Genomic DNA, 112,650 nt, shown 5'->3' with positions numbered 1-112,650 from the left:
CAAGCGGCGGAAGCGGTGGCTGTAGCGAACTATCTGCTCGTCATGGCCGGGCTTGACCCGGCCATCCACGCGCGAGCCGGAACGACGAACGACGTGGATGCCCGGGACAAGCCCGGGCATGACGGTGCAAGACCGAAGGACTGGGCATGAATACCCACTACGACGCCCTCGAGACCCGTGATCCCGCCGAACGCGAGCAGGATCTGTTCGGCCGCCTGCCCGACGTGCTGCATGCAGCGATCAAGGCGCCCGCCTATGCCGCGCTGCTGCAGGGCATCGATCCCCGGGACATCACGAGCCGCACCGCGCTGGCGCAATTGCCCGTGCTGCGCAAGTCGCAGCTGCCGGCCCTGCACAAGGCCGCTCCCCCGTTCGGCGGCTTCGTCGCGCAGGCGCCTGGCGCGTTCTCCCGTCTGTTCACCTCGCCCGGCCCGATCTTCGAGCCAGAGGCGGCCCACACCGATCCCTGGCGCGGCGCGCGCGCGCTGTTCGCGGCCGGCTTCCGCAGCAGTGACGTCGTGCTCAACACCTTCAGCTATCATCTGACGCCCGGCGGCTTCATCTTCGATGCCTCGGCGCGCGCGCTCGGCTGCGCGGTGATCCCGGCCGGACCGGGGAACACCGAGGCACAGTTCGAGCTGATCGAGGCCTATCGCCCGATCGGCTACAGCGGCACGCCCGACTTCCTCAAGATCCTGCTCGATGGCGCGGCGAGCGCCGGCCGCGACGTCTCCTCGATCAAGCGTGCACTGGTGTCGGGCGCGGCCTTTCCGCCGTCCTTGCAGGCCGAGATCAAGGCGCGCGGGATCGATGCCTACCAGGCCTTTGGCACCGCCGATCTCGGCATCATCGCCTATGAGACCTCGGCACGCGAGGGCATGGTGGTCAACGAGGATCTCATTTTCGAGATCGTCCGCCCCGGCACGGGTGATCCCGTGGCCGAGGGCGACGTCGGCGAGATCGTCGTCAGCTCGCTCGATCCTGCCCATCCCTGGATTCGCCTCGCACTCGGCGATCTCACCGCCGCCCTGCCCGGCGTCAGCCGCTGCGGCCGCACCAACATGCGCATCAAGGGCTGGATGGGCCGCGCCGACCAGACCACCAAGATCAAGGGCATGTTCGTGCGACCCGAGCAGATCGCCGAGATCGGCAAGCGCCATCCGGAGCTCGGCCGGCTGCGGCTGGTCGTCACCCGCGCCGGGGAAACCGACGCGATGACGTTGAAGGCCGAATGCGCCGCGCCATCTGATGGCCTGCAGGACGCGCTCGCCACCAGCCTGCGCAGCGTCACCAAGCTCGGCGGCCAGGTCGAGCTGGTCGCGCCGGGAACGCTGCCCAACGACGGCAAGGTGATCGCAGACGAGCGCTGAGCCAGGTTCCAGCTCGAAGCGTAGCCCTGCAGCAGCGGCATGAGCGGCGGGGTGCGCACGGCCCATGCGCAATTGTCGCCTCCCGCGCCCTCTCCTATACAGCCATGTCACGCTCTCTCGGAGTTCGTCCGCATGGCCTTCCCGCGCGCGTCCAAAGCCCTGTCCCGCTTCACCGTGCTCGATCTGACGCGCGTGCGCGCCGGCCCGACCTGCGCGCGGCAGTTTGCCGATTGGGGCGCCAACGTTATCAAGATCGATGCCATGATGGAGGATGGCGGCGAGGCGCTCGGCGGCCCGCGCCGTGGTGCCGACTTCCAGAACCTGCATCGCAACAAGCGTGCGATGACACTCAATCTGAAAGACCCCAAGGGCGTCGACGTGTTCATGCGGCTGGCCAAGCAGGCGGACGTCGTGATCGAGAACTACCGGCCGGATGTGAAGACCAAGCTCGGTATCGATTACGAGGCCGTTCGCAAGGTCAATCCGCGCATCGTCTATGGCAGCATCTCCGGCTTCGGCCAGGACGGCCCCTATGCCAAGCGGCCGGGCTTCGATCAGATTGCGCAGGGCATGGGCGGGCTGATGTCGATCACCGGCGCGCCCGGCGAAGGGCCGATGCGCGCGGGGATCCCGATCGCCGATCTCTCCGCAGGCCTGTCCTGCGCGATGGGCATTCTCACGGCGCTGCTCGAGCGCGAGGTGTCCGGTGAAGGCCAGTGGGTGCAGACCTCGCTGTTGCAGGCGCAGATCTTCATGCTCGACTTCCAGGCCGCGCGCTGGCTGATGGAGAAGGACGTCGCACCGCAGGCCGGCAACAACCATCCGACCAGCATCCCGACCGGCGTGTTCAAGACCTCCGACGGCTACATCAACATCGCGGCGACCGGCGGCCGGATCTGGGAGCGGCTATGCCAGACGCTGGGCGCACCGGAATGGATCGATAATCCCGACTACGCGACGGCGCCGGCACGCTCCAAGAACCGCGACGCGTTGAACGCCGAGATCAACCAGCGAACGGTGGCGAAGACGAGCGAGCAATGGGTCGCCGAGCTCAACGCCGCCGGCGTGCCCTGCGGCCCGATCTACGCCATCGATCAGATGTTCGAGGACCCGCAGGTCAAGCACCTCGGCATGGCGCAGCAGGTCGCCAGCGACGACGGCCGCGACATCACGCTGGTGGCGCAGCCCTTCACATTGTCGCGCACGCCGAGTCGCATGGCGGCACGGCCGCCGGAATTCGGCGAGCAGACCGAGGAGATCCTCTCCGAATTCGGCTTCACCGACGGCGAAATCGCTGATCTTCGCCTGCATCGCGTCGTGTGAGCAGGTGCAATATGACCAAGCTGCGGCATCCCGCCGCTGTGGCCAAGATGTCACCACGTTGGAACTTCCAACTTGGCCGGATTGAGGCCAAGGCAAGACCGCGTTAATCTCTTCGCATCAGTTGATCGCGGACCTCATGGGGCCCGCGCGCGTGAGGAGTAGCGGACCATGAGCGCGACCGAGTTGAATGAATTCCTGACGGCGATGGACATCGTACGCGACGTCAACGCGGCCGCTGTGACTGCTCCTGGTGCTCTGTTGTTCGACGAGACGATGCTCGACAACGAATCCGACTGGTACCACATGCCCGTCGCAGAGAAGGTGAACTGAGACTGAGCTGCCTGAGTTCAACGCTCTCGTCTGATATCAACGCGTCCCGAGGCCTTCGTTCGGACAATCCGGACGGAGGCTTTTTCATTCGGGACCAGAATGAGGCAAGGAGCGAACAGGCATCCTTGTCAGAACACGCCGAACGCAAAAAAAGCCCGACGCAAGCGCCGGGCAAGGGATCGTCTCGGGAGGAAACATCAGGACGCGATGACCAGAGATCAGGCACCGCGCGTGAGCAGCACAACGTCTGCCCATGAATGAAGCCTACCACCGCCCTGCCTAAAAAGCTGTCATCGCAAAGACACAACCTCTGGAGAAGCGCGGAAAGGATTTGAACAACGGTCCGTCGCCGCGAAGCCAGCCTCCTCCCTGATGTGGCAACGGTGCCACGGTCCAGTTCGATCCACGCCAAGGCCCAATCGAGCCAGTGGTCGCAATCTCACGCGAATTCTTGCGTGTTTGTTGTGGCGTCCTGCCATTCCAGCGGCGGCGCCTCCGCCCCAGCGCAGAACGCGTGGTCGGCGCGGCTCATCTTGCCTGTGGCCGTCCTTCGAGACGCCCGCCTGCGGCGGGCTCCTCCGGACCAGATCTGAATGCGCAGCACGATCTCACCTTTCATGGTGAGGAGCGCCGCGCCTCAAAAGGTAGTGGACTCCACCAACTGTTGCGCGCGGAGCGTCTCGAACCATGAGGCCCCGAACGTCGCGGCCTGCGGTCCGCCGCCTACGCCTCGGCCTTCGCAGCCGGCGCGCTCGACTTGCTGATGCTCGCGACCAGCCGATCGATCAGCGGCCAGAACAACAGCAGGATCGCGAGCGTCGTGATGGTGCCGACGAGACCGTTCGCCCAGAATACCTTCATGTTGCCGCCGGAGATGATCATCGACTGGCGGAACGCATCCTCGGCACGGCTGCCGAGCACCAGCGCCAAGGTGAACGGCGCCAGCGGAATCTTGATCTTCTTGAAGACGTAGCCGACGACGCCGAAGCCGAGCATCAGCCAGACGTCGAACATCGCGTTCTGGATCGCATAGGCGCCGATGGCGCAGGACACCACGATCATCGGCGCGACCGCCGCAAACGGCACCCGCAGGATCGAGGCGAAGATCGGCACGGTCGAGAGCACAAGCACGAGGCCGACGACGTTGCCGAGATACATCGAGGCGATCAGGCCCCAGACGAAATCCTTGTGCTCGACGAACAGCAGCGGTCCAGGATTGAGGCCCCACACCATCAGACCGCCGAGCAGGATCGCCGCGGTGCCGGAGCCAGGAATGCCGAGCGCCAGCATCGGCAAAAGCGCCGCGGTGCCCGAGGCGTGCGCGGCGGTCTCAGGCGCGAACACGCCCTCAATGCGGCCCTTGCCAAAACTGTCCGGGTCCTTGGAGAAGCGCTTGGCGAGATTGTAGCCCATGAAGGACGCGGCGATCGCGCCGCCCGGCGTGATGCCGAGCCAGCAGCCGATCACCGAGGAGCGCAGCAGGGTCATCCAGTATTTCGGCAGGTCCTTCCACACCGCAAGCACCGTGCGCAGCGAGATCGAAGCCGCGTGACCGCGCAGCGCGAGGCGCTCCTCCATCGTCAGCAGGATCTCGCTGATGCCGAACAGGCCGATGACGGCGACCAGGAAGTTGATGCCGCGGAGCAGATCCGTCGAGCCGAAGGTCATGCGCAGCTGGCCCGAGACCGTGTCCATGCCGACACCGGCAAGCAGCAGCCCGAGCGCCATCGCAATGACGGTCTTGTGCTTGTCCTCACGTCCGAGACCGACGAAGGAGCAGAAGGTGAGCAGATAGACGGCGAAGAACTCGGGCGGGCCGAACTTCAGCGCGAAGGACGAGATCCACGGCGCCAGGAAGGTGATCAGCAGCACGGCGACCAGGGACCCGATGAAGGACGAGGTGAAAGCCGCCGTCAGCGCCTCGGCCGCCTTGCCCTGCTGCGCCATTGGATAGCCGTCGAAGGTGGTCGCCACCGACCAGGCCTCGCCGGGGATGTTGAACAGGATCGAGGTGATGGCGCCGCCGAACAGCGCGCCCCAATAGATACAGGACAGCATCACGATGGCCGAGGTCGGATCCATCGAGAAGGTCAACGGCAGCAGGATCGCGACGCCGTTGGGGCCGCCAAGTCCCGGCAGCACGCCGACGAACACGCCGAGCACCAGCCCGACCATCATCAGCGCCAGCGTCTTCCACGTCAGGAGGACCGCGAACCCATGCAGCAGCAGACCCAAGGCTTCCATGATTTCATTCCAGCTCGGTTTCCGTCATTACGAGCGCAGCAATCCAGAGTCGCGTGTGAAGCCCTGGATTGCTTCGTCGCTTCGCTCCTCGCAATGACAGGGAGAGATAGCAGTGTCAGTACCCGAACGCCGCTTCGAGCGGTCCTTTGGGCATCAGCACGTCGAAGACGATATCGAAGGTCACGAACATCACGGCGCTGAACAGGAACGCCGTGAGCAGAGATTTCCAGATCGCGATTCTGCCGACGATACGCATGAAGCCGGCGATCAGCAGGAAGCTCGCGACATAGATGCCGAGAAACTGCATGGCGATGCAGAACAGAAGCGTCGGCACAAACACCGCCATCACGCGGCGCAACTGCGCCCGCGTGACGAAGGTCTCGACCGCCTCCTTGCGCGACAGGAAGGCCGCGCCGATGCCGTAAAGGCTGGCGCCGCCGAGGATCACCGACAGATAGAACGGGAAGTAGCCGGGCTCCGGACCGGTGGAGTCCCAGGACGCCCCGGTCCGCCAATTGTCCCAGGCGAGCACGACGGCGAGCGCGAGCAGCAGCAGCGACACAGCGACGTCGACGGTCCGGTTGGAGGTGACGGAAGGAGAATCCTCCTCAGGCGCGGTCGGATCGTCGACCGCGATCTCGAGCTCAGCGTTGGACATCGATCCTCCTCATCCCCTCGCCTCGCCCGGCCTCACTTGGCGACGAAGCCGGCTTCCGTCATCAGCTGCTTGTTCAGCGAGCCGTCCTCTTCGAGGAACTGCACCATGTCCTTGCCCGTAAGGAAGATCGGCTTGAGCGCCTGCTTCTCCATGTAGTCCTTGTATTCCGGCGTCTGCACCAGCTTGCTGAACAGGTCGACGTAGAACTCCTGCTGCTCCTGGGTCACCTTGCCTGGCAAGAACATCGCGCGCAGCATCAGGTACTGCACGTCCAGGCCCTGCTCCTTGCAGGTCGGAATGTCATTCCAGGACTGCGTCTCCGTGACCTTGGCGGTGTAGGAGATGCGCTCCTTGTCGAACACGCAGAGCGGACGCACCTGGCCGGCGCGCCAGACCTCCAGGTTCTCGGAGGGATTGTTGACGTTCGCCTCGGTATGGCCGCCGACCAGTTGCGTCGCAGCCTCGCCGCCCGACTTGTAAGGCAGATAGGAGAATTTCGCGCCGGTCTTCTTCTCCAGGAACACGGTGAGCACGTGATCCTCGCGCTTCGAGCCGGTGCCGCCCAGCTTGAACGGCGAGCTCGATGCCTTGGCGGCTTCGATGAACTCCTTCACCGTCTTCGGACCATTGACATTGTCCCACAACACGAACTGGTCGAGCGCGATCACCGCGACCGGCGACAGCTCATGCCAGTCGAACGGCAGCTTGGCCGACAGCGGCAGCATATAGATCAACGAATAGGCGATCAGGACCTTGTTGGCGTCACCATCGCTGGACTTCATGTACATCAGCGCCTCGGCTCCGGACGCCCCGCCCTTCAGCGACACGACGACCGGTTGCTTCAGCAGATTGTTCTTCTGGATCGCAGCCTGCATCATGCGGGCCATCTGGTCGGATGCGCCACCGGCGCCCGCAGCCACGACGATTTCGACCGGCTTGGTCGGTTCCCAGCCGGCAAAGGCCGGCGCACTTCCGAAAAGAACCGCCGTTGCGGCCGCGATTTTGATCAGGTTGCGCACGTGTTTTCTTCCCCGTTCGAAGCGCCTGCTTGCATCCTACCAGGATACTGCTGGCTTATTGTGATGAGTTCAAGATGACAAGGAAAATGCCGCATCGCGATGTCCGCATAAGGTCGCAGCCGCGGCATGCGCTACTTGCCCTTCCAGTTCGGTGTCCGCTTGTTGAGGAACGCGTCCATGCCCTCGCGGAAATCCTCGCTCATATAGGCCCGCAGGATCAGGTCCTCGCCCTCGTCGCGCGTCAACGTGCGGCGGATGCGGCGGACCGCCTCCTTGGTCACTTCGAGCGTGATCGGCGCATGCGACGCGACGAGCTTCGCCGTCTCAAGCGCGCGCGTCTGCAGGGTTTCGACGTCGGGAACGATCTCGTTCAGCAGGCCGAGCGCAAGCGCCTCCGGCGCCTCGGCCAGCCGCGCCTTGAAGATCAGGTCCTTGGTCCGCGCCGGTCCGATCAGGGAGACCACGCGCGAGATGTTCGACATCGATAGGCAGTTGCCGAGCGTGCGTGCGATCGGAAAGCCGATGCGGGTGGTCTCGGTGCCGATCCGGATGTCGCAGCAGGCGGCGATGCCGGCGCCGCCGCCGGTGCAGGCGCCGGCGATCGCCGCAATCACCGGCACGCGGCAGAGCTCGAGCGTGCCGAGCACGCGATCGATCCGCGCCTCATAGTCGAGCGCGTCCTGCGCGGTCTTGAAGGCACGGAACTGGGAGATGTCGGTGCCGGAGGCGAACGCCTTGTCGCCGGCGCCGGTCAGGATCAGCGCCTTGATCGACCGGTCGGCATTGATGGCCTCGCAGATCGAGGCCATCTGGTCGTACATCGCGAATGTCATCGCGTTGCGCGCCTGCGGCCGGTTGAAGGTGATCTTGGCGATGCCGTCGTCGACGGCATAGATGAGATCGTCGGATCCGGTCGCAGGTGCGTTCATCAGGCCACCTTCGAAATCGGCGCGGCCTCGCGCGCCTTCAGGACGTCCATCGCCGCGAGCACGCCACCGGCCCGATGCGGCACATTGGCAAGCGCGAGGCCCATCTCGACGCCGGCGAGCGTGCCCATCAGCATCAGGTCGTTGAAGTGACCGATATGACCGATGCGGAAGACCTTGCCCTTGATCTTGTTCAGGCCGGTGCCGAGCGACATGTCGAAGTGCTCGAGCACGAGCTTGCGGAACTGGTCGGCATCATGGCCCTCGGGCATCACGACACCGGTCAGCGCCGGAGAATGCGCCTGCGGATCCTGACACTGCGTATCGAGACCCCAGGCCTTCACGGCGGCGCGGGTGGCGAGGCTGTGGCGGCGATGGCGGGCGAACACGTTCTCGTGGCCCTCCTCCTCCAGCATCTTCAGCGCCTCGTTGAGGCCCATCAAGAGATTGCAGGCTGGCGTGTAGGGGAAGGTGCCGAGCTTGTTGAAATTGATGATCTCCTGCCAATCCCAATACGAGCGCATGCCCGGATTGGCCTTGGCGGCGGCGAGCGCCTTCTCCGAGACAGCATTGAAGCCGAGTCCCGGCGGCAGCATCAGGCCCTTCTGCGAGCCCGCGACGGAGACGTCGATGCCCCAGGCGTCATGCTCGTACTCCATCGAGCCGAGGCCGGAGATGGTGTCGACCATCAGCAGCGCCGGATGGCCGGCGCGATCGAGCGCCTTGCGCACCTCGAGCGGCGGCGTGAGGCAGCCGGTCGACGTTTCGTTGTGCACGATGCAGACGGCCTTGATCTTGTGCGCCTTGTCCTCGACGAGGCGCTGCTCGATGGCCGCGATGTCGGCGCCATGACGCCAGTCGCCGGAGATGAAGTCGACGTCGAGCTTGAACTTGTCGGCGATGCCACGCCACAGCACCGCGAACTGGCCGGTCTCGGCCATCAGCACCTTGTCGCCGGGCGCGAGCGTGTTGACGATCGCCGCTTCCCAGGCGCCGGTGCCGGACGACGGATAGATGATCACCGGCTGCTTGGTGCGGAAGATCCGCTGGCTGGCCGCCAGCACAGCAAAACCGAGCTCGGCGAACTCGGGACCGCGATGATCCATCGTCGGCATGTCCATCGCGCGCAGCACGCGGTCGGGCACGTTGGTCGGCCCCGGAATTTGAAGAAAATGCCGTCCTGTGTGCACAGTCATTGGCGTCCATCCCCGGTCGTTTGGTTGGTGCGCGGACGTGGCATGCCACGCGCTCGCCGCGCTTTTCTCCCGCCAGACCGCTGGCGTCAACACAGAAGACGCAAGCACCGATCGCTTCGGGCTGACATCCCTCAGATGCACACGGGCTTCCTTCTGCTGTGCAGCGCGGCACGGGCGGATTTGACCCGCAACCGCACGCGATTTCGCCTCAATTCACAACTGCGAGGTGCCGCGGCGCATTGCCGGGCATGGGCTGCTCCAGAAGCGCCATCGCAGCATCGACGCCGCCGGCACGATGCGGCACGCCGGCGACACGCAGCCCCATCTCGACACCGCTCAACGCGGCCATCAGGGTCAACTCGTTGCACTCGCCGAGATGGCCGATACGGAACACCTTGCCGGCCACTTTGGAGAGGCCCGAGCCGAGCGACATGTTGTAATTGTCCAGTACGACCTGCCGGAACTGATCTGCATCATGGCCCGGCGGCATCAGCACGGCGGTCAGGACCGGCGAATAGTCCCTCGGCTCCTGGCAGAGCACCTCCAGCCCCCAATGCTGGACCGCGGCACGGGTGGCCTCTGCCAGCCGTTGATGGCGCGCGAATACCTCGTCGAGGCCTTCCTCGAGCAACATCGCGATCGCCTCACGCAAGCCGTAAAGCAGGTTCGTCGCAGGCGTATAGGGGAAGAAGCCATTCGCGTTCAGCTTCAGCATGTCTTCCCAATCCCAGAACGAGCGCGGCATCTTGTTGGTCTTGGCAACCGCCCGAGCCCTGTCCGAAACCGCATTGAAGCCGAGCCCCGGCGGCAGCATGAAACCCTTCTGCGAGCAGGACACAGCGACATCGACCTTCCACTCGTCGAAGCGGAAGTCGGCCGAGGCGAGGCCCGAGATGGTATCGACCATCAGCAGCGCCGGATGCTTGGCGCGATCCATCGCTGCCCTGACCTCGCCGATCCGGCTGGTCGCGCCGGTCGAGGTCTCATTGTGCACGACCATCACGGCCTTGATCTGATGCGCCGTGTCGGCCGCGAGCTTCTCTTCGATCATTGCGGGGTCGACACCGCGCCGCCAGTCGCCCGGAATGAAGTCGACCTCTACCCCCCAGCGCGCCGCCATCTGCCGCCACAGCGTGGCGAAATGGCCGGTCTCGACCATCAGCACCTTGTCGCCGGGTGACAGCGTGTTGACGATCGCAGCCTCCCAGGCGCCGGTGCCGGAGGACGGGTAGATGATCACCGGGCTCGCGGTCCTGAAGATCTTCTGCGAGCCGCTGAGGACGGCCTTGCCGAGTTCGCCGAATTCGGCGCTGCGGTGGTCGATCACCGGCATGTCCATCGCCCGCAGCACCCGCTCGGGCACCGGACTCGGTCCCGGAATGTGCAGGAAATGGCGGCCTTGGTGACGGGTCAAAGGAAAACTCCAGACGACAGCGGCATTGCAGCACCTATGATTGCATGCAATTTTTGACTGCGCAAGGCACATAACGAATTCATATATGAGATCGACCCAATCTGTAATCACCGCTACAATGCTGTGGCATGAGCTCCATGATTCCCGACATCGAAATGCCCCCCTCTGCCGAGCCAGGCAGCCGCACGACATCAGCGCGGGACGAGACCTCGTTGCATGACGAGATCCTGGCCAGGCTGCGCGACTACATCGTCGAGGGCCATGTCCCCGACGGCGGGCGGTTGTCCGAGCGGCAGCTCTGCGAGATGTTGGGGGTGTCCCGCACGCCCTTGCGTGAAGCCCTGAAGGTGCTCGCGGCGGAAGGGCTGGTCGAGCTGCTGCCCAATCGCGGCGCGCGGGTGCGCCCCCTGAGCGCCGCAGACATTCGCGAATTGTTCGACCTGATGGGCGGCCTGGAGGGTCTTGCCGGACGCCTCGCCTGCGAGAAAATGTCGGATGAAGACATCAAAAATATCGAGCAACTTCATCACGATATGTACGGCTTCTACATTCGGCAGGACATGCATGGTTACTTTCATGTGAACCAGCTCATCCATCGCGCGATCGTCGATGCCGCCGCCAATGCGACCCTTCACGCGACCTATGAGAGCCTCGCCGGACGCATCCGTCGGGTCCGCTTTTCAGCCAATTTCGCCCGCAAGCGCGAACGCTGGAGCGAGGCCATGCGCGAGCATGAGCAGATCCTCGACGCGTTGCGCCGCCGAGCCGGCAGCGAGCTGTCTGACATCCTCTTCCAGCATTTGCGCAACAAGGGGGCGGCCGCGATCGCCTACTTTGCCGAGGGGCAGGCCGTCGCCGCCCCACCCGGCGGAAAGCCGGTTGGAGTAGACTAAGGTTGAGAATGGCCTTCTCAAATTGCATGCAATCTGGTTGACGGTACGCTGCAAATGATTGACACCGGGCCGAGGCGTGGGGAACCGCGACCAGACCAGGGCCGACCAGGGACCATCATGCCGAACGCCAAAGCCGGTCCGTCCAGGCTGGAACAGAAGCTCCGCGCCGAGATCACCGGCGACGTCTTTTTCGATCGCTTCAATCGTGGCCGCTACGCCACGGACGCCTCATTTTATCAGGTCATCCCGGCCGGCGTGGTCGTGCCACGCACGATGGACGAGGCTTTACGGGCGCTGGCCATCGCCCGCGATGACGGCCGCATCGTCACCCCGCGCGGCGGCGGCACCTCGCAATGCGGCCAGACGGTCAACGAGGGAATCGTCGTCGACTTTTCCAAGCACCTCAACCGCATCGTCTCGCTTGACGTCGCCGGGCGGACCTGCGTGGTCGAGCCGGGCATCGTGCTCGATGACCTCAATCGCCAGCTGAAGACGCATGGCCTGTGGTTTCCCGTGGACGTCTCCACGGCATCGCGCGCCACGATCGGCGGCATGGCCGGCAACAATTCCTGCGGCGGCCGCTCGCTGCGCTACGGCACGATGCGCGACAACACCATCGCCATCGACGCCGCGCTGGCCGACGGCACGCAGGCGCGTTTCGCCGAGGTGCCGCGCGACCTAGCCGACGTGAACGCGCCGGACAAGGCCCGCGCCCTGTTTCGTCACATGCTGGCGCTCGGCGAGCGTGAGGCGGCCGAGATCGGCGACAGATTTCCCAAGGTGCAGCGCCGCGTCGGCGGCTACAATCTCGACGCGCTGACGCCGCGCAACGCCGCCAACAATCTCGCCCATCTCCTTGTCGGCTCCGAAGGCACGTTGGCCTTCTCCACCCGGATCGAGCTGAAGCTGTGGCCGCTCATCCGAAACAAGGTGCTCGGCGTCTGCCATTTCGGCAGCTTCTATGAGGCGATGGACGCGGCCCAGCATCTGGTCAAGCTGAAGCCGATCGCGGTCGAGCTGGTCGACCGCACCATGATCGGGCTCGGCCGCGACATCGCAATGTTCCGGCCGGTGATTGCGGCGGCCGTGCGCGGCGATCCCGATGCGATCCTGGTGGTGGAGTTCGCCGAGGAGACTGTCGACGCGAACCTCGCCAAGCTGAAGCTGCTCTCCGAGCTGATGGGCGATCTCGGCTTCTCCTGGACCAACGAACCGCGCAAATGGGGCGGCGTGGTCGAGATATCGGAGCCTGCCCTGCAGACGGCCGTCGCCGACTTCCGCGCCGCCGGCCTCAACGTGATGATGTCGATGAAGGAGGCCGGAAAGCCGGTGTCCTTCGTCGAGGACTGCGCGGTGCCGCTGCCGCATCTCGCCGACTACACCGCGCGCCTCAATGAGGTCTTCGCCAGACACGGCACTCGCGGCACGATGTATGCGCACGCCTCCGAAGGCTGCCTGCACGTCCGCCCCGTCCTGAATTTGAAGCTGGAGAAGGACGTCAAGGCGATGCGCGCCATCGCCGAGGAAGCCTTCGCCATGGTGCGCGAGTACAAGGGCTCGCATTCCGGCGAGCATGGCGACGGCATCGTGCGCTCGGAATTCCACGAACAGATGTTCGGCAGTCGTATCGTCGCCGACTTCAAGGAAGTGAAGCAGCGCTTCGACCCGGCGAACGTGCTCAACCCCGGCCGCATCGTCGATCCGCCCAGAATGGACGATCGCTCGCTGTTCCGCTATCCGCCGGATTATCGCATCGACGACATCAAGACCGTGCTCGACTGGTCGGCCTATCCCGGCGCTGCCGGCGGCTTCCAGGGCGCGGTCGAGATGTGCAACAACAACGGCGCCTGCCGCAAGCTCGACGGCGGCGTGATGTGCCCGTCCTATCGCGCCACCCGCAACGAGAAGGATGTCACGCGCGGCCGCGCCAACACGCTGCGGCTCGCGATCTCCGGCCAGCTCGGTCCAGGCGCGCTGTCGTCGGACGAGATGATGGAGACGCTGAAGCTCTGCGTCTCCTGCAAGGCCTGCCGCCGCGAGTGCCCGACCGGCGTCGACATGGCCAAGATGAAGATCGAGGTGCTGGCGGCACGGGCGACCAGCCATGGCCTCACCTTGCGTGACCGGATCGTCGCTTATCTTCCGCGCTATGCTGATCTCGCTGCACGCTTCGCACCGCTCGCGAACCTGCGCAATCACAGCGCGCCGCTGCGCGCGCTGATGGAGCGCGTCGCCGGCATCAGCGCCAAACGCAAGCTGCCGGCGTTCCGCAGCGACACGTTCCGCGTCGACGCCGAGGCGTTCGGCCCCGAGAACGGCCGCGAAGTCGTGCTGTTCGGCGACACCTTCAACCGCATCTATGAGCGCGAGAATCTCGACGCCGCGCTGCGCGTGCTGATCGCCGGGGGGTACCGCGTCTATGTGCCGAGGCCGGTCGATGGCGGCCGCGCGCTGTGCTGCGGCCGCACCTTCCTCTCCGCCGGGCTCGTCGATGAAGCCAAGTCCGAGCTGCAGCGGCTGGTCGAGACCTACGCGCCGTTCGCCGCCCGCGGCGTGCCGATCATCGGCCTGGAGCCGAGCTGTCTTCTCACGCTGCGCGACGAGCTGCTGTCGCTGCGCAACGACGCCAACGCCCGGACGATCAGCGCGCATGCGCTGCTGCTGGAGGAGTTTCTGGCGCGCGAGGCGGAGAGCGGCCGGCTGGCATTGCCGCTCGGTCCCCTGCCCGGCAAAGCGCTGCTGCATGGCCATTGCCACCAGAAATCCTTCGCCGCTTTCAAACCGGTCGAACAGGTTCTGCGGCTGATCCCCGAGCTCGAGGTCGAGACGATCGAATCCTCCTGCTGCGGCATGGCCGGCGCGTTCGGCTATGGCGCGGAGACCTACGAAGCGTCGCTGCAGATGGCGGAAGCCTCATTGCTGCCGGCTGTTCGCAAAGCTGATAGCACGACCTTCATCGTTGCCGACGGCACCTCCTGCCGTCACCAGATTCAGGACGGCGCTGCCCGCGGCGCCGTGCACGCTGCGCAGCTCCTGGCGATGAGCCTGGAGCGTACGCAGGCATCTCAGTAGCTCCCGAGACTGGAAGCCGCGGAGCATGATCTCACTGTCGTCATTGCGAGGAGCGAAACGACGACTTGTCCGCCATAGCCCGGAGGGTGACGGCGGAAGCAATCCAGATCTTTTCTTTCGCCCAGGATTGCTTTGCTTCGCTCGCAATGACGGATGATAAAGCCGACTATTCATCACAAATCACAAAGGACACCGACATGGCCGATCTCACGCTCGACACTGCCCGCAAGATCCTCGACGCGACGCTGGCCAAGGGGATCGAGAAGAAGCTGAAGCCGCTCGCCGTAATCGTGCTGGACGCGCGCGGCTGCCTGAAGGCCGCCGCAGCGCAGGATGGCACCAGCCTGATGCGGGCCGAGGTCGCACATGGCAAGGCCTATGGCGCGCTGGCGCTCGGTCTCGGTTCGCGCGCGCTGTTCCAGCGTGCCCAGGAGCAGGCCTATTTCATCGATGCCGTGAACACGCTGGCGCAGGGCCGTATGGTGCCGGTACCCGGCGGCGTGCTGATCATGGACGGCACCACTTTGCTCGGCGCGGTCGGCGTCTCCGGCGACACCAGCGACAATGACGAGATCTGCGCCATCGCCGGCATCGAGGCCGCCGGCCTCAAGCCGAATGCGGGCTGAGCCTCTTCGTCCTCTTGGCAACCTTTCCGGCGATCGCGGCTTCCTTGGTGATCTCACCGAGGAGGCCACATGTCCCAGATTCCGCTGCCGGCATCGGCGCTCGCCAAGACCATGACGCCGATAGGCGCACTGGCCGAGCTCGCGCGAGACTTCGACACCGTTGTAGTTCTCGACGACAGGCGCCACCACATGCGGCCGGGCTGACCGTGGCGCAGGAGCTTACCAAGGATTCATCAGCGCGGTTCTCCCCGCCCGAAACATTGCCGGCGGCCGCACGTTTGTACAACGGGGCGCGTGGAGAACCCGGACATGCCTCGCAGACGAGCTCGCACGATCATCATCACCGGCGCCTCCGCCGGTGCCGGCCGCGCCATCGCCAAGCGCTTCGGCGAGGCTGGCGACCGCGTCGGTCTGCTCGCACGCGACGAGGAGGCGCTTCGCGGCGTTCAGCGCGAGCTGCAGGGGCGCTTTGCGCATGCCGAATACGAGGCCGTCGATGTCGCCGACGCGCCGGCGCTGTTCGAGGCCGCCGAGCGGCTCGAGCAGCGTCTCGGTCCGGTCGACATCTGGATCAACGACGCCATGGAGACCGTGTTCTCGACGGTGGCCGACATCACGCCGGAGGAGTTCCACCGCGTCACCGAGGTGACCTATCTCGGCTTCGTGCACGGCACCATGGCGGCGCTGCGGTCGATGCGCCGGCGCGGCGAAGGCCGGATCATCCAGATCGGCTCGGCGCTCGCCTATCGCGGAATTCCGCTGCAGGCGGCCTATTGCGGCGCCAAGCACGCGATCCGCGGCTTCACCGACTCGCTGCGCGCCGAACTGATGCATGAGCGGTCGCGCATCACGCTCTGCATGGTCGATCTGCCCGCAGTGAACACGCCGCAATTCGACTGGGCCCGCGCCCACCTCGCACATACGCCGCGGCCGATGGGCCGGCCCGTGGAACCGGAGGTGATCGCGGACGCCGTCCACCGCGTCGCCGACGGCGACTTCCGCGAATATTGGATCGGCTGGCCGACACTGCTCACGATCCTCGGCAACGCCGTCGCGCCGGCACTGCTCGACCGCTATCTTGCCGCCAAGGCGATCGCCGGGCAGCAGACCGATGTCCCGCTGGTGCCCGACCGCCCCGATAACCTCGACCAACCCGTGACGCGCCTGCATCGCACGCGTGGCTCGTTCAGCCAGGGCGCAGCGCAGCAGGCCATGCTCATCCCGGGCGACGTGGCACGCGCGGCGACCGTCGCCATCGGGGCCGCGATCTTCTTTGCCTTGGGGGCGACGATGAGCCGGCGGTGGCGCTAGGCCGCAGGCCGCGAGGCCGCTCTTGCACCACGACAGCGAGATGCGCTTCTCTGCACTGCGACTTCCAATACAGGTCCGGAGCGCCTCCATGACCATCGAGAGCATTAGCGCGATCACCATCGCCACCCACGACATGGCCCGCGCGGTCGCCTTCTATCGGGCGCTCGGATTCGACGACATTCCGTATGGCGGCGGCGACGCCCCGTTCACGACCTTCCGCGTCGGTACGGGCTATCTCAACCTGATCGCCATGCCTGAGGACAAACAATGGAGCTGGTGGGGCCGCGTCATCTTCCACGTCGCGGATGTCGACGTCGTTTACGCGAAGGCGCTGGCCGCTGGTTTTGCGCCATCGACCACCCCGCGTGACGCCGAATGGGGCGAGCGCTACTTCCACCTCACCGATCCCGACGGCCATGAGCTGAGCTTCGCGCGGCCGCTCGGGCGCTGAGCTAGCCGAGCTCGAATGTGGTGATGCCGAATACGCGCTCGATCCGTAGCGGCGGGATCGGCCCGGCGTACATGCGCGCGGTTTCGAACACCGGCTTGAGGCCGAGGCTCTCGGCGAGCGCCAAAGCCGCCGGATTGATCGCCGGCACGTCGAGGAACACCTCGGAGTCGCCGGCTGCGCTCAGCAGCGCTGCGACCATGGTCTCGGCATCCTCGCGCCTCTCGGCCACCAGCGGACCGATCTTGGAGCCGGCGCGACATGGACGGATCACGCCCCAAGCGGCCAGCGCGCCATCGCGGATCAGCGCCCGGCCGACATGACCGGGCGCGTCGATCCAGGCCCGCAGGAATGCACGGCGTGGGGCGGGAAACACGGTCGCATCTGACGCTTCGATGTCGGTCAACGGCACATCGCTCAGGGCGACGATCCGTGATGAGCCCCCTGGTGGCGGCAGGGCGGCAGGTCGCCCACCATAGCGGATATTGGCATGCGCATAGCTGAAGCCGGATGTCCGGTAGTTGTCCTGCTGCACCACCACGCCGTCGAGCCCAACAACACGCGATCCCGCATGCGCCATCGCCGCCTGCCAGAGCCGCAAGCCGTAGCCGCGCCCGCGCAGCTCGGGGCGGACGATGTAGAAACCGAGAAAGGCGAAGCGATCGTCATAGTTGACGCAGGACACCGTCGCGACCGGCACGCCGTCGCGCTCGGCCACGAAAAAGCCATCGGGATCGACCACCGCGAAACAGGCCGCATCCGACAAACCAGGATTCCAGCCCTCGGCCGCCGCCCAGTCGACGGCCAGCGGAATCTCATCGGCATGCATCGGCCGGATGGTGAGACCATCGGTTGCACGGGTGTGGGAAGCCCTCATACGTCCATCCCAAATCCACGAACGCGTTTGCGCATCATGGATGCTCCGCCTTCGCGGAGCATGACAGCGCCAACAACCGAGCAGCCGTCAAACGTCCAACGGCGGCGGGCTACTTGCCCGGCCACACCGGCTTGCGCTTCTCGGCGAACGCCTTCAAGCCTTCCTTGGCATCCTCGGTCATCGCGAGCAGCGCGATTTGGCTTTCGAGATAGGCGATGGATTCGTCGAACGACATCGACGCGATCGCGCGCATCGCGTATTTGCCGCGTCGGATGGCGGTCGGTGATTTGTCGACGAGACGGCCGATCAGCCAATCGATCTTGGCATCGAGCTCGGCGGCCGGAACGACGTGGTTGAGCAGCCCTGCCGCCTGCGCCGCTTTGGCGTCGAACGGCTCGCCCGTCAGAGCCCATTCATTGACGAGCCGGGGCGGCGCGATGCTCTGCAACAGGCTCAGCACCTGCATCGGGAACACACCAACCTTCACCTCCGGCAGGCCGAAGATCACGTGGTCGGCTGCGACCGCCATGTCGGTCATGCACAACAACCCCATGCCACCGGCCATGCAGACGCCGCCGACCCGCGCGATCGCCGGCTTGGTGGCGTTCTGCGACAACCTGAGCAGATCGGCATAGTCGACATTGGGCCGCGAGAAATCCATCGCAAAGGCCGCACCGGAGTTCTGCAGGTCGGCGCCGGCGCAGAACGCCTTGTCCCCTGCCCCCGTCAGCACGATCACGCGCACGTCCGGATCGTCATGCGCCTGGCGGTAGCCGCGCGAGATGCCCGCGATGACGTCGCCATTGAGGGCGTTGCGCTTCTCGGGCCGGTTGATGGTGATCCAGAGGGCCTGGCCGCGCTTGTCGAGAATCACGCTATCGTCGGTCATCGCCTTGCCTGTCGCTTGCTGTCGGATGCGAGATTGTCGCGGGATAGCTGGGAGGGGCAAGGAAAACTTGCGTCAAGAGGCCGCGCGGCGGCCGATCTCGGCGATGACACCGCGCAAGAGCGGACGCGCCGGCTCGAACTGGCCATTGCGCAGGAACGCGATCGTCTGCCGGATCGATGTCGGATGCACCAAGAGGCCCATATGCGAGGCCTTCACCGTCGTGTAGTCCGTCATCTCAGCAAGCTTGCAGCTCTCGACCGACACGCGGCCGTCATTGGGCCATGGCAGCACGAACAGCGCCGCGATCGGGTCGAGAAAGCGGTTCCCGGCGATGACGCCGATCTCGTAATCGGGCGGCGGCAGCGATGTGAGCGTGATGTGCTTGGTGGTCACCAGTTGCAGGCCGGCGGGACCGAAATAAGCGCGATAGAGCCCGACATTCTGTAGCCAGTCCGCGAGCTCGCTGCCGCCATTGGGCGTGCCCAGCATGACGACGCGGCCAAGCCGCGACGGCCGATGATGCGCGATCATAACCCGCGCCAGCAGCCCACCCATCGAATGGGTCACGAAGTGGATCGGGCCGTCGATTCCTGTCGCAAAGGCGGCAATGGCCGGATGGATATCCTCGGCGAGACGCTCGAGCGGCTTCTTGCGGCTCTCATAGTCGAGGTTCAGCGTGGCAAATCCCGCGCGCTGCAGCCGCCGCTCCAGCGGGCGCAGCATCAATGAGCGGCCGGCGATGCCATGCAGCAGGACGACCCCCGCGTCGCGGGGGCCATGCTGTTGGCGAGATCGGCGCAGCGATGCCATCACGCCACTTCCCGCTCCTCCGCCTCGCGCTCCGGAGCGGCCTGAGCAGTCTCCTTGGCAGCCTCCTCGGCAATCACCTTGGCACCGACATAATCCGTCTTGCCGGAACCGAGCAGCGGGATCTTGTCGACCACCATCACGACTGCCGGCACCGCGAGTTCCGGCGCGCCCTGCGCCTTGGCCTGACGCTGCATCGCCGCGCGCTCGGCATCCTTCTGCGTCGTGATCAGCACGATCCGCTCGCCCTTGCGCTGATCGGGGATCGACACCGCGACGGACGCGGCCTGCGGCCACAACGTCGTGGCGATCTGCTCGACCACCGTCAGCGAGACCATCTCGCCGGCGATCTTGGCGAAGCGCTTGGCGCGCCCCTTGATCGTGATGAAGCCCTGCGGGTCGATCGTGACAATATCGCCCGTGTCGTGCCAGCCCTCCGGCAGCGCCTCGAGCACGCCGGGATTCTCGGCCCTGACATAGCCGAGCATGACGTTGGGCCCGCGGACGGAGAGCCGGCCGCCCTCCTCGATGCCCGGCACCTTGTCGAGCCGATACTCCATCAGCGGCGACAGGCGGCCGACGGTACCGACACGGTTGGCCATCGGCGTGTTCATCGCCAGAACCGGCGCGGTCTCGGTGACGCCATAGCCTTCGAGCACGCGGATGCCATAGCGCTCCATGTAGACCTGCCGTGTCCGGTCCTTGACCGGCTCGGCGCCGGCGATGACCAGTCGAAGCGTGCGGAAATCATAGGCATGGGCCGAACGCGCGTAGCCGGTGAGGAAGGTGTCAGTGCCGAACAAAATGGTAGCGCCGGTCTGGTAGATCAACTCCGGCACGATCCGGTAGTGCAGCGGCGACGGGTACATATAGATCGGAATACCCGCCAACATGGGCATCATCATGCCGCCGGTAAGGCCGAAGGAGTGAAACACCGGCAGAACGTTGAACACGAGATCGTTGGCATTGGCGTCGACCCGGGCCAGCGCCTGAGCGGCGTTGGCCAGGATGTTGCGGTGGGACAGCACGACGCCCTTGGGCGTGCCCTCCGAACCGGAGGTGAACAGGATCACGGCCGGGTGATCGGCGTTGCGGGGCACGCGGGGCTTGGTGCCAGCCATGATGCCCTTGATCTTGTCGGCGAGGCCGACCGAGGCCTTGACGTCCTCGAGATAGACCAAGCGCACCTGCCCCTCGATCGCGGCAATCAGCTTGTCGAGCTTGCCCTTCTCGATGAAGGCCCGTGAGGTCAGCACCGTCGTGACCTGCGCCGCCTTCATCGCTGCCAGCACGTTCACCGGGCCGGCGGAGAAGTTCAGCATCGCGGGCACGCGGCCGATCGACTGCAGCGCCATGAAGACGACGGCGACGCCGGCCGAGTTCGGCAGCAGCACGCCGATATTGTCGCCGACCATGGTGCCATGCTCGAGCTTGCGGCTGAGCACCTGCGCGCCGAGCAGCAGCTTGCGATAGGTCAGCCTGGTCCCGAGCGGATCCTCGATCATCACCTTGCCGGTGTCGTGGTCGCGATGGGCATGGGCCAGCGCCTCGAACAGCGTGCGGTCGAGCATGGCGTTCTTGACCATCGCCTCGATCATGACGTCCTGCAACGCCGCTCCAGCCGCGTTGCGGCGGGTCTTGCCTTTGAGCGCCGCGTCAATGGTGAGCTTGACCGGCGGCAGGATGGTCACCGTCACCTTGGGGAACCACGAGCGTTTGATCTGACCGTCCTTGAGGTAGCTGAGATGCGAGCGCTGCGCGCCCTCGATGCGGACGGGCACGACCACGGCATCCGCCTTGTCGGCGATCATCGCGGTGCCGTCATACACCTTCATCAGCGAGCCGGACACCGTGATGCGGCCTTCCGGGAAGATCACCACCGGCTCCTGGCTGGCGACCAGCTTGATGAGGTCGCGCGCACCGAGCGGCTTGGTCGGATCGATCGTGATGTGGCGGACCAGCTTGAGGAAGACCTTCGCCCACCAGGCCTTGGAGATGCCGGTGTCGACGGCGAAGGTCGCGTCGATCGGCAGCACCGCATGCAGCAGCGGGCCATCGATCAGGCTGACATGGTTCGGCGCGATCAGCATGCGGGTGCCGGCCGGCGGCAGGTTTTCCAGGCCGCGCACTTCGGTGCGGAACAGCGCGCGGAACAGCATGGCGCCGAAGTCCCGCACGCCTTCCTTGCCCCACTTGTTGAGCACGAACCAGACCGTCCCGAAGCTCGCCAGCGCGAGTCCGAAGAAGATCCAGGCGATCGAGACGCCTGCGGCCTGCAAGCCGGCCACACCCAGCGAACCGACCACCATGAAGGCAGCCTGCAGGACATTGCCGGCGGCGATGATACGGGCTCTCTCATCCGGTTCCGACCAAGCCTGCACGGCTGCGAAGGCCGGAACAACGAACAGGCCGCCGCCGAAGGCGAACAAGGCAAAATCGATCAGCATGCGCGCGCCAGCCCAGGAGCCGATGAAGCCAAGCGGGGTGAGGCCTTTCGCGGTCTCTGTCGTGGCGATGGCCCAGGAGAGATCCAGTCCGAGCACGCCCATGAGGATGGCGCCGATCGGCACCAGTGCGAGGTTCGGCCTGACATGGCTGAGATGGGCAGCGAATAGCGAGCCGATCGCGATACCGATCGCGAAGATGGCGAGGCACAAGGTGACAACCCCCTCGGTCCCGCCGACGACATCCTTGACCAGCGCTGGCAGCAGCGACAGCACGACGGCGCCGACCAGCCAGAACCACGACACGATCACCATGCCGTCCCACAGCCGCGGCGCGGCATAGAGCGACTTCAAGAGGTGCGACGTCGAGGTCCAGGGATTGGCGGTGATCCGGAGATCCGGGGCCGACGGCGCGGTGTGCGGAATGCGCGAGGCCGACGCCCAGGAGATCACGGCAAGACCAATGACCGCGAGAGCGACCCACCCCATGTGGGAGGAGCCAGAGACCAGCTGGCCGCCAGCGATCGTGCCGATCAGAATGGCCATGAAGGTCGCGCCTTCGACCAACGCATTGCCGGTGGCGAGCTCGCCGACCGTCAGCTGGTCAGGCAGCATGGCGTATTTCACCGGTCCGAACAGTGCCGCGATGACGCCGAACATGCCCAGCGCGACAAACAGCAGCGGGATCGAATGCAGGAAGAAGCCAAGCGCGGCAAACCCGGCGGCGAAGATCTCTGCGAACTTCAACCTGCGCGCCACGACTCCCTTGACGTATCTGTCGGCCAACTGGCCACCGAGCCCGGACAGGATGAAGAAGGGAAAGATGAAGACCGCTCCAGCCACCGTCACCAGCGCATCCCCATGCGCTGCGACCGCGCCGTAGAGCAGCATGATGACCAGCGCGTTCTTCAGGACGTTGTCGTTCAGCGCCGAGGCGAACTGCGCCCAGAACAGCGGAGCAAACCGGCGCGACGACATTAGCTGCTTGATCATGGTCGTTTCCTGTGTGCTGCGGACGCTTTGCCGCAAGGATCGCGAAAACTGTTGAATCTTGGTGCTGAAATAGAGGCTCGTCCGGAACGCGTGCCGCCTCACGCGCGCCGCCTTTCCGGTCTGCGTCGCCGACCGCAACGCACCGAGCCTCGCGACAGCAGCGCCATCGTGTCGGCCAGCGTGAAGGACGACCACAAGAGCGCCACAAGCCCTGCTGCTAAGCCCCCGCGCAGCTGCCAATCGAGCGGCAACGCAACGATGCCGCCGCCGACCAACACAAACGATATCGCGAAGGTCATGTGCAAAAAGCTTATCCGGATGAAGGTCAGCTGCACCGAGGAAACCGGACGTAAGGACATGGTGACCGCTTCGTTGCGTATGGGCAGCAGATTTGAGCTGTGATCAGCTCAGTTCGCTCAGGTAGTCGAAGTAGCCGAACAGGCCGCCGCGGCGAAGCCAACCCCGTCCGCGCCCGGCGGCACGAAAGAGCTGATAACCCGCCAGTCGCCGCGCTCGTCGCGCCGCCAGCAGACCGGCGACGTCGCAGACATTGGCGATGCGTTCGACGCGAGACGCTACGAGGTGAGACGCGGCTCGGGCCAAACCGTGCAGCAGAGCCTGAGATGGAACGGAAAAAAGTCGCGGACCGCCATAGCTGAGCACCTGCATGGAATGACCTCCAAGTTTGAGCGACGCTCAAACCATAGCGGATTTATGAGCGACGCTCAAGAAGATCTTGCAGGACAGGACAATTTGGTAAAGAAGATGTTCTCGGCAGCCGCGCCCGCCCGCCGGGCCGACTCCTAAGCCTCTGACTTATAATATTATTCTGAGATTTCTTGGGGCGACCGCGTTCACCCAATCGATTTTCGCATCCAGACCTTGTTGTCATGGAAGGCTGCACCGCCGATCGGCGCGACGGTGTCTGCTCCCGTGAGCGAGTTTATGCCACGACCACCGGGATGGGCCCGATTGGGATGAATGGATTCGGCGATGAGCACCCCGCGCCGAACGCCTTCGAACAGCCGGGCGATCAGCGACGTCTGCCCGCGGTCATTTCCGAGTGTGACGAGATCGCCATCCGCAATGCCAATCGGGGCGGCATCGAGCGGATGGATCATCACCGACGGCGCCCCTTCCCTCGCTTGCGAGGAGGGCGTCTCGTTGAAGGAGGTGTTGAGGAACGAGCGCGCGGGACTCGTTGCGAGTCGGAACGGATGTTGCTGATCCACGTCCTCGGTGACCGCCCAATGATCCGGCAGCGAAGGCATGCGTTCAGGATTGCCCATTACGCGCCCGAACGGCGGATGGACCCAATCGGCCTTGAAGTGGAATTTGCCGTCCTTGTGCGCAAATCCGTCGAGATAATGCGACGTGCGGAAGTCAGGCTGCAGGTCGCGCCAGATATCAGCCTCGAGAGCGGCGATGTCGCCGTGGCCACTCTTCTTCAACGTGGCATCGATCAATTCGCGCGGCGTCATCTCGAAGCCGGGATGAATCGCCCCCAATCGACGCGCCAAGGCCTGCAGCACTTCGTGATTGGAGCGACATTCGCCGGGCGGATCAATCAGCTTCGGTCCGACCGAAATATGCTGGTGGCCTCCGCCATAATACAGATCGTCATGCTCCATGAACATCGTTGCGGGCAGCACGATGTCGGCCATCTGCGCCGTTTCAGTCATGAACTGCTCATGCACCGCGACAAACAGATCCGCGCGCGCAAAACCCTGACGAACCAAGTCCTGTTCCGGAGCAACCGTCATGGGATTGGTATTCTGAATCAGCATCGCCTTGACAGGCGGGCCATCACCTAATGCCTCCCGGTCTCCGACCAGGATGCGCCCGATCTGCGATTGGTCGAGAAGCCGGGTGGCGTGATCGATGGCGTCATGACCCTCGATGATCGACTCGTCGAAGCGCCACAGCGCAGCATTGTTGAAGAAAGCTCCGCCTCCTTCATATTGCCAGGCGCCCGTCACGGCCGGAATGCAGGAGGCCGCATGCATCTGCGTTGCACCGTTCCTGCTGCGGGTGAAGCCATAGCCGAGCCGAAAGAAGGTCCGCTTGGTTTCACCGACAAGCTTCGCGAAGGCCTCGATCTCGGCCACCGGAACACCGCAGATTTGCGATGCCCATTCCGGCGTCCGCGCCTTCAGATGCGCCTCGAGCTCGTCCGGACAATCGGTGTATTTCGCCATATAGGCGCGATCGGCATGCCCATCACGAAACAGCACATGCATCACGCCGCAGGCGAACGCACCATCAGTGCCGGGACGCAGGATGATCTTGACGTCAGCCTGCTTCATCGTCTCGTTGTCGTAGATGTCGACCGCGGCAATCTTGGCGCCCCGCTCCTTTCGGGCGCGCGCGGCGTGAGTCATGACATTGACCTGGGTGTTGACGGGATTCGTTCCCCAGATCACGATGAGATCCGAAAGAGCCATCTCGCGGGGATCGACGCCGGCAATCTTGCCGGTGCCGTTTGCGAAACCGACGCGGGCCACATTGGCGCAGATCGTCGAGTAGAACCTCGAGTACTTTTTCACATGCGTGAGACGGTTGAGGCCGTCGCGCATCACGAGACCCATCGTACCCGCGTAATAATAGGGCCAGACCGACTGCGAGCCGAATTCGCGCTCGGCCTGCAGAAACTTCTCGGCGATCTCGCCGAGTGCCTCGTCCCAGCCAATGCGGGCGAACTTGCCAGCGCCTTTCGGTCCAACCCGTCGCATCGGGTGAAGCAGACGATCCGGATGATGAATGCGCTCGGCATATCGTGCGACCTTCGCGCAAACCACGCCGGCCGTGTAGGTCTGCCGTTTTGAACCACGAACGCGTCCTATGGTTCTGCCGTCGATGACCTCGACGTCAAGCGCACAGGCTGACGGACAATCGTGCGGACATGTGGAGTGGCGGATATCGATGCGTGTCTGCTGGTTCATCCTCGACTCGTAACATCAAACGAGCCGACCGCCGAGAGCGTTCGCGACGCATTCTCAACAACAAAATCAAGGCATTCGAATTCTGGAGAGGAAGGAACCGGGTGAGTTCGTCCGATTGATCGACGAACGCAGCCGTTCGACCGCGGGCGTCGCCGGAACTCGGTCACGGTCCGTGGAGTGCCGTGATTATCGGATCGACAGAAGCGAGGGGATTCCGCCAGCCCCGCATCGCACCATAACGATGCTTCGGGCAACCGGCATTTGCTGTTGCCAAAGCAGATTCATATACTAATATATCAGTTGAGGAAACGTAGATGCCAAGTCGTGCTCCAAGGAAATTGGCTCCCGCGCCACGTCCAGTCGTCGCCCGCATGCGCCGCAATGGTCGGCCGCGGGGCGCAACAGCCGCTTCGCGCATCTATGCCGATCTGAGGGCCGAGCTCGTGTCGCTGGTCCGTCGACCAGGTGAGCCGATCTCGGAGGCGCAGATCGCGACCGCCTACGGCGTCAGCCGAACGCCGGTGCGTGAAGCCATCCTGAAGCTCTCGGATGAGGGGCTGGTGGAGATATTTCCCCAGTCGGGCATTTTCGTTTCGCGCATTCCTGTCGCGACGCTTCCCGAGACCATCATCATCCGCAAGTCCCTTGAGGAAACCACGGCCCGGATGGCCGCCGAGCACGCGACCTCCAGCCAGCTCCTGAACCTGCACGCGACGCTCGAACGCCAGCGCGAGGCCTGCGCTGCGAAGGATCGAGAAGCCTTTCATCAAGCGGACGAGATGTTTCATGCGGGGATCGCTGAGGTTGCGGGCTATCCTGGAATATGGAAGCTGATCCTGCAAGTGAAGGTTCATGTCGATCGGTATCGACGCCTGACCCTGCCTCAGATCGGACGGATGGCGGAGGTCATCGCCGAACATGAGCCGATTCTGGAGGGGATCGAGCGGCGCGATCCGGAACGAGCCCGCGCCGCCATGGCAAGTCATTTGGAACGACTGCTCGACGACATTTCTGAAATTCAGAATCTCAATCCAGATTATTTCGATCAGCCGACATAGCCACATGCCGCGGCATCCAACTGCGGCTTAGCGATCAAGCCAAAGTCCGTGGGAGGACGCCATGAAAAGACGCAATTTCGTAAAACTAACAGCCGGTCTCGCCGGGACAGTCGCGCTTCTGCCATTCTCGGCCGCGCACGCCCAGTCGAAGGCGGTGTTCAAGGCCTCCGACGTTCAGCCCCCCGGCTATCCGACGGTTGCGGCTACCGAAAATCTCGGCAAGAAGCTCGCAGCCGCCACCAATGGCCGGCTGACACTTCAGATGTACCCCTCCGCACAACTCGGCGGCGAGAAGGAGACCATCGAACAGACCCAGATCGGCGCAATTCAGATGCTGCGCGTCAGCGCCGGCGCATTGGGGCCGATCGTCGATGAGGTCAACGTCGTCAACATGCCGTTCTTGTTCAAGAGCATCGAACACTCCGAGAAGATGATGGACGGCCCGATCGGACAAGATCTGCTCGACCGCATCAGCGCCAATCCGGGCGCAAATCTGGTTGCACTTTGTTGGATGAACTCCGGTGCACGCAGCATCTACAACACAAAAAAGCCGATCAGAACGGTCGAGGACATCAAAGGTCTGAAGATCCGGGTGATCGGAAACCCGATCTTCATCGATATGATGAACGCGCTCGGCGGCAACGGTGTCGCGATGGGCTATGATCAGGTCTTCAGCGCGTTGCAAACAGGCGTGATCGACGGTGCCGAGAACAATCCTCCGAGTTACGTTTTCAGCAACCATTATACCGCGGCCAAGTATTACTCGTTGACGCAGCATCTGGTCATTCCAGAAGTTCTTGTTTTCTCGAAGCGCGCCTGGACGAACCTTTCGACTGACGACCAGGCTCTGATCAGGAAGTTCGCGCGCGAGGCTCAACTGGAAGAGCGCGAGCTTTGGAAGGCCTATGAGCGCGAGGCCATGGAGAAAGCCAAGGCAGCCGGCAGCGAGATCATCGAGATCGCCGACAAGACGCCGTTCCAGAAGGCCGTCAAACCGGTCTGGGACAAATATGGCCCGAAGTATCAAGACATGATCAAGCGCATTCAAGAGATCGCGTAACGCACAGAGCAATCGGTTCGGACAATCAGGAGGTTACCATGGCCGGGCTCTATCGCTGTGCGATGGATGCGCTGTATCTCGCCTGCGTAATCGTAGGCGTCACCGCGCTCGTGCTGATCTCAGCCGTCATTCCCTGGGCGGTTTTCACCCGCTACGTGCTGAACAGCGCCGCCTCCTGGCCCGAACCGATGGCCGTTCTGCTGACGATTCTCTTGACGTTCATTGGCGCGGCGGCTGGGTACCGGCTGAATCTTCACATGAACCTGGCCTACTTTGCCAACCAGACGCCGCCCCCTGTGAGACGAGCACTCGATATACTCGTGCAATTGCTGATGGCCGTCATCGCGATCTTCATGATCGTCTGGGGCACGAGGCTGGTCGAGGTCACGTGGAACAACACGATCGGGGATTTCCCTTTCCTCTCGGTCGGTGTCACCTACCTGCCCATCCCGGTCGGTGGCTGCTGCTTGCTCCTGTTTATCATCGAACGGCTGTTCATCGGCGCACCGCCCGCCCCCATTCCTCATCACGACACCGAATCGTTCGAGTAAGCCGGCCAGCCGAGGCAGACCGATGGACATCTTCATTCTGCTTGCCACAATGCTGGTGTGCTTCCTGATCGGGATGCCCATCGCTTACTCGCTGGCGATGGCCGCAATCGCTGGCGCTCTCTCCGTCGGCATTCCGCTCGAAGCGGTGATGCTCAAGATTTCGGATGGAGTGAGCAAGGTCGCGATGCTGACCATTCCGTTCTTCGTACTGGCGGGCGCCATCATGGCGGAGGGCGGCATGGCCAAACGGCTGGTGGCTTTCGCTGACGTCCTGGTCGGTCTCACTCGCCTGCGCGGCGGTCTATCGATCGTGAATGTGCTGGCAACGACGTTTCTAAGTGGCATCTCTGGCTCGGCGGTCGCCGATACCTCGGCGATCGGCTCGGTCATGATCCCGCAGATGGAGGCCAACGGCTATCCGCGCGTGTTCGCAACTAATCTGACCATCAGTTCCTCCGTTCAGGCGCTGCTTGTTCCGCCGAGCCACAACGCCGTGCTGTATTCCCTGGCGACCGGCGGCACGATTTCAATCAGCGCCTTGTTCATGGCCGGTGTATTCCCCGGCCTGTTGCTCGGCTTTTCGCTCATCATGCTTTGTATCGTGATCGCCTATCGCGAACGTCATCCGCAAGGTCAGACGGTCCCAGCCAAGGATGCGGTCAAGATCACCATCGATGCAGCGTGGGGCCTCATTACGCTCGTGATCATTCTCGGCGGGATCCTCGGCGGCATCTTCACCGCGATCGAAGCCGGCGCCGTCGCCTGCATCTGGGCCTTCTTCGTCACGATGTTCATCTACCGCGACTATCGCTGGCGCGACCTGCCCGCGCTGCTACACCGAACGTTCCGCACCGTAGCAATGGTGATGACCTTGATCGCGTGCGCGTCTGCAGTCGGCTATATCATGGCGCTGACGCAGATGCCCGCGAAGATGACGCAGTTCTTCCTGTCGATATCGAGCAACAAATACGTCATCTTGCTGCTGATCAACGTGCTGTTGCTGCTGCTCGGAACGCTGGTCGATATGGCGCCGTCGATCCTTATCGCGACGCCGATCCTTCTTCCCGTGATGCAGAATTTTGGCGTCGATCCGGTTCATTTCGGCATGATCATGCTGCTGAATCTGGGCATCGGCCTTTGCCATCCGCCGGTTGGGGCGATCCTTTTCGTCGGCTGTGCCGTCGGCAGGGTGTCGATCGAGCAGGTCATGCGCAAGATATGGCCGTTTTATGCGGTCATGTTCGGCGTGCTGATGGCGGTAACGTACATCCCTGAAATCTCGCTGTGGCTGCCACGACATATCCTGCGCTGACGCTCTCGCGCCCCGCCGCGGCGTTCGCGACGGTCAAACAAACAACAGGGGAGAACCGGACGTGAAACTGCCGCGAATAAGGCTGATCAGCGGGGGGACCTACTGGTCATCATCCTGACCGGCCTCGGCCAATCCTCGCAGCGGCTCGGGATTGAGAAGCACGATCGCGCCGTGCTCAAGTCGGACCCAATCCCGCGCCGCCCAAGAACGCAACTGCTTGTTGATGCTCTCGCGGGTCATGCCGACCATCTCGCTGATTTCCTGCTGAGTGATCGCAATGGTGCGGCTGGAGGGATCCAACTTCCGCTTCTCGGTCAGGCCAAGCAAAGCGCTGGCGAGACGCCTGGGAAGATCCTGCAGGATGACCTGCTCGACCTGATCGCTCGTCCAGCGCAACCGGTCGCAGAGCAGTTCGATGAACTTCATTGCGAGCACCGGCTGCTGCTTGACGAATGGCAGGAATTCACGGCGATCGATGACCAGGATCTCGCAATTGGTGCTCGCAGTTGCGTCTGCGGTTCGTTCCCCGCCGTCGAGCACGGCGACTTCGCCGAAGATCTCACCCGGGCCGATCAAATTCAGGATCGCATTGCGTCCATCCGGGGACGACACGCTGATTTTGACGGTGCCGCTGATCACGGCATACAAGCTCGATCCGGGATCACCTTTCGAGAAAATGGTCGCGCCACGCTTGAGCGAGGTTGGCTTGGCGTAGCGGCAGAGCTGGTCGAGCGCGTCGGGCTCGAGTTCGCGAAAGATCGGATGCTGTCGAAGGACCGACAGCTTGCCGCCTCCGGCTGATCGGCCGCTCGCCTTTTTCTCCTCAGTCACACCGCATCTCCCAGGCGTCCCATCCGGCTGACCAAAGGAGATGTCGAAAGCCGCCGACCGTGCCCTTTGACGTCAAAGGACCACGGACGCGCCCAGCAAAGACGATCCCTCGGCCTCGCGACCGCCCATCTCTCAATTCCGCTCCGTTTCGGAATACGGCAGATCGGGACTTTGTCCAAGAGAATGCGTCAAAGATCAATGCGAGGCCTGACCGCCAGCGCCGGCGCATTTCGGCTGACCGAGAGCTCAGCAGCGATCATACTGCACCGCAGCAAATCTCGTCACCCACGGTCCAGCCAAAGGTCTGAACGGGCAGCTTGGAGGATCTGCGATGTCGGCTTCAGGCTCGGGTTCGAGTCTGCGAATCAGCCCAGAGCAGGACGCCCGCAAACGCGACGAAAACCGCCACCACCGCAAAGCTCACCATCATGGCATCGAACGGCATGTCTCTCCCCCTTTTTTGAGTTTGAGACATTGTTTCTCAATCGCACCCCGGCAGTCTTTGACTCAGATCAATGCAAAGCGGATCATTCGCGGAGCGGCAAAGATGTCAGGCAGCCGCTAGCGCCTCGGCACGCGCCGAATCCCGGAGCGATACGCCTCCGGGTAGTATGGTGATGATTCCATCCCGCTCGAGTTTCGTGAACGTCCGGCTGACTGTTTCGATCGTAAGCCCAAGATAGTCGGCAATGTCCTGCCGGCTCATTGGTAGCGGCACGATGTTGGATGGCCCTCGGAGGTCGACCAGCCGGTCCCGCCAGCTCACGAGGAAGGTGGCAACCTTTTCTTCAGCGGAACGGCGACCCAGCAAGACCATGTGGTCCCGCGCCTGGTTGAGCTCCTGCACAGCCAGTTCGTTCATCCGGCGGAGAAGGTTTGGCTTGTCGTGCGCAAAGCGACCAAACGGCAACTTGGCGAACTGACAGACCGTAACCGGACCGATGGCATCGGCTGAAAACCCATGTCGCTCCTCGGTCGTCATGCCCACGAAATCGCCAGGCAGTACAAACCCGACGATCTGTCTTCGACCGTCCGGCAGAAGCTTATAGAGCCTCATGACGCCGTCGAGCAGGTTGTAGAAGAAGGACGTAATATCCTCTTGCGAGAAAACAGTCTCGCACGACGCGAAGTGGGAACGCCGACTGAGCTGTTCGAACTCGCGCATCTCGAACTGATCCAGCGATGCGCACACGCTAAATCCGCGTACAGCACATTCAGAGCAGCCCTGCCCGTGGAAATCGACTGCAACCAGAGACGTCTTCATACGGGGCTCCGCTGGGCCAAGCGCAAGGACAATTGCCGCATTCTAACGGATGCCGATAGTTCCGATTGATTCAAATCAAATGACGGGAGGATCCCGACCCTATCGTGGCGGAAAATGCCTGATGCCATGGACGTGATGCATGCGGTGGTTTGTTCTCTGTGCTTTACTTCTGCCTCTCTCGTGGACACATCCGTCGAACGCAGCGTCCAGGCCGGAACAGCGGGGACGGGCTTACGCCAAGGCCCATTGCGCGCGGTGCCATGCCATCGGCACGACCGGGGAAAGCCCATTCAAGCCGGCGCCTCCGTTCCGAACGCTGCACCTGCGCTATCCGATCGAAACGCTCGGCGAGGCTCTCGCCGAAGGCATCGTCACCGGGCACCCCGCGATGCCACAATTCGAACTTGCACCGACGCAGATCAACGATCTGCTGTCGTATCTGAAGACGCTGGAATAGGTTCTTAGCCAGAGGCGAGATCTACAGCGCCTGGACGGTCCACGTCAGGAGCGACTTGGCAACTCGGCCAAATGCCTGGTCGAAGGCAGTGACTGCAATCGCAGGATCGAGGCGATCAACAGGTTGGCTTTCGTCAAACAGCCGCGACGCGATGATTTTTCCGCTCTTGTCGACAAGGCGAGCCGACAGCCCGATCTCCACGACCGCTGTCGGATCCGTATTGATCCGGAAGCGGCGGACATCCACAAGCAATTGGACATCAGGCTGTCCGAGATCCGCTGTCCGCAGCGGAGCGTGGGCAATGTCATAATTCTCAAACGCGTCGATCAGGCGAGCCTGCAGCAGTTTCGGGATGCTGTCTGCCCATAGGGCGTCACCAAATCCCGGATAATCCTTCGCCGGCGAGAACAATATCCGCTGCGTCTGCAGCATCGCCACGGCCGTCGGCTCTGGGATGGCGAGTTGTCCCTTGATGGTCTTGGCGATCGGGCCGAAATCGCGCGGCGCTCGAAGGTCATAGGTCACCTTCTGTGCCGGAGCGCCACCACCGGTCATCTTCTCGAGTCCAGAAACGATACTGTCCAACTTGCCGGTGTTCCGCGCCAGCCCGTCTGAGAATGTCCGGAGATTGGCAATCGTGTCCTTGAGCGGCCCGGCATTCTCGGCAAGGACAGCGTCGACGCGCCGCAAGGCGTCACGCGCCGCCTGCGTCATGCTTTGTCCGGCGCCGGGCTCTGCGATCAAGATCGAGACCGGCCCTGATGTCGCAGTTGACGAGCCACCTTCCAGTGCGATGACCGGCACCCCCGTCAGCCCCTGGAATTCCAGACCCACCTTGGTGTCGGACCGCACCGGCACGCTCGTCGCAACCGAAATCGTCGCATTGACCCGACGTGGATTGTCCGGCGCCAGGACCAGGTCGGTCACTTCGCCAACACGAATTCCGTTGAAAAGAACGGCAGCCCCGACCAGAAGACCGGGAACTGAACCCTCGAACTGCACGTGATAGCTTGTGCGTGGCCCAAGTCCTCCCGTGTTGTTGAGCCAGTACACAAAACCAAAGATCGCGACGATCGCCGCCAGCACGAAGCCGCCGATTACAGCGAATGGCGCACGCGTTTCCATCTTCAACTCACTTTCGGTTGCAGCATCTGGGATCGCTTACCGTGAAAGTAGGCTTTGACCCAGGGATGTTCTGATCGAAGCAGATCGCTCATCGGACCGATCGCAACGATCTTGCCGTCCGCCAGGGCGGCGACACGGTCGCAGACCGAATTGAGGCTGGCCAGATCATGCGTCACCATGAACACGGTCAGCCCCAGCGTCTGCTGGAGAGTCTTGATCAGCGCATCGAAATCACCAGCTGAGATTGGATCGAGGCCAGAGGTCGGCTCATCGAGAAACACGATCGCAGGGTCGAGTGCGAGAGCCCGCGCCAGCGCGGCCCGCTTGGTCATTCCGCCCGACAACTCAGCGGGAAACTTGTCGCCGTCCTCGGCGCGAAGGCCGACCATCTCGAGCTTGGCGATCGCGATCTCGTCCATCAGAGTCTGCGACATCTGCAGGTTTTCGCGCAGCGGAAACTGGACATTCTGCATGACCGTCAGCGATGAAAACAGCGCGCCCTGCTGAAACAGGATTCCCCACCGCGTCGCCGCATTCTGTGTGGCGCGCTCTGCCGCGCCGCCGAGCGGCACCCCCATCACCTCGATGCTGCCGCTGCGCCGTGGAATGAGGCCAATGATCGTGCGCATCAGGACCGATTTCCCGCCGCCCGACGCCCCGACGAGCCCCAGAATTTCACCACGGCGAACATTCAAGGACAATTCGTTCAGAACGATTTGTCGACCGAACCCGACGACAAGATTGGTGACGCGGATCGCGTTCGTCTCTTGCAGATGTTCCATTGCTACAATCCAATGGACGCAAAGAAGACGGCGAACAATCCATCGAGGACGATGACCAGAAATATGGATTTCACCACGGATGTCGTCGTTTGTTGACCTAGCGATTCGGCACTGCCCTTGACTCGCAGGCCCTCGCTGCAGGCGACAATGCCGATGACGAGAGCCATGAACGGCGCCTTCCACATCCCGACCTCGAAATGCGTGACGGAGACCGCGTCATGCAGGCGAGCGATGAAGATGGCCGGTCCCATGCCACCGTAAAGCTGGGCGACCAAGCCTCCGCCATAGAGCGCAGCCATTGAGCCAATGAAGGCCAGGATGGGCAGGGTCAAAATCAATGCCACGATACGCGGCAGTATCAGGACCTCCACCGGATCAAGCCCCATCGTCACCAGAGCATCGATCTCCTCGCGCATCTTCATCGATCCGAGCTCTGCGGTGTAAGCACTACCTGATCGCCCCGCCACCATGATGGCCACGATCAGGACGCCGAGTTCGCGCAGCACGAGAATTCCAACCATGTCGACGACATAGGATTCTGCGCCGAAGCGACGAAAATGAAAGATCCCCTGCTGTGCAATAATAGCGCCGATCAGAAAGGTGATCAGCACCACGATCGGAATGGCCTGCCAGCCGATACGGTACATCTGATAGACAAGCGAGGTCACGCGCAGCGACCGCGGCCGCGCCAGCGTCCGGACCAAAGCCAATGACAACGCCGCCAGCATGTCGAGGAACACCGTGACGTCCCGCGCAGCCCCGAGCGTCGAACGACCGAGATCCGTGAGCTTGGCCACTATCGGGTTCTGCCGCGGTGGCGGCGCAATATCGCGCCGGTTGACCTGCCGGACCTCCTCGACGAGACCTACGTAATTCTCAGCAACCCCGGTCATCTCGACACGGCGGCCGCCGGCGGCAGCACTCCGGCTGAGCTTTTCCAGTAGCCAGACGCCGACCGTATCGATCTCGCTGACGGCACCAAGATCGAGCTTCACGGCCTTGGCGTTGCCGACTTTGCCGCTCGCAGACCTCGTCAGGTTCTCGAGCTCGGTCACGTTGAGGGACACCCAGGATCCGCTGGGACGAAGCTCAAGCAGTTCTCCGGTCGCCTCGGCGGCCAATCCTGGATGGGCGCGCAACTCGATATCTCCTTCACTCGGCAGGCCCGGGGTACCCCCGTTCCTTAGATCTCACCAATCAGCCGCGCTTGATCTGCGTCAACCCCGTCTGACGGCATCGATTGAGCGAAATCAAGCCCCCTGCCGCCTCCCGTTTTACAGTTAATCCAACCATAGGACAAAGCATGGCTGACGCATCCACCAGACATGAGCTGGCTGCACTGACCCGCGAACTTCGCGAGCTATTGAGCCAGATCGAGAATAAGGACTCCGGCCAGTCCCGGCGCGCCTCGATGATGGCGCCGATCGCTGCAATGAGCGCCGCTCTGGGCAGAGATCTTGGCGATGCTGAGCTTCGTGTCGAACAGCTGATCCGCAGCCGTCCCGTCACGGCCGCCGTGTCGGCCTTCGCGATCGGCATCGCTGTCGGCCTGCTATTGAGGAGAACGTAAGTGGATACAGAGAATGTCGCCAAACACCTTCGTCTTCTCTGGCGCACCGACCGGGTGATCGCCGATATCAGGCTTCGACACCTGCTCGTCGGCTTCGGGCTGCGAGCCCTCGCAGCACTGATTGCCTGCTTCGGCCTCTTGATGTTCGAATTGGCGGCTTATCTTGCATTGGTCCAGATCACGTCTGCGGTCGTCGCAGCCGCGGTTCTCGGCACCTGCAACGTCGTTCTTGCGGCACTCCTGCTGATGCTGGCCGGCCGGGAGCCCGCGGGCCGCGAATTGGAGCTCGCCAACGAGATGCATGCCTCGTCGATGGACGCGCTGCAAGCGGAGGCGAGATCGCTGCAATCCTACCTGTCGGGCCTCATCAACCATCCGCTCAACAGCTTGGTTCCGCTGCTGATCATCCCCTTGGCCACGATGATCATCAAGACACTCCGCTCGCACGACGTCTCCGAGACCGAAGCCACGAGCCCATCCGCCGACACGCCTCCCAGCTGAATCGGCCTTCGCAGCAAGAGTTTATGCCTACAGCCTGAGCTTGACGTTGCAGAGGTCACGCTCGGTCGGGTCCGTCTTGACCTCGAACCCGAGATTGCGACACATCTCCAGCATGACGATATTCTCCTGCAGGACATCGCCAGAGATCATCTTGAGATCTTCCGCCTTGGCGTATTCGATGATCAGCTGCATCAAGGCCCAGCCGAGTCCTCTGCCCTTGAGATCCGAACGCAGCAGAATGGCATACTCACCGCTTTCGTAGACCGAATCGGAATGAATTCTCACCACGCCGACGAGCTCATTGGTCGTTTCGTCCAGAGCAACAAAGGCCATTGCCCGTGAGTAGTCGAGCTGCGTCAAACGCGCGATGAACTCATGGGTGAACTCCTTCATGGGCGCGAAGAAGCGAAGGCGGAGATCCTCCGCGGTGACATGCTTGAGGAATTCATGAATGGTCGGCTCGTCCTCGGGTCTGATCGGACGCGCAAAGATGCGCCAGCCGTCTTTCACCTGGAGGTGCCGCTCCCACTGACTCGGGTATGGGCGAACGGCAAAGTTCGATGGCCCTGAGCCCTTGAATTTCGGCGGCACCCGTCCGACAGCAACGCGCGCATCGACCGCCAGGACCCCGCTCTCGTCTGCCAACAACGGGTTGATATCGAGTTCGCGAATCTCGGGAACATCCGCCGCGAGCTGCGCCAGCTTGACGAGGACCAGCGCGACGGCGTCCGGCTTGACGGCCGGAACATCACGATAAGCGCGCAGCAATCGCGAGACGCGCGTGCGCTCGATCAAGTTGCGGGCAAGATGGAGATCCAGCGGAGGAAGACTGAGCGCCTTGTCGTTGATGATCTCGACTGCAGTGCCGCCCCGGCCAAACACGATCACGGTCCCGAAGGTCGGATCGTCGGCGATGCCCATGATCAGCTCCCGTGCCTTGGCACGCACGACCATGGCTTGCACGATCACTCCGGAAATGCGTGCATCTGGGCGAACAGCCTTCGCGCGGGCCATGATCTCAATTGCCGCGTTACGGACCGCCTCGGCGGTGGTCAGATTGAGGACGACACCTCCGACATCAGATTTGTGGACGATGTCGCGCGACAGAATCTTGAGCACGACAGTCGCGCCCTGCGCAAACAGCTGGTTGGCATAAGCGACCGCTTCGTCAACCGTCGACGCCGCATAGGTCGGCACCATCGCGATGTCATAGGCCTCCAGAAGTCGGCTGATTTCCACGGGATCAAGCCAGCTCCGCCCGTCGGCGAGGGCTGTCTCGACAATGTTGCGGGCGGCCTCGACATTGGGCGAAAAAGAACTCGGCATCGCCGGGGGCACCGCGGCCAGCGACTCGACCACCTCCCGATGGCGCACAAGGTGCATGAAGCCCCGAACGGCGTCGTCCTCCGTGGGATAGTTCGGAATTCCTGCACCGCTCAAGGTCTCGATGACTTGCTGCTCCGCGCCGACCCAAGCGGCAAGGACCGGCTTGGCCCAACGCCTGTGCTGCTTACGGTAGGCATTGACGAATTCCGTGACGGCAATTGCTATGTCGCTTGCTGACGCAATCGCCGTCTGAACGTTCATCACAAGGACCGCGTCATTGGCTTGGTCCGCGAGCAGCGCCTCAAGCGAGGTCGTATAACGGGCCGCGTCTGCGTCTCCGACAATGTCGACCGGGTTCGACGCAGACCAGGTTGGCGGAAGGACGGCCTGCAGCCTGTCACGAACCGCTGGCGACAGGGTTGCTGGAACTCCTCCGAGCTCGACCAGCCGATCCACCGCGAGCACACCAATTCCGCCACCATTGGTGAGAATTGCGAGCCTTTTACCCGTCGGCGACTCGACCCGCCCCAACGTCTCCGCACAGTCGAACAGTTCGCGGAGATCCGACACACGCAGCACGCCGGCGCGGCGAAACGCCGCGTCATAGACCGCATCGGCCCCCGCCAGCGCTCCCGTATGTGTTGCGGCAGCTCTTGCGCCAACCGCACCACGGCCGGACTTCACGACGACAACCGGCTTGACCCGGGCCGCCCCGCGCGCCGCCGACATGAACTTCCGAGCATCCTTGACAGCTTCGATGTACAGCAGGATCGCTCGGGTTCCACCGTCAAGCGCGAAATGATCGAGAAGATCGGCAAGATCGACGTCCAGCTGGTCGCCAATCGAGACAATTCCCGAAAATCCGACGCCACGCTGCGCAGCCCAATCCACCATTCCTGCGGCAATGGCGCCGGATTGGGAAATCAGGGCCAAGCTGCCCGCCACTGGCATATGCGCCGAGAAGCTGGCGTTGAGCTTGATTGCGGGCATCATGATGCCGAGGCAGTTCGGTCCGATCAGGCGCATGCCGTAGCGCTGTGCAGCCTTTTCGGCCTGGTCGGCGAGCGAGCCCGGACCATGACCAAGCCCCGACGTGATGATCAGCGCGCCAGCCGCTCCCAAAGCGCCGGCACCATCGATCAGGTCAGGAATCGACGGGGGCGGCGTGGTGATCACCACAAGTTCAGGAACGAATGGCAGCTCGCCAAGGCTGCCGACGGACCCGATCCCGGCGATGTCACGGTATCGGGAATTGACCAGACCGAGCTTGCCCTCGAACCCTGCCTTCATGATGTTGTCGAGAATAGCCCTCCCGACAGAGTTCGGCCGCGGGCTTCCGCCCACCAGAGCGATGGAGCGTGGCAACAGCAGGTTCCGCAGGCGATAGGTCGACATTTCGATATCCAATAAGGAGGCGACGAGAGCCGTTCGTAGCCAGGTCCGTCTTACCAATCGGCATCTTAGTTTCAATCCGCCGCCGGTCTAGCGTGACTTATGATCCCAGACGGGGAATGAGCGTGACGCTGCTCAAGCCCCATGCTCGACGGCGACTTGATAAGCGACCCAAGCCGCTTAGAACCTTGACAGACATCAAGCCGTGGCGAGTTGTCTTGGCTTATGGGTCGAAGGCAAATTGGTCCAGGAGGCGCAAGGTGCACGCGATGGTGCTGCAATCGCCTGGAGCCCCTCTCCGGCATGAATGTCTGTCGGATCCCGAGCCGGGTCTCGGAGAAATTCGCGTCCGTGTCAGCGCCTGCGGAGTCTGCCGAACCGACCTGCATCTCTGCGATGGCGAGCTCCCCAGCATTCCTTATCCGATCATTCCCGGGCACGAGATTGTTGGTCGCGTTGACCGAATCGGTCGTGGGGTGACAACCCACCGGTTGGGCGAGCGGGTCGGAATTCCGTGGCTGGGGCATACCTGCGGCCGCTGCCCCTTCTGCAGCCGCGGAATGGAAAATCTCTGCGACGAGCCTTCTTTCACCGGCTATACGCGCAATGGCGGTTATGCGACCCACGCCATCGCCGACGCAAATTATGCCTTTCCGCTCGATGGACTGAGCGATGACGTCGCGACCGCGCCCCTGCTGTGCGCCGGTCTTATCGGCTGGCGGTCACTGGTCATGGCGGGTGACGCAGAACGGCTCGGAATCTACGGGTTTGGAGCTGCGGGTCACATCATTGCCCAGGTCGCCCGCTGGCAGGGTCGCCAGATCTATGCCTTCACCCGCGAACATGACCGGCCCGCACAAGATCTGGCCCGCCAACTTGGCGCAGTATGGGCTGCAGGTGCAGACCAGCGTCCAGACGTCGATCTGGACGCTGCCATCATCTACGCCCCTGCCGGCGAGCTCGTTCCGGCCGCTTTGCGGGCTGTCCGCAAAGGCGGCCGGGTTGTCTGCGCCGGCATTCATATGAGCGACATTCCGAGCTTCCCTTATTCGCTTCTGTGGGGAGAACGCCGGGTGATGTCCGTCGCCAATCTGACGCGGCAGGATGGTGTCGATTTTCTACGGGTGGCCCAGGAGGCTGACATCCGCACGCATACGACGGCCTACTCCTTGTCCGAAGCAAACACTGTTCTGGCCCGCTTGAGGCAAGGCGACATCGTGGGTGCGGCCGTCCTCGTCCCGGACTTTTGAATCGAATTCAATCGGTACCGGCCCATGACCTCATCATCCGATCAGGACCACGTACTCACATTCCTGGGCGATCCACGACGACATCCAGAGGTCCGCCGCATCGATACGCATGCCGCGTCCGTCTTTCTGTTCGGGCAGCGCGCCCTGAAGATCAAGCGCGCGATCCGGCTGCCCTTTCTCGACTATTCGACTCTTGCACAACGCAAGGCGGCTTGTGTGAAGGAGCTGGAGATCAATCAGCCGTTTGCGCCGGACATCTACCTGCGCGTGGTCGCCATCACCAGGACGCCGGATGGATCGATCGAACTCGATGGAACCGGTACACCGATCGAGTATGCCGTGGAGATGCGTCGCTTCGATGACAGCCAGACCCTCGATCATCTTGCCGCCCGACGTCGTCTGGATGGCGATCTCGCCCGACTCCTGGCCATGACGATCGGCAAATCCCACACTGTCGCGCCTCAGGTCACATCGAGCGCGTGGGTGGAGCAGTTCCCGCATTGGATCGACGCGTTCATCACCAGCTTTCGAGCCAGCACGCGTTTCGATGAGCCTGACGTCGAGGAACTCAGAACCCGCTGCCAATCGGCTTTCTCGCGTCTGCGGCCATTGCTCGAGCAGCGTGCGGCGGCCGGTCATGTTCGACGCTGCCACGGCGATCTTCACCTGGCCAACATCGTCCTCATCGGCGACAAGCCCGTGCTGTTCGACGCCATCGAATTCGATGACCGGATCGCGACGATCGACGTGCTCTACGATCTCGCTTTCCCGCTGATGGACCTGCTGCACTTCGAGCAGCCGGTCGCGGCCAATCAACTCCTGAACCATTATCTATCGACCGCGGCATGCGAGCAGGCCGGGGGCTTGGCCGCGTTGCCGCTCTTCATGGCGATGCGCGCAGCGATCCGCGCTCAAGTCTTTCTAGCGAAACTCGATCGTGACGATGCCAGTCACGCTGACCATGAGCGATCGAACACGTTGGAGACCGCAAAAAGCTACTTCAAGTTGGCTTGCCGGCTGATACAGCCGGCGCCAGCAATGATGATCGCCGTCGGCGGGCTCTCCGGCACCGGGAAATCCGCGCTGGCGCGGGCGCTAGCCCCTCGCCTGCCCCCTCCACCGGGAGCAATCGTCCTCCGCAGCGACGTGCTACGCAAACGGCTGTTCGGTGTCGACGAGACAGATCGGCTCCCCGGCGACGCCTACACGCCTGATGCCAGCTCACGCGTCTATCAAGAGCTGGCGCGGCAAGCCCTCCAGGTGCTCGCACAGGGCTTCACCGTGATCGTCGACGCCGTGTTTGCACGCCGGCATGAACGCCAGGAAGTCGAGACTCTTGCACAGCGATCAGACGTGCCTTTCGTGGGGCTCTTCCTTGTTGCAGACCTCCCTATCCGACTGGAACGGATTCGCGCGCGGGTCGGAGATGCGTCCGACGCGACGGCCAGCGTCGCCCGAGAGCAGGAAAGCTATGATCTGGGTACCCTGGAATGGCTGCAGGTGGATGCGTCAAGCACGCTGCAGACGACACTCGAGCGAGCGCTGTCGATGCTGCAGCGCTACATTCCAAATTCAAACTGAAGCTTCGATGCGGTGGCCGCGATGCAGACATCGCACCCCAATCCAATTGTCGTGAGAGGCATGATCTCGCGAGAACTATGTCGCCTGTCAGCCGCGCCACGCTCGGCTGGCGGCTTTTGAGCGGACCACAGACGCCTCTCTTGTCAGGTATGCACGTAATCACCTGGCGCGTCGGGGAGATCGCTCGCGCCTTCGGTGCCGAGCTGCGGCGGCTCGCGCAGTGTCCCTGACTGTTGCTTCAGCCATTCGATCCAGGTTGGCCACCACGATCCTTCGACCCGCGGAGCAATGCTCAGCCATTCGTCCGGCCCGAGATAAGGCGCATCGGCAGCCTTGGTTCGCACCTGATGCGAGTGCCCCTGCTCATCCGTCGGCGCCACGATGCCGGCATTGTGCCCGCCGCTTGCAAGCACAAAAGTCACGTCGGCATCGACCTCATAGTGGATCTTGTATGTCGACTTCCATGGCGCCACGTGGTCGCGCAAGGTTCCGACAACAAACATCGGCTTGTGGATGTCCGACAGCGAGACCGGCTTTCCTTCGACCCGATACCGCCCCTCTGCGAGATCGTTATTCAGGAACAGCCTGCGCAAATATTCGGAGTGCATCCGATAAGGTAGCCGCGTCGCATCGGCGTTCCACGCCATCAGGTCGCTCGGACTGGCCCGCTCGCCGAGCAGGTAATCGCGCGAGACGCGCGACCAGATCAGATCGTTGGACCGCAACAGCTGAAACGCCCCCGCCATCTGGGTCGTGTCGAGATACCCACGCTCCCACATCATGTCTTCGAGAAACGCGACCTGGCTTTCATTGATGAAGAGCGTCAACTCTCCCGCTTCGGTAAAATCGGTCTGGGCCGCAAACAATGTGATCGTCTTCAGACGATCATCGCCATCCCGGGCCATGGCCGCTGCCGTGATCGAGAGCAGCGTTCCGCCAAGACAATAGCCTGTGGCATGAACCTGCGTATTCGGCACGATCCTTCCGATCGTGTCCAGGGCGGACATCACGCCCAGGGATCGGTAATCGTCGAAGGCAAGGTCGCGGTCCGCTGCCCCCGGATTTCGCCAGGAGATCATGAATACGGTGAAGCCCTGGTCCGTCAGATATCTGACCAGCGAATTATGCGCAGACAGATCCAGGATATAATACTTCATGATCCAGGCTGGCACGACCAGGACCGGCTCCGGCCGGACTTTCTCGGTGGTCGGCGCGTACTGGATCAACTCCATCAAGCGATTGCGAAGCACCACCTTGCCCGGCCGGGTCGCGACCGTCCTGCCGACGACGAACTCGGCATTGCCGGGTGGTCGCCCCGGGTGTAGCACCTGCATGAGATCGGCAAGCCAATTCTGCCAGCCGAACACCAGGTTTTCTCCGCCGCTCTGGAATGTCTTCTCGATGACCTCAGGATTGGTCGCCGCGAAGTTCGAGGGTGCGAACATGTCCAGCAGCTGACGCAGCGAGAAATCAACGACGGCTTCGTTGGCAGGATCCACGCCGCGAATGCCGGTCGTCGCCTTATGCCACCAATCCTCTCCCAGCAGGAAGCTCTGGGCCAACAGGTTGAACGGCTGCATCGCCCATTGCGGCTTGGAAAAGCGATGATCGTTGGGCTGAGGCTTGATCAGGTCCCAAGGCGAGCGATTGGGGTCGGCAAGATGCAGCGACCGCTCGGCGAGCTGCCTCGCCATCTGCCAAGCATTGTGAACATTCTCCATCTGGCGCTGCGGGGCGGCGGCCAGATGGCACGCCCAATCCAGATAGGCCATCGACAAGGCGGCGGGAGAGATTCCTGCGGTCATCCGCGCCAGAACGGCGCTGAACGCCTTGTCCAGCTCATGATCCTCGCGGCGAAACGCGTCGGAATCTTCGTCCTCTTGACGGAGAGGCAGTGTTCCGCCCGTTGCCGCAAGCGCCGTTGCCGACGCTTTTGTTGTCACGGCAACGGCCGGACCGCTCTCGGCGTTTCCTTCCCGTCGCCGCGGATCAGGACGCGACGCCCCCACAGTCTTCAGTTTCGCCACCGTTGCCCCACAAGATTCACACTGGCATCAATCAGGCGCTGCCCGTGCTTGAAGAGCCGGTCGCAGTCCCTCCTGACAAACTCGACTTGATGCCGGCCACATTCCTGCATCATCGTCTGGATTCCCTTGACGGAATGCACGCCGGCCAGTTTCGATACGAATTCAGCGAACAGATGCGTTTCTGTCCGCGCGCGATCCAGCGCCTCATTGCTGGCGAAGAGAATCTCTTCCAACATGATCTGCTGGGAGCCGATGAGCAGCTCAAGAGCGTGCTTATTGGACAGCGCGACGCGTTCGGACAATTCGGCCGTTTCGTCGGCCATAGCATTCACGCCGGGGAGTTCAGACATCGGCCGTCTCCTCTCGCTGGATCAGTGGATCTTCATAGCCCAGGTCCAGGTTGAGGCCTTGAGCTGCATCAATGAATCCGCGAGCTTCGCCTTTGACCTGGGTCAATTCAGGGATCTGACAGCGGACTACCCTCCATCAGCTTTTGACATCGGAGTCCGCCATGCGCGCCCATCAGATCATGACCCGTCCGGTCATCACCGTCACGCCTGACACCTCAATCGTTGAGGCCGCCAACATCATGCTCCAGCGCCATGTCAGCGGCCTGCCGGTGGTCGACGCCAGCGGCAAGCTCATCGGGGTCGTCTCTGAAGGCGACTTCATCCGCCGAACGGAAATCGGCACCGGACGGAAACGCGGGCGCTGGTTGCGCTTCATTCTCGGACCCGGAAAATCGGCCGCCGATTTCGTCCACGAACATGGACGCAAGGTGTCGGAGGTGATGACCAAATCGCCTCTGACCATTACGGAAGACGCCGCACTGGCCGAAATCGTGGAGATCATGGAAAAAAACCATGTGAAACGGCTCCCCGTGGTCAAGGGCGACCAGGTGGTCGGCATCGTGTCACGGGCAAATCTGCTGCAGGCCGTCGCAACGCTTGGGCGCCAGGTCCCGGACCCGACGGCGGATGACGATCACATCCGCAACCGCGTCATCGACAACCTCGAAAAGAACGATTGGTGCCCGTTCGGCCTGTCTGTCATCGTCAAGGACGGCATCGTTCATTTGAGTGGTGTCATCACCGAGGAACGTTCGCGGCAGGCGGCAATCGTGGCCACTGAGAACGTCGCCGGCGTCAAGAAGGTTCACGATCATCTGTGCTGGGTCGACACCATGTCAGGCATGTACCTCAACTCGCCGGAAGACGAGGAGATGGCCAAGGCCAGCTGATCGATCTGACCGGCCTCGGCCAACTCGACCCGCCATCACCGCGACTGAACCATCAGAGCGCGCGTCAGGCTTGTTGAATGGGAGGGATCGGGCCGAAGGCGCCAGCTTGCCGCAGACGCTCGAGATCCTGCTCCGAATGCCCCAGAGTGTCGCGTAAGACCGCGGCGGTGTGCTCACCGAGTCGGGGGGCCGCGCGGGGGTCGACGGCGGGCGTCAGCTGCATCGAAATCGGCGGCTCGATGTTCGGGATCGCGCTGGCCGTCGGGTGGGGAATGTGACAGACGCGGTCACGCTCCCGCACCTCGGGAGCATGAAAGGCTTGCTCGACGGTGCGGACGCGACCGACCGGAACTCCGGCCTGGTTCATCCGCGAGATCCAGACGTCCATCTCTGTTGTCGCCATAATGTCAGCGATAATGCCGCGCAGCTGAGCGCGGTTGATCCATCTCGCCCGTCGCGTGGCAAAACGCGGATCGCTCAGGAGATCCGGACGACCAAGAACCTCCGTCACCAGCCGCCGGTAGAGCCGGTCATTGGCGCAGGCCACGTAGAGCGGACCATCTGACGCCTCGAAGACGCCGACCGTTGGAGAGTCGTTCGGCGAGTTTCCGGTACGGCTCGGGTTCACGCCGTTCATCAGATAGGCCATCCCGAAGAAGCCGGTCATGGCGAGGGCAACGTCGAACAGAGCCACCTCGACGTGCTGACCGCGACCGAGCCGCTGCCTGGCGGCGAGCGCCAGCAGAATGGCATTGCAAGCCGACATGCCGGTCGCCAGATCGACGATCGGCGGGCCGGTCCGGACCGGAGGACCATCGGCAAAACCGTTGAGCGACATGAAGCCGCTCTCGGCCTGAGTGATCGGATCGAAGCCCGATCGCCAAGCAAGCGGACCGTGGCGTCCATAGGCAGAGATCGAGCAATAGATCAGACCTGGATTGGTGCCGGAGACAGCCGGATAGTCCAGGCCGAACTTCTTCATGACCGAAGAGGAGAAGTTCTCCACCACGACGTCGGCCTTGGCGATCAGCGCACGGGCGACCTCCTGGCCTTGCGGGACCGTGAGATCCAGCACGACGCCCCGCTTGTTGCGATTGAGACTGAGGAACGCTGCGCTTTCACCGCCGAGCTCTGCATGCTCATAGGCGCGGGTATCGTCGCCCGTGACCGGTTGCTCGATCTTGATGACCTCGGCACCGAAATCGCCCAGGGTTTGCGTACACGCCGGCCCGGCAACGACCCGGGTGAAGTCAATCACCCGCAGACCCGCCAAGGCGGCCGGCGCATCAGTCGGCCGCGGCGCACGATCTGGCAGAGCGACCTGAGCCGGCATTCCAATCCTCCCCGCTTGCGTCGATCGTCTCACGCGATCTGTGCAGTATTGTTCGGCGACGAGCCCACAACGACTGGAAGACCATGGTTAGCTCAATCACTGGCGCAAAGAAAGTCGCCCCCGCCCCCCTCTTTCTCCCTGCTCTGCTGCAGCGCAGCGCCGCATGCGCGCGCCGTAGGAGACGCATCAGGACCCGATCACCTTGCGCCAGTAAAGCGAGTTCCGCCAGGCCCAGGGCTGCTCGGGCTGGAACAACACATACCCGCAGCGGATGAAATTGTTGGCGGAGATGATGTTGCCGGTCGTGTCCGAAACGATGCAATACAGGCCGGATCGTCGCGCGCGCTGCTCGATCGTACGCATCAATCGCCGCTGGAGACCATGTCCGCAGCACTCTCGAATGACGCCGACCCTGGAGAGATAGGCGATGCCCCTGCCGAGCGATGAAGGGATCATGCCGGCAAACCCGACGGGTCGTCCATGCTCGCTCGAAACCCACCACTGTCCGATCTCGAAATCGGGGAGAGGCGCGCAATCGAGGAAGGTTCGCACATGGAGATCGTTCAGCGTATCGAGGACATCGGGCTCACACGCGTCGACCTCTCGGATGAGGAATCGGCATGCCTGCCGCACACGATTTGCCGGCACGGCATCACCTTCCGAGCATCACTTTGATGCCGAGCCAGATCGCGCCGAGCAGACCGGTCGCGATCACCGTGATGACGGCCTTGAACGTATAGCTTTGGGCCTGCTCCACGCTCTTGCGCCAGCGGCGCAAGTGCTGAAAATCCGCTCTCAACTCGTTGCCGACCCATTGCACGATCCAGATCGTGAAGGCGTCGGCACTGGCGCCCGCGCCGCCGATATCGATGAAGGCGCGCAACGGCAGCAGCGGATCGGCCGCGACCTTGCCGATCCGCCCCTCCCGTCTCGCCTGCGCCAGCAAATCGGCAAAATAGGCTCCTTCGAACGTACGCACGTAGTCGCCCTCCCAGATGTGCTCGTAGCGGTCGGGATAGAGCGCAAGGTCGAGCCGGCGCTCTTCGTCCAGCACCGCCGGAAGCCACGGGTTGTCGCGCCAATTCGCCTTGACCACGACCGCCCCGTCGGGCTTGCGGCTGCGCAGGAAATCGTCGACGGCATCCGACTTGCGGCGCGGATTCCAGCTCGCCCACAATTCGGAGCGTGGCGCGCGGATCGTTGGCCGCAGCAGCGACAGCGAGCGCGCGCTCAGGGTCTGCGCCTCGTCGATCCAGGCGATGCGAAATCCCTCCAGCGACTTGATCGATTCCGCCGTGTGATCCTGCATGCCGCGGAAGATGATGAGTCCGTCGCCGGGCGTCGCGATGCGATCGCTGAACGGACGGAAGCCCTGGCCAAGGCCGAGCGCCGCGATCTTACCCTCGATCAGCCGCTTGGACGATTGCGCCAGGGTGCGCTGGGCTTCACGAATGCAGACCGCGAGCGTACCGCGCTCGGCCTGGCAGGTTTCGACCAATAGCTCGCCAAAGAAGTGCGACTTCCCCGAGCCGCGGCCGCCGAACGCGCCCTTGTAGCGCGCCGGCGCCAGCAGCGGCTCGAACACTTTCGCGGTGGGGATCTTGAGGGTGGACAATGATCAGCTGCTCCTGCCAGCCGGCTGCGCGGTCGACGGGACCGACACGAACGGCACGGACGGAGCCCCAGCGTCGAATAAGGATTGATCCGTCGGAGTCGCCTGCCGCGACCGAAGACGACGTAAGGGCCGCCCCTTTTCTTGGTTGGTGACGCCCGACTCGACCTGCCATCGCAGGGTAGCTCCGGCGTTTGGATTGGTCCAGCCTCCAAACCGCTCATCAATGGGTGCGGCGGGGACGGACTGCTCGCCGCTGTTTGATCCACCGGGAAGACGTCCCAATCGCTCGGAGGGAGCGTCTGCCCCGCCGCCGACATCGGCGTAGTCCCTCTGAATCCCACGGAGGGCATCAGGGACAGGCAATCCCGTTCGCGCCAATCGCCGCGCTTTTGGATCCTTCGCCAGCGTGTCGGCTCTGTCGGACAGATACTCATAATTGGCTGGCGGTATCGGATAGAGGTGCTTTCCAAGACCTGCAGCTTCGGTGATCCGATTCACGATCGACGTGCAGATGCCGGAGTCCTGCGAAAAACGGGCAAGATCCCAGCCGTTGTAAAAGAGAGGCTCGGCACTGAGCTTCGCGCTCTCCCCACGGGCGAGATCCGCCTGTTGTTCGGTGATCGGAGCCGTGAACGTTGCGTATTGGCCTGCATCCGCAACGCTGGAAAAGTCGTTCGGTGGCGCCTTCCCATTCAGCATCGAATGAGCGTCGAATTTTCCCTCGTCCGAAATCGAGCCATGCTGCTCCGGACCGAAGCCCGCATACACCTGCCCGGTCGGATCATTGACGACGAGGGCGGCGTGCCCCAGCAGGCCGGGATTGATCTGAAATGTGAGCGAGTGTGGAGCGGCCATCATCGGTTCCATGTGTGTTGAGAGAGATTGTTGGATGAACGCTGCCAGCTCACCGATCGCAGTGGACGCGACCTGGCGGCGCCACTCTCCATGCGAACGATGCCGGCGGCTCCGCTTCGAACTCAACTGCGATTGCGCAAGGTGGGAAGGGGCGCCTCGTCACACGCGCCGCTATGTGGACCGGCGTTCGCCGCCACAATGGCGTCGCGTCGTGCGACTAATCCCGATGGAGTCGCTTGATCAAACGGGCTGCGGCCGGACTGCATAGGACGGCGAGCAGGAAGACACAGACAGCGAGTCGTCGCACCACAGAGTGAGCGGCTCGTTTCTGTCCAAGCCGCACTGCTGCGACCATGTGACCTGCCCGCATCTCGACCGCACGATTGACCGAGGAACGCGCGTCGACGCGCTCCGTCCCGAGAACAAAAAGAACAAGCAACCAAGTCCGTCAACGGCGACTGAGCGAAGACGCTGTTATTCTACGGCGGTTTCGCCCTCCTGCTCGTGATCCACGTCGCCGGGATGCACGATCACGCGCTCGATGCGGTGAATCAGTTCAAGTGCGCCGTCCTCGCTGTTTTCCAGGGCCTGCGGCGGCTTGCCCCAGCCACGATCGAGAATGGCATTGGCGGCCGAGACACGCGCCGCGTGCGTCGCCTTGGGCGATCGCATTACACCGACCAGCGTGTTGATCGCCGTCTTGGTGTGGCTACGCGCCATCGAGCGGATTTCAGTGATCGTTTTCGACATGATCGCTTCCGGACATGGTGAAGTGTCAGATCAGGCGGCGCCATCACGACAGCGCAACCGCAGCCGCAATGGGAACGAGATCGAGCAAGGAGAACGACGTCGGATCGGCGTCTCGTACTCTCCCGTGGACTGAACTATAGACGCGGCGGATCGCGGACGACGCGATCGCTTCGGGCGCGAACCCCATCCCTCGAGCAAGGGACCGCAGCAGGCGCGACGACGGTCGTCACGTCCGCGGACCGTCCCCTTCGCGCGGGACGGTCAATATTCAGAAGGTTGTCAGCAGCCTGGTCCTTGCTCAGCTTTGACGCATGAGCAGGTCGAGTGTTCGAGCAGCGGGCTGGCGCTTTTGGCCTCGATAGGATCGTCAGCGGCCGCGGACGAAGCCATTTCTGAAATTCCGACGATGCCATCATGCCTGTGATTTGCCCGACATGTCAAATTTGATCGAAATGCGGTCGCCGCGCTTTGCAGATTCGATACCGCCACGCGAAGTCCTGCGCGACCAAACAAAAAGCCCGCTGCCGATCTCCCGGCGCGGGCTCTATGATTTCTTCGATGGTGGCAAGATGCGCCTGATTTGCCCGACGTGTCAAGCGCAATGGCCGACGGCGATCAGCAGCACGGCCGGCGCGCCCGTCGGCAGAACCGGAGAAGGAGGTCTCGTCATGTATGTCGTCGCAGTGGTGCTGGCCGTCTTGTCCGCGCTGTTCTATGCAGCCGGGCAGCATCAGCTCGGATCGGTCGGCGCCGATGTCTGCAGCTACGGCGGCCTGTTCTGCGACAAGCCGCACTACATGATGACAAGCGCGTTGCTCGCCGGCCTCTGGGGCAAGTTCGTCAGCATGCGCTAGCGGTGCGACGGCAGGCCTTCCGGGAGCAGAGGCTCGACATCCGTCCCTACTCGGACGGAGCCTGCTCCGAGCTCGTTGCGCGCCCGGCCATCACCTGGCGCAGCACGCGCGACAATTCGTCGACCGAATAGGGCTTGTGAATCAGGCTGAAGCCGTGACGACCGCCATCGGCGAGAACATCGCTGTAGCCGCTGTTGAGCACGATCGGAATGGTCGGTAGCCGACGCCGAATTTCCTGGCCGAGCGTGACCCCGTCCATTCCGGGCATCACGACGTCGCTGAGCACGAGGTCGAAGCGTTTAGGATTGTCGTCGAGCATGCGCAACGCGTCGATCCCGCTGCGGGCCAGAACGGTTCTGTAACCGAGATCTTCGAGCAGTTGCGTCGAGAATTCGCCGATCTCGGGGTTGTCCTCGACCACCAGCACGTTCCAGCGCGCAGTGAGCAGCTCAGGGGCACGCTCATCCCGCTCATGCGACTCGAGCGGCTTCTCGGTCAGCGGCAGCAGCAGGGTCAGCGTGGTTCCTCTGCCGACCTCGCTGTCGGTCAGCACCCGGCCGCCAGACTGGTGCACGAAGCCATAGACCTGCGACAGGCCAAGGCCCGTGCCGCGGCCGACGCCCTTGGTCGTGAAGAACGGTTCGAAAATGCGGTCGAGCTGCTCGGGCGGAATGCCGCATCCGGTGTCGCTGACGGCGATGGAGACGAATTGCTCTGGCGCAGTCGGTCCACCGTGATCGACCCGTTCGCCACGGATGGTCAGCACGCCGCGGCCATCCATCGCATCCCGCGCATTGGCGACGAGGTTCACAAGTGCAGTGTCGAACTGATTGATGTCGACATCGACCGGCAATGGCCGGGCGCGAAGATCGAGCGCGATCACGGCCGGCGCGCCCAGCACGGTCTGCAGCATCTCCGCGATCTGCTCGAGATGGCGCGCCGCGTCGAAAACCTGGCGCTCCATCGGCGTGCGCCGCGCGAAGGCCAGCAACTGGCCGGTCAGCTTGGCTGCGCGATCTGCGGTGTCGGAAATCGCGTCCACGTAACGCCGCATCCGCTCGGGCGGCAATTGGCGTCGGCGCAGCAGATCGGCCGATGACCTGATCACGGTCAGGAGGTTGTTGAAGTCGTGCGCGACGCCGCCGGTGAGCTGGCCGATCGCCTCCATTTTCTGGGCCTGCCGGAACGCTTCCTCGGCCTGGCGACGCTCCGTCAACTCGACGGCCTCGGGGACGATCGCCGCGAGCTGTCCCGCCTCGTCGCGCACCGGCCGCATCTGGAAATCGAACCACCGCCGGCCGCCGACCGGAAGATCGAGCTGAATCTCCCGGCGCGCGACCTCGCCATGGATGACGATGTCGACGAGTGACTTGATCAGCTCGGGCATGCCGGGCGTGCCCGTGAACCATGGTGTGTCCCAGAACGGCCGCCCGGCGACCTTGTCCAACGGCGCCGCAATCGCGTCGAGCGAGGTGGCATTGGCGTCGAGCAGCGTGCCCTCGCCGGACAACAGGGCCTGGAACGTATAGCTCGCCTCGAAGATCGTTCGCAGCCGCGCCTCCTTCGCCTGCAGTTCGGCCGTTCGCTCGGAGACCTGCGCCTCCAGCCGCTCGTTCAGCTCGCGCAACGTGGTCTCGGCCTCGCGCCTCACCCGTGCCAGATCGATATTCGCCCGGACACGCGCCAGCAATTCGCGCGCACTGAACGGCTTGCTGAGATAATCGCTAGCACCGGCGTCGAGGCCTTCGACCTTCGCCTCCTCGCCCGCACGCGCGGACAACATGACCACCGGAATGTCGCGCAGCCGCGGGTCGCTGCGCATCGCCTGCAGCAGACCGAACCCGTCCATTCCGGGCATCATCACGTCGGTCAGAACAAGATCGGGCCGGCGGCGTCGCATGGCCTCCAGTGCGGCGCCGCCATCGCCGACGGCTTCGACCTCATAGTCCTGCCCCAGCAGACGACGCACATAGTCACGCATGTCCGGATTGTCGTCAGCCAGCACGACACGGTCTCGCCCGGCCGCCGCCGCAGCGGGAAGTCCCAGATCGTCCGGCGATGACGGATGCGGCAGTTCGGCAGGCTGATCGCCGTTCAGCCAGCCCAACGCCTCGTCGATATAGGCCCGCGCCCGCATATTGGTCGTGACCTGCGCCCGTGCGGACCGGAGCTGGGCGGGCGGCAAATGCGATGCGCCGAACGGAAGCCGCACAGTGAAGACGGAGCCACGGCCGAGCTCGCTGTCGGCCGTGATCTCGCCGCCATGCAGCTTGACGAGCTCCTGGACCAGCGCCAGACCGATCCCACTTCCCTCGTAGGAGCGACCGCGCGCGCCCGCGACGCGGCGAAAGCGCTCGAACAGATGCGGCAGCTCGTCCGGCGGAATGCCTGTGCCGGTGTCATGGACCGCGAATTCCGCATGTCGCATGTCGGCGGCGATGCCGATCGTGACGGAAATTCCGCCGTCGAAGGTGAACTTGAAGGCATTCGACAGCAGATTGAGAACGATCTTCTCCCACAGGTCGCGATCGACATAGACAGGCTGAGGAAGAGGCGCAGCCTCGATCGCGAGGCGCAGGCCGGCGCGGTCTGTCGCAGACCGGAAATTCGACACGAGCTCGGACGTCAGGGCCGCCAGATCCACCGGCTCGAAGCTCGCGGTCATGCGACCGGCCTCGATCCTGGAAAAGTCGAGCAGCGTGTTCACCAGCTTCAGCAGCCGGATGCCGTTGCGGTGAATCAGGTTCAGCATCGCCAGCTGTTCGGCGCCAAGCCCCGCATCCGCGCGCGCGAGCATGTCTTCGAGCGGGCTCAGCATCAGCGTCAGCGGGGTGCGAAACTCATGGCTGATATTGGAGAAGAAGGTCGTCTTGGCGCGGTCGATTTCCGCCAGCGCCTCGGCCCGCCGGCGTTCGGCCTCATAGGCCAGGCCATTTCCGGCAGCCGCGGCGATTTGGCCGGAGACGAGGTTCAGGAACCGGGCATAGCTTTCATCGTAGAGACGAAACGGATTGAGCCCGGCGATGACGAAGCCGCTCTCGCCGACTTCGCCGGACGCGAGGATGGGGAGCACCACCGCCTGTTTGGGCGGTTGCCGCCAGCCACCGCTGGGAAAATCGACGCCGAACGATCGCCGCAGATCGCGCACCAGAACCGGCGCCTGCAGTCGCAGCGCCTCGGCGAGCGGCCACATGCTGTCGCGCCCGATCGACAGGCTTTGCTGAACCGCGGGATGAGTTGGATCGATCCCGGTGAACGCTGCGAGCCGGGCTTGGTTGCCGCTCTCCTCCATCATGTAAATCATCACGAAGGGGAGATCGCGCGGCTCCTGCGCCAAGGCGCGCGCGCAACTCGTACAGGCCTGGTCGACGCTGCGAGCCTCCGCCGCAGCGTTGGCGAGTTCGCGCAGCAGGGAAAGCTGCCGCTCGCTGATCACGCGCTGCGTATCGTCGGTGTTGGCGCAGAAGATGCCGCCGGGCGACCCGTCGTCGTCAGGAATCGGACTATAGGAGAACGTGTAGTAGGTCTCCTCGGGAAAGCCGTTGCGCTCCATGATCAGGAGCTGTGCCTCGACATAGGTGCCTCGATCGCCGCCGCTCGCTTTGGCAAGCAGCGGACCGATATCCTCCCAGATCTCGTGCCACACGACCGACGTTGGACGTCCGAGCGCCCAGGGATGTTTGCCGCCGATGATGGCCTTGTAGGCGTCGTTGTAGAGGTAGATGAGCTCCTTTCCCCAGCCGATCCAGATCGGCTGTTGAGAGGTGAGCATGATTCTGACGGCAGTCTTCAGGCTTTGCGGCCATTGCTCCGGCGGACCGATCGAGGTACTGCCCCAATCGAACTGCAGCATCAGCCCGGCGAGCTCGCTACCTCCCGAAAACAGCCTGTCCCGCTCCGCAGAGCGGAGGTCCTGATCCTGCCTTGGCTGCCGCTGATCCGGCAAACGTGCCCCCATCCGTATTACGCCCGAACCCTAACGCCGGCCCACCCGCCCTGGTTCCGGCAGCTGGAACAAAAAGGGGACGACTGACTTCGACAACATACACGACCGCGCGCGGGAGAGTTGTGCCGTGGCCATCATCGTTGCATCAGAGCCCAACGAGCCGAAGCGATCGGCCAGGAGCTTGTTCCGGCTGCTGGGCCCAGGTCTGGTGACCGGCGCCGCCGACGACGACCCTTCGGGCATCGCGACCTACTCCCAGGCCGGCGCGCAGTTCGGCTACGGCCTGCTGTGGACGGTGTTCCTCACCACGCCCTTCATGATCGCCATTCAGCTGGTCAGCGCACGGATCGGTCGGGTCACGGGCAAGGGACTGGCTGCCAACATCAGCTCGCTTGCGCCGCGATCGATCGTCCTCGGCCTGGTGGCCCTGCTGGTCGGCGCCAATACGTTCAACATCGCAGCCGACATCGCCGCCATGGCCGAATCCCTGTCCCTGGTGATCGGCGGGCTCAACCATGAGCATGCGCTAATCTTTGCGGCGGCTTCGACACTGCTGCAGGTCTTCCTTCCCTATCGGCGCTATGCTCCCTTCATCAAGGTCCTCACCCTCAGCCTGTTCGCCTATGTGGCCACAGCCCTGACCGTCAAAGTGCCCTGGAGCACCGCCCTGCTCGCCGCTGTGTGGCCAAGCCCGTCGACGGATCCGGACTATCTGCTGACCGTCGTGGCCGTGCTGGGGACCACCATCAGTCCATATCTGTTTTTCTGGCAGGCCTCCCAGGAGGTCGAGGAGATGAACCAGGGCAAGGTCGATCGGCCGCTCCGCGAATTGTCGAGGAAGAATCATCCCGAGCTTCGGCGGATGAGAATCGATACGGCGATCGGCATGATCTTTTCGAATGCGATTGCCTTCTTTGTCATCCTGACGACCGCGACCGTTCTGCACGCACATGGCGTCACCAAGATCGATTCCGCGACCCAGGCGGCCGAAGCGCTGCGCCCGCTGGCGGGAGACTTCACCTTTCTGCTGTTTGCCCTGGGCATCATCGGCACCGGGATGCTGGCCATCCCGGTGCTGGCGGGATCGGCCGCCTATGGCGTGGCCGAGGTCTTCGGCTGGCATGCGACATTGGAAGCCAAGCCCGACGAGGCTGCCGGCTTCTACAGCATCATTGCCGCGGCCACGCTGATCGGCTTCGGGCTCGGCTTCACCGGCATCGATTCGATCCACATGCTGGTCTGGAGCGCGGTGCTCAACGGCATCGTCGCGGTGCCGATCATGGCAATGATGATGGTCATTGTGTCGAACGGCCGCCTGATGGGCCGCTTCCGGGCCCGCTCCTGGCTGATCGCACTGGGATGGATCGGCACCGCGATCATGGCGATCGCCGTGCTGGCGCTGTTGTGGTCGTTTGCCGCAGGCCGCGCCTAGCCCGGACGATGTGCAGCTGGCCAGACCGCCTTGAACGCAGTTGCACAACGTCATTGGTGCAACGCGGCGCGGAATCTGTGTTAACAGACCGATCCCGCCATGCTGTCTCGATTGATGCCGGTCAACGCGGACCGGCTACAGCAGCGCGAGGCTCGAAAAGGACTCGGAGACTCCGCCTTGACCCAACCGCAACGTATGACCGCACCGACGCTCCCCACCTACTCCCCTCGCGGGCTTGCGCTGCTGCGTGATCCCCTGCTCAACAAGGGGACAGGATTCACCGAGCAGGAGCGCGATGCGCTTGGGCTGCGCGGCTTCCTCCCAGCGGGTGTCCTGTCGATGCAGGCGCAAGCCGAGCGCATCCTCGTCAACCTCCGCAGCCTGCCCAGTGATCTGGAGAAATATGTCGCGCTCAATGCGCTGCACGATCGCAACGAGGCGCTGTTCTTCCGGGTGGTCTGCGACAACATCGACGAGATCCAGCCGCTGATCTACACACCGACGGTCGGCCTCGCCTGTCAGAAATACGGCCTGATCTTCCAGCGGCCGCGCGGCCTGTTCATCTCGGCCAATGACCGCGGCCGAATTGCCGAGATCCTCGCCAACTGGCCGTACCGCGCCAAGCTCATCGTCGTCACCGACGGCGAGCGCATTCTCGGCCTCGGCGACCTCGGCGCCAACGGCATGGGCATTCCTGTCGGCAAGCTCTCGCTCTACTCGGCCTGTGCCGGCATCCATCCCGAAGAGTGCCTTCCGGTCATGCTGGACGTCGGCACCAACAATGAGGAGTTCCTCAAGGACCCCTATTATATCGGCCTCCGTCAGAAACGCATCACCGGCGCAGCCTATGACGAGTTCGTCGACGAGTTCATGACCGCCGCGCGCGCGGCCTTCCCGGGCGTGCTAATCCAGTTCGAGGATTTCGCCAACCACGCGGCTTTCAAGCTGCTGCACAAATACCGCGACGACGCCTGCGTCTTCAACGACGACATCCAGGGAACGGCGGCGGTCGCGCTGGCCGGTCTGTTTTCCGCGCTGCGCATCACCGGCGGTCGCCTTCGCGATCAGCGCGTGCTGTTCCTGGGCGCCGGCGAGGCAGCCACGGGGATTGCCGATCTCGTCGTCTCGGCCATGATGGCGGAAGGCCTGTCCGAAGCCGAGGCGCTACAACGCAACTGGCTCACGGACTCGCGCGGGCTCGTGGTCAAGGGACGTGAGAACCTGCACGGTCACAAATTGCGCTACGCTCATGAGCAGGCACCGCTCGGAGACTTCCTGACCTCGATCAGGACGCTGAAGCCGACGGCGATCATCGGCGTTGCCGCGGTCGGCGGCGCCTTCACGCCGGAAGTGCTGCAAGCGATGGCGGAGCTGAACGAGCGGCCGATCATCTTTGCCCTGTCGAACCCGACCTCGAAGGCGGAATGCTCGGCGGAGGCGGCCTATCGTTACACCCAGGGCCGCGCATTGTTTGCCTGCGGAAGCCCCTACGATCCGGTCAAGCTCGATGGCAAGACCTTCGTGCCCCGGCAGGGCAACAACTCCTACATCTTCCCCGGTGTGGGCCTTGGCGCGATCGCCAGCGGGGCGCGCCTGGTGACGGACGAAATGTTCATGGCCGCCGCACACACACTCGCGAACTGCGTGACCGGCGCTGATCTCGAACAAGGAAGCCTTTATCCGGCGCTGCCGCGGATCCGCGAAGTCTCCGCCCTGATCGGCGCCGCAGTGGCGGGCGTGGCCTATCAGAACGGGCTCGCCTCCGGACCGGCGCCGAACGACCTGCTCGGTTTCGTCGAGCAGAAGATGTACGACCCGCGCTACTGACGCCGCCAAAGCGGATGCCGTGCTGAAGCTCGCACGGCATCCGCTTCAGCCCATCAGCCAGCCGGCCTCGGCAGCGCGGCTTCCGGCGCGTGTCATAGATCCGGGACGATCGCGTTGGTCGGTGTCGGCCGATCGGTGATCTGCTGGCCAAACAGGCTGCCGATCAGTTCGACCGCGACCCGGGCCGTCTTGCCACGCTCGTCGAGAAAGGGGTTGAGCTCGACGATGTCGACCGACCGCACCAGGCCGGAATCATGCAGCAACTCCATGATGAGATGCGCCTCGCGATAGGTCGCTCCGCCAGGAACTGTCGTGCCGACCCCTGGCGCCACCTCCGGATCGAGAAAATCGACGTCGAAGCTGACATGCAGAACACCATTGCGAGCGCGGACCTTGTCGAGGATCCTGCGCGTCAGGACGCCGACGCCAAACTCGTCGATGGCGCGCATGTCGGCGACGCTGATGCGACGCATGCGCAGCAGCTCCTTCTCCGCCTTGTCGATCGAGCGGATGCCGAACAGTTCGAGGTGCTCGGTGGGGATGGTGGCGCGGACGTCGCCACCGAGCAAGCCATCAAGGCCCGGCTCTCCACACAGGAAGGCCGCGGACATGCCATGCATGTTGGCCGTGATCGTGGTCTCCGGCGTGTTGTAGTCGGCATGCGCATCGAGCCAGAGCACGAACAACTCCTGACCGACGTCGCGGCAGTGACGCGCGACACCGTTCACCGATCCCATCGACAGCGAGTGATCTCCTCCCAAGAACACCGGGATCGCCCCGGTGTGCGCCAGTTCATGGCTCCGACGTGCCAGCACCCGCGACCAGCGTTGGATCTGGCGATAATGCTTCGCCTTCGCAGGAGGGTCATCGCTGAGGTCGGTCATATCGGCGATCCCAACGTCGCCATAATCCGTCACATCGAGACCGAGGCTTTCCAGCAGCGGCACGAGCCCGGCGGTTCGAAGCGCAGCCGGCCCCATCAGGGTGCCGCGCACAGATGCGCCGAGATCGATCGGCGCCCCCAGTACGGCGACGCGGCTTGGAGATGCTTTGTCAACGTGGGTCAAGGCCAGATCCTTCTGCTTGCGCCATGAACATAACCGGTCCCGATGTTGCAGGGATGTCGTTTCCGCGGCGTTCCATCGGATTCACCTGCAGGCAACGTGCCCGCCGCCGGAACCAATCGCGTCAGCCCGCATTTCCTGGAACGGCATGCCCGCTTGCGACCGGGATCCGATCGGGCAGGCCATCTCAACCGAGCCGTGAGCGTCGAAAAGGCAAAGATAGTGAGCAGCGAAACGTTCGAAACACCTCCGCAGCCGGGCGTCGCAGAACGCGCGCTCGACACGGCCACGGACATGTCCCGCTCTCTCGGCGAGATCGTGGGTACCCTCAGTGCGGCCGTCGACCGCCTGAGCGCCGTTGCAAAGGACGCGCGCCGCCCCGGGACGGCGCTGTCGACCTTGAGCGCCATCACCCGCGAAGCTCCGCTGGCCAGCCTGTTCGTCGCGTTTCTGTGTGGCGTCGCGGTGGCGCGCCGGCGCTGACCGCACCGGCGGCCCTCAAAACAGCCTTGGTCCGCGCCGATCGAGCTGGGTTTCCCAGGTCAGCAGCGTGGCTGCGATGACCATCACGGCAATTCCTGCGATGCTGATCAGCAGCTGCATGGCAAAACCGCTGGAGACATCGGTCAACACGACCTGCCCGATAAACGCCAGCAGCACCCCGATGCAATAGATGGAAAGCGAGTTTTCCCCGCAGCGGATGATCGCCGTCATCAGCGGGCGGGCCGGGCCGTTCCATTGCGGCGGTGTCAGCCGCGATACGACGAGAGCCAGCGAGAGAAAGTGGAGCAGCCGCACCGGCGCCAGATGGCTCTTGTAGATCGGATAGATCAGGCCGGTGACGGCCGACGGGATCAATGCCTCCAGGCTCTTGAACTCCCAGCTCAGAGCCATGAAGAGGCTGAAGGCAAGGTAGGCAAGCGCGACGATCAGGAGCGTGCGCGACTTCAGGATCGGCCGCAGACTTGCGGAGCCGACATAGACATACCAGGCGCCGATGACGAACAGGAACTGCCAAGCGAACGGATTGAAGTAGAGTTCGCCGCTCGGCCAAGCCGGCACCTGCCAGCTGAATAGTTGGACCATCATGTAAAGCAGGAACGATATCACCAGCGTGAAGGTCGGGCTGGTCATCATCATCCACAGGACGACGGGAAAGCAGATGTGCAGGATCGCGAAGGTCAGCAGGATATCGGTGTTGACGGGTGCGAACTGCAGCAGCGCGACATGCACGAGCGTGGGCCCGGGATCGCGAAAGAAAAAGCCCGTATTCGTCTCGTCGACGAAGCGCTCGCCATTGCCGACGACCCAGACCAGCGCCGCATAAGCGAGCAGCAGCACGAGAAAGGCCGCATAGATCTCCCACGCTCGCCGCAGCGCACGCACCACCGTCGTCGCCCAGCCTTGCGCCGCCAATGCTCCACCATAAGCCAGCATGCAAGTGTAGCCGGAGATGAAAACGAACACCTCAGACGTATCGCTGAAGCCATAATTCCGCGGCGTCAGCCAGGACAGCGAGTTGTCCGGCACGTGATCGACAAAAATGAACCAGAGCGCGAGACCTCGGCAGGCGTCGAGGCGCAGATCGCGGCAATCTCGTGCCGCGTCGACCGCGCCCGTCGTCGCGCAAACCAGACCACGATCATTGACGTCCAAGGCGCCCCCCGTCTGATGTCCCGGATCGGCATCTGCGATGTGGACTTCCCACCCACAGCGATCTCGACGCAGCAGCCGCCGTCGGGGCTGCGGACGTTCGCGTCAAATAGACGCACGCCCGACGGAGACCCGGAGCCGGAAGACTTTCAACCCTTGATCCTAGCAGCGTCACTCCAACCACTGACGATTTCTTCCAGACCAAGGATCGCAGTCCCGCGCCCGCCGCAGATATCCGCGCATTCTTACAGGATTCCGTTGGCCGATTGGTAACCCGGCCGGTTTCGCTGGCCCGAAAGCAACATCGGGACTCGCGGGAACATCGCGGACGTCTCGGTGTTAACCATTTGGCCTCGCGTAGCTGGCAAAAGTTCCACTCCCGTATTTGCCCGGATTGATTGTAGATGGGTTAGACGTTGACTTGGAGTGGAAGAGTTAAAGGGGGGTTCCGTGATCCACCGAGGTGTCCAATATACGGTCGTGCCGACTGCTGAACCGGACATTTGGGAATGGCGGTATGAGTTCGGCGACCAGGTCAAATCTGGACGAACTCAGACCCGGCTGGCCGCGCTTGCCGCGCGGCGCGTCAAATCGAAAATTGACGCGGCGCTTCGGGCAGCGCAAACGGCCTCCGTGCCCACCACCAATGTTGCCGAGCGCATGGGTCTCGCGAAGGCGACGTCGCACGGCCTGACCTGACCCGTTCTTGTTCTCCCGGCCGGTACGCTCTCGGACGGAGCTTCGTTGCCTGTTGAGACAGATCAAGGCCATAGAAGCCCAGATCTGGCATGCTTCGAAGATGGAAACTCTCGTTTTTCGCTGCTCCCAGACGGGATCTGACGTGCAGGTCGGTGTGGTCGGGCCGCTGGTCTCCGACGACACCGATTTGTACGAAGCCGTCGCATGTCCGGCCTGCGGCCGCCTGCACCGCGTCAATAAGGGGACAGGAAAGATGCTTGGCGACAAAGGGGGGGCCACATGTCTTATGCTGCCCAGGAACTAACGGCCACTGAGGCGCCCCGCCCTTCCCTCCTGAGCCGCCTGGGCGCCCTCTTCAGGCGGATCATCAGCCGGATCGACCTGTCACATTTCCCAAAGTCCTGCTGCAACTGAAGCGGGTCTATGAGACGATCGGTCCGACGCGTCGAGCGCGGACGCAAGCGTCCGCCCCTCCCCTGCAATAGATCAACATGGAACGGATTGGCGAGCCGCTTTTTCTTGCTGCCACACGAGCGGACAAGCTCGACGAAAAACCGATGAGACGGAGTTCCTGATGCGCGTGTTCGTGACGACAATTCTGACCATTGCAGCCGCAGCTACGGCGAGCACTTCATGGGCCGCCGATGCCGATCACGGTGCGGATCTTGCCAGGCGCTGGTGCGCCTCGTGTCACCTGGTCGAGGGAACGCAGAAGCAGGCCAGCGCGGATGTCCCGTCTTTCGCGCAGATCGCCCAGAAGGCCGATTTCACTCCGGAGAAGGTCGCCTTCTTCCTGCTCGATCCGCACCCCAAAATGCCGAGCTTTCCGCTCAACCGCCTCGAGGCGGCCGACATCGCGGCCTATATCGCTTCGCTGCGCAAATAAGTTTCTCCCATCGGCGGCTCAGCAGCCGCCGATGCCCGCGTCATCCGGTCACATGCGCTGCCCTAGGTCTTGGGCTCGGTCGCTTTGCTTGCTGCGGCCATAATGCCTGCGGTGATGGTCTTCATATGCTCGCCGGCATTGGTGAACTGGCTGCGCAGGAATTCGGACTGGATCCGCATGGCCTCTTCAAGCTCGGTCGCATGGACGAGCTTACGCGCATGTTCGAAGGCCGTCTTGATGTTCTGCTCGGTGAGCGAGAGGGCCTGCTTGGACATTTCGGCCGCAGGCCCGGGAACCGTCGTGATCGATTTTCCGGCAGCATCGAAGAACATTTCGAAGGCTCTTTCGGCCTGCGCGATCGTCTTCTCCGCAAGGTCGCGCAGTTCAGCCGGCACTTCCAGTTTTGTTTGGGTCATTGTTGCGTCCTCCACGCGGACCCAACTACCATATTTGTCGCCCTGCGTCGCCGTAGATTTGCAGCTGCCGATGCGGAGACAGCAGATCGTGCGATATCGACGATCTCAGAATGAGAAGGCACGTTCCCGTGCAATCTGGAGCGAGAGTTCGATCGAGGCGAGATGCCGGTCATAGATCCACCGCTCGCCGTCGTTTTCGACCATGCTGCTGAGTTCGCGCGCATGCTGCAAAGCAAGATCGAGCAGGATGATCGTCTTCCTGACCTCGTCCTGGCTGCTGCGCCCAGAGGAGCGGATCGGCTCGAACCGGGCGGCCCCCACTGCTGCAACACCGACTTCACCCTCGGCTCCCAGGTGCGACGGAGACCGCGTTGTCCTTGAACGAAAGGGCAGGATGTTCGTCATGGCCTCTCTCCCCGCGACTACAAACATCGAAGCGGAAGTGAATCAACTTTTCCATTCAATACACGCAGCATTTTACTGAAGCCTTAGGCCGATCTTCGACGGCACGGCCACTCTGGCCCCAACTCGGCAGGTCGAATTAACTCGAACGCAAGCCGCAAGCCTTGCGCGAGGAGAAATGCGACCGCCTGGCGCAATCGCAATCAGCTCAGCCCGAGAAGCGGCGGCGGTACTCCGAAGGCGAGACGCCGAGGTGCCTCAGGAACGCGCGGCGCATGCGCTCGTCATCACCGAAGCCGGCCCTTTGCGCGACCTCGACCACGCTCCCCACCTGGCGACTTTCGAGCAGGAGTCGCGCCGTCTCGACCCTGAGCGCCTCCACGCCCTGCGCAGGCGTCATGCCCGTTCGGCTGACATAGGTGCGGGCGAATGTGCGCGGCGACATGCCGGCCTTTGCGGCCAGCGTCTCGACGCGCAGATCGCTCGCGATGTTCTCGATGATCCAGGCATGCAGCGCGCTGAATCGCCCCTCGACGTCGGAGGCCTGCGCGGCCAACACGGTGGAGAACTGGCTTTGGCCGCCGGGACGCTTGAGGAAGACGACCAGCCGCCGAGCCACGTCGAGCGCGATCGTATGACCGAAATCCTCCTCGATCATGGCCAGCGCGAGATCGATCCCGGCGCTGACGCCCGCCGAGGACCAGACGCGCCCATCCTGGACGAAGATCGCGTCCGGCTCGACCTTCACATTGGGAAAACTGTCCTGCAATCGCGGACAATAGCGCCAATGGGTCGCAGCGCGTTTGCCCTCGAGCGCTCCCGCCCATGCCAGTGCGAACGCGCCAAGGCACACCGAGGCGATCCGCCGGGCATCGGGCAACGCCTGACCAATCCATCGCATCAGCGCCTCGTCCTGGCGCAACTTCCAGATGCCCGGCCCGCCCGGAATTAGCAGCGTGTCGACCTCACGCGGATCGATGGCCGTCATCGGGGCAGTATCGATCATCAGTCCGACGTCTGTAGGCACCAGACCGCCGTGCTTCGAGACGTAGCTCAGTGCATAGCCTGGGCGCGGCAGTTCGATGTCGGCGAGTTCGGCGAACACCTGGGCCGGCCCGGACACGTCGAGCAGCGTCACGCCTGGAAAGGCCACGATGACCAACCGTCTTTCGGTGGCGTCTGGTGGCAGAGCTGCGCGCCGGGACTTGGCAGAATTCGAGGGCATATTGTCCTTTAAGCCATCGGACGGCCGCCTGTATAGCCTGCACTGCAGAGTGGGAGTCCTTGCAATGGCGTTCAAGCTGGATGGCCGATACCCGACCATCGCCTCTCCCTGGGGCGACTATGCCGTCTACAGCTTTCCTGACGCATCCAAGATCGGCTGCTCGGATCGTCAGCCAATCATGGATGCGATGAATTCGATCATTGCCATTAACTGGAAAGCAATCGAACCGCATTGGACCGCCTCCTCGTCGCCCTTCGACAGCAAATACAGCCTCATTCTGGTCTACGATCGCGTCGAACTCATCGCCTTCTCGGTCTATCGCGTCATGACCATTGCGCATCGGATGGCCATCTATCGCAGTGGCACCGAAGTGCTTCCGGCGTATCAGGGACGTGGCCTGTACGGCTTCTTCACATCGCAAATTCTCAAACATCCCTGCGCCGCTTCGCACAGCGAGCGGCTTCTCTACGGCTGGCGCACACGCAATCCCATCGTGTGGGCCGCCAACGCGAAGATCTGCGAAATGGTTGCACCGTCGCTGCTCGCTGACGAAGCGGACGCCGATCTGCAGGCCGCCTGCATCGAAATGTGCGCGACGCTTTATCCGGGCAAGCCGCTCGAAGTGCCCGGCATGATCATGCGCGGCGCCTATGGACACATCGAGCATATTCGACAGGACTATCGCGGCACGGCCTCGCTCGTCGAGGCCGCCATGTCGCGGATCATCCCGAATTCAGCCGACGCGCTGTTCTCGGTCGGCTACGCGAGGGTGTGATGGCAGTGCTCGGACAACACGCCGTATCCTCATCCTCGTCGCCGATCAGGCTGCTCGATCGCACCTATGTTGCGTGGGGAACGGTCGCATTCGCCTATGCGATCGCATTTCTGCAGCGGATGTCGCCGCAGACCGTCGGCCTGAGCTTCATGCGCGATTTCGGCACCGACGCTTCGGGTGTCGCGATGCTCGCCTCCAGCTATTTCTGGGGCTACACGTTGATGCAGATTCCGGCTGGTCTGCTGGTCGATCGCTACGGCGTCAAACGCGTCGTGCTGTGCAGCATGGCGGCATCGGTGGTCGGCAGTCTCGCATTCGCGCTCTCGCCTACCCTGTTCGACGTCTTCATAGCCCGCGTGATTGTGGCCTGCGGCGACGCGCTCGTATTCACCGCGTTGCTGAAGCTGGTCGCGCAGAGCTTTACAGACGAGCGTTTCGGCCTGATGTCCGGGATCTCCCAGGTCTCTGGCTATGCGGGCGGCGTCATCGCAACCACGCCGCTCGCAGCCGCCGTCAGCGGCTTCGGCTGGCGCGCCTGCTTCTTCTTCATCGCCTGTGTCGGGATCGCCAACCTGGCATGCGCCTCGATGGCGCTGAAGGCCGCGCCATCGAACAACAATGGAAGGACGCTGAAGAGCGTCCTGCTGGCGAGTTGGCAGGCGCTCGGATCAGCCGCGAATTGGGGCTGCGCGATGAGCTTCGCGTCGCATTTCGCGGTGGTCACGACCCTGGCTGGCGTGTGGGGCATTCCGATGGTGTCGCATTATTTCGGCATTTCACCGTCGGCCGCCGGCGCCCCCCTGCTCGCCTTCATGGTCGGAAATGCGATCGGATCCATCTTTCTCGGCCATGCTGCCGACCGGACGCGGTCGCTGGACTCGGCCTTGATACGCATCAGCCTGCTTCGCATGCTGCTTGTCGCGATGCTGTGGCCGGCTCTCGCTCATGCATTTGGCCTTGTCTATGTGGGCGTGGTGTTTGCCGTGCTGGGCCTGGTCGCAGGCGGCACGGTTCCCCTGATCCTGAAATGCACGAAGCATCTCTACACGGTGGAACGTATCGGTGTCGGGGCCTCGATCAACACAACCTCGGCAGGCGTGTTCGCAGGACTGGCGCAGCCCGTCATCGCCTTCGCCATGATGGCCGCAAGCGGACTTGGTGCCGGTGACGGCTCAAGCCTGCACGCCGTCGCAAACGACGCCGGCTACGCGACCCTGCTGGCAGCTCTTCTGCTGATGTCCCTACCGGGCATTTTCGGACCACTGATGATGAGGCCCAGACTGACACCGAATACTTAAGCATAACGGAGAGGGTGAGTATGTCGCGTTTGTTTTTAAGGAAGGACGAGGTTCGAGCCAGCTATCGCGTCAGCAGCTGGCAGAGCGTCCTGTTTTCGGAGTTCGAAGCTCAAATGAGCAGCGATGCTCGCCCTTTTCCCTGCATCTTTGGCGTGGCCGGCTATCGGCAGGATCAGCTTCGCTATCTGTTTCTCGATCCTCTCGACACGGACGCTCTCGGCAAGCAGCTCGCACTGTTCGTATCGGAATCTCGTTCGCACGGACCCAACACCTCGCTCGTTCTGTTCACGCGGCCTCGACCGGTTCAAACGCTCGACGCCTACTACAAGAAGTTCTGGCGCATCCTCGATCAACTCGCGCGCATCGACAAACAACCGTGGCCGGCACACATCCCGCAGACCATCGACGATCCGATGTGGGAGTTCTCGTTTGCCGGGGAGCCGATCTTCGTTGTCTGCAGCACGCCGGCGCATGTGATGCGGCAGAGCCGGCGCTCGAGCGCCTTCATGCTCACGTTCCAGCCACGCTGGGTGTTCGAAAAGATCCTCGGCACCGATCGGGCTGCAGCGAAGGCGTTTGGCGAAGTGCGCAAGCGGCTCGCGCCGTTCGACACGACGACAGCATCACCGCTGCTGGGGCGCTACGGCGATCCGGAAGGCCGGGAATACAAGCAGTACTTCCTCTACGACGACAACGAACCGCCGCCAGCCTGTCCCTTCCACAGGCTCGCGCAAACCAAGCTGCCTTCGGTCGAAGACAAGGAGCAGGCCGCATGACCCAGATCATCGCTGGTACGAAGACGGAATTCGCGATTGATCCCGACATCCTCGCGCTGTTGCCCAGGCAGGGCTGCATCGAGTTGCAGCATGATGCGGCAGGCAAGGTCCATCACTTCCACACCCACCCGGTCGACGAAATCCTCGTGGTGATCCGAGGCCGGCTGACCTTCCGATGGGAGGGCGGCGAACGCATCTGCACTGCTGGCGACAAGATCCTGCTGCCGGCCGGGACGCTCCACGAATCGGAAGCCCTTGACGACGCAATCTACGCGATTGCGACGCAGACTCCCGCAGCCGACGCGAGCAATTAGGGAATGTGAGGTCAGGACAGGGGACGATCGGTTTCCGAGTTGTGCTCCGAGGTGAGCCGCTCGACCAGTTCGACGACTTCGATGCGCTGGCCCGGAGCCAGCTTCAGGAACGCCTTCAACAGTCGAAGGCTTTCCACGGCATCGCTCGATGGGGCTCCGAGCTTCGCGTGCAGCTCCGCGATGAGAGTGGGATTCTTCATCTCGCACCTATAACAGGAAACAACTATGGCAGTCCTAAGCAAACGAGAAGGCCTTGCACGCAAGGTAGATACTGCAGCAATCGAAGCTGAAAGTCTTGGTCTGACGACAGCGACCCTAATCCTCAGAATGGCCCGCCTGGAAATCGACCGCGCGGAACCCGACGAGGTTGAAAGTATGCCAGCGAACAACTCCTGCAGCAAGCCGAACTGACCAGATGGTCGATTTCGGCGGCACAATTTGAGCGTTTTGGCAGTTTCTGATCGCCGATGCCAGCGAAAATGGTCGATTACCGAACCAGTAAGGGGAAATCCAGCGGAGGTAAGCTTGTCCTCCGCATTAGAGGTCTTCTATAGTTTACGCGCGAAGACAATGGGTTGCGGATCCGCCGCTGCGTTCCACAGCCTGATTTCTCGCGGATAAGGCGGCAGGAAGACCATGCAAACATATTATTTTGACATGAAGGACGGCATTCCGACCCGAGACCGAACCGGCCTCGAGTTTGCCACGCGCGCGGGAGCCATCGAACACAGCCGGGATCTGGCCCGGCGGCTACGCCACGATCCCCGCATCACGGATCGGCGGTTGTCGATTGTTGTTGTTGACGAATCCGGCGCCGAAATCCACCGAGAGCCGGTCTATCCCGCTGTCGCCAAGGCCAGCCTCTCCTGATTTGAGCTGGACGCCGGAGACGTCCGTCCCTGCGGAGCTGCATTCTACTTTCGGTCCACGTAACGTATTATCCACAATTTTTAAGCGCAGAAGCTGCGTGGCCCCGCTTCGTCCATTCGCTGCCTGCGCCGATCTCTTGCGAACCGGCCGCGCGTAATCCATCGCCGCCCGCTCATTGCTGCTTCTCCCAGAATGAGAGCAATCCCTGGGAGGCGGAGCCGCCGATCACACAGGGAATTCCGACCGCCACCTGTCCGAGCGCGGCTGCAGAGACGCAGCCCAGCGCCAGAGCCCCTACCCCCAGCTGGCCCCAGAAGTCCATGTTGCGGCGCGCATCCGACCCCTTGGTCTTGAGCTCCTCGACCGCAGCCACGGCATCCTTGCGAACAGCACCGAGCTGAACCGTATCGGCCGCTTCGACGACTTCGGCCAGCGGCGCCTTGATCGGCGCCGATTGTCGCGCCAGCTCGCCGCGCAGATAGTCCCGCAAGGCTGCATCCCGTACCGAGTAGCTGGCGAGCGTATAACGCGCCATGCTGCCGATCGTCAGCTTATCGACGGTGTCGCGGCTCTTCGACCACGGCAGCATCTGCACGATGCGCTGAATCGGCACGTACGAGCCGGTGGCGAAGTAGTAGCCCCAGAGAATATCGAGCAGATCCTGGTGGGTCGCATAGCTCAACCTTGTATCGAGCTTGCGCTCCTCCTTCTTGAACGGGTTCTGCGTGATCGCGCCCCGCAGCTTGTCCATCATCCCTAGCTTGGCTTCCTCGAGCGGAATCTCCAGCAAGGTCTGCTGCGCGCCGCTGAGATAGCCTTCGATCATGACGCGGCGCCCCGGCATCTTCGGCGCGATCTTGCGCATGAGATTGCGCCAATCCGGCAGACCGGAATAGGCGATCGCCCGAACGATCACCCACTCGTCCTCCGGAGGAACGGGGAAAAAACTGTTGACGAGCTGCTCGGCCTTGGCGGGATTGGAACCGATGGCGCCGGCGATGAAGCCGAGGTAGATGCCTGCGTTCTCAGGTTCCTTGAAGGTCTGGGAATGAAACATCACACGGACGGCAGCCGGCACGTGAGCGTAATCCGGCTTGGTCCGATAATTGTAGATCCATTGCTGGACGACGGCGAGCGACGTCTGTGGATCGATCTCCGGTGCGGCCGCAGCAGCAAGAGCCGATTGCACGAAGCTACAAAGGATAAGGGCCAGCGCGATCACTCGCATTGTCTGCTCCCGATATCTGCTCACAATGACATGCGCCACGATCAGCATCTGCAGATCCGGACGCATGAGCAAAGCAGCAATCCTGTGGATCGACTCTGCGTCCTTTCTGCGACGTCCAGAGCTTCACATTCGCGCGAACCGTCCCTCGCGGGACGACAGACCAACAACTCACCACCACCGCGACATGATTTTGCCCTCCGCCCGCACTTGCATCCGGGCGATGGACGAGCTCGCAGCGATGACAGCGGACAACTCCGGACGCACCGGACGGCGCGGCCTCGACGCAGTTCGTAAGCACCTGCTGCCCGTCGCGGTCTTGGTCCTGATATCGGCGATCTCGGCCCATGCGGCCACGGAGACGGTTGCCGTGCTGGGCAACCGCCGGATCGATGCCGATACGGTGCGCGCCTACTTCCATGCCGACGCCAACGGTCACTACGACGCCGCCGCGCTGGATTCCGGTCTGAAAAGCCTGGTCGCAACCGGCCTGTTCGAGGACGTGCGGATCGACCGCGCCGATGGGCGTATCGCAGTGCGCGTCTCGGAGGCAAAGGTGCTTGATCGCGTCGCCTTCGAGGGTAACAAGAAGGTGAAAGACGCCGAGCTCTCGGCCGCAGTTCAGTCAAAACCGCGAGCTGGACTGCAGCGCGCAACCGTGCAGGGCGACGTGGCTCGCATCATCGAAGCCTATCACCGTGTCGGACGCGACGACGTCCGTGTCGTCCCCGAGATCATCGATCGCGGCAATGAACGCGTCGACTTGGTGTTCACGATCACGGAGGGCAAGAAAACGCCCGTCCGAAGCGTCAGGTTTATCGGCAATCATGCCTATGGCGCGCGACAATTGCAGGCCGTCATCAAGACATCGGCGACGCACCTGTTGAGCTTTGTCACCGGCGGCGACGTCTATGACCCCGACCGGATCAATGCGGATCGCGAACAGCTGCGGCAATATTATCGAAATCACGGCTATGCCGATGCCGAGGTGACGAGCGTCAATGTCGATTATGACCGAGCGACCAGCGGCTTCGATGTGACATTCGCGATCGAGGAAGGTCCCCCCTATCGGTTCGGCGCGATCGAGTTGTCGTGCAACGTCCCGGAGCTGAACTGCGAACGCTTGCGTTCCCTGCTGTTGGCGCAGGAGGGTGACGTCTTCGACGACGGCAAGCTCGTCAAAACGACGGAAGCGGTGACGGCGGAGCTCGGCAGGATCGGCTTTCCCTTTGCGCAGGTCGAGCCGGTCATTCTGCGCAATCCTACCGCCCATCTCGCCGGCGTCCGCTTTCAGGTCGACCAGGGGCGGCGCACTTATGTCGAGCGGATCGAGATTCATGGCAATTCGCGCACACGCGACGACGTCGTGCGGCGCGAGTTCGATTTCAGCGAGGGCGACGCCTACAACAAGACGCTCATCGACCGGGCCGAGCGGCGCTTGAGGAATCTGAACTACTTCAAGACGGTCAAGATCTCATCGACGCAGGGGTCGTCCCGCGATCGCGTCGTCCTTGACGTCGAAGTGGTCGACCAGGCGACAGGCGACTTCAACGTGTCCGGCGGCTATTCCAACACTGATGGCCTGCTCGCGGAAGTCAAGATCGGCGATCGCAACGTGCTTGGAACGGGCAACACGGCGCAGGCGGCGTTCACCTATGGCCAATTCGCGCGCGGCGCCAATCTGTCATTCACCTCTCCCTATGCTCTGGGACGCACGACGCCCGGGATCGAACTGTTCGCGCGGCAAAGCGCAGCCACCACGTTTCAAGCCTTCGGCAGCAATACCTACGGCGCCGCGCTGACGCTTGGCATGCCGGTGAGCGAGCAAACCGCCATCCTTTGGCGCTATTCGCTATACGACCAGAACGTCGTCCTCTCCCCTGGCACGAATCCGGCCGCGGTGTCGCCGGCCGTCCGACAGGCCGCCGCCGCTGGCCGGCAGTTGGTGTCGCAACTTGGGCATACCGTCACTTACAGCACGCTCGACAACAACAAGATCCCGACCAACGGCATCCGCTCGCAACTGAGCCAGGATCTCGCCGGCCTCGGCGGCGACGTGCGCTTTCTGCGGACCACCGAAGACGTTCGCTACTATCGATCGATCAACAACGACCTGACCGGCATGGTGCGCGCGCAAGGGGGTTATATCACCGGCTGGGGCGGTCGGCAGGCGCCCCTTCTCAACAGCTTCTTCGGCGGCCCGACCATGGTGCGCGGCTTCGCGCCTGGCGGCTTCGGCCCCCGTGATCTCACCGCCGGCTCGACGCGGGACAATGTCGGCGGCAGCGTCTATTGGGCGACCACCGCCGAGCTGCAAAGCAACATTCCGGGGCTGCCGCAGGAGTACGGCCTGCGCGCATCGGCCTTCGTCGACGCTGGAACCGTGTTCGGCTATCGCGGCCCGACCCAGAACCTGCAGGTCGCAAACAAGAACGTCATTCGCTCATCGGTCGGTGTCGGGATGACCTGGGCGTCCCCGTTCGGACCGCTGACGGTCGACTACGCGGTGCCGCTGAGCAAGGCCGCCTACGACGTCGTCCAGCCGCTGCGCTTCAGCGCCGGCGGCTTCTGAGGCCTGGCCGCTTCCCCCCGACAAAGCCCACAAACGCCGGCGCGAATCGTCCCGCCGGGCGAAGCTCAGTACGGCTGATAATAGTGAACGCGCGGCCCGTAATAAGGATGGCCGTAATAGGGATGTCCATAATAAGGACGGGGCGCGTAGTAGACCGGTGGAGGCCCGTAATAACCCGGTCCCGCATAGTATCCTGGCCCGCCGTAGTAGTAATCGTCATCATGCTGATGCGCGGCGATTGCACCGATCGTTCCGATCATCGCGCCCATGATGGCGAGGCCGGCTGCGGGATTGCCGTGGTAGTGGCGACGATAACGCCGGCGCGCGCTGAAATCGGTCGCATCGCTCGACGTCGCATGCGTGAGCATCTGTCTGCTGGCCAATCCCGACGACCGCGCGAGCACGGTCGTCGGCTCTACCGTCGTCGCGATCAGCATCGCCATGGCCGCGAGTCCGATCCTTCGCCCGGCAGGCCTCAACCGAAATTGTCCGTTGACCATGTGATCCCCCGTCTCTTCCTTCTCCCAATCAAACAAGGCGGAGAGCGTAGCGTCAACCAGGGTTTTTGAGTCGGTGGTCAAGCAAGTGCCGTCGGGCACGATTTTTTCATAGACCCACAAGCGTGCTTAGACGCCGCAGCACGCGTTCGGTTCATTGTTGGAGCGCAGCAATTTTTCACGAACCAACTGCGCCGCATCGGAAACCAATGCTTGCACGCTCAAGCCCCTATCCGATGAGCCACTGCCGACAGGAGACGCGATGACTTCACGACTGCAAAGCTTGATATTCGCCGCCCTCACCATGCTGACCGTTCCCGCGGCAACGGCGATCGCTGACGAGAACAAGATCTCGCTGTTCAAAGTGGTGACCGTCAAGGACGAGATCGTCATCGGGCTCAGCTCCGAGGAGATGAGAACGATTGGCGGAAGCGACGCCGGCGCGATCGCGCACGCATTGGCGCAGAAAGGCGATCTCACGGCTTGGCAATACAACGTGCACCGCGGGCCGAATGGTGAACTGCAGATGACCCCCTCTGCCAAGATTGCGCTGCTCGCCCATGCGTCGCTGCGGATCGAGCCCTATAGCACCGCTTACATTGCGGCGCCGCACCCTTGACCCGAGAAGCACGGCCAGCGCTCGCGGCCCAGGATCATGCCGCGAGCGTTGCCGGCTGCTGCTAACACGGCGGGTCGGCGCGATGCCTCGATTGCAGCGGGTGACCGTTCGCCCTGGAAATGCGTTCATTGGACATTCCATAGAGCACGGCCAGCCGATCGAGGCATTCCTTGAACCGGCGCGCGAAATAGTCGTTCCAGCGCTGGCTGGACAGCCCCCGCTTGTGCCCGACCTGCTCCATCGTAAGGCCATGCACCAGGATGTCATGGACGATCGCCGCCCCGTCCGCGCCGAGTTCGCGCTCGGCCCGGTTCAGCCGGACCATCGCCTGTCGCTGACCTTCGGTCACGAGCTCGCGGCCCTGCGCGCCGTCGACATGATCACGCGAGGGGTCAATGGCCTGAGGTCCCCGCTCCGCCCGCTCCCAATCGTTCTGGAAGGCGCGTCCCGACCGATATTGCGCTTCGTCCAGCTGCTTGTGCGCGTGCAGGCGGCCGAGCGGATCGTTGCGGACCGATCGGAGCGCAACGATTTTCTCGCCTGGCTCGCGCGCAAAAGGATCGTCGATCTCGACCGCGACCACCTCCGCATTCCTGGGCAAGTCAAGCGCGCGACGGTCGTGGCTCTTCGAGATGCGAATCGACTTGCTGCGTTTCGGACGCGCCATATTCCGTCTCCGTCATGCTGGTTGAAATCATGTCTGGTCAGTTGCACGTGTGATCACGCAGCCGCCACGAGCCGCAGCACCAAAGGGCCTGTCGGACGCTCGGCCGTGACCTCCGGGTTGCGGGTGAGATGAAAATGCGGGGTGCAGTAGCTTGCGCCGGGCTGCCGCGGATGACCGCAGAACGTGATGGGGTCGTCGTCCCGGTCGCCGCCATAGGGATAGCGGCAGTCGCCGGCCTCGAGTTGCTCGAACGAGAGCAACCTGGGACTGATGCCGACGCAGCGAAGCCGGACTGGCGCCGGCGCTGCCGCGGGGGCAGGCCTGACAACCTGATCTCTGGTTGCCGGGTCCGCAGCACGCCCGCCGGTTCCCGCGGCGACAGATCGCGGTCTGGGTTCGGGAGCGCGAGCCGCTTGCCGGACCACCGGCGCGAGCCCCATTCGCTTGCCCCGGCCGAGCGTCGCATTGCGCGTATAGGTGGTACCGAATTGTGCATTCAGGGCCCGCGCAATCTCGGCATAAGACAGTCCTTTGGCGTGAAGGTCACGCAACACCATTGAATGTTGATCGGGCCAATCGGTGGACTGCATTTTCGCCTCTTCGTCTGCGTGGGGAGGCCCGGGGCGGCATCGCCACTGCGCCTTCGCCCCGGACCGGCTCAATTTCCGATATTCCGAACGAAAAGTCAAGCTTGAATTCTGATTATCGGAAACATATGATGCGCCATCGGATTCGCAACGGAGGTTTGGAGCCATGTTGGACGTCGCCATGATCGAGCGTGCCCTGGAGAAGCCGGGGAAAACGAAGGGAGGCCTGGCCCGCGCCATGGGCGTGCGCCCCGGGGCGGTCTCCGAGATTCTCGGGGGGCAACGGCTGATCAAGGCCGCCGAGATTCCCCTGATCACGGAGTACCTGGAGCTGAACTCCGTTCCGATCATGGGACGGGTGGGCGCCGGCTCCGTCATCGAGCCGGAATATGAACAGGTGCCGGCGGAGGGACTCGGCGAGGTGGCCCTGCCCTTCCCGATTTCGGAAGAGACCATCGCGTTCGAAGTGTCCGGCGACTCGATGCTGCCGAAATATGAGAACGGCGACGTGATCGTGGTGTATCGCGAGCAGCGGCACCCGCTGTCGAGCTTCTACGGCGAGGAGGCCGTGGTGCGGCTCAAGACCGGCGAACGTTACCTGAAGACAATCGAGCGCGGCAAATCGTCAACCCTGGTCAATCTCAAGAGCTTCAACGCCAAGCCGATCCTGGGCGTCAAGCTGGACTGGATCGGCGAGATCTTTGTGACCCTGCCGCGCGGCCAGATCCAGCGGATGCGGAGCAAATCGGCCGCCCGCGCCAGGGCGGCACGGTCGTCCAGCAAGTGATGGCGGATTGATGCCGATAGCGAGGGCTTGAGCGCCGCCGGGGAATGCCATTGACATTTTTCTGTTTATCAGAAATAATGTCGCTCCAGGATATGGCGGACTCCGAGGCGGCGCTGCATGCAATATTTCGTCGTGATGATCGACTACGGCCGTCGTGGACGGGAGGCCGTGGTCGATCCTGAGATGACCCGGCGCGAGGTGATTGCACGGGTCGCGTCGGGAGAATTTGCGAATATCAGTTTCATTCACGAGATCCGCGACCACGCGGTGGAGGACATCACTGCGGACGTGATGGCACAGGCTGCCGTCCCCGAACTCGACGAAGCAACGATCGACATGCAGGCCGCGCAGTTCGACCACCGCCGCGACCTGCGCAAGCACGAGCAGGTCTGAACGAGGATGCCGCCCTCGTCCCTTCGACCAGAACTGACGGCGGGTCCGCCAGAGCTGCTGGCCGGCCCTCCCGCGTTTGAACACCCTCGCAGAACCTCGTCGAGCCCGGGTCAGACCAGGAACACCGTCGATCCGGTGGTCTTGCGAGCAGCGAGGTCGGCGTGAGCCTTGGCGGCGTCCTTGAGTGGATAGGTCTGGTTCACCTCGATCCTCACCGCCCCCGACTTGACGATATCGAACAGCTCGTTCGCCATGGCCACCAGATTCTCGCGCTTGGCCGCGTAGGTGAACAGGGTCGGCCGGGTCACGAACAGCGAGCCTTTCTGGGCAAGGAGGCCGAGATTCAGCGGATCGACCGTGCCGGATGACTGGCCGAACAGCACGGCGTAGCCGAGCGGCGCGAGGCAATCGAGCGACTTCAGGAACGTATCCTTGCCGACGGAATCATAGACCACCGGCACCTTCCTGCCCGCCGTGATCTCGCCGACGCGTGCGACGAAATCCTCGCGCGAATAGACGATGGTGTGATCACAGCCATGGGCCCTGGCCTGCTCGGCCTTCTCGTCGCTGGAGACGGTGCCGATCACCGAGGCGCCGAGATGCTTGGCCCACTGGCTGAGAATGAGGCCGACACCGCCTGCCGCCGCGTGGAGAAGAATCGTCTCGCCAGCCTTGACCCGGTAGGTCTGACGGATCAGGTATTGGACCGTCAGGCCCTTGAGCATCATGGCGGCGGCGGTCTTGTCGTCGATCCCGTCCGGCAGCTTCAGCAATTGCGCGGCCGGAATGAGCCGCGCCTCGGAATAGGCGCCGAGCGGTGACGAACCATAGGCGACGCGGTCGCCGACCTTGAGATCGGTGACCCCCTCCCCCAGTTCCTCGACGACCCCGGCGCCTTCGCTGCCAAGTCCGCTCGGCAGCTGGACGGGATAGAGGCCGGAACGGTTGTAAATATCGACGAAATTGAGCCCCACCGCGGTGTGACGGATGCGGGCTTCGCCGGGCCCGGGCTTGCCGACGGTGACGTCCTCCCAGACCAGAACTTCGGGACCGCCGGTCTTGTGGAAGCGAATGGCGCTTGTCATGAGTGTCTGTCCTCCCTGTTGGACCATGCCGCCCCGTTCGGCGGCATCATGGCCGTTCCTGAACGGTGTCGCGTCCGCGCGCGACCGAGACAGCGCCCTGTCGTAGCCGCTCGCGCCGCGGTTTGGCAATCAGCTTTGCCGCAGACCGTCCCATCGACAGCGCGCGGCAGGAACCGCCAATGCCGTCGCGCGTTCACAGGCGAAAGCGGAGGACACGTCCCATGCCGCCCAAGAAGCGTCGCGAACTGATCAGGCCGGCGATCCTGCTTGAGCTTGCGTGTCACGCGTTGATGGGCACCACGCTCGGCCTCGGTTTCGCCTTCGCACTCACAAAGCTCGATGCGTTCGGAATCGCGAGCCTGATCACGCACAGTGTCGAGCCGATGATGACGGTCACGATCTTCGTGAGCGTCATGACGCTGTCCTTTGCCGTCGGCGCGACGCTGACGGGCTTTGTCTTCACGATGATGGAGGAGAGATAGTTCGAGCAGCCGCGTCGTCGCCCGCCATCACACAGCCGGTCTTGATTACCGCTTGAGGCGTCGGATCTCTGAACGTCAGCTCCGCGGCCAAGCGCTCTTGCGCCTGTCATATGCGCGTCGTGCAAACGATGCAGATGGATTGCAGGTTCGACCGGCGCGGAGATGACGGAATGGCCGGACTTTGTCGGGCGATTGTCCCACAGCTTCGACAGACAGGCGGCCCTGCCGGTGCCGCCGCGCGTTCGGGCTCGCCGCAATGATGAATGGCTGGCTCGCTCTGTTGACCGCCGGCCTGCTCGAGATCATCTGGGCGCTGGGCCTGAAGTATTCCGACGGCCTCACGCGCTTCTGGCCGAGCATCGGAACGATCATCGCGATCCTTCTCAGCTTCGCGATGATGTCGCTGGCGCTGAGGTCACTGCCGTTCGGCACCGCCTATGCGGTATGGACCGGCATTGGCGCTGCTGGAAGCATCATTGTCGGCATCGCCATCTACAGCGAGCCCGCCGACCCGATGCGGCTGTTCTGCCTGACGCTGATCATTGCCGGCATGGTCGGACTGAAGTTGAACTCCCCCGTGTGAGACGATGCCCGGCCTTCGCCAGGAGCGCGCCAGCTCGACGCCGCCGAACAGGCCGAGCGCAAGCACGAACGGCAGCAGGTGATAGAGGCAGCGAAAGATCAGCAATGCCGCGAGCAGCGGCTCCTGGTCATCACCGCCCAGACCCAGCAGGATGGTTGCGTCGAACAGCCCGATACCAGCCGGCGCGTGGCTGGCGAAGCCGAGCAGCGTGGCGGCGATGAACACCGCCATCAGCCGCGTGACCTCGATGCCGAGTTCGGCGGGAATGAGGACGTACATCGCCAGCGCCGCCATGGTGAGATCGAACAATCCGACCACGATCTGCAGCAGCACGGCCGGGCCGGACGGCAGACGGACCGGCCAGCGCGTGCTCCGCCGCCCTGGCCAGCTCCATACGACGAAGACGACGACGCCGCAAAGCAGTGCTGCCGCGATGAGCCGATTCAAGGTCGGCGGCCAATAAGCGACCCAGCCGAACGCATCGGGGTCGATCAGCAGGCTCAAGCCAAGCGCGGTGAGATTGCCGAGCCAGAATGTCAGCCCGGTGAGGAAGCTCATATTGGCGATGTCGATCGCGCCGAGCCGATACGGCGCATAGATCCGATACCGGACCAGCGGCGAGATCAACGCAACCGCGCCAATACCGTGCGCGATGGGGTAGCTCGTGAAGCTGCCGAGCGCGGCCGCGCGATAGGGAATGTCGGGACGGCGGATTGTCCGCAGCGCGAACAGATCGTACAGCGTCAGCCCGGCATAAGAGAGCGCGATAAGAACCAATGCGATCGCGATGAGATGCTTGTCAGTGGCCTGTGCGATCGCAAGCACATGACCGACATCGAGCTTCTTGATGGCATGTGTGAGGACATAAACTGCAACAGCCGCAATCGAGAGGCTCAGGATCAGCCCACCCAGGCTGCGCCACCAGGTTCTGCGGTTCACAGGCGGCAGCTCATCATTCAGGTCAGCCATTCAGCGCGCGTTCCGAATCAAACATGCGCACCGGCCGATTCGAGCGCGAAGACGGCGCCGTTTGACACATCGATGTGACAGCGGCGTTACGCCTGCGGCGGATGATTTGCCTTAATTTTCTATTAACAGCATATGACCGTTCACCGTTTCCAACAGGGTTAGCTGCAATGCAGCAGTCCCTGTCGAGATCATTCAAATTTGAATTAATTCACACGCGGTTCGGGCGTAATGAAGCGGCCGCATCACTACGGGTGCAGGAAGGTCGCATCTTCGTCACGCGACTTCCCTAAGACGAATGCGGGACGTCAACTTTCGAGGCAGCATGAACGCGGAATTCGAACAGGAACTCACGCCGGATCAATGGGAGACGCTGAAGGCGCTCCGCATTCCCGCGCGCGACCGCCGCCGGCTGAATGGCATGATCGTCGAGCAGCTCGTAGCGCTTGGACTCGCGGTCATCGACAGCGGCGCTGCGAAGCTCACCCTCGCCGGGCGCAAGGTCCTCGTCAGGGGATCCTCGCGCCTGCTAGACCTCGCGGCCTGATCGTCGGGCCGTCCTGCAACCCTGTCTTTGACAAGGATGTCTTTGACACTCTTGTCTTTGAGCCGCGCTGAAATCACCACATCGATTTCCGCGCGCGCTCAGGCCACTCACGGTCATAGGCCGCACCATCAATATCGGCGGTCATGGCGGCCAGGATCTGGCCCGGCGTCGGCAGCTCTCGCGGATCGACGCGCTTCTCCGGGTTCCAAAGATCGGCACGAACAATCGCCCGCGCGCATTGAAAGTAGATCTCCTCCACCGTCATGACGAGCACTGTCCGCGGCAGCTTGCCTTCCATGCGGAACGATTCCAGCAGGTCGGGCGCGGTCGACAGATGACCATGCCCATTGACGCGCAGCGTGTTGCCCGATCCCGGAATCAGGAACAGCAGAGCGATACGCGGATCGCGCACGATGTTGCGCAGGGAATCGACCCGGTTGTTGCCGCGGCGATCGGGCATCATCAGCGTCTTCTCATCGTGGATACGGATGAAGCCCGGAAGATCGCCGCGCGGCGAGCAATCGAGGCCTTCAGGGCCGCAGGTCGCGAGCGCCGCAAACGGCGATTTCTCGATCATCACGCGATAGTGCGGTGTCACGCGATCGGCCACCTTGGCCGTCGAGGCCAGCCCGGTCTCACCATAGATCGCTTCGAGCTGCTCAATCGTGGTGATGACCGACATGGCTGCCTCCTTCCGTGGCTTCGACCGGCGTCGCCTCACGCGGTCCCCTGATGATCTGCGTCAGCCTGTGACCATGCGGCTCGGGATCACCGACATTGACGATCGTCACGTCTGCCGCGACGTCGTCGTCGTTCACCGCGCGGTGGAGGCGCTCGCTGATATCGCCGTCGCTCGGGCGATGCCGTTTGCCGAGACGCTCCGCGAGAACGTCTGGCGGCGCCGTGATCGTGACGACGATGACATGGGCGTAGCTGCGCCGCGCAGCCGCGATGACGGTGCGCGAGACATTCACGACGACGGTGCGGCCCGCCAGGATGTCGTCATTGATCGACCGCGGCACACCGTAGCCGTGCCCATGCGCATCCCAATGCAGCGCGAACTGACCGGCGTCGAGCGCCTCGCGAAAGCCGGCCGCGCTCATTTCCAGATTGTCCTCGAAGGCGGAAGCCGCGCGGGTGACGATCCGTTGCGGAAACACGACGCGATCATCCCCAGCGCAGTCGCGGCGCGCGACGTTGAGCAACGTATCCTTGCCCGCGCCGCTCGGCCCGACCACCAGCACCAGGCGCCCCGGCCCGAGCTTCTCACGCAAATCCTGCGCTACGGCCGCCGCTTCGCTCATGCCACCCGCAATCCTTCTCGCCAGACGCTGCGCACCACCGGCAGCTGGCCCGCGACACGAACGCGGATCAGGTCGGCCCGTTTGCCCGCGGCGATCTCGCCGCGATCATGCAGGCCGACGGCGTCGGCGGGAGCCTTGGTCACCGTGCGCACGGCGGCGGCGAGATCGATGGCCGGCACTCGCTGCGGCAGCTGCAGCGCGCCCATCAGCAGGCTCGACGGCACATAGTCCGACGACAGGATGTCCAGCAGACCCTCGCGGGCGAGGTCGACCGCCGCGATATTGCCGGAGTGCGAGCCGCCGCGAACGACGTTCGGCGCCCCCATCAGGATACTGATGCCCGCCTCGTGCAGGCCACGCGCCGCCTCGATCGTGGTCGGAAATTCGGCGACCGCGATGCCGTCCTTGATCGCGTCCGCAACATTCTCCTCGGTGGTGTCGTCGTGACTGGCCAAGGGCACGTCATGGGTCTTGGCCAACGCAACGATGTCGCGGATGTTCGGCGCAGCATAGGCCTGCTGATACGCAAAGCGTCGCGCGAACATCACGTCGAGCTCCGCGTCCGTCTTGCCGCCGCTCTTGCCGCGGTAGTAGTCGCGCAGCTTGCCCTCGTCGCGGAACTGCCGCTGGCCCGGCGTGTGGTCCATCAGCGACATCAGCCGCACGTCAGGGCGCCCCGCCAGCTGCCGCGCCTCCTCGACCACCGTGGGCATCGGCACCTCGCAGCGCAGATGCAGGAAGTGGTCGGAGCGCAGCAGTCCGCCATCGCGGGCCGTCGCGATCGCCTCAGCCAGCATATTGGCCTGACCATCGACGCCTTCGGTACCATCCTCGGTCCACACGCGCAAGGAGTCGAGAACCGTGGTGATGCCGGCGGTCGCCAGCTGCGCGTCATAGGAGATGACTGCCGCAACGGGATCCCAATGCACCTTCGGGCGCGGTACGACGTGGGCCTCGAGGTGATCGGTATGCAGCTCGACGAGGCCCGGCATCAGCAGATCGCCCTCGACGTCAAGACTGCCGGCCGGTGCATCGCCTTCGCCGAACTCGACGATCCTGCCAGCGGCAACGGCCACCCAGCCCTGCTCAATGACCCGATCCGAGAGGACCAGCCTGGCATTGCCTATTACCGTGTCGGACATGTTCGCGCTCATCTGCAATCCTGCCTCTATGCCGCCGCTGCGAAGGTCGTCACATCGACCGTGCGATCAGCGATCTGCTCACGAATCTCATCGTCATGCACGATCGCGAGCATCGCCACGCCGTCTTGCTTCTTCGCCGCGATGAGGTCGACAACAACGGCGCGGTTGGCAGCGTCCAACGACGCCGTCGGCTCGTCCAGCAACAGGATCGGAACGTCCGAGATGAACCCGCGTGCGATGTTGACGCGCTGTTGCTCGCCACCGGAGAAGGTCGATGGCGGCAGGGACCATAACCGCTCCGGAATGTTCAGGCGACCGAGCAACGCGCCGGCGCGAGCACGGGCCGCGTCGCGCCCCAGGCCCGCCGCCAGCAGCGGCTCGGCGACGACATCCAGCGCGGGTACGCGCGGCACCGCGCGCAGGAACTGGCTGACATAGCCGATCGTCTGCCGCCTTGCATTCAGGACCAGTCGCGGTTCCGCGCCGGCAAGGTCGGTCATCTCGCCCTGGTGACGAACGGCGATCCGGCCATCGTCGCAGCGATAATTGCCGAAGATCATCTTCAGGATCGACGACTTGCCGGCGCCCGAGGGCCCCGACAACACGACGCATTCCCCTGCCTTGACCTGAAACGACACGCCACGCACCACCGGCAGCGAGATGCCGCCCTGCAGATGCATAATGAAGGTCTTACGGGCATCCTCAATATCGATCATCACGGTCATTGCGGTCGGGCTCATGGCGGCAGGATCGAGGAGACGAGAAGCTGTGTGTATGGCTCGCGCGGATCGTCGAGCACCTGGTCGGTCAGGCCGGTCTCGATCACCCGCCCCTCCTTCATGACCATCACACGATGAGACAACAGCCGCGCTACCGCAAGATCATGCGTGACCACGATCGCCGCGAGGCCGAGCTCGTTCACGAGGCTGCGCATCATGTCGAGCAGGCGAGCCTGAACCGACACGTCGAGTCCGCCGGTCGGCTCGTCCATGAACACCAGCCGCGGCTCGGTAACGAGATTGCGCGCGATCTGCAGCCGCTGCCGCATGCCGCCCGAATAGGTGCGGGGCGCATCGTCGATGCGGGCCACGTCGATCTCGACCCGCTCCAGCCAGGACGATGCCGTCTGCCTGATCCGGCCGTAATGATTCCAGCCGACCGCCATCAGCCGCTCGCCGACATTGGCGCCGGCCGACACCGCCATGCGCAGCCCCTGCGCCGGGTCCTGATGCACATAGCCCCAATCGGTGCGGAACAGGAAGCGGCGCTCGGCCTCGCCGAGATCCGCGAGATCGCGCAGCACACCATCTCGCATGCGGTAGGACACGTGGCCCGCGCTCGGCGCAAGCTGCGCCGACAGCATCTGCAGCAGTGTCGACTTGCCCGAACCGGACTCCCCGACGATGGCGAGCACCTCGCCGGGATAGAGCACGAACGAGACGTCGCGGCAGGCTGCGAGGCGGCCATAGCTCTTCGACAGCGCCTCGGCGACCAGCAGCGGCTGATCGGACGTGCGGGTGACCTCAGACATGAGCGCCCTCCTTGTGCGGCGCGGCGTTTTGCGTGCCGCGATGCCCGGCAGCCTGGCGGCCCTCGCAATAGTCGGTGTCGGAGCACACGAACATGCGGCTGCCCTTGTCGTCGGTGACAATCTCGTCGAGGTAGGAATCCTCGGCGCCGCACAGCGCGCAGGGCGCATCGAACTTGTAGCGCGTGAACGGATGATCCTCGAAATCGAGCGACACCACCGACGTATAGGGCGGGATGGCATAGATCCGCTTCTCACGTCCAGCCCCGAACAGTTGCAGCGCCGGACAATTGTCCATCTTCGGATTGTCAAATTTCGGCGTCGGCGACGGATCCATCACGTAGCGCGCATTGACCTTGACCGGATAGGCGTAGGACGTCGCGATGTGCCCGAAGCGCGCAATGTCCTCGTACAGCTTGACATGCATCAGGCCATATTCCGCCAGCGCATGCATGCGGCGCGTCTCGGTCTCACGCGGCTCGAGGAAGCGCAACGGCTCCGGAATCGGCACCTGATAGACCAGCACCTGCCCCTCTTGCAGCGGCGCCTCGGGAATGCGGTGGCGGGTCTGGATCACGGTCGCGGCCTCTGTCGAGGTCGTCGTGGCCACGCCCGCGGTCTTGGCGAAGAACTTGCGGATCGAGATCGCGTTGGTGGTGTCGTCTGAGCCCTGGTCGATGACCTTGAGCACATCGTCGGGGCCGAGGATGGCCGCCGTGACCTGCACGCCGCCGGTGCCCCAGCCATAAGGCATCGGCATCTCGCGGCTGGCGAACGGCACCTGATAGCCGGGGATGGCGATCGCCTTCAGGATCGCGCGGCGGATCATCCGCTTGGTCTGCTCGTCGAGATAGGCGAAGTTGTAGGTCGGCGCGTTCATTCCGCGGCCTCCTTCAGTGCAGGCTCGGCATTGGCCTCGGCGAATTCCCGGCGCAGCTTGCGCAACAGGCCGAGCTCGGACTGGAAGTCGACGTAATGCGGCAGCTTCAGATGCTCGACGAAGCCCGTCGCCTGCACATTGTCGGAATGCGACAGCACGAACTCCTCGTCCTGCGCGGGTGCGACCAGATCTTCACCGAGCTCGCGCGCGCGCAGCGCGCGATCGACCAGCGCCATCGACATCGTCTTGCGCTCGCTCTGGCCGAAGGCGAGGCCATAGCCGCGCGTGAAACATGGCGGCTCGGTCGCGGAGCCCTTGAACTGATTGACCATCTGGCATTCCGTCAGCTCGATCGAGCCGAGCGGCACGGCAAAGCCGATCTCCTCGGCGAAGAATTCGACCTCGACCTCACCGAAACGGATCTCGCCGGCGAAAGGATGATTGCGACCGTAGCCACGCTGGGTCGAATAGCCGAGCGCCAGCAGAAAGCCCTCGTCGCCGCGCGCCAGATTCTGCAGGCGCAGGTCGCGGCCCGCAGGAAAACCCAGGGGATCGCGCGTCAGGTCGCCGACCGGCGCCCCCTCCACGGTCTGCGGCGACGGCTCGATCAGCCCGTCCTGGCCGAGGATATCGGTCACGCGCGGCGTCGGCGCATGCGACGCCTCGGCGAGCGCCGGCGCATCCGGATCGCTGGCCATTGCGAGTTGCGGATCGAGCAGCCGATGCGTGTAGTCGAAGGTCGGCCCCAGCACCTGCCCGCCGGGAATGTCCTTGAAGGTCGACGACACCCGCCGCTGCACCCGCATCGCGCCGGTATCGACCGGCTCAGTCGCACCGAAGCGCGGCAGGGTCGCGCGGAACGCCCGCACCAGGAAGATCGCCTCGATCAGATCGCCACGGGCCTGCTTGATCGCAAGCGCGGCCAGCTCGCGATCATACAGCGAGCCCTCGCTCATGACGCGATCGACCGCGAGCCCGAGCTGCTCCGAGATTTGCGCCAGTGAGAGCTCCGGCACATTCCGGTCGCCCCGGCGCTCATGCGCCAGCAGACGGTGTGCATTCTCGATGGCGCGCTCGCCACCCTTGACGGCGACATACATGCCTCAACCTCCTGCAGCGGCGAGCCGCGTCGTGCGCGGGATCGCGACCAGCGAACGGCCGTCGACCAGGATCACGTCGATGCCGCGTGGAAACAGAGCTTCGTTGATCGACAGCCTTGCGAACAAATCGGCGGGCGCGATCGATGCGCAAAGCGACACCGTGCCGTCGATCCCAGGCCCACGCAGCTGACACATCGGCCCGACGGAGAGACTCGCCACCTGCAACACCAGTGTCGTCGAGCGATCGGGATAGTCCGCGCTGCCGAGCGCGAAGCTGCGCAGATCCGGAAGCTGCTCTGGCGCTGCAACCAAGGCGAAGCTTGCGAGGGCGGGATCGGCGACGATCGGAGCCCCGGTGTGAAACTTCAGCCACGCCCCGATATCCGGCGCGCCCGACAAGGGGGCATCGAGCCAGATCGGCGTCTCCTGATCGAACAGCGTCAGGGCGATGGCGGCAACACCGGCCATCATCGACGGCGGCCGGCCGACGCCGTCCTCGACCTGCATCACCTGCCCCGGACGCGCCATGGCCTCCATCACCGTGCGGAAGGTCGCCTGCGCCGACAGCACCTTGTCGGCGAAGCCGGGCTGCAGCGCGTGATCCAAGCTCTGCATCATCCTTCTCCGCGAACCATCGTGTAGAAATCGACACGCGTGGCTGCCGCCTGCGCGGCCGCCTGATCCCGCGCCGCGCGCATCTCGGCCCGCAAGGGCGCTACGACCTTGGCCTCGATCGCACTGGCATGATCGGGTGATTGGATCAACGCGTCGCACAGCGCGATCAGCCGCGCCTTCTCGCCGTCACGGCCAAGCACATAACCGAAGCCGACCTCACCGCTGTGAAGACGGATGGCCGCCCGCGACACCGTGGCCTCGCCGAGATTGAATGGCGCACCATCGCCGCCGATGCGGCCGCGCACCATGACGAGACCGTTCTCCGGCGCACGCAGCTGCTGATAGGGCGGCAGAGGCAGCTCTGCCATACGCAGCGCGATGTCGGCTGCCGGCGCATGCGACAGCACTTGCATCGCCCCCTGGCGTCTCTCCTGCAACGTATTGCCGCTCATATTGCCGTCCATGTTGCCCCTGATGGCCACTGTCGATCTTGCCCGGCTCAAGTTGTCTATGATAATAGACAACTTGATAAGAGAGCGCCATGACTGTTTGATGACATGGACGTGATTTTCACCAGTGCAGGCGGGACGACCGAATGAGCATGCCGGACGCCGATTCAGGCGTGGCCCTATGGCGACGGGTCGCCGACGGCATCGAGCGCGACATCGCCGGCGGGCGGTTCGCGGCCGGCACGCGCCTGCCCGGGGAAACCGAGATCGCCGAGACCTATCGCGTCAACCGCCATACGGTGCGGCGCGCGCTGGCGATGCTGGCCGAACGCGGCTTGGTGCGGGCCGAGCGCGGCAGCGGCACCTATGTGGAAGCGCCCCGGCTGTCCTATCCGCTGCGCTCGCGCACCCGCTTTTCCGAGATCGTCGGCGCCGGTGGGCGCGAGCCGCGCGGACAGTTGATCGCGAGTTCGGAGGAGCCGGCAACGCGCGAGCTCGCCCGCGAGCTGGCCTTGAAGACCGGCGCGCCGCTGATCCGCATCGAGGCGTTGCGCTTCGCCGACAAGACGCCGATTTGCGTCAGCACCTCCTGGCTCTCGGCAGAGCGCTTTCCGGATGCCGCGCGGATCTTCGCGACAACCCGCTCGATGACGGCGCTGCTCGCGCATTACGGTATGCGCGACTACCGGCGCGGCAAAACGCGTATCACTGCGGCGATCGCGGACGCCAGCGATGCCGCGCGCCTGGACCTCGCGTTGGGCCGCCCGGTCCTGGTCGTCGAGAGCACGGACATCGACGCGGACGGCACGCCGCTCGTCAGCAAGCGCTCACGCTTCGCCGCCGAGCGTGTCACCTTCGAAGTGGAAGCTTAGCGCAAGGTTCTGCAACCGCGACCGCGGCGGTCAATCGATCAGCGTGCCGTCCGCGTTGAAGAACGGATGCGGCCCACCGAAATCGCCGATCGGGATCTGATGCGTGACCAGCGTGCCGAACGCCGCGCCGGGAAACCAGGCATGCAAATTGAAGGCCGGCGGCTCGATCCTGAAGGACGGCGGCTGGCGCTCAGCCAGATCGAGATCGACGGCGTGGTTCGGCGCAGGACAGATCGTACAGAGGACGCCGGCAAACCTCGTCAGCGTCGCCCGATGGACATGTCCGCACCCGATCAGCTGGACGCGCGGATGCCGCGCGACGATCTCGGCCAGGGCGTCGGCATTGCGCAGATTCTGCCGGTCCATGTGCCAGATGCCCGCGGCAAAGGGCGGATGATGCAGGAACAACAGCGCCGGCCTGTCCGCGCGGGCGGATAATTCGGCGTCCAGCCAGTGCAGCGTCTCGTCGCCGAGCTCACCATGCGGATGACCGGGAACGCTGGAGTCGAGAAGAAGCAGATCCAGATCGGCGAGCTCGACGCGCCGGTTCAGCGCACCGGACGGCATTGCGAAACAATGATCCGGAAAGGCAGCGCGCATCAGCGCGCGCGAATCGTGGTTGCCGGGAACGGCCACGAAGGGAATGGCGAGACCAGCCAGCAGGCTCTTGAGGTGATCATACTCTGCCGTCGACGGCGTGTCGGCGAGATCGCCGGAGATTACCACCAGATCGATCCGGGGGACGAACCTGTTCAGCTCATCGACGCAGCGGCTCAGCGCCAGCGCCGTATCGACCCGGCGATAGGCCAGATGTCCGGGCGCCTTGACGTGGAGGTCCGAGATCTGGGCGATGAGGATGGGGCTCTTCGTCATGGGTCAGCCTTCCGCGGGAAGCAGGCGAATCGAGTCCGCCGCGATGGAGAGGCCGATCCGCTCGCCCGCGCGCACATGGATCGTGTGCGGCACATCCAGCGCAAGCGGAATCGCGGCCGCGTCGCGCACGATGATGCGTTGACGGTCGCCGGCAAAACGAATGCTGTCGACGACGCCGGTGAGGCTCGCTTTGTCCGCATCCACGATCGCGATCGTCTCGGGGCGGACCATCGCCACGGCCTTGGCGCGAGTCGAACCGACCGGCTGACGACCGCCGGGCAGGATCAGATCGCCGCTCTCGATCGGGGCCTCGATGATATTGGCCGCGCCGACGAACTCCGCAACGAAGCGGTCGGCAGGGGTGAAGTAGATCTCGCGCGGCGTTCCGACCTGAGCGATCGCGCCCTTGCGCATCACCACGATGCGGTCGCCGAGCTCCATCGCCTCGGCCTGGTCATGCGTGACATAGATCGCCGTGATGCCCAGCGTGCGCAGCAGGCCGTTCAATTCGCCGCGCAGGCGCTCGCGCAGGGCGGCATCGAGCGCGGTCAGCGGCTCGTCGAGCAGCAGCACGCTCGGCCTGATGGCGACGGCGCGCGCCAGCGCGACGCGCTGCCGCTGACCACCGGACAGCTGATCGATGCGGCGATGTTCCAGTCCGCCCAGATTGGTCAGCGTGATCAGCTCGGCGACACGCGCCGCGCGTTCCGACCTCGACACGCCGCGGATCCTGAGCCCGTAGCCGATATTCTCCGCCACGGTCATGTTGGGAAACAACGCGTAGGATTGGAACACCATCCCGACATTGCGCTTCTCGATCGGCTGCCGCGTCAGATCCTTGCCGTCAAACAGCACGCGGCCGCCCGCATCGGGCATCTCCAGCCCGGCGACGATCCGCAACAGCGTGGTCTTGCCGCAGCCGGAGGGACCAAGCAGCACCAGCGTCTCGCTCTGCGCAATGTCGAGCGTGGCGCGCGCGAGCGCGCAGGTGCCGTCGGCAAAGGTCTTGCCGCAGTTCTCGACCTTCAGCGCCGCGCCATGGCGGATCATCATCGTCACTTCGCACTCCCCATCTCGCCGATCCATTGCATCGCCACCAACAGCGGAATGATCATGACGAAGAAGATCAACGTATAGGCCGAGGCCACTTCGAGCCGCATCGACGCGTAGCTGTCGGCGAGCCCGACCGGCAGGGTCTTGGTCAAGGGCGTGTGCAACATCCATGTGAGGTTGAACTCGCCGAGCGACAGCGTCACCACCATGAGGCTGCCGGCCAGGATGCCCGGCGCCGCATTGGGCACGATGACATCGACGAAACGGCGCCAGGGCGCGGCACCGAGCGATGCGGCGCCTTCATCCAGCGACTTGACGTCGATGCTGGCGAAGATGGCCATGACGGAGCGCACCATGAACGGCATCGTGAAGATGACATGGCCCGCAAGAATGAACAGCCACGAGCGGCGAAAGTTGCCGAAGCCGCCATAGGACAACAGCAGCCCGAGCGCCAGCGCGAGACCCGGAATTGCGACCGGCAAGGTGATGATCTCCTCGACCAGGCGAGCCAGCCGGCCGCTGCGGACATAGAGCGCGTAGGCTGCGGGAACGCCAACGACGAGCGTGACCAGCAGCGTCCCCAGCGCGATCGCGATCGAGGCCATGATCGTGCCGGCATAGAGATCGAAGACCTGGGCGACCCATTGCAGCGTGACGCCGGACTGGATGCCGCGGAAGTAGTTGACGGTCACGCCCGCCGCGATCGAAAGCGCGGCAGGCACGACGAGAAACGCCGCGACGATCAAGGTGAACAGAAGTTGCAGGGCGAAGATGATCCGGTCGCGCACGCGTCTATCCCGCCGCCGCAACGGAGTTGCCGGTAAAGGAGCGCGCCAGCGCCAGGATGAGCCAGGTCATCACGCCGAGCCCGACCGATAGCGCCGCCGACGTCGCGAGATTTCCGGCCAAAGTGAACTCCGTGTAGATCAGCATCGGCAGCACATCGATATTGGTGGCCAGAGTGAAGGCCGTTCCGAACGCACCCATGGCCGTGGCAAAGGCGATGGCACCTGAGGCCACAAGAGCCGGCGCGAGCGCCGGCAGGATCACGTCGCGCAGCACGGCGAAGGGCCCGGCGCCGAGCGAGCGCGCCGCCTCCGCAAGCCCCGGATCGACCTTCTGCGCCGCGGCCATGATGGTGAGGATGACGCGCGGGATCGAAAAATAGAGGTAGCCGAGGAACAGGCCATAGATCGAATAGGCGAAGACGAGCTTGTCTCCGGTCAGGCGCGCCGAGACATCGCCGATCAGCCCCTGGCGGCCGGCCAGCAGGATGATCATGAAGCCGATGACGACGCCGGGAAACGCCAGCGGGAATGTCAGGATCGCCACCAGAACCGCACGCCCGGGGAAGCGGTGACGCTGCAGGAACAGGCCGGCGATGGTTGCGATGATCAGCGTCGCGACGGTGGTCGCCGCCGCCAGCAGCACCGTATTCAGGAGCGTGGCGCGGTAGCGCGGCTCGACGAGAATCGCGAGATATTCGGCCAGCCCGCGTGGTCCTTCCGCACCGGTGACGAGCAGCCGCGCCATCGGCAGCAGAAAGAAGGCGGCCGTCACGGCCGCCAAAGGCAACAGGCAGATCCAGACGAAGGATTTGTGCGACATGAGATCACGGACGTCCCGCCGGCCAGGGCCGGCGGGACCTGGTCCTCCTTAGCGGACCTCGGACAGATAACGGTCGACGAACGCCTTCTGCGCCGTTTCCATGTCGCCCCAATTGACGCTCTTGGCACGGGCGTAGTCGCTGTCCGGCAGGAACTTGGTCTTGACGGCCTCGGGCAGCTCGATCGGACGTGCCGGACGCAGATAGGCATTCGTCCAGATCGCCTGGCCCTTGTCGGAGAGCAGGTAGTCGATGACCTTCTTCGCCTTGTCCTTGTCGGGCGCATTCTTCACCAGGCCGACGACGTAAGGAAACACCACCGAACCCTCGCAGGGAATCACAAACTCGAAATTGCCCTTCTCGGTGTATTTTGCGCGGTAGGCGTTGAAGTCGTAGTCGAACAGAATCGGGATCTCGCCCGAGACCACGCGCGCATAGGACGTCTGCTTCGGCACGATCGGATCGTTCTTGCTCAGGTCGTTGAAGAAGCTCAGAGCCGGATCGAAATTGGACTGCGAGCCGCCAAGCGCAAGATTGACCGCGACAGCGCCGACATAGCCGACAGCCGCCGAGCTCGGATCGAGATAGCCCACCATGCCCTTGTAGTCGGGCTTCAGCAGATCCTTCCAGCAGGCCGGGACCGGCTTCCCGCCGAGCGCGTCCTTGTTCACGAACAGGCCGAGCGTGCCGGAATGGATGGTGGTCCAATAGCCGTCGGCGTCCTTCAGACCGGCCGGGACCTGGTCCCAATTGGCCGGCCTATAGGCTTCCAGCGCATCCTGCGCCTTCGCCTTCATGCCGAAGGTGACGCCGAAATAGCCGATGTCGCCGACGGGATTGCTCTTCTCGGCGAGAATCTGGGCCAGCGCCTGGCCGGAGTTCTTGTTGTCGTGCGGGATGTCATAGCCGAGATCGGTCTTGATGGCCTTGAGCATCGAGGCCCAATCAGCCCATTCCGGCGGACAATTGTAGCAGATGACGTCAGCGGCTTTGGCTTGCTGCGACGGCGCCAGGACGACCAGCGCGAGCAGCGCAAGAACGAGGCGGGTGACCTTCATGACGTTGAAAACTCCGTATGTCTGGCACGGCGGCCAGTTCCGGAGCTTCCCCTAAAGGCGGCGCATGAAGGATTTGCGACAGCGCGTGCGGCGCACACAAGCGAGGCCGCACGCTCATCGTTTGCTTACGAACGACCTCTACCTTCAGCTGCCGACATGATCAGGCGACGGCGCGGCGGCCGATGATGGCGAAGCGCAGCTTGCCCGAGATCCAGTCGATCGCCGCGACCGCCACCAGGATCATCAGGATCAGGAACGACACCCGCTGCCATTCCAGCACGCGGATCTGCTCGGCCAGCTGCAGCCCGATGCCGCCCGCACCGACGATGCCGATGATCGTCGCCGAACGGGTATTGGATTCGATGAAGTACAACACCTGGCCGGCGATCACGGGAAGAACCTGCGGCAGGAGGCCGAAGCGGATCTCGTGCAGCGCGCTGCCGCCCGAGGCGCGCACGCCTTCGACCTGTTTCCTGTCCGCGCTTTCCATCGCTTCCGAGAACAGCTTGCCGAGCGCGCCGAAATCCGAAACGGCAATCGCGAGCACGCCGGCAAACGGGCCGAGACCGACGACATTGATCCAGACCAGCGCCCAGATCAGCGTGTCGACGCCTCGGATGGTGTCGAACAGCCGGCGCACCGGAAAGCGGAAGATCGCCGAGGGGATGATGTTGCGCGCTGCGAGCAGGCTGACTGGCAGCGCAAAACATGCGGCCAGCGTCGTGCCCAGCACGGCGATGGACAGCGTCTCGCCGAGGGCCTTCAGATAGATCGGCAGCGAGGCGCCGGGATCCGGCGGCAGCATCAAGAGCGCGATCCAGCCGAGTTGGCTGAGGCCCGACAGCATGCGCGACGGCGAGAATTCGAGATCGACAAGGCCGAAGACGAAGATCGCCAGTGCGAGCACCAGCACCAGCGGCGTCGCCAGCCGGGCGGACAGCGGCCGGTCGAAGATCTCGGGATAGCGCTCCCGGATCTGTTGCGAGTCGGGCGCCTGCTGACGGCTCATGAGCGGGCCTCCGCGCCAAACAACCGTCCGCGCAGCCAGCCGGTACTGATATCGATCAGGAACACCGTCAGCACGATCATGACGAGGATGGCGCTGACATCCGAGTAGTAGAATTTGCGGATTGCGACCACGAGTTCCTGCCCGATGCCGCCGGCGCCGACGAAGCCCATCACCGAGGCTTCGCGCACGTTGATTTCGAAGCGCAGCAGCGTGTAGCTGGAAAATCCGGCGATCACCTGCGGCAGCACCGCGAAGCGCATGCAGGACAGCCAGCTTGCGCCGGTCGCGCGAATGCCCTCGACCGGCTTCATGTCGGCGTTTTCGACCACCTCGGAGAACAGCTTGCCGAGCGCCCCACTGGAATGCACGGCGATCGCGAGCACGCCGGGGATCGGGCCAAGACCGAAGGCGATGACGAAAATCAGCGCGAACACGATGCCCGGCACGGTACGGGCGAATTCGAGCAGGCGCCGTACCACGAAGCGGATCCAGGGCGCCGGCGAGGTGTTCTCCGCGGCGAGGAAGTTGAGGCAGAATGCCACGACCATGCCCGCGATGGTGCCGACATAGCTGATCAGCAGCGTCTCGCCGAGCAGTTTGAGCCACTTCTTGAGGCCCCAGAACCATTCGGGAATGTTGGTCCAGACCCGCTGACCGTCATCGAGCGTGAAGATGCGATCGAAATAGCTGACGAAATTGCCGAAGTAGGTGTAGAGCGTCCGCAGATTGACCTCGGCGCCGACCGCCGCAACCAGCAGCACGGCGATGAACACCACCGCCGAGATCGCAAAGCGCAGACGACGGCGGAACACCGCCCGGCGATAGACGCCGTTCAGAGCCGCAAGTTGCTGGCTCGGCAGGATCGAAACGGCGACCGCCATCGGAGTTGTGCTGCTTCCGGTTCGGATGTGTCAGACGTGGGTTGACAAAGCTTGCTCGACCAACCTTGCGCAAGACAAGAGCCGGGTCTGTCCGACCCGGCTCTTGCTGGCATGATGTGTCGATCAGGAGGCCTTCTTGCGCAGGCTGTCGACGAACTTGATCAGGTCGATGGTGCCGTCCCAGTCCTTGGTCGTAGCTGGATTGAAGCCCTTCCGCTGGCCGTCGAACAGACGATCGTAGGCCGCCTTGTCCTTGGCTGGAGCTTCGAAGAAGGCCTTGGCGATCGCCTGCTTGGCGTCTTCGGGCAGGTCCGAGCTGTAGGCGTAGGGACCATTGATGATCGGCGCGGACTTGTAGATGATGCGGAAATCGTCCTTCTTCATCGGCGAACCATCGGCGTTCTTCAGCATGCCCTTGGTCAGCATCTGCGCCAGCGTCGAGTCGTTATCGCTGGTCCACTGGTTCGCCGCGACGTCGACGGTGCCCTGCGCCAGCGCCAGGATCGCATTCTCGTGGCTGCCGGTGAACACGACCTTGCCGAAATAGCCATCGGCATTGGTGATGCCCATCTTGTTCAGCTCGAAACGCGGCACGTTGTTGCCGGAGGTCGAGTTAGGATCGACCAGGCCGAGATTCTTGCCCTTGAGGTCCTCGACCTTCTGATAGGGACTGTTGGCCTTGACGAAGAACACAGAGTAGTAACCGGTGCTGCCGTCGCCATTGATGTCGTTGGCGAAGGCGTCGATCTTGACACCAGTCAGCCGGGCGCGGGCGAACGAGGCCGAGCCATAACTTGCGATGTGGATATTGCCGGCGCGCTGCCCCTCGATCACGGCTGCATAGTCGTTGGCGATGCGCAGCGTGACCTTGGTACCGAGTTCCTTGGATAGATAGTTCACGAACGGCGTCCACCGCTCAGTCACACCGGACGCATTCTCTGCCGGAATGATAGCAAAGGTCAGCTCTGGATACTTCGCCCTCCAATCTTCAGCGGAGGCCGAAGCGGTGAACGCCAGCGCAGCGACGCCCGCGAGAACGATGCGACGATTGATCATGAATTGCCCTCTTGTTGCAGTAAATAACAGACCTCGTCCTCAGCACCTGCGGAGATCCAAGGTCGCAGAAAATTCCTGTCGTCAGGCCACGGCGGCTTCGCCGAGCGCCGGCACGGTTGCCGCCGGCGCCGGATGAGCCGCTCCCATGACCTCGTCAGCCTCGAGGTCGTAGAGTTCGCGCGCAATCTGCGCCGTCAGGGCCGCGGGCACATCGTCGAAAACGACCCGCCCCGTGGCCATGCCGATCAGGCGATCGCAATAGCTCCGCGCCAGATCCAGCGAATGCAGATTGCAGATCACGGTGATGCCGAAATGCTTGTTGATGCGCAGCAGCGCATCCATCACGATCTTGGTATTGCGCGGATCGAGCGAGGCAATCGGCTCGTCGGCAAGAATGATCTCAGGATTCTGGACCAGAGCGCGCGCGATCGCGACACGCTGTTGCTGGCCACCGGACAATTGATCGGCGCGCTGCGCGGCAAGCGCAGCCATGTCGAACTGCTCAAGGGCCGACAGTGCCATGGCGACGTCCTCCGCCGGCCAGAGCTGTGCCAGCGAGCGCCACGACGGAATCTCGGCCAGCCGCCCCATCAGCACGTTGGTCAGCACGTCGAGCCGGCCGACGAGATTGAACTGTTGAAAGATCATGGCGGAGCGTGCGCGCCACTGCCGCAACTCGCGACCACGCAGCGCGGTCACGTCGAGGTCCTTGAAGAGGACGCGCCCGGAGGTCACCGGGCTCAGGCGATTGATCGAGCGCAGCAGGGTCGACTTGCCGGCCCCCGATCGGCCGATCACGCCGACAAAACTGCCGGGAGCAATAGAGAATGATGCGTTGTCGACCGCGGCTTTCGTGCCGAAGCGGCACGTCAGGCCATCCACCACCAGCATAGAATTCTCCAGACGCCTCGCTTTGTCGCTATCGCTAGCGTCCGGATTCTACAGATATGTGACAGTCACGCTGCGCTGCGACGATCATCCACACATCCGGCGTCATGCGGCTGTCACGCACTCGTCATAATGAGGCATCATCCACCGCAAGGTACCGCACACAGAGCGCGAGATGGCCGGCAAATCACTTTCGACCGAACCAACTGTTGATCCCTCGGCCAAGCTCCAGGACGTGAAGCTCGGCATCTATTGCGAGGTCGGCGCCCGCACCATCCTGCAGGAGGTGACGTTGGGCGACTATTCCTACGTCGTGAACGACTCCCAGATCACCTACACGACGATCGGCAAGTTCTGCTCGATCGCGGCAATGACCCGGATCAATCCCGGCAATCACCCGATGCACCGCGCGACCCAGGCCCACTTCACCTATCGCGCCAGCGCGTATTTTCCCGGCGAGGCCGATGATGCGGAGTTCTTCACGTGGCGCCGGGAACATCACGTCGAGATCGGCCATGACGTCTGGATCGGGCATGGCGCAATCGTGCTGCCTGGGCGCAACATCGGCACCGGCGCCGTGGTCGCTGCGGGAGCCGTGGTCACCAAGGATGTGCCGGCCTATACGATCGTCGCCGGCAACCCGGCCCGGCCGATCAAGCGTCGTTTTCCGGTCGAGGTCGAACAGCGTCTGATGGATCTCGCTTGGTGGGATTGGGACCACGCGGCGCTGCGCCGGGCGCTGCCTGATTTCCGGCGGCTCGAGATCAGCGCCTTCCTGGACAAATATGAAGCCGCTCTCGACGGCGGCCGCGCGCTGCGGCAGAGTGCCGCCCCATGACCGACATCTCGATTTCCAACGGCCGTTGCCTGATCGGCTCCGACCTCGTCGAAGCATCGCTGCTCGTCGCCAACGGCGAGATCGCTGCGATCGATCCCCGCCGCCCGCCATCGGGCATGGCACTCGACGCGCGCGGACTGACCGTGCTGCCCGGCATTGTCGACATCCACGGCGATGCCTTCGAGCGGCAGATGATGCCGCGCGCCGGCGTCGATTTTCCGATCGACGTGGCCCTGATCGACAGCGACCGGCAGGCGGTCAGCAACGGCATCACGACAGTGTTTCATGCCACGACCTGGTCGTGGGAGCCGGGCCTGCGCAGCGCCGGAAATGCGCGTCGCCTGCTCGAGGCGATCGAAAGCCTGCGGTCGCGGCTTGCCGCGGACACCCGCTTCCATCTGCGCCACGAGACCTACAATCTCGACGATGAGGACGAGATCCGCCAATTGCTCGCGGCGCGGCGCATCGACCTGTTCGCCTTCAACGACCACATGGACTCGACGGTCGCGAGCCTCGAAAAGCCGCACAAACGCCAGCGTATGGTCGACCGCACCGGCCTGTCCGGCGATGATTTCGACCGCCTCGTCACGCGCATCGCATCGCGCGGTGACGCCGTTCCGACGTCCATTGCCCGGTTGGCGGAAGCCGCGCGCGCGGCCGGCGTGCGGATGTTGTCGCATGACGACGATAGCCCGGAGATGCGCAAGGCGTTTCGCTGCCAGGGCGTGACGATCGCCGAATTTCCGGTCAATGAAGCGACGGCGCGCGAGGCTGCCGGCGGCGGCGATGCGATCGTCTTCGGCGCGCCCAATGTGGTCCGCGGCGGCAGCCATACCGGCTGGACCAAGGCGAGCGACATGATCGCCAAGGGCCTGTGCTCGGTGCTGGCGTCGGACTATTATTATCCGGCACCCCTGCTCGCCGCGTATCGCCTCGCGGCCGACGGCATCTGTCCGTTGCCACGCGCCTGGGAGCTGATCTCGGCCGGCCCGGCCCGAGCGGCAGGCTTGTCCGATCGCGGATCCCTCGCGGAAGGCTTGCGCGCGGATATCATCCTCATTGACGACAGCGACGCGTTGCGTCCGCGTGTCGTGGCCGTGGTGGCATCGGGACGCCTGGTCTACCTGACCGAGGCCGCTCGCCTCCACGCCGTCGCCGTGCCGCGCGCGGTCGCGGCGGAGTGAGCCACCGATGACAGGCTTCCCGCGCTACGCGATCTACTACACGCCACCGGCCGACACGGCACTGAGTGCGTTCGGGGCCGACCTACTCGGCTACGACGCCTGGACCGGCCGCGATCGTCCTTGTCCGGACGACGTCGTCAACGACGTCCCGGACTGGGCCGAGCTCACCGCCGACGCGCGCAAATACGGCTTTCACGCGACGCTGAAGGCGCCGTTCAGTCTGGCCGAGACGCGCAGCGAGCGCGAATTGTGCGACGCCTGCGCCGGCTTCGCTGCGGCTCCAAGAACGGTTCCGATGATCCGGCCGGTGGTGGACGCGATCAGCGGCTTCGTTGCCGTCATTCCGGGCGAAGTCTCGCCGGCCCTGCAGGATTTCGCCGCTGAATGCGTGCGCGCCTTCGAACCGTTTCGCGCGGCCATGACCGCGGAGGATCGCGCGCGCCGCAAGCCAGAGCTGCTCTCGCCGCAGCAGCGCGCGCACCTCGATCGCTGGGGCTATCCCTACGTCATGGACGATTTTCGGTTTCACATGACGCTGACGTGCCGCCTGTCCGACGAACGGCGCCGACCGATCCTCAGCATGCTGCAAGCGCGCTACGCGGCGCTCGGCATCACCTCGCTGGCGATCGACAGGATTGCGCTATTCTGTCAGCCGACCCCGCGCAGCCGTTTCAGCATCCTTGCAAGCTGGCGGATCGCGGACCGATGATTGCGCTCACACCGCCTTGGTCAGGGCACCATCGATAATGAGGTTGGTTCCCGAAATCCGGCTCGCCAACGGACTGGCCAACATCACTACGCCGAAAGCCACCTCCTCCGCAGTTCCCATGCGACCGGTCGGGTTCAGGCCCATCGCCGTCTTGAACAGATCAGGCGAGCCGTTCTCGATGTTTTGCCAGATGCCGCCTTCGAAGTAGGTGTTGCCGGGCGACACGGCATTGACCCGAATGCCCTTGCCGACGAGCTGATGCGCGAGCCCCTTCGCGTAATGCAGCAAGGCGCCCTTGATCGCACCATAGGATCCCGCGGCAAAATCGACTTCAAATCCGGAGACGCTGGAGATGATGATGATCGAGGCCGATGGCGACTTTTCCAAATAGGGGATGGCCGCCGCGACCGCATTGACGGTATGCATCATGTCGGTGCGGAAGGATTTCTCCCAGGTCTCCGGCGTATCACCGACGGCGAGCGCGCTCACATTGCAGACCAGGCAGTCGATGCTGTCGAACGCCTTGGCGGCGCCATCGACCCAGCCCTTGAGCGCGACGGGATCGGCGACATCGATGCCCTGCCCCCAGGCCTTTCCACCGCTGCCCGTGAGCTTCGTCACCACCGCGCCGACCGCCTCGGCATCGCGCCCGCAGATGGCGACGTTCGCGCCCTCAGCGGCAAACAGCTCCGCAATCGCGCGCCCGATGCCTTTGCTGCCACCGGTCACCAGCACGCTTTTGCCGGTCAGCCCGAGATCCATGATGCTCTCCCCTACGGCTTCACGCCCGTCTGCGAGCTCGATCATCATGGCCGGCGCGCACGGCACCGATGACCAACCGGGAGCTGTGCGCCTCGACGACCAAGCGACATGATGACCAAGCGAAAACTTGCGAGGAGGTTACGGTCCCGGGATGCCGCAGCAAGGCGAAATAACAGACGCGAACTGCTGAAAAAGCTGACGCTGTGAGAATGTACGTCTGTGCCGGCCTCACGCTGCCCAGGCGTTGTCGTCTTGCTGCCCTTCGACGAACCGCTTTGCCCATGGGTGCATCGCAGAACGCGGTCGTCACACGAATCGGCTGAGCGTCGCCGCACAAAGAAGATGCAGCAGCGCCGCGGCGACCGCGCACCGCTTTTCAAGGCCCAGCATGTCGAGCCCGACGGCCTTTCCAGCTCGCTTGTGTCAATTCTCGTTTGTGGCTCGGCTTCCCCACGCGCTCCAGATGCACGGTGCATCTTCGTCCCGTTGTCACGAATCGAACGCTGCGCGGTGGATCGGCCGGCCTCTCAGACGGTCTCGAACAATATCGGCATTCGCAATTGCAGCATCAGCAATGCAGCATGTCGACTTTCCGACAACGCATTGATGTTGATAGTGAATGGCATATCGCTTGCAATGCACAATACGCCTCGCTATTGCAGCGCAGAAATTTCTTTGGAGTGCCACATGCTCGGAATTGGAAGTAAGCTGCCCTCGTTCGAAATCGTCGGCGTGAAGCCCGGTTTCCAGCTTCATGAGGAGAAGGGCGAAAGCGCCTTCGAGACCCTGACCGAAACCAGCTTTCCTGGAAAGTGGAAGGTCATCTTCTTCTACCCGAAGGACTTCACCTTCGTCTGCCCGACGGAGATCGCCGAGTTCGCTCGGCTGGCAAAGGACTTCGAAGACCGCGACGCCGTCGTGCTCGGCGGCTCCACGGACAACGAGTTCTGCAAGCTGGCCTGGCGCCGTGACCACAAGGACCTTCACAAGCTGCCGATCTGGCAGTTTGCCGACACCAAGGGGTCGCTGGTCGACGGTCTCGGCGTGCGCTCGCCCGACGGCGTGGCCTATCGCTACACATTCGTGGTCGATCCCGACAACACCATTCAGCACGTCTATGCGACCAATCTGAACGTGGGCCGCGCGCCGAAGGACACGCTGCGGGTGCTCGACGCGTTGCAGACCGACGAGCTCTGCCCCTGCAATCGCGAGGTCGGCGGCGCCACTCTGAAGGTCGCCTGACCGTGTCCATCGAGCAGCTCAAGGAGCAGATTCCGGATTTCGCCAAGGACGTCAGGCTGAACCTGTCGTCGATGGCGTCGGACGAGAGCCTGTCCCCGCAGGCCAAATACGGCCTGTTCGTTGCCTGCGCGATCGCCACCCGCAACCCGACCGTGACAGCGGCGCTGGAAGCGGTGGCGGCGGCACATCTGTCGGCGGCGGCATTGACCGCCGCCAAGACGGCCGCCGCGCTGATGGCCATGAACAACGTGTATTACCGGTTTGTGCATCTCGCCACGAACAAGGAATACGCGACGATGCCGGCGCGGCTGCGCATGAATGCGATCGCCAATCCGGGCGTCGACAAGGCCGATTTCGAGCTCTGGTCGCTGGCGGTGTCGGCGATCAACGGCTGCGGGACCTGCATCGATGCCCATGAAAGGGTTCTGAAGGAGGCCGGCGTCAGCGCGGCGTCGATCCAGGCCGCGGTCCGCTTCGCGGCCATCATTCAGTCGGTCGCCGTCGCAATCGAGGCAGCGGCTGTCACCGTGCCGTTAGCGGCCGAATAGAAAACGATCGACATGTGATTGCGGCCGGCATCGTTCGGCCGCATTTGCTTTGGACAACTCGCTCAATAGTTGTGGCGTAAATTCATTCCGTGGTGCGGTTGGCGCCCATGCTAACCGCCTGTCGTCCCGCCCGCACGCGCATCGTGGCGGCACCATGATACTTCAGGCACCGTTCTCGCCTCGGGTAGACATCAACATAAATTCGCGTACAGCGTGTGTTTTGACAATGGGCCTGGCCGGGAAATTTCCACGGAATAGCCTTACCCGCTCACCCTTCCCGCCAAGAACATTGATCAGCTTAGGGGCCAAGCAACCCCGATTGTGACCAGCGCGCGCAAAATGGGTGGCGCGCATCGCGGAAGGAAACTGATCTGCCAGTCCCGGCAGAAGCGTTGGCGATATCGCGGCTCGCCTGGTGATGCTAGCTCGGTTGGATCACGCGCGCCTGACGCCCTGAAGATCTCTTCCGCGACGCGGGTCGTGGAAGACAGGAGGCCTAGTAATGAGTGCTCCAGTTCAGAATGAACCGGCCAAGCCGACTCCGCCTTGGGCCAATGAGGAGCTCCGGAAATACGCTCCGCGGCGACATCAGAGCGATGGGGGACTGCCTGTCCAGGACTCGAGCCCCTTCAGCCCGCTGCCGTCCCATCTGGTCGCACGGCAGAACGCCCTGACCGCGACACCGAGCGTGACAGACCTTGTCGATGAGGAATTCCGCCGTGGTCTGCTGAGCGCAAAGCTCGACCCCGTCGTCATGCCCCTCCCTCCGGTGGACTCAGACCGGACATCTCGTCTGGGCGCCATCGTCAGGATCGGAGCCGCCATCGGCATCGCTGCGTCGGTGGCCATGATGGTCGCGAACGTGGTGACGCTGGACGATGGTGGATCGGAGCGGAGCCGCAAGTCCCCGATCATGCCGGCGGCTGTGCTGGAAAGTCTTGCCCAGATCGACCCCGCCGAAGCGAAGATGGCCCAGGAGGATCCGCCCGCGACTGCCGCCATCATCGCGTCAGCCAGCCCGGACGCTGGCCCGCGTCCGTGGCCCCCGACATCATCGGCAGCAGCGGCCACCGCCGCTCCCGCCCCTGCTGCCCTGGCCGCCTCCAATCCCGTACCCGCGGCTTCTTCCGTTCCGCCGCGCCCGACCATGCCGTTGCCGCGCGAGGAGGTCGAGTCGCTGATGAAGCGAGGCCGTGATCTGCTGTCCGCGGGGGACGTGGCCAGCGCGCGCCTGATCCTCACCCGACTCTCCGATGCGGGACATGCCGACGCCTCTTTCCTGCTCGCACGGACCTATGATCCGATCGAGTTGACGAAGCTGAGGCTGCTCGGAGCCGTGCCCGACCCAGCCAGGGCAAGGACTTGGTATCTCAAGGCCGCTGAGCAGGGCTCTCCGGAAGCCAGTCGCCGCGTCCAGCAATCAGCCGTGCGATAGGACCCGCGCGACGCAGCCGACGATAATATCGACCGGCGTGCCGCCCCGGTCATGATACTGCGCCGCTGCCAGGCTCTCGGGGTCATGGCACGGAGCGGCGCCGACAGAAGTACCACGCTGGCCAGCCTCAACACAGATGCGCCTTCAAGCTGCAGCGGATGCCGGTGTGATGCGGACCTGGACGTCGCATGGTCGCGCCAGATAGGGGGCCGAGGTGACCAGCAGGTCGGCGCCCGCCGCCGCATAGGCGGCCGCATTCTGTGCGTTGACCCCGCCGGCGGCGGCGATGATCGGCCGTATCTGCAAGGCGGCCATCGCGCCGACGCGCCTGACCAGCGCCTCGATATCAGCGGCCGGAAATTTCTCGGCCTGGATGACATCGAAGCCGGCCACAGCCGCGGCGACCGCCTGCTCGATCGAGGTGACCTCGATGACGAGCCGCTTCTCCGGCGCGGAGCGCCGCAACCGCTCAGCGACGGCGGCGAGCGGCATGTCGCCAAGAAAGGCCCGATGCTCGGGAAACACAAGGATCGTCTCCGACAGGCCGAGCCGATGCATGATCGCGCCCCCCGCCTTGACCGCCGCCACCGCGAACTGCTTCGCGCCCGGAACGTTCTTGCGCGTGCAGGCGACGGCGATGTCCGGGTTCACCGTGCGCGCCGCACGCACGATCGCCTGGGCTTCCGTCGCCACGCCGGACCAGATCTCGATCAGGGTCTGCGCCACCTTCCAGCTGCGCAGCAAGCCGGCGGCCGCGCCCTCTGCGCGCAGGATCGGACTGCCATTCTCCAGTACCTTTCCACTCGCGGCGAGCAGATCGACTTTGCAACCGGTGAGCGCGATCAATGCAGCGGCCTCTTCCGCCAGCGCCAGGACCATCCGGTCGCGCGCAACGAACTGCATCTGGCCGGGCGCGGCACCGATCCCGAGCGCCTCTGTCGTCAGGTCGCCATAGGGAACGTCATCACGAAGCAGGGTCTCCAGGTCATATCGCGGAACGCTGGTCGGCACGCACGACACTCCTCTTTGTCTCTGATCTTTGTCTCAGGGCCACAACCTCGATATAGTCGCATCCGGCTGCTCGCCGCCGATCGCCGGACCATTCGGGCCGGAATCGTCGAACGACATCGCAGCAGTCACCCGAGGTTGCCCGTGATGCCACGCGATCGTCTACCCGCCGAGCTTGATCCTCCCCGTCTCGCCGCCGTCCTCTACGGGCCGGGCGACGATGCCGATGTTCTGCTGGACGATTTCGCCCAGGGCCTCCTGCAGCGCGGCGTGCGGGTTGGCGGCATCGTCCAGCGCAATACGCGAAACGACGTCGGCCGAAAGAGCGGGATGGATGTGATCGACCTCGGCAATGGCGACACGATCTCGATCTGCCAGGATCTCGGCAGCGGATCGACAGCCTGCAAGCTGGACGCCGCAGGGCTTGCCGAAGCCGGCATGGCCGTTCACCGCGCCATCGCCGCGCATGCCGACCTCATCGTGATCAACAAATTCTCCAAGCAGGAGGCGTCCGGAAGCGGACTGCGCGGCGAGCTCGCCGATGCCATCACCTCCGGCATTCCGGTTCTGACTGCCGTGCCGCAGAAATGCATCGAGGACTGGCGGAGCTTTGCCGGCGAGTTCGGCACGCTGCTGCCGCCGTCCCGATCCGCAATGGATGAATGGTGGCTCATGCTGAGCTCAAAGGCGGGCAGCGTTCGCTGAACGCCGTCTCGGCCACCCAACTCATTTCCGCAAGCTTCATTCTATTTGCCGATCATCACGTCCGAGGACTTGATCACGGCCGACACACTGTCACCGACAGCGAGCCCAAGCTCCTCCACCGCCTCATTGGTGATGGCCGAGAAGACCGTCAATCCAGGGGCCAGCTCGACCTTGACATGAGCTGTCGTGGCTCCCTTGGCGACGGAGATGACTTTCCCCGGCAAGACGTTTCGTGCGCTCAGCTTCACGTGCTGCTCTCCTCATCCTCGGCAGCACCGTTGCTGCAGCCAGATGTCAGCACAGAGAGCGCCCGGACTCAATGACCTATATCAACTTCGATACAGCACCTGCCGAGCGCTGATTGCCGAGAGCATCTGTCCGATCCGGCCGGCTCTCAGCCGAACTTGAACAGCACGCCATAGCCGCCGCGCGGATAGCTCCATTCGATATCGCCGCTGGCTTCGCCGATGACGCGGCACGTGCCGCATTCGATGCAGCCATCAACCGTGATCTCGACCTGGCCCGAATCGTTCAGCTCATAGCAGCGCGCCGGACAGGCCTTGAGCAGCGCCTTCAGCTGCGGGCTCGGCGTGGTATGCGGACGGACCTTGATATGGGCCCGGCCGGGATCGACCTGATAGCGATTATAGAACAGCTTGTCTTCGACCCTGACAGCGACATCCGTGCTCATCTCTGATCTCCCTTGGCCCAGTTGTTTCGTTCACTTCAGCTATCAGCGCCACGCCCGCGCGAAGCGGAACGCGTCTCCGAACAGGCCTGTCCAGGACCTCGCGCTCACAAACGAACGCAGGGTGCTGCTCTCCTTCTCCTTCTTCGGCGTGCCGTCGACACGCACGAAGTTTTGCATCGCCTTCGAGACCAGCTGCGGATAGGTCAGGAAGAAGTTCTGCGACTGGTTGTGCAGCAGCGCAGGCATGTCCTTGTATTTCTTCAGATCCTTGATGACGAAGGACTCCTCGAGCATCTTCTTGTAGAGCGCGAGGTTTTGCTTCGTCATTGGATCGCGGCGCGATTTCACCTGGAAAATCGCCTCCGCCGCGATCCGACCCGAGGTCATCGCCAGGTTCGAGCCTTCGCGGTGGATGGCATTGTTGAGCTGGGCGGCGTCGCCGACCACGACCCAGCCATCGCCGCAGAGCTCCGGGATCGCGTTATAGCCGCCCTCGGGGATCAGATGCGCCGAATACTCCTTCACCTCCGAGCCTTCGATCAGCGGCGCGACCGACGGGTGCTTCTTGAAGTTCTCGAGCAGGCCGTAGGGCGTCTCGCCGGTCTTCTGGAAGTCGGAGACGAGGCAGCCGATGCCGAGCGAGATGCACTCTTTGTTGGAGTAGATGAAGCCCATGCCGGTCATGCCGCGGGAGATGGTGCCAGCCGCCTCGATCACAGCGCCCTCATCGCCCTTCAGGTTGAAGCGCGCCTCGATCGTCTCGCGCGGCAGGAAGTGCATCTCCTTGACCGCCAGCGCAACATTCTCCGGCTTCGGCCGCTCGCGCAAGCCGGCACGGGTGCCGAGCAGGCCGTTGACGCCCTCGGCAAGCACCACCACGTCGGCGTGGATCTCACCATCGCGCCGGTCGGTCCTGACGCCGATGACCTTGCCATAGGCGTCCTGCGCCAGCTCGGTCACCGTGGTCTCGCAGAGCACGATCGCGCCCGCTTCCTTGACCTTCGACGAGAACCATTTGTCGAACTGCGCCCGGATGATGGTGTAGCGGTTCGGCTTCTCCTCGTTGAAGTCGTCCGACTTGTAATGCAGGCCGACATGCGACTTGTCGTCGAGCATCCAGAACCGCTGCTCGACCAGATGCCGCTCCAGGGGCGCTTCCTCGCGGAAGTCCGGGATCAGCTTCTCCAGCATGTCGGCATAGAGAATCGCGCCCTGCACATTCTTCGAGCCGGAATATTCGCCGCGCTCAAGCTGCAGCACCTTCATGCCGCGCTGGGCCATGGTCAGCGCTGCTGCATTGCCCGCCATGCCGGCGCCCACGACGATCGCGTCGAAACGTTCCTCGATCATTGCCCTGCTCCCTCTCTGGTGCCTAGCTTGCGATACGGTCGCGTGAATGCGGCGATAGCCGCGCGCGGAATGCCTCGGTGAGCGCCGGCAGCAGCCGGATCGCGTCGGTGACGATGCCGACATGCGCGAAGTCGAAGATCGGCGCGTTCTTGTCGGTGTTGATGGCGACGATCAGGTCGGCGCCCTCGACGCCCACCCGATGCTGGATGGCGCCGGAGATGCCGGCGGCGATGTAGAGCTTGGGACGGATGGTCTTGCCGGTCTGGCCGATCTGGCGGTCCGAGGTGACCCAGCCCTTCTGCACCAGCGGCCGCGAGCAGCCGAACTCGGCGCCGAGCACCGCCGCCAGTCCCTTGACCAGTTGGAAATTCTCCGGCGAGCCCAAGCCCAGACCGCCGGCGACGACGACATCGGCATAAGCGAGGTTGGACTTGGCGGAGTCGCGATCCGGAATGAAGGACAGCACCTTGGTGACGATGTCCTCCTCGACGAGGCCGAGCTTGTGCTCGATGATCCGGGTCGCGGGCTTTTCCACGCGGTCGGGCATCGGCATCACCCGCGGACGCACGGTCGCCATCTGCGGCCGGTAGTTCAGCGTATAGATGGTGCACAGTAGCGAGCCGCCGAAGGTCGGCCGCGTCGCCGCCAGCGAGCCGTCGGCGTCGACGTCCAGCTCGGTGCAGTCGGCGGTCAGACCCGTGAGCAGCGTGGTCGCCACGGAGCCTGCGAGGTCACGGCCGAGCGTGGTCGCTCCGAGCAGCAGGATCTCCGGCTTGAAGGTGTTGACGGTGTCGGTCAGCGCCTTGGTGTAGGCCTCGTTGCGATAATCGCCGAGAACCTCGTCGGCAACGATATAGGCGAGATCAGCGCCGTAGCAGAACGATTCCGCGGCAGCGTGCTGGACGGCTTCACCGGGCGGTCCGATCACGACGGCTGCAAGGTCGACCTTCAGCTTGTCCGCGAGCTTGCGGCCGGCGCCCATCAGTTCCCAGGACACGGGGTGAACCTGTCCGCGCTCCTGCTCGATGAACACCCAGACGTGCTTGTAGGCTTTGAAATGCTCCGGCAGCTCCTTCTTGGTCGCGGCGCGACCGGCTGCGGCAGGCGGTGCTTTGGTGGGTTCGCTCATGGTCGTCGTCCCGTTGAAGCTCGATGTCCGAAACCGAAGTCTGATGGCAAAGTCAGAAGCCGTGCGCCGACGAAATCAGCTCGGCCTCGAGCTTCGGCTGACGCTTGAACAGCTCTTCGATCAGCGTCTCCGCCGGCGGTCGATTGGCGAAATCGACGATGGTCGCCTTCTCGGCCCGGGCCGACGGCGCGAACACGCGCTTCACGATGGTCGGCGAGCCCTTCAGGCCGCACTTCGAGATGTCCTCGACCCCCGCGTCCTTGGCGCTCCAGGTCACGATCTGCGCGCGCGCAGCGCGCAACGCATCGGCCATGGCGCCGCGGCGGATCTCATTGGTCGCCTCAAGCATCGTCACCAGGCATGGCAGCTTGGTCTTGAGCACCTGGACGCCGCCTTCCGAACGGCGCTCGGCCTCGATGGTCCGCGCGACCGGGTCGACCTCGTTGATCTTCGCCACATAGGTCAGCTGCAGCAGGCCGAGCCGCTTGGCGATGCCGGGACCGACCTGGGCGGTATCGCCGTCGATGGTCTGCTTGCCGGTGAACACGATATCCGGCGCGCCGAAGGTCTCGCTGATCTTTCGAATGGCGGTCGCCAGCGCGTAGGTCGTGGCCAGCGTGTCGGCGCCGGCAAAGAAGCGGTCCGTGAGCAGCACGGCACGATCGGCGCCGTAGGTCAGCGCGCGGCGCAGCGAGTCCTCGGCTGATGGCGGTCCCATGGTCAGCACCGTCACTTCGCCGCCGAACTTGTCACGCAGCTGCAGCGCCGCTTCGAGCGCAAACAGGTCGTAGGGATTGATGATGGTCGGCACACCCTGACGCATGATGGTGTTGGTGACCGGATGAACACGGATCTGCGCGGAGTCCGGGACCTGCTTGATGCAGACGACGATATGCATGCGATCACTCCGGTATGTGGGCCTGCGATGAGGACAGCAATTGTCGTACCAGTTTTCGTCGCAGCGAATATCGAGCCAGATTCAACAGCTTGGCGCATAGACCTGAGTTGTTGCTCAGAATTGGCGCGGAGGTCCGACACGTCGCAAGCAACACGCGTCGGGAATGCGACAGGAGCTGAACAGCATGTCGATTGCCGTCAAAGCAGAAGCGCCGCCAGTTGAACTGGCGGCGCCTCTGGATGCCCTGATGAGTTCGTCTGTTACTTGAGCGTGGTCAGTGACACGAAGGGCTTGGGCGCCGGCTTCGGCGGCGCGACGGCTTCCTTGAGCACCTTGAAGACACGCTGATCGAGCGGCGACGAGACGACAAAGTCCTGATAGGCCTGCTCCAGGAACGATTTGCAGCGCGAGGAAATCTCCTCGTTGGAGACGTCCGAGAAATCCTCGCTGACGAGATATTGGCCCATTCGCCTAAGAATGTGCAGCCGGCAGACGTTCAGCACCTTGGGATCATAGTCGACGTTTAGCAGCTTGAAGAACTCTTCCGCTGCCGAGGTCTTCTTCAGCTCGTCGAGAACGTTCGGTGTTGCCGCGGTCATCGTTTTGCTCCTTGGGTCAGAATCGGGTCAACCTCGCATCCGTTGATCGGCGCCGGCGGCGGCGGCCCCTGGCGCACCTTTTGCCGGACATGCGCGAGCTGCGCCTCGAGGAACTCGATCCGGTCCAGCATCACCGACAGCGCCTCGCCAACCGGATCGGGCATCAGATGGTGATCGAGATCGATGCGGCCGACGGTGCGGCGGTGGGTGAACTCGGGGCGCACCACCTTGGCCGGGATGCCGACCACGGTGACATCCGGCGGCGTGCTCTGGATGACGACAGAATTCGCGCCGACGCGGGTGCGCGGTCCGATCGTGATCGGTCCGAGGATCTTGGCACCGGCCCCGACGACGACACCGTTCTCCAATGTCGGATGCCGCTTGCCCGGCGACCACGAGGTGCCGCCCAATGTCACACCGTGATACAGTGTGACGTCGTCGCCGACCTCGGCCGTCTCGCCGATCACGACGCAGGCGCCGTGGTCGATGAAGAAGCGGCGGCCGATCTCTGCGCCCGGGTGAATGTCGACATTGGAGAGGAAGCGTCCGAGCCAGGACAACAGACGCGCCGGGAAGCGCCAGCCATGGATCCACAGCCGGTGGGCGAGACGATGCCAGATCAGCGCGTGGATGCCGGGATAGGTCAGCAAGGTCTCGATCTCGCTGCGCGCCGCGGGATCGCGCGAGCGGACGCAGCCGATGTCCTCACGGATCAATTGGAGCAGCGACGGCGGGCGCATATCGGCTGCGACGGGCTTGGCAATCGGCGTGTCGACGATGTCGCTCATGATCAGGCAAAGCTCGCTAGCGGGTGATCGCAGACTTCGCGCCAGATGGCGGCGACGGCTTCCTTCGGCACCGGACCCTTGTGCACGACCGCATGCTTGCGCACGCGGGCCAGGATCCGCTGGGCCTGGTCGGCGCTCACCGGCAGGCGCAGATCCGACAGCAGCGAGGTGATCGCCGACAGGCCGGAATGCTTGCCGATCACAATTCGGTTGGAGCGGCCGAACAGCATCGGATCGAGCGCCTGGTAGGTCCGCTGATCCTTCAGCAGGCCATCAACGTGAATGCCGGATTCGTGGGTGAAGACGTGCTCGCCGACGATCGCCTTGTTGAGCGGAATGGCACGCGCCGCGGCGGCTGCGACGACATTGGCGACACGATCGAGCTCAGCCAGCACGATCCCGGTCTCGCGCCGGTAGAGCTGGCGCAGGGCGACGGCGACTTCCTCCAGCGGTGCGTTCCCGGCGCGCTCGCCGAGGCCGATCACGGTGACCGATGCATGCGTCGCGCCGGCCTTGACCGCGGCCAGCGTGTTGGCGGTGGCGAGGCCGAGATCGTCATGACCGTGAAACTCGATCTCCAGATCCGTGGTCGCGCGCAGGGCATTGACCAGCGCAAACGTCGCGTCGGGATCAAGCACGCTCAGCGTATCGGCGACACGGAAGCGTCGCGCGCCGAGTGCCTTGGCCGTGGCGATGACCTCTGCCAGGAAGCCGACATCGGCGCGCGACGAATCCTCGCCGCCGACGGCCACATCCAGTCCGCGCTGGCGCGCGTAAGTAACGACGCGCTTGAGCAGTTCCAGCGCAGCACTGCGGCCACCACCGAGCTTGGCCGCGATCTGCACGTCCGACGTCGGAATGGAGACATTCACCATCGACACACCGGCCGCGATCGCGGCATCGACATCCGCCTCGCGCATCCGGCACCAGCCGATGATGGTTGCCGGCAGACGGGCGTCGACGATCGCGCGGATCGCGGCGATCTCGTCGGCCCCCATCGCCGGCGTGCCCGCCTCGATCTCCGGAACGCCGGCCCGCGCCAGGGCGCGGGCGATCGCGACCTTCTCCGCGAGCGCGAAGGCGACACCGGGCGCCTGCTCGCCATCGCGGAGCGTGGTGTCGTTCAGGATGACCCGGGGCATCGGGCTCCGAGAGACCGTACTCCCTTCGGGTGAGCGGGCATCTTGGGCATTCCTGGGCCCGCGCGGTCCGAAGACGTCAGGCATTCACTTGCTCCGTCGCAACCTGTGACGGCCGCCAGAAGCATGACGCTCGATCGCGGCCCACAGGCTCCTCAGCAACCGCCATGCCACCGCCGGACCTGGCCTCAATCGGTTGAAGATGTGATGTTTTTCGTCGCCGACCGCATTGTCGGATTCGTAACAGGGTCGGAAATCCAACGTCAGGGATGGCCGGCGGTGCGCGCAGCCTCGCAGCCGTGGCGGCCGGCCGCGGTGTCAGGCGTGCCGCCTGCGGCGCAGGTGAATGATGACGTCGATCCGCTCCATGCCATAGCCTGGCAGCGGCTCGGGCAGTTGATCGAACGCGACATGTTCGGGGACGTCGACGAGCACGCCTTCGTCCTCATAGAAGAAATGCGGATGCACCGTGGTGTTGGTGTCGAAGAACGACCGGGAGCCATCGACACCGATCTGCCGCAACAGCCCGAGCTCGACGAACTGATTGAGCGTGTTGTAGATGGTCGCCTGCGAGATCTTCATGCCGCTCGCCACGGCGGCGGCATAGAGCGCGTCGGCCGTGATGTGACAATCGCCATTGCCGAACAGAATCCGGCTCAGCTGCTGGCGCTGCTGCGTCGGCCGCAGCCCGGCCTTTCGCAAGGTGTCCTCGCAACGGCGCACCAGCGTCTCGCCCGCCTCGCAGGTGTCAGCCGCGGGGCACAGGCCGCCGTCACCGTTGCACGGGGATCCAAGCTGGGCGTCCAACAACATCGTTGCAATCCTCGAACTCACATGGCCGCGCTTGCGGCCGCCTCCTGCAGCGCGACCTCGCGGCGCCGCTCCGCCATCCGGCTCTCGCCGCCCTCCTCGCCGAAGCAGAGCTGAAAATCGTTGCATTGGGTACAGACCGGCGTCGTGCACATCACGAAGCCGTCGTCCTCGCACAGCATGCGGTAGAAGAAGCGCTTCCAGCGCATGTTTCGGGTGTTGCGGCTGGCCAGCGGCGCGAAATGACGCATCAGCAGCCGCGACAGTTCGGAACGCTCGCGCAGGCCGAGATCTTCCCAGAGATGGTTCGGCTCCATCGCGCGCCGCGCGACCATCGCCGCGAGCCAGCGGCTGGTGTCGCCAGGGGTTGAACGCTGAGCGGCGAGCAGATCGCGCACCATCGTGATCTCGTCATCGTCAGGCGCAGGGGCGGCGCCGTTGATCGGCAGCCAGGAGGAATCGATCGATGCCGCGGGAAACAGCTGCGCCAGGAGCGTGATCAGCTCGATCGTGGACAGCCCTGCCCGTTCCGCCAGCGTGCCGTGCTCCATCGCAGCGACGGCGAGGATGGATGCGATCACGTGACGGTCGAAGCTGGCATCGTCGTCGATGCGGGCGTCATCGGGATCGACACCTGTCAGCAAGCGGTAGATCTGGCGGCCACGATGCTGACCGCTGCATCCGAGGCCGCCATCATCCGGCGACGACGGCAGGCCGGAGGACACCGAGCGCGAGACGTCCACGATGGCAATGGTCATAGCGTGATCCCCTGCGGCCTGCGACGGGACTTGCGAAGAGGTACCGGCCTTCCGACGGGAGGAAGGCCGGTACCAAGACTGCTTAAGCCGTTGCGGCGAGTTCGGCGGCAGTCTTTCCGATCTGGCTCTCGTCCACCGCCTTCATGATGCCGTGCTCCATCAGCATGTCCTCGAGCTCGTCCATCGTGATCGGCGTCGGGATGATGCCCTTGCCGGCGTTGCCGTGGATCTTGGTCGCCAGGTTGCGGTAGTGGTTGGCCTGAACCGACTCCGGCGCGTATTCCAGCACAGTCATGCGGCGCAGCTCGGCGTGCTGCACGATGTTGTCGCGCGGCACGAAATAGATCAGCTGGGTGCCGAGCTTCTTGGCGAGAGCCTCGGCCAGCTCGAGCTCCTTGTCGGTCTGGCGTTCGTTGCAGACCAGGCCGCCCAGGCGCACGCCGCCGGAGTTCGCATATTTCAGAATGCCCTTGGAGATGTTGTTGGCGGCATACATCGCCATCATCTCGCCGGACATCACGATGTAGATCTCCTGCGCCTTGTTCTCACGGATCGGCATCGCGAAGCCGCCGCAGACCACGTCGCCGAGCACATCGTAGGACACGTAGTCGATGTCCTCATAGGCGCCGTTCTC

At 63.7% G+C, this 112,650-nt stretch carries 114 protein-coding genes and 1 pseudogene (1 of these 115 only partly in view); 47 read left to right on the top strand and 68 right to left on the bottom strand.

From position 1 onward, the window contains the following. The 4 genes from HL671_RS26190 to HL671_RS26175 form a co-directional block, all read left to right on the top strand. A protein-coding gene (locus HL671_RS26190; RefSeq protein ID WP_012045631.1) for an ABC transporter ATP-binding protein crosses the window boundary here: on the top strand, positions 1-25 show its end. It extends 815 nt beyond the left edge of the window; 25 of the gene's 840 nt are visible here — the last part of the coding sequence; its start codon lies off the left edge, out of view; it ends in the stop codon at positions 23-25. Between the two features lie 121 nt (positions 26-146). Continuing rightward, complete coding sequence (locus tag HL671_RS26185; protein WP_172240065.1) at positions 147-1,370, top strand: phenylacetate--CoA ligase family protein; 1,224 nt, start codon at positions 147-149, stop codon at positions 1,368-1,370. A gap of 132 nt (positions 1,371-1,502) precedes the next feature. Beyond that, positions 1,503-2,693, top strand: coding sequence for a CaiB/BaiF CoA transferase family protein (locus tag HL671_RS26180; RefSeq protein WP_172240062.1), 1,191 nt, complete (start codon positions 1,503-1,505; stop codon positions 2,691-2,693). 168 nt (positions 2,694-2,861) lie between these two features. Then, a complete protein-coding gene (locus tag HL671_RS26175; RefSeq protein WP_012045634.1) occupies positions 2,862-3,023 on the top strand; it encodes a hypothetical protein in 162 nt (53 codons plus the stop codon). Positions 3,024-3,746: 723 nt separating this feature from the next. Here the strand turns inward: HL671_RS26175 and HL671_RS26170 are convergent. From HL671_RS26170 to HL671_RS26145, 6 genes are all read right to left on the bottom strand, one after another. Then, on the bottom strand, positions 3,747-5,267 hold the full coding sequence (locus HL671_RS26170; RefSeq protein ID WP_172240059.1) for a tripartite tricarboxylate transporter permease: 1,521 nt from the start codon (positions 5,265-5,267) through the stop codon (positions 3,747-3,749). A gap of 115 nt (positions 5,268-5,382) precedes the next feature. Next, a complete protein-coding gene (locus HL671_RS26165; RefSeq protein WP_172240057.1) occupies positions 5,383-5,925 on the bottom strand; it encodes a tripartite tricarboxylate transporter TctB family protein in 543 nt (180 codons plus the stop codon). A gap of 32 nt (positions 5,926-5,957) precedes the next feature. Continuing rightward, entirely contained in the window at positions 5,958-6,944 is a 987-nt protein-coding gene (locus HL671_RS26160; RefSeq protein ID WP_172240054.1) for a Bug family tripartite tricarboxylate transporter substrate binding protein, read from the bottom strand. Positions 6,945-7,075: 131 nt separating this feature from the next. After that, positions 7,076-7,873 carry an enoyl-CoA hydratase/isomerase family protein gene (locus tag HL671_RS26155; RefSeq protein ID WP_172240051.1) on the bottom strand — a complete coding sequence of 266 codons (798 nt, stop codon included), beginning with the start codon at positions 7,871-7,873 and terminating at the stop codon, positions 7,076-7,078. Beyond that, positions 7,873-9,066 (bottom strand): pyridoxal-phosphate-dependent aminotransferase family protein, encoded by a 1,194-nt coding sequence (locus tag HL671_RS26150; RefSeq protein ID WP_041750914.1) that lies wholly within the window; start codon positions 9,064-9,066, stop codon positions 7,873-7,875. The genes HL671_RS26155 and HL671_RS26150 overlap by 1 nt, the downstream gene beginning before the upstream one ends. Positions 9,067-9,274: 208 nt before the next feature. Further along, on the bottom strand, positions 9,275-10,480 hold the full coding sequence (locus tag HL671_RS26145; RefSeq protein ID WP_172240048.1) for a pyridoxal-phosphate-dependent aminotransferase family protein: 1,206 nt from the start codon (positions 10,478-10,480) through the stop codon (positions 9,275-9,277). 128 nt (positions 10,481-10,608) lie between these two features. On the opposite strand from HL671_RS26145, the gene HL671_RS26140 reads away from it, so the two are divergent. The 6 genes from HL671_RS26140 to HL671_RS26120 all read left to right on the top strand — a co-directional run bounded on the left by HL671_RS26140 (position 10,609) and on the right by HL671_RS26120 (position 16,833). After that, positions 10,609-11,373, top strand: coding sequence for a GntR family transcriptional regulator (locus HL671_RS26140; RefSeq protein WP_041750915.1), 765 nt, complete (start codon positions 10,609-10,611; stop codon positions 11,371-11,373). Positions 11,374-11,490: 117 nt separating this feature from the next. Continuing rightward, the gene (locus HL671_RS26135; protein ID WP_172240045.1) at positions 11,491-14,445 is read left to right on the top strand and encodes an FAD-binding and (Fe-S)-binding domain-containing protein; all 2,955 of its coding nucleotides are present in this window, start codon (positions 11,491-11,493) and stop codon (positions 14,443-14,445) included. A 197-nt stretch (positions 14,446-14,642) separates the two neighbouring features. After that, positions 14,643-15,071, top strand: a complete 429-nt coding sequence (locus HL671_RS26130) for a GlcG/HbpS family heme-binding protein (protein ID WP_012045643.1) — start codon at positions 14,643-14,645, stop codon at positions 15,069-15,071. Between the two features lie 69 nt (positions 15,072-15,140). After that, positions 15,141-15,275, top strand: coding sequence for a hypothetical protein (locus tag HL671_RS38830; protein ID WP_283813098.1), 135 nt, complete (start codon positions 15,141-15,143; stop codon positions 15,273-15,275). A 105-nt stretch (positions 15,276-15,380) separates the two neighbouring features. Beyond that, positions 15,381-16,382 carry an SDR family oxidoreductase gene (locus tag HL671_RS26125; RefSeq protein WP_172240042.1) on the top strand — a complete coding sequence of 334 codons (1,002 nt, stop codon included), beginning with the start codon at positions 15,381-15,383 and terminating at the stop codon, positions 16,380-16,382. 88 nt (positions 16,383-16,470) lie between these two features. Beyond that, complete coding sequence (locus HL671_RS26120; RefSeq protein WP_172240039.1) at positions 16,471-16,833, top strand: VOC family protein; 363 nt, start codon at positions 16,471-16,473, stop codon at positions 16,831-16,833. A 1-nt stretch (position 16,834) separates the two neighbouring features. On the opposite strand, the gene HL671_RS26115 is transcribed toward HL671_RS26120, so the two are convergent. The 4 genes from HL671_RS26115 to HL671_RS26100 form a co-directional block, all read right to left on the bottom strand. Beyond that, a complete protein-coding gene (locus tag HL671_RS26115) occupies positions 16,835-17,707 on the bottom strand; it encodes a GNAT family N-acetyltransferase (protein ID WP_172240036.1) in 873 nt (290 codons plus the stop codon). Between the two features lie 109 nt (positions 17,708-17,816). Further along, positions 17,817-18,596, bottom strand: a complete 780-nt coding sequence (locus HL671_RS26110) for an enoyl-CoA hydratase/isomerase family protein (RefSeq protein WP_012045647.1) — start codon at positions 18,594-18,596, stop codon at positions 17,817-17,819. Positions 18,597-18,668: 72 nt separating this feature from the next. After that, positions 18,669-19,406 carry an esterase/lipase family protein gene (locus HL671_RS26105; protein WP_172240033.1) on the bottom strand — a complete coding sequence of 246 codons (738 nt, stop codon included), beginning with the start codon at positions 19,404-19,406 and terminating at the stop codon, positions 18,669-18,671. Further along, entirely contained in the window at positions 19,406-22,840 is a 3,435-nt protein-coding gene (locus HL671_RS26100) for an acyl-[ACP]--phospholipid O-acyltransferase (RefSeq protein ID WP_172240030.1), read from the bottom strand. The genes HL671_RS26105 and HL671_RS26100 overlap by 1 nt, the downstream gene beginning before the upstream one ends. A 51-nt stretch (positions 22,841-22,891) precedes the next feature. Between HL671_RS26100 and HL671_RS26095 the strand changes: the two genes are divergently transcribed. After that, positions 22,892-23,242, top strand: a complete 351-nt coding sequence (locus HL671_RS26095; protein WP_172240026.1) for a hypothetical protein — start codon at positions 22,892-22,894, stop codon at positions 23,240-23,242. On the opposite strand, the gene HL671_RS26090 is transcribed toward HL671_RS26095, so the two are convergent. Continuing rightward, the gene (locus tag HL671_RS26090) at positions 23,243-23,509 is read right to left on the bottom strand and encodes a hypothetical protein (RefSeq protein ID WP_172240023.1); all 267 of its coding nucleotides are present in this window, start codon (positions 23,507-23,509) and stop codon (positions 23,243-23,245) included. It abuts the gene before it with no gap. 185 nt (positions 23,510-23,694) lie between these two features. After that, positions 23,695-25,782 (bottom strand): molybdopterin oxidoreductase family protein, encoded by a 2,088-nt coding sequence (locus tag HL671_RS26085; RefSeq protein ID WP_172240020.1) that lies wholly within the window; start codon positions 25,780-25,782, stop codon positions 23,695-23,697. 371 nt (positions 25,783-26,153) lie between these two features. Here HL671_RS26085 and HL671_RS26080 point away from each other — a divergent pair, with 371 nt between their 5' ends. From HL671_RS26080 to HL671_RS26065, 4 genes are all read left to right on the top strand, one after another. Then, positions 26,154-26,840 carry a GntR family transcriptional regulator gene (locus HL671_RS26080; RefSeq protein ID WP_172240156.1) on the top strand — a complete coding sequence of 229 codons (687 nt, stop codon included), beginning with the start codon at positions 26,154-26,156 and terminating at the stop codon, positions 26,838-26,840. A gap of 61 nt (positions 26,841-26,901) precedes the next feature. After that, positions 26,902-27,900: a TRAP transporter substrate-binding protein gene (locus HL671_RS26075; protein WP_172240017.1), complete on the top strand. Its 999-nt coding sequence runs from the start codon at positions 26,902-26,904 to the stop codon at positions 27,898-27,900. Between the two features lie 38 nt (positions 27,901-27,938). Then, entirely contained in the window at positions 27,939-28,451 is a 513-nt protein-coding gene (locus HL671_RS26070; RefSeq protein WP_012045654.1) for a TRAP transporter small permease, read from the top strand. Between the two features lie 22 nt (positions 28,452-28,473). After that, positions 28,474-29,763: a TRAP transporter large permease gene (locus tag HL671_RS26065; RefSeq protein WP_172240153.1), complete on the top strand. Its 1,290-nt coding sequence runs from the start codon at positions 28,474-28,476 to the stop codon at positions 29,761-29,763. 99 nt (positions 29,764-29,862) lie between these two features. Here HL671_RS26065 and HL671_RS26060 read toward each other — a convergent pair whose 3' ends face one another. Further along, positions 29,863-30,594 (bottom strand): Crp/Fnr family transcriptional regulator, encoded by a 732-nt coding sequence (locus HL671_RS26060; protein ID WP_172240014.1) that lies wholly within the window; start codon positions 30,592-30,594, stop codon positions 29,863-29,865. Between the two features lie 550 nt (positions 30,595-31,144). After that, positions 31,145-31,858: a helix-turn-helix domain-containing protein gene (locus tag HL671_RS26055; protein ID WP_172240011.1), complete on the bottom strand. Its 714-nt coding sequence runs from the start codon at positions 31,856-31,858 to the stop codon at positions 31,145-31,147. A 139-nt stretch (positions 31,859-31,997) separates the two neighbouring features. On the opposite strand from HL671_RS26055, the gene HL671_RS26050 reads away from it, so the two are divergent. After that, positions 31,998-32,315 carry a c-type cytochrome gene (locus HL671_RS26050; protein WP_012045658.1) on the top strand — a complete coding sequence of 106 codons (318 nt, stop codon included), beginning with the start codon at positions 31,998-32,000 and terminating at the stop codon, positions 32,313-32,315. A gap of 21 nt (positions 32,316-32,336) precedes the next feature. Here HL671_RS26050 and HL671_RS26045 read toward each other — a convergent pair whose 3' ends face one another. From HL671_RS26045 to HL671_RS26035, 3 genes are read right to left on the bottom strand one after another with little or no spacing between them, the layout of a single operon-like run. Next, positions 32,337-33,440 (bottom strand): ABC-type transport auxiliary lipoprotein family protein, encoded by a 1,104-nt coding sequence (locus tag HL671_RS26045; protein WP_012045659.1) that lies wholly within the window; start codon positions 33,438-33,440, stop codon positions 32,337-32,339. Positions 33,441-33,442: 2 nt separating this feature from the next. Beyond that, positions 33,443-34,222 (bottom strand): ABC transporter ATP-binding protein, encoded by a 780-nt coding sequence (locus HL671_RS26040; RefSeq protein WP_172240008.1) that lies wholly within the window; start codon positions 34,220-34,222, stop codon positions 33,443-33,445. A gap of 2 nt (positions 34,223-34,224) precedes the next feature. Continuing rightward, complete coding sequence (locus HL671_RS26035) at positions 34,225-35,361, bottom strand: ABC transporter permease (protein ID WP_172240005.1); 1,137 nt, start codon at positions 35,359-35,361, stop codon at positions 34,225-34,227. Between the two features lie 101 nt (positions 35,362-35,462). Between HL671_RS26035 and HL671_RS26030 the strand changes: the two genes are divergently transcribed. Together HL671_RS26030 and HL671_RS26025 are read left to right on the top strand one after the other, a co-directional pair. Then, on the top strand, positions 35,463-35,792 hold the full coding sequence (locus HL671_RS26030) for a hypothetical protein (RefSeq protein ID WP_246579531.1): 330 nt from the start codon (positions 35,463-35,465) through the stop codon (positions 35,790-35,792). After that, positions 35,793-36,293 (top strand): hypothetical protein, encoded by a 501-nt coding sequence (locus tag HL671_RS26025; protein WP_012045663.1) that lies wholly within the window; start codon positions 35,793-35,795, stop codon positions 36,291-36,293. It abuts the gene before it with no gap. Positions 36,294-36,320: 27 nt separating this feature from the next. Here the strand turns inward: HL671_RS26025 and HL671_RS26020 are convergent, their stop codons facing one another. Further along, positions 36,321-39,014, bottom strand: coding sequence for a bifunctional acetate--CoA ligase family protein/GNAT family N-acetyltransferase (locus HL671_RS26020; protein ID WP_172240003.1), 2,694 nt, complete (start codon positions 39,012-39,014; stop codon positions 36,321-36,323). 257 nt (positions 39,015-39,271) lie between these two features. Here HL671_RS26020 and HL671_RS26015 point away from each other — a divergent pair, with 257 nt between their 5' ends. Further along, positions 39,272-40,261 carry a zinc-dependent alcohol dehydrogenase family protein gene (locus tag HL671_RS26015; protein ID WP_172240000.1) on the top strand — a complete coding sequence of 330 codons (990 nt, stop codon included), beginning with the start codon at positions 39,272-39,274 and terminating at the stop codon, positions 40,259-40,261. Positions 40,262-40,285: 24 nt separating this feature from the next. Next, a complete protein-coding gene (locus HL671_RS26010) occupies positions 40,286-41,842 on the top strand; it encodes a bifunctional aminoglycoside phosphotransferase/ATP-binding protein (RefSeq protein WP_172239997.1) in 1,557 nt (518 codons plus the stop codon). 143 nt (positions 41,843-41,985) lie between these two features. Here the strand turns inward: HL671_RS26010 and HL671_RS26005 are convergent, their stop codons facing one another. Both HL671_RS26005 and HL671_RS26000 read right to left on the bottom strand, forming a co-directional pair. After that, on the bottom strand, positions 41,986-43,647 hold the full coding sequence (locus tag HL671_RS26005) for a PHA/PHB synthase family protein (RefSeq protein WP_246579532.1): 1,662 nt from the start codon (positions 43,645-43,647) through the stop codon (positions 41,986-41,988). A gap of 209 nt (positions 43,648-43,856) precedes the next feature. After that, positions 43,857-44,219, bottom strand: coding sequence for a hypothetical protein (locus HL671_RS26000; RefSeq protein ID WP_012045668.1), 363 nt, complete (start codon positions 44,217-44,219; stop codon positions 43,857-43,859). A gap of 161 nt (positions 44,220-44,380) precedes the next feature. Between HL671_RS26000 and HL671_RS25995 the strand changes: the two genes are divergently transcribed. After that, positions 44,381-45,109, top strand: coding sequence for a CBS domain-containing protein (locus tag HL671_RS25995; RefSeq protein ID WP_012045669.1), 729 nt, complete (start codon positions 44,381-44,383; stop codon positions 45,107-45,109). A 64-nt stretch (positions 45,110-45,173) separates the two neighbouring features. On the opposite strand, the gene HL671_RS25990 is transcribed toward HL671_RS25995, so the two are convergent. The 5 genes and pseudogenes from HL671_RS25990 to HL671_RS25970 all read right to left on the bottom strand — a co-directional run bounded on the left by HL671_RS25990 (position 45,174) and on the right by HL671_RS25970 (position 49,662). After that, positions 45,174-46,442, bottom strand: coding sequence for a CaiB/BaiF CoA transferase family protein (locus HL671_RS25990; RefSeq protein WP_172239994.1), 1,269 nt, complete (start codon positions 46,440-46,442; stop codon positions 45,174-45,176). A 186-nt stretch (positions 46,443-46,628) separates the two neighbouring features. Next, the gene (locus HL671_RS25985; RefSeq protein ID WP_172239991.1) at positions 46,629-47,090 is read right to left on the bottom strand and encodes a GNAT family N-acetyltransferase; all 462 of its coding nucleotides are present in this window, start codon (positions 47,088-47,090) and stop codon (positions 46,629-46,631) included. 412 nt (positions 47,091-47,502) lie between these two features. Beyond that, positions 47,503-48,027 (bottom strand): annotated as a pseudogene (locus HL671_RS38980) (phage terminase large subunit); the annotation flags it as partial. 33 nt (positions 48,028-48,060) lie between these two features. Then, positions 48,061-48,912 carry a hypothetical protein gene (locus tag HL671_RS25975; protein WP_172239985.1) on the bottom strand — a complete coding sequence of 284 codons (852 nt, stop codon included), beginning with the start codon at positions 48,910-48,912 and terminating at the stop codon, positions 48,061-48,063. Between the two features lie 474 nt (positions 48,913-49,386). After that, a complete protein-coding gene (locus HL671_RS25970; protein WP_012045710.1) occupies positions 49,387-49,662 on the bottom strand; it encodes a hypothetical protein in 276 nt (91 codons plus the stop codon). 668 nt (positions 49,663-50,330) lie between these two features. On the opposite strand from HL671_RS25970, the gene HL671_RS25965 reads away from it, so the two are divergent. Continuing rightward, positions 50,331-50,516, top strand: coding sequence for a hypothetical protein (locus HL671_RS25965; protein ID WP_172239982.1), 186 nt, complete (start codon positions 50,331-50,333; stop codon positions 50,514-50,516). Positions 50,517-50,562: 46 nt separating this feature from the next. Here the strand turns inward: HL671_RS25965 and HL671_RS25960 are convergent, their stop codons facing one another. Then, positions 50,563-54,474 carry an ATP-binding protein gene (locus HL671_RS25960; protein WP_085972640.1) on the bottom strand — a complete coding sequence of 1,304 codons (3,912 nt, stop codon included), beginning with the start codon at positions 54,472-54,474 and terminating at the stop codon, positions 50,563-50,565. 115 nt (positions 54,475-54,589) lie between these two features. Between HL671_RS25960 and HL671_RS25955 the strand changes: the two genes are divergently transcribed. Both HL671_RS25955 and HL671_RS25950 read left to right on the top strand, forming a co-directional pair. Continuing rightward, a complete protein-coding gene (locus tag HL671_RS25955) occupies positions 54,590-55,894 on the top strand; it encodes an NRAMP family divalent metal transporter (protein ID WP_012045713.1) in 1,305 nt (434 codons plus the stop codon). A 195-nt stretch (positions 55,895-56,089) separates the two neighbouring features. Then, positions 56,090-57,721, top strand: coding sequence for an NAD-dependent malic enzyme (locus HL671_RS25950; RefSeq protein WP_172240147.1), 1,632 nt, complete (start codon positions 56,090-56,092; stop codon positions 57,719-57,721). A 92-nt stretch (positions 57,722-57,813) separates the two neighbouring features. Here the strand turns inward: HL671_RS25950 and rocF are convergent, their stop codons facing one another. After that, positions 57,814-58,788 (bottom strand): arginase, encoded by a 975-nt coding sequence (gene rocF, locus HL671_RS25945; protein WP_012045715.1) that lies wholly within the window; start codon positions 58,786-58,788, stop codon positions 57,814-57,816. 219 nt (positions 58,789-59,007) lie between these two features. Between rocF and HL671_RS25940 the strand changes: the two genes are divergently transcribed. Then, positions 59,008-59,268 carry a hypothetical protein gene (locus tag HL671_RS25940; protein ID WP_172240144.1) on the top strand — a complete coding sequence of 87 codons (261 nt, stop codon included), beginning with the start codon at positions 59,008-59,010 and terminating at the stop codon, positions 59,266-59,268. Positions 59,269-59,283: 15 nt separating this feature from the next. On the opposite strand, the gene HL671_RS25935 is transcribed toward HL671_RS25940, so the two are convergent. Then, complete coding sequence (locus HL671_RS25935) at positions 59,284-60,441, bottom strand: OpgC domain-containing protein (protein WP_172239979.1); 1,158 nt, start codon at positions 60,439-60,441, stop codon at positions 59,284-59,286. A 447-nt stretch (positions 60,442-60,888) separates the two neighbouring features. On the opposite strand from HL671_RS25935, the gene HL671_RS25930 reads away from it, so the two are divergent. Then, positions 60,889-61,137, top strand: a complete 249-nt coding sequence (locus HL671_RS25930) for a hypothetical protein (protein WP_012045717.1) — start codon at positions 60,889-60,891, stop codon at positions 61,135-61,137. 574 nt (positions 61,138-61,711) lie between these two features. Further along, complete coding sequence (locus tag HL671_RS25925; RefSeq protein ID WP_012045719.1) at positions 61,712-62,023, top strand: c-type cytochrome; 312 nt, start codon at positions 61,712-61,714, stop codon at positions 62,021-62,023. A 62-nt stretch (positions 62,024-62,085) separates the two neighbouring features. Here HL671_RS25925 and HL671_RS25920 read toward each other — a convergent pair whose 3' ends face one another. The 3 genes from HL671_RS25920 to HL671_RS25910 all read right to left on the bottom strand — a co-directional run bounded on the left by HL671_RS25920 (position 62,086) and on the right by HL671_RS25910 (position 64,066). Beyond that, on the bottom strand, positions 62,086-62,439 hold the full coding sequence (locus HL671_RS25920) for a phasin (RefSeq protein WP_012045720.1): 354 nt from the start codon (positions 62,437-62,439) through the stop codon (positions 62,086-62,088). Positions 62,440-62,544: 105 nt separating this feature from the next. Then, positions 62,545-62,844, bottom strand: coding sequence for a hypothetical protein (locus HL671_RS25915; protein ID WP_172239976.1), 300 nt, complete (start codon positions 62,842-62,844; stop codon positions 62,545-62,547). A 205-nt stretch (positions 62,845-63,049) separates the two neighbouring features. After that, entirely contained in the window at positions 63,050-64,066 is a 1,017-nt protein-coding gene (locus HL671_RS25910) for a GlxA family transcriptional regulator (protein ID WP_012045722.1), read from the bottom strand. Between HL671_RS25910 and HL671_RS25905 the strand changes: the two genes are divergently transcribed. From HL671_RS25905 to HL671_RS25890, 4 genes are read left to right on the top strand one after another with little or no spacing between them, the layout of a single operon-like run. After that, positions 63,996-64,841 (top strand): hypothetical protein, encoded by an 846-nt coding sequence (locus HL671_RS25905; protein ID WP_244424149.1) that lies wholly within the window; start codon positions 63,996-63,998, stop codon positions 64,839-64,841. The genes HL671_RS25910 and HL671_RS25905 overlap by 71 nt on opposite strands. Further along, positions 64,841-66,139: an MFS transporter gene (locus tag HL671_RS25900; RefSeq protein ID WP_172239973.1), complete on the top strand. Its 1,299-nt coding sequence runs from the start codon at positions 64,841-64,843 to the stop codon at positions 66,137-66,139. The genes HL671_RS25905 and HL671_RS25900 overlap by 1 nt, the downstream gene beginning before the upstream one ends. A gap of 20 nt (positions 66,140-66,159) precedes the next feature. Further along, entirely contained in the window at positions 66,160-66,915 is a 756-nt protein-coding gene (locus tag HL671_RS25895; protein WP_012045725.1) for a YqcI/YcgG family protein, read from the top strand. Further along, positions 66,912-67,229, top strand: a complete 318-nt coding sequence (locus HL671_RS25890; RefSeq protein ID WP_012045726.1) for a cupin domain-containing protein — start codon at positions 66,912-66,914, stop codon at positions 67,227-67,229. Before HL671_RS25895 ends, HL671_RS25890 begins: the two co-directional genes overlap by 4 nt. An 11-nt stretch (positions 67,230-67,240) precedes the next feature. Here the strand turns inward: HL671_RS25890 and HL671_RS25885 are convergent, their stop codons facing one another. Further along, the gene (locus tag HL671_RS25885) at positions 67,241-67,429 is read right to left on the bottom strand and encodes a hypothetical protein (protein ID WP_041750924.1); all 189 of its coding nucleotides are present in this window, start codon (positions 67,427-67,429) and stop codon (positions 67,241-67,243) included. Positions 67,430-67,865: 436 nt separating this feature from the next. On the opposite strand from HL671_RS25885, the gene HL671_RS38050 reads away from it, so the two are divergent. After that, on the top strand, positions 67,866-68,099 hold the full coding sequence (locus HL671_RS38050) for a DUF6894 family protein (protein WP_210264094.1): 234 nt from the start codon (positions 67,866-67,868) through the stop codon (positions 68,097-68,099). 172 nt (positions 68,100-68,271) lie between these two features. Here HL671_RS38050 and HL671_RS25875 read toward each other — a convergent pair whose 3' ends face one another. Continuing rightward, positions 68,272-69,327 (bottom strand): hypothetical protein, encoded by a 1,056-nt coding sequence (locus HL671_RS25875; RefSeq protein WP_172239967.1) that lies wholly within the window; start codon positions 69,325-69,327, stop codon positions 68,272-68,274. Positions 69,328-69,565: 238 nt separating this feature from the next. Here HL671_RS25875 and bamA point away from each other — a divergent pair, with 238 nt between their 5' ends. Further along, positions 69,566-71,896 (top strand): outer membrane protein assembly factor BamA, encoded by a 2,331-nt coding sequence (gene bamA / locus HL671_RS25870; RefSeq protein WP_172239964.1) that lies wholly within the window; start codon positions 69,566-69,568, stop codon positions 71,894-71,896. Positions 71,897-71,961: 65 nt separating this feature from the next. Here the strand turns inward: bamA and HL671_RS25865 are convergent, their stop codons facing one another. Beyond that, positions 71,962-72,396, bottom strand: a complete 435-nt coding sequence (locus HL671_RS25865) for a hypothetical protein (protein ID WP_012045731.1) — start codon at positions 72,394-72,396, stop codon at positions 71,962-71,964. A gap of 259 nt (positions 72,397-72,655) precedes the next feature. Between HL671_RS25865 and HL671_RS25860 the strand changes: the two genes are divergently transcribed. Next, positions 72,656-73,012, top strand: a complete 357-nt coding sequence (locus HL671_RS25860; RefSeq protein ID WP_172240141.1) for a hypothetical protein — start codon at positions 72,656-72,658, stop codon at positions 73,010-73,012. Between the two features lie 61 nt (positions 73,013-73,073). Here HL671_RS25860 and HL671_RS25855 read toward each other — a convergent pair whose 3' ends face one another. Continuing rightward, the gene (locus tag HL671_RS25855) at positions 73,074-73,679 is read right to left on the bottom strand and encodes a DUF6456 domain-containing protein (protein ID WP_172239961.1); all 606 of its coding nucleotides are present in this window, start codon (positions 73,677-73,679) and stop codon (positions 73,074-73,076) included. Between the two features lie 53 nt (positions 73,680-73,732). Next, the gene (locus tag HL671_RS25850) at positions 73,733-74,269 is read right to left on the bottom strand and encodes a GcrA family cell cycle regulator (protein WP_012045734.1); all 537 of its coding nucleotides are present in this window, start codon (positions 74,267-74,269) and stop codon (positions 73,733-73,735) included. Positions 74,270-74,432: 163 nt separating this feature from the next. Between HL671_RS25850 and HL671_RS25845 the strand changes: the two genes are divergently transcribed. Both HL671_RS25845 and HL671_RS25840 read left to right on the top strand, forming a co-directional pair. Beyond that, entirely contained in the window at positions 74,433-75,053 is a 621-nt protein-coding gene (locus tag HL671_RS25845) for a LexA family transcriptional regulator (protein ID WP_012045735.1), read from the top strand. A 117-nt stretch (positions 75,054-75,170) separates the two neighbouring features. After that, complete coding sequence (locus HL671_RS25840; protein ID WP_172239958.1) at positions 75,171-75,446, top strand: hypothetical protein; 276 nt, start codon at positions 75,171-75,173, stop codon at positions 75,444-75,446. A gap of 110 nt (positions 75,447-75,556) precedes the next feature. On the opposite strand, the gene HL671_RS25835 is transcribed toward HL671_RS25840, so the two are convergent. After that, positions 75,557-76,531, bottom strand: coding sequence for a quinone oxidoreductase family protein (locus tag HL671_RS25835; RefSeq protein WP_172239955.1), 975 nt, complete (start codon positions 76,529-76,531; stop codon positions 75,557-75,559). Positions 76,532-76,752: 221 nt separating this feature from the next. Between HL671_RS25835 and HL671_RS25830 the strand changes: the two genes are divergently transcribed. The 3 genes from HL671_RS25830 to HL671_RS25815 all read left to right on the top strand — a co-directional run bounded on the left by HL671_RS25830 (position 76,753) and on the right by HL671_RS25815 (position 79,109). Beyond that, on the top strand, positions 76,753-77,013 hold the full coding sequence (locus tag HL671_RS25830) for a hypothetical protein (RefSeq protein ID WP_172239952.1): 261 nt from the start codon (positions 76,753-76,755) through the stop codon (positions 77,011-77,013). Between the two features lie 256 nt (positions 77,014-77,269). Beyond that, positions 77,270-77,596, top strand: coding sequence for a DMT family transporter (locus tag HL671_RS25825; protein ID WP_012045739.1), 327 nt, complete (start codon positions 77,270-77,272; stop codon positions 77,594-77,596). Positions 77,597-78,887: 1,291 nt separating this feature from the next. Beyond that, positions 78,888-79,109: a hypothetical protein gene (locus tag HL671_RS25815; RefSeq protein WP_012045741.1), complete on the top strand. Its 222-nt coding sequence runs from the start codon at positions 78,888-78,890 to the stop codon at positions 79,107-79,109. Positions 79,110-79,182: 73 nt separating this feature from the next. Here HL671_RS25815 and HL671_RS25810 read toward each other — a convergent pair whose 3' ends face one another. Genes HL671_RS25810 through phnG form a run of 9 tightly spaced genes read right to left on the bottom strand, consistent with a single transcriptional unit; the run spans position 79,183 to position 86,130 of the window. After that, complete coding sequence (locus tag HL671_RS25810) at positions 79,183-79,791, bottom strand: pyridoxamine 5'-phosphate oxidase family protein (protein ID WP_012045742.1); 609 nt, start codon at positions 79,789-79,791, stop codon at positions 79,183-79,185. Beyond that, positions 79,769-80,413, bottom strand: a complete 645-nt coding sequence (gene phnN / locus HL671_RS25805) for a phosphonate metabolism protein/1,5-bisphosphokinase (PRPP-forming) PhnN (protein ID WP_012045743.1) — start codon at positions 80,411-80,413, stop codon at positions 79,769-79,771. Before phnN ends, HL671_RS25810 begins: the two co-directional genes overlap by 23 nt. Continuing rightward, positions 80,410-81,567 carry an alpha-D-ribose 1-methylphosphonate 5-triphosphate diphosphatase gene (locus HL671_RS25800; protein ID WP_172239949.1) on the bottom strand — a complete coding sequence of 386 codons (1,158 nt, stop codon included), beginning with the start codon at positions 81,565-81,567 and terminating at the stop codon, positions 80,410-80,412. Before HL671_RS25800 ends, phnN begins: the two co-directional genes overlap by 4 nt. 14 nt (positions 81,568-81,581) lie before the next feature. Beyond that, a complete protein-coding gene (gene phnL, locus HL671_RS25795) occupies positions 81,582-82,280 on the bottom strand; it encodes a phosphonate C-P lyase system protein PhnL (protein WP_172240138.1) in 699 nt (232 codons plus the stop codon). 11 nt (positions 82,281-82,291) lie between these two features. After that, positions 82,292-83,086: a phosphonate C-P lyase system protein PhnK gene (gene phnK / locus HL671_RS25790; protein WP_012045746.1), complete on the bottom strand. Its 795-nt coding sequence runs from the start codon at positions 83,084-83,086 to the stop codon at positions 82,292-82,294. Then, complete coding sequence (locus HL671_RS25785; RefSeq protein WP_012045747.1) at positions 83,079-83,963, bottom strand: alpha-D-ribose 1-methylphosphonate 5-phosphate C-P-lyase PhnJ; 885 nt, start codon at positions 83,961-83,963, stop codon at positions 83,079-83,081. The genes phnK and HL671_RS25785 overlap by 8 nt, the downstream gene beginning before the upstream one ends. Then, positions 83,960-85,063: a carbon-phosphorus lyase complex subunit gene (locus tag HL671_RS25780; RefSeq protein ID WP_012045748.1), complete on the bottom strand. Its 1,104-nt coding sequence runs from the start codon at positions 85,061-85,063 to the stop codon at positions 83,960-83,962. The genes HL671_RS25785 and HL671_RS25780 overlap by 4 nt, the downstream gene beginning before the upstream one ends. A 3-nt stretch (positions 85,064-85,066) precedes the next feature. Next, entirely contained in the window at positions 85,067-85,678 is a 612-nt protein-coding gene (gene phnH / locus HL671_RS25775) for a phosphonate C-P lyase system protein PhnH (protein WP_172239946.1), read from the bottom strand. After that, positions 85,678-86,130: a phosphonate C-P lyase system protein PhnG gene (gene phnG / locus HL671_RS25770; protein WP_172240135.1), complete on the bottom strand. Its 453-nt coding sequence runs from the start codon at positions 86,128-86,130 to the stop codon at positions 85,678-85,680. The genes phnH and phnG overlap by 1 nt, the downstream gene beginning before the upstream one ends. Positions 86,131-86,273: 143 nt before the next feature. Between phnG and phnF the strand changes: the two genes are divergently transcribed. Beyond that, positions 86,274-86,999: a phosphonate metabolism transcriptional regulator PhnF gene (gene phnF, locus HL671_RS25765; RefSeq protein ID WP_172239943.1), complete on the top strand. Its 726-nt coding sequence runs from the start codon at positions 86,274-86,276 to the stop codon at positions 86,997-86,999. Positions 87,000-87,029: 30 nt separating this feature from the next. Here phnF and HL671_RS25760 read toward each other — a convergent pair whose 3' ends face one another. The 9 genes from HL671_RS25760 to phnC form a co-directional block, all read right to left on the bottom strand. After that, the gene (locus tag HL671_RS25760) at positions 87,030-87,872 is read right to left on the bottom strand and encodes a phosphodiesterase (RefSeq protein WP_172239940.1); all 843 of its coding nucleotides are present in this window, start codon (positions 87,870-87,872) and stop codon (positions 87,030-87,032) included. Between the two features lie 3 nt (positions 87,873-87,875). Then, positions 87,876-88,925, bottom strand: a complete 1,050-nt coding sequence (locus HL671_RS25755; RefSeq protein WP_172240132.1) for an ABC transporter ATP-binding protein — start codon at positions 88,923-88,925, stop codon at positions 87,876-87,878. Positions 88,926-88,927: 2 nt separating this feature from the next. After that, complete coding sequence (locus HL671_RS25750) at positions 88,928-89,713, bottom strand: ABC transporter permease (RefSeq protein WP_172239938.1); 786 nt, start codon at positions 89,711-89,713, stop codon at positions 88,928-88,930. A 4-nt stretch (positions 89,714-89,717) separates the two neighbouring features. Then, entirely contained in the window at positions 89,718-90,533 is an 816-nt protein-coding gene (locus HL671_RS25745) for an ABC transporter permease (RefSeq protein ID WP_172239935.1), read from the bottom strand. A gap of 48 nt (positions 90,534-90,581) precedes the next feature. Then, positions 90,582-91,589: an ABC transporter substrate-binding protein gene (locus tag HL671_RS25740; protein ID WP_172239932.1), complete on the bottom strand. Its 1,008-nt coding sequence runs from the start codon at positions 91,587-91,589 to the stop codon at positions 90,582-90,584. 160 nt (positions 91,590-91,749) lie between these two features. Further along, positions 91,750-92,598 carry a phosphonate ABC transporter, permease protein PhnE gene (phnE, locus tag HL671_RS25735; RefSeq protein WP_012045757.1) on the bottom strand — a complete coding sequence of 283 codons (849 nt, stop codon included), beginning with the start codon at positions 92,596-92,598 and terminating at the stop codon, positions 91,750-91,752. Further along, positions 92,595-93,479 carry a phosphonate ABC transporter, permease protein PhnE gene (phnE, locus tag HL671_RS25730; RefSeq protein WP_012045758.1) on the bottom strand — a complete coding sequence of 295 codons (885 nt, stop codon included), beginning with the start codon at positions 93,477-93,479 and terminating at the stop codon, positions 92,595-92,597. Before phnE (HL671_RS25730) ends, phnE (HL671_RS25735) begins: the two co-directional genes overlap by 4 nt. Before the next feature lie 123 nt (positions 93,480-93,602). Further along, positions 93,603-94,535: a phosphonate ABC transporter substrate-binding protein gene (gene phnD, locus HL671_RS25725; RefSeq protein ID WP_172239930.1), complete on the bottom strand. Its 933-nt coding sequence runs from the start codon at positions 94,533-94,535 to the stop codon at positions 93,603-93,605. An 81-nt stretch (positions 94,536-94,616) separates the two neighbouring features. After that, the gene (phnC, locus tag HL671_RS25720) at positions 94,617-95,426 is read right to left on the bottom strand and encodes a phosphonate ABC transporter ATP-binding protein (RefSeq protein ID WP_012045760.1); all 810 of its coding nucleotides are present in this window, start codon (positions 95,424-95,426) and stop codon (positions 94,617-94,619) included. Positions 95,427-95,598: 172 nt separating this feature from the next. Between phnC and HL671_RS25715 the strand changes: the two genes are divergently transcribed. Genes HL671_RS25715 through HL671_RS25705 form a run of 3 tightly spaced genes read left to right on the top strand, consistent with a single transcriptional unit; the run spans position 95,599 to position 98,154 of the window. Further along, positions 95,599-96,261, top strand: coding sequence for an LbetaH domain-containing protein (locus HL671_RS25715; RefSeq protein ID WP_012045761.1), 663 nt, complete (start codon positions 95,599-95,601; stop codon positions 96,259-96,261). Continuing rightward, the gene (locus tag HL671_RS25710; protein WP_172239927.1) at positions 96,258-97,445 is read left to right on the top strand and encodes an alpha-D-ribose 1-methylphosphonate 5-triphosphate diphosphatase; all 1,188 of its coding nucleotides are present in this window, start codon (positions 96,258-96,260) and stop codon (positions 97,443-97,445) included. The genes HL671_RS25715 and HL671_RS25710 overlap by 4 nt, the downstream gene beginning before the upstream one ends. A 7-nt stretch (positions 97,446-97,452) precedes the next feature. After that, positions 97,453-98,154 (top strand): DUF1045 domain-containing protein, encoded by a 702-nt coding sequence (locus tag HL671_RS25705; RefSeq protein ID WP_012045763.1) that lies wholly within the window; start codon positions 97,453-97,455, stop codon positions 98,152-98,154. A 6-nt stretch (positions 98,155-98,160) separates the two neighbouring features. Here HL671_RS25705 and HL671_RS25700 read toward each other — a convergent pair whose 3' ends face one another. Further along, positions 98,161-98,916, bottom strand: coding sequence for an SDR family NAD(P)-dependent oxidoreductase (locus HL671_RS25700; protein ID WP_012045764.1), 756 nt, complete (start codon positions 98,914-98,916; stop codon positions 98,161-98,163). 687 nt (positions 98,917-99,603) lie between these two features. On the opposite strand from HL671_RS25700, the gene HL671_RS25695 reads away from it, so the two are divergent. The 3 genes from HL671_RS25695 (at position 99,604) to HL671_RS25685 (ending at position 102,141) form a co-directional block, all read left to right on the top strand. After that, positions 99,604-100,158 (top strand): peroxiredoxin, encoded by a 555-nt coding sequence (locus HL671_RS25695; RefSeq protein ID WP_012045765.1) that lies wholly within the window; start codon positions 99,604-99,606, stop codon positions 100,156-100,158. Positions 100,159-100,160: 2 nt separating this feature from the next. Beyond that, complete coding sequence (ahpD, locus tag HL671_RS25690; RefSeq protein ID WP_172239924.1) at positions 100,161-100,706, top strand: alkylhydroperoxidase, AhpD family; 546 nt, start codon at positions 100,161-100,163, stop codon at positions 100,704-100,706. Positions 100,707-101,394: 688 nt separating this feature from the next. Next, entirely contained in the window at positions 101,395-102,141 is a 747-nt protein-coding gene (locus HL671_RS25685) for an SEL1-like repeat protein (RefSeq protein WP_244424153.1), read from the top strand. A gap of 144 nt (positions 102,142-102,285) precedes the next feature. Here the strand turns inward: HL671_RS25685 and modD are convergent, their stop codons facing one another. Beyond that, on the bottom strand, positions 102,286-103,152 hold the full coding sequence (gene modD, locus HL671_RS25680; RefSeq protein WP_041750928.1) for a ModD protein: 867 nt from the start codon (positions 103,150-103,152) through the stop codon (positions 102,286-102,288). A 144-nt stretch (positions 103,153-103,296) separates the two neighbouring features. Here modD and HL671_RS25675 point away from each other — a divergent pair, with 144 nt between their 5' ends. Further along, complete coding sequence (locus HL671_RS25675) at positions 103,297-103,854, top strand: DUF2478 domain-containing protein (protein ID WP_172239918.1); 558 nt, start codon at positions 103,297-103,299, stop codon at positions 103,852-103,854. Positions 103,855-103,895: 41 nt separating this feature from the next. Here HL671_RS25675 and HL671_RS25670 read toward each other — a convergent pair whose 3' ends face one another. The 11 genes from HL671_RS25670 to HL671_RS25620 form a co-directional block, all read right to left on the bottom strand. Next, on the bottom strand, positions 103,896-104,102 hold the full coding sequence (locus tag HL671_RS25670) for a TOBE domain-containing protein (RefSeq protein ID WP_012045770.1): 207 nt from the start codon (positions 104,100-104,102) through the stop codon (positions 103,896-103,898). Positions 104,103-104,248: 146 nt separating this feature from the next. After that, positions 104,249-104,545 (bottom strand): ferredoxin family protein, encoded by a 297-nt coding sequence (locus HL671_RS25665; protein ID WP_006609708.1) that lies wholly within the window; start codon positions 104,543-104,545, stop codon positions 104,249-104,251. A gap of 42 nt (positions 104,546-104,587) precedes the next feature. Next, positions 104,588-105,895 (bottom strand): FAD-dependent monooxygenase, encoded by a 1,308-nt coding sequence (locus HL671_RS25660; protein ID WP_012045771.1) that lies wholly within the window; start codon positions 105,893-105,895, stop codon positions 104,588-104,590. Positions 105,896-105,917: 22 nt separating this feature from the next. After that, positions 105,918-107,024, bottom strand: coding sequence for an electron transfer flavoprotein subunit alpha/FixB family protein (locus HL671_RS25655; protein ID WP_012045772.1), 1,107 nt, complete (start codon positions 107,022-107,024; stop codon positions 105,918-105,920). 52 nt (positions 107,025-107,076) lie between these two features. Further along, complete coding sequence (locus HL671_RS25650; RefSeq protein ID WP_172239915.1) at positions 107,077-107,922, bottom strand: electron transfer flavoprotein subunit beta/FixA family protein; 846 nt, start codon at positions 107,920-107,922, stop codon at positions 107,077-107,079. A 260-nt stretch (positions 107,923-108,182) separates the two neighbouring features. Beyond that, positions 108,183-108,521, bottom strand: a complete 339-nt coding sequence (gene nifW / locus HL671_RS25645) for a nitrogenase stabilizing/protective protein NifW (protein ID WP_012045774.1) — start codon at positions 108,519-108,521, stop codon at positions 108,183-108,185. Continuing rightward, positions 108,518-109,309, bottom strand: a complete 792-nt coding sequence (gene cysE, locus HL671_RS25640; protein WP_012045775.1) for a serine O-acetyltransferase — start codon at positions 109,307-109,309, stop codon at positions 108,518-108,520. The genes nifW and cysE overlap by 4 nt, the downstream gene beginning before the upstream one ends. A 2-nt stretch (positions 109,310-109,311) precedes the next feature. Continuing rightward, entirely contained in the window at positions 109,312-110,451 is a 1,140-nt protein-coding gene (nifV, locus tag HL671_RS25635; RefSeq protein ID WP_172239912.1) for a homocitrate synthase, read from the bottom strand. A 315-nt stretch (positions 110,452-110,766) separates the two neighbouring features. Further along, complete coding sequence (irrA, locus tag HL671_RS25630) at positions 110,767-111,261, bottom strand: iron response transcriptional regulator IrrA (RefSeq protein ID WP_172239909.1); 495 nt, start codon at positions 111,259-111,261, stop codon at positions 110,767-110,769. Between the two features lie 17 nt (positions 111,262-111,278). Further along, positions 111,279-112,016 (bottom strand): nitrogen fixation protein NifQ, encoded by a 738-nt coding sequence (locus HL671_RS25625; RefSeq protein ID WP_012045779.1) that lies wholly within the window; start codon positions 112,014-112,016, stop codon positions 111,279-111,281. Between the two features lie 82 nt (positions 112,017-112,098). Next, positions 112,099-112,650 (bottom strand): P-loop NTPase family protein (locus HL671_RS25620; protein ID WP_470287772.1); only part of this gene is annotated, 552 nt, incomplete at its 5' end.

It is taken from the genome of Bradyrhizobium denitrificans (assembly GCF_013179005.1).
Lineage (GTDB): Bacteria > Pseudomonadota > Alphaproteobacteria > Rhizobiales > Xanthobacteraceae > Bradyrhizobium > Bradyrhizobium denitrificans.
This window is presented reverse-complemented; position numbering and strand designations above follow the sequence as displayed.

Bases quoted from the DNA above. Each gene is read 5' to 3' on its own strand.
- HL671_RS26185 (WP_172240065.1), top strand. From the start codon at position 147: ATGAATACCCACTACGACGCCCTCGAGACCCGTGATCCCGCCGAACGC.
- HL671_RS26180 (WP_172240062.1), top strand. From the start codon at position 1,503: ATGGCCTTCCCGCGCGCGTCCAAAGCCCTGTCCCGCTTCACCGTGCTC.
- HL671_RS26175 (WP_012045634.1), top strand. From the start codon at position 2,862: ATGAGCGCGACCGAGTTGAATGAATTCCTGACGGCGATGGACATCGTA.
- HL671_RS26170 (WP_172240059.1), bottom strand. From the start codon at position 5,267: ATGGAAGCCTTGGGTCTGCTGCTGCATGGGTTCGCGGTCCTCCTGACG.
- HL671_RS26165 (WP_172240057.1), bottom strand. From the start codon at position 5,925: ATGTCCAACGCTGAGCTCGAGATCGCGGTCGACGATCCGACCGCGCCT.
- HL671_RS26155 (WP_172240051.1), bottom strand. From the start codon at position 7,873: ATGAACGCACCTGCGACCGGATCCGACGATCTCATCTATGCCGTCGAC.
- HL671_RS26150 (WP_041750914.1), bottom strand. From the start codon at position 9,066: ATGACTGTGCACACAGGACGGCATTTTCTTCAAATTCCGGGGCCGACC.
- HL671_RS26140 (WP_041750915.1), top strand. From the start codon at position 10,609: ATGAGCTCCATGATTCCCGACATCGAAATGCCCCCCTCTGCCGAGCCA.
- HL671_RS26135 (WP_172240045.1), top strand. From the start codon at position 11,491: ATGCCGAACGCCAAAGCCGGTCCGTCCAGGCTGGAACAGAAGCTCCGC.
- HL671_RS26130 (WP_012045643.1), top strand. From the start codon at position 14,643: ATGGCCGATCTCACGCTCGACACTGCCCGCAAGATCCTCGACGCGACG.
- HL671_RS38830 (WP_283813098.1), top strand. From the start codon at position 15,141: ATGTCCCAGATTCCGCTGCCGGCATCGGCGCTCGCCAAGACCATGACG.
- HL671_RS26125 (WP_172240042.1), top strand. From the start codon at position 15,381: ATGCCTCGCAGACGAGCTCGCACGATCATCATCACCGGCGCCTCCGCC.
- HL671_RS26120 (WP_172240039.1), top strand. From the start codon at position 16,471: ATGACCATCGAGAGCATTAGCGCGATCACCATCGCCACCCACGACATG.
- HL671_RS26115 (WP_172240036.1), bottom strand. From the start codon at position 17,707: ATGAGGGCTTCCCACACCCGTGCAACCGATGGTCTCACCATCCGGCCG.
- HL671_RS26110 (WP_012045647.1), bottom strand. From the start codon at position 18,596: ATGACCGACGATAGCGTGATTCTCGACAAGCGCGGCCAGGCCCTCTGG.
- HL671_RS26105 (WP_172240033.1), bottom strand. From the start codon at position 19,406: ATGGCATCGCTGCGCCGATCTCGCCAACAGCATGGCCCCCGCGACGCG.
- HL671_RS26100 (WP_172240030.1), bottom strand. From the start codon at position 22,840: ATGATCAAGCAGCTAATGTCGTCGCGCCGGTTTGCTCCGCTGTTCTGG.
- HL671_RS26090 (WP_172240023.1), bottom strand. From the start codon at position 23,509: ATGCAGGTGCTCAGCTATGGCGGTCCGCGACTTTTTTCCGTTCCATCT.
- HL671_RS26085 (WP_172240020.1), bottom strand. From the start codon at position 25,782: ATGAACCAGCAGACACGCATCGATATCCGCCACTCCACATGTCCGCAC.
- HL671_RS26080 (WP_172240156.1), top strand. From the start codon at position 26,154: ATGCGCCGCAATGGTCGGCCGCGGGGCGCAACAGCCGCTTCGCGCATC.
- HL671_RS26075 (WP_172240017.1), top strand. From the start codon at position 26,902: ATGAAAAGACGCAATTTCGTAAAACTAACAGCCGGTCTCGCCGGGACA.
- HL671_RS26070 (WP_012045654.1), top strand. From the start codon at position 27,939: ATGGCCGGGCTCTATCGCTGTGCGATGGATGCGCTGTATCTCGCCTGC.
- HL671_RS26065 (WP_172240153.1), top strand. From the start codon at position 28,474: ATGGACATCTTCATTCTGCTTGCCACAATGCTGGTGTGCTTCCTGATC.
- HL671_RS26055 (WP_172240011.1), bottom strand. From the start codon at position 31,858: ATGAAGACGTCTCTGGTTGCAGTCGATTTCCACGGGCAGGGCTGCTCT.
- HL671_RS26050 (WP_012045658.1), top strand. From the start codon at position 31,998: ATGCGGTGGTTTGTTCTCTGTGCTTTACTTCTGCCTCTCTCGTGGACA.
- HL671_RS26045 (WP_012045659.1), bottom strand. From the start codon at position 33,440: ATGGAAACGCGTGCGCCATTCGCTGTAATCGGCGGCTTCGTGCTGGCG.
- HL671_RS26040 (WP_172240008.1), bottom strand. From the start codon at position 34,222: ATGGAACATCTGCAAGAGACGAACGCGATCCGCGTCACCAATCTTGTC.
- HL671_RS26020 (WP_172240003.1), bottom strand. From the start codon at position 39,014: ATGTCGACCTATCGCCTGCGGAACCTGCTGTTGCCACGCTCCATCGCT.
- HL671_RS26010 (WP_172239997.1), top strand. From the start codon at position 40,286: ATGACCTCATCATCCGATCAGGACCACGTACTCACATTCCTGGGCGAT.
- HL671_RS26005 (WP_246579532.1), bottom strand. From the start codon at position 43,647: ATGACCGCAGGAATCTCTCCCGCCGCCTTGTCGATGGCCTATCTGGAT.
- HL671_RS26000 (WP_012045668.1), bottom strand. From the start codon at position 44,219: ATGTCTGAACTCCCCGGCGTGAATGCTATGGCCGACGAAACGGCCGAA.
- HL671_RS25995 (WP_012045669.1), top strand. From the start codon at position 44,381: ATGCGCGCCCATCAGATCATGACCCGTCCGGTCATCACCGTCACGCCT.
- HL671_RS25990 (WP_172239994.1), bottom strand. From the start codon at position 46,442: ATGCCGGCTCAGGTCGCTCTGCCAGATCGTGCGCCGCGGCCGACTGAT.
- HL671_RS25975 (WP_172239985.1), bottom strand. From the start codon at position 48,912: ATGGCCGCTCCACACTCGCTCACATTTCAGATCAATCCCGGCCTGCTG.
- HL671_RS25970 (WP_012045710.1), bottom strand. From the start codon at position 49,662: ATGTCGAAAACGATCACTGAAATCCGCTCGATGGCGCGTAGCCACACC.
- HL671_RS25965 (WP_172239982.1), top strand. From the start codon at position 50,331: ATGTATGTCGTCGCAGTGGTGCTGGCCGTCTTGTCCGCGCTGTTCTAT.
- HL671_RS25960 (WP_085972640.1), bottom strand. From the start codon at position 54,474: ATGGGGGCACGTTTGCCGGATCAGCGGCAGCCAAGGCAGGATCAGGAC.
- HL671_RS25950 (WP_172240147.1), top strand. From the start codon at position 56,090: ATGACCGCACCGACGCTCCCCACCTACTCCCCTCGCGGGCTTGCGCTG.
- HL671_RS25925 (WP_012045719.1), top strand. From the start codon at position 61,712: ATGCGCGTGTTCGTGACGACAATTCTGACCATTGCAGCCGCAGCTACG.
- HL671_RS25920 (WP_012045720.1), bottom strand. From the start codon at position 62,439: ATGACCCAAACAAAACTGGAAGTGCCGGCTGAACTGCGCGACCTTGCG.
- HL671_RS25915 (WP_172239976.1), bottom strand. From the start codon at position 62,844: ATGACGAACATCCTGCCCTTTCGTTCAAGGACAACGCGGTCTCCGTCG.
- HL671_RS25905 (WP_244424149.1), top strand. From the start codon at position 63,996: ATGACCAACCGTCTTTCGGTGGCGTCTGGTGGCAGAGCTGCGCGCCGG.
- HL671_RS25910 (WP_012045722.1), bottom strand. From the start codon at position 64,066: ATGCCCTCGAATTCTGCCAAGTCCCGGCGCGCAGCTCTGCCACCAGAC.
- HL671_RS25900 (WP_172239973.1), top strand. From the start codon at position 64,841: ATGGCAGTGCTCGGACAACACGCCGTATCCTCATCCTCGTCGCCGATC.
- HL671_RS25895 (WP_012045725.1), top strand. From the start codon at position 66,160: ATGTCGCGTTTGTTTTTAAGGAAGGACGAGGTTCGAGCCAGCTATCGC.
- HL671_RS25890 (WP_012045726.1), top strand. From the start codon at position 66,912: ATGACCCAGATCATCGCTGGTACGAAGACGGAATTCGCGATTGATCCC.
- HL671_RS25885 (WP_041750924.1), bottom strand. From the start codon at position 67,429: ATGAAGAATCCCACTCTCATCGCGGAGCTGCACGCGAAGCTCGGAGCC.
- HL671_RS38050 (WP_210264094.1), top strand. From the start codon at position 67,866: ATGCAAACATATTATTTTGACATGAAGGACGGCATTCCGACCCGAGAC.
- HL671_RS25875 (WP_172239967.1), bottom strand. From the start codon at position 69,327: ATGCGAGTGATCGCGCTGGCCCTTATCCTTTGTAGCTTCGTGCAATCG.
- bamA (WP_172239964.1), top strand. From the start codon at position 69,566: ATGACAGCGGACAACTCCGGACGCACCGGACGGCGCGGCCTCGACGCA.
- HL671_RS25865 (WP_012045731.1), bottom strand. From the start codon at position 72,396: ATGGTCAACGGACAATTTCGGTTGAGGCCTGCCGGGCGAAGGATCGGA.
- HL671_RS25860 (WP_172240141.1), top strand. From the start codon at position 72,656: ATGACTTCACGACTGCAAAGCTTGATATTCGCCGCCCTCACCATGCTG.
- HL671_RS25855 (WP_172239961.1), bottom strand. From the start codon at position 73,679: ATGGCGCGTCCGAAACGCAGCAAGTCGATTCGCATCTCGAAGAGCCAC.
- HL671_RS25850 (WP_012045734.1), bottom strand. From the start codon at position 74,269: ATGCAGTCCACCGATTGGCCCGATCAACATTCAATGGTGTTGCGTGAC.
- HL671_RS25845 (WP_012045735.1), top strand. From the start codon at position 74,433: ATGTTGGACGTCGCCATGATCGAGCGTGCCCTGGAGAAGCCGGGGAAA.
- HL671_RS25840 (WP_172239958.1), top strand. From the start codon at position 75,171: ATGCAATATTTCGTCGTGATGATCGACTACGGCCGTCGTGGACGGGAG.
- HL671_RS25835 (WP_172239955.1), bottom strand. From the start codon at position 76,531: ATGACAAGCGCCATTCGCTTCCACAAGACCGGCGGTCCCGAAGTTCTG.
- HL671_RS25830 (WP_172239952.1), top strand. From the start codon at position 76,753: ATGCCGCCCAAGAAGCGTCGCGAACTGATCAGGCCGGCGATCCTGCTT.
- HL671_RS25825 (WP_012045739.1), top strand. From the start codon at position 77,270: ATGATGAATGGCTGGCTCGCTCTGTTGACCGCCGGCCTGCTCGAGATC.
- HL671_RS25815 (WP_012045741.1), top strand. From the start codon at position 78,888: ATGAACGCGGAATTCGAACAGGAACTCACGCCGGATCAATGGGAGACG.
- HL671_RS25810 (WP_012045742.1), bottom strand. From the start codon at position 79,791: ATGTCGGTCATCACCACGATTGAGCAGCTCGAAGCGATCTATGGTGAG.
- phnN (WP_012045743.1), bottom strand. From the start codon at position 80,413: ATGAGCGAAGCGGCGGCCGTAGCGCAGGATTTGCGTGAGAAGCTCGGG.
- HL671_RS25800 (WP_172239949.1), bottom strand. From the start codon at position 81,567: ATGAGCGCGAACATGTCCGACACGGTAATAGGCAATGCCAGGCTGGTC.
- phnL (WP_172240138.1), bottom strand. From the start codon at position 82,280: ATGACCGTGATGATCGATATTGAGGATGCCCGTAAGACCTTCATTATG.
- phnK (WP_012045746.1), bottom strand. From the start codon at position 83,086: ATGTCTGAGGTCACCCGCACGTCCGATCAGCCGCTGCTGGTCGCCGAG.
- HL671_RS25785 (WP_012045747.1), bottom strand. From the start codon at position 83,963: ATGAACGCGCCGACCTACAACTTCGCCTATCTCGACGAGCAGACCAAG.
- HL671_RS25780 (WP_012045748.1), bottom strand. From the start codon at position 85,063: ATGTATGTCGCCGTCAAGGGTGGCGAGCGCGCCATCGAGAATGCACAC.
- phnH (WP_172239946.1), bottom strand. From the start codon at position 85,678: ATGCAGAGCTTGGATCACGCGCTGCAGCCCGGCTTCGCCGACAAGGTG.
- phnG (WP_172240135.1), bottom strand. From the start codon at position 86,130: ATGAGCGGCAATACGTTGCAGGAGAGACGCCAGGGGGCGATGCAAGTG.
- phnF (WP_172239943.1), top strand. From the start codon at position 86,274: ATGAGCATGCCGGACGCCGATTCAGGCGTGGCCCTATGGCGACGGGTC.
- HL671_RS25760 (WP_172239940.1), bottom strand. From the start codon at position 87,872: ATGACGAAGAGCCCCATCCTCATCGCCCAGATCTCGGACCTCCACGTC.
- HL671_RS25755 (WP_172240132.1), bottom strand. From the start codon at position 88,925: ATGATGATCCGCCATGGCGCGGCGCTGAAGGTCGAGAACTGCGGCAAG.
- HL671_RS25745 (WP_172239935.1), bottom strand. From the start codon at position 90,533: ATGTCGCACAAATCCTTCGTCTGGATCTGCCTGTTGCCTTTGGCGGCC.
- HL671_RS25740 (WP_172239932.1), bottom strand. From the start codon at position 91,589: ATGAAGGTCACCCGCCTCGTTCTTGCGCTGCTCGCGCTGGTCGTCCTG.
- phnE (WP_012045757.1), bottom strand. From the start codon at position 92,598: ATGAGCCGTCAGCAGGCGCCCGACTCGCAACAGATCCGGGAGCGCTAT.
- phnE (WP_012045758.1), bottom strand. From the start codon at position 93,479: ATGGCGGTCGCCGTTTCGATCCTGCCGAGCCAGCAACTTGCGGCTCTG.
- phnD (WP_172239930.1), bottom strand. From the start codon at position 94,535: ATGATCAATCGTCGCATCGTTCTCGCGGGCGTCGCTGCGCTGGCGTTC.
- phnC (WP_012045760.1), bottom strand. From the start codon at position 95,426: ATGCTGGTGGTGGATGGCCTGACGTGCCGCTTCGGCACGAAAGCCGCG.
- HL671_RS25715 (WP_012045761.1), top strand. From the start codon at position 95,599: ATGGCCGGCAAATCACTTTCGACCGAACCAACTGTTGATCCCTCGGCC.
- HL671_RS25710 (WP_172239927.1), top strand. From the start codon at position 96,258: ATGACCGACATCTCGATTTCCAACGGCCGTTGCCTGATCGGCTCCGAC.
- HL671_RS25705 (WP_012045763.1), top strand. From the start codon at position 97,453: ATGACAGGCTTCCCGCGCTACGCGATCTACTACACGCCACCGGCCGAC.
- HL671_RS25700 (WP_012045764.1), bottom strand. From the start codon at position 98,916: ATGGATCTCGGGCTGACCGGCAAAAGCGTGCTGGTGACCGGTGGCAGC.
- HL671_RS25695 (WP_012045765.1), top strand. From the start codon at position 99,604: ATGCTCGGAATTGGAAGTAAGCTGCCCTCGTTCGAAATCGTCGGCGTG.
- HL671_RS25675 (WP_172239918.1), top strand. From the start codon at position 103,297: ATGCCACGCGATCGTCTACCCGCCGAGCTTGATCCTCCCCGTCTCGCC.
- HL671_RS25665 (WP_006609708.1), bottom strand. From the start codon at position 104,545: ATGAGCACGGATGTCGCTGTCAGGGTCGAAGACAAGCTGTTCTATAAT.
- HL671_RS25660 (WP_012045771.1), bottom strand. From the start codon at position 105,895: ATGATCGAGGAACGTTTCGACGCGATCGTCGTGGGCGCCGGCATGGCG.
- HL671_RS25655 (WP_012045772.1), bottom strand. From the start codon at position 107,024: ATGAGCGAACCCACCAAAGCACCGCCTGCCGCAGCCGGTCGCGCCGCG.
- HL671_RS25650 (WP_172239915.1), bottom strand. From the start codon at position 107,922: ATGCATATCGTCGTCTGCATCAAGCAGGTCCCGGACTCCGCGCAGATC.
- nifW (WP_012045774.1), bottom strand. From the start codon at position 108,521: ATGACCGCGGCAACACCGAACGTTCTCGACGAGCTGAAGAAGACCTCG.
- cysE (WP_012045775.1), bottom strand. From the start codon at position 109,309: ATGAGCGACATCGTCGACACGCCGATTGCCAAGCCCGTCGCAGCCGAT.
- nifV (WP_172239912.1), bottom strand. From the start codon at position 110,451: ATGCCCCGGGTCATCCTGAACGACACCACGCTCCGCGATGGCGAGCAG.
- irrA (WP_172239909.1), bottom strand. From the start codon at position 111,261: ATGTTGTTGGACGCCCAGCTTGGATCCCCGTGCAACGGTGACGGCGGC.
- HL671_RS25625 (WP_012045779.1), bottom strand. From the start codon at position 112,016: ATGACCATTGCCATCGTGGACGTCTCGCGCTCGGTGTCCTCCGGCCTG.